This is a genomic window from Cryobacterium tagatosivorans, assembly GCF_004402215.1.
GTDB lineage: Bacteria > Actinomycetota > Actinomycetes > Actinomycetales > Microbacteriaceae > Cryobacterium > Cryobacterium tagatosivorans.
The window spans coordinates 1-87,586 of record NZ_SOEZ01000043.1 but is presented as its reverse complement, the minus strand read 5'-3'; the positions used below and the strand labels follow the sequence as shown (position 1 = coordinate 87,586).

The 87,586-nt window shown below is 69.8% G+C and carries 76 protein-coding genes and 2 tRNA genes; 44 read left to right on the top strand and 34 right to left on the bottom strand.

Annotated features, from left to right (window positions below; genetic code table 11):
- Position 1 precedes the first annotated feature (1 nt).
- The 3 genes from E3O23_RS08970 to E3O23_RS08960 are packed head-to-tail and all read right to left on the bottom strand — an operon-like array spanning position 2 to position 3,045.
- Positions 2-1,156: a P-loop NTPase gene (locus E3O23_RS08970; protein ID WP_166790463.1), complete on the bottom strand. Its 1,155-nt coding sequence runs from the start codon at positions 1,154-1,156 to the stop codon at positions 2-4.
- Positions 1,149-1,718, bottom strand: a complete 570-nt coding sequence (locus tag E3O23_RS08965; protein ID WP_134490221.1) for a DUF1003 domain-containing protein — start codon at positions 1,716-1,718, stop codon at positions 1,149-1,151. The genes E3O23_RS08970 and E3O23_RS08965 overlap by 8 nt, the downstream gene beginning before the upstream one ends.
- Complete coding sequence (locus tag E3O23_RS08960; protein ID WP_134490219.1) at positions 1,705-3,045, bottom strand: magnesium transporter MgtE N-terminal domain-containing protein; 1,341 nt, start codon at positions 3,043-3,045, stop codon at positions 1,705-1,707. Before E3O23_RS08960 ends, E3O23_RS08965 begins: the two co-directional genes overlap by 14 nt.
- Positions 3,046-3,101: 56 nt before the next feature.
- Here E3O23_RS08960 and E3O23_RS08955 point away from each other — a divergent pair, with 56 nt between their 5' ends.
- Complete coding sequence (locus tag E3O23_RS08955) at positions 3,102-3,809, top strand: YflT domain-containing protein (RefSeq protein WP_134490217.1); 708 nt, start codon at positions 3,102-3,104, stop codon at positions 3,807-3,809.
- A 141-nt stretch (positions 3,810-3,950) separates the two neighbouring features.
- Here the strand turns inward: E3O23_RS08955 and E3O23_RS08950 are convergent, their stop codons facing one another.
- Both E3O23_RS08950 and E3O23_RS08945 read right to left on the bottom strand, forming a co-directional pair.
- Positions 3,951-5,489, bottom strand: coding sequence for an aminopeptidase P family protein (locus E3O23_RS08950; RefSeq protein ID WP_134490215.1), 1,539 nt, complete (start codon positions 5,487-5,489; stop codon positions 3,951-3,953).
- 204 nt (positions 5,490-5,693) lie between these two features.
- Positions 5,694-6,773 carry an endonuclease/exonuclease/phosphatase family protein gene (locus E3O23_RS08945; protein WP_134490213.1) on the bottom strand — a complete coding sequence of 360 codons (1,080 nt, stop codon included), beginning with the start codon at positions 6,771-6,773 and terminating at the stop codon, positions 5,694-5,696.
- Between the two features lie 78 nt (positions 6,774-6,851).
- Between E3O23_RS08945 and E3O23_RS08940 the strand changes: the two genes are divergently transcribed.
- Positions 6,852-7,721 (top strand): PHP domain-containing protein, encoded by an 870-nt coding sequence (locus E3O23_RS08940; protein ID WP_134490211.1) that lies wholly within the window; start codon positions 6,852-6,854, stop codon positions 7,719-7,721.
- Positions 7,722-7,880: 159 nt separating this feature from the next.
- Here E3O23_RS08940 and E3O23_RS08935 read toward each other — a convergent pair whose 3' ends face one another.
- Complete coding sequence (locus E3O23_RS08935; RefSeq protein WP_134490209.1) at positions 7,881-9,407, bottom strand: DEAD/DEAH box helicase; 1,527 nt, start codon at positions 9,405-9,407, stop codon at positions 7,881-7,883.
- Between the two features lie 173 nt (positions 9,408-9,580).
- Between E3O23_RS08935 and E3O23_RS08930 the strand changes: the two genes are divergently transcribed.
- Positions 9,581-10,297 carry a ferritin-like fold-containing protein gene (locus E3O23_RS08930; protein WP_166790462.1) on the top strand — a complete coding sequence of 239 codons (717 nt, stop codon included), beginning with the start codon at positions 9,581-9,583 and terminating at the stop codon, positions 10,295-10,297.
- A gap of 77 nt (positions 10,298-10,374) precedes the next feature.
- Here E3O23_RS08930 and E3O23_RS08925 read toward each other — a convergent pair whose 3' ends face one another.
- Entirely contained in the window at positions 10,375-10,683 is a 309-nt protein-coding gene (locus E3O23_RS08925) for a hypothetical protein (RefSeq protein ID WP_134490207.1), read from the bottom strand.
- 8 nt (positions 10,684-10,691) lie between these two features.
- Positions 10,692-10,916: a DUF3107 domain-containing protein gene (locus E3O23_RS08920; protein WP_134490205.1), complete on the bottom strand. Its 225-nt coding sequence runs from the start codon at positions 10,914-10,916 to the stop codon at positions 10,692-10,694.
- Between the two features lie 98 nt (positions 10,917-11,014).
- Here E3O23_RS08920 and E3O23_RS08915 point away from each other — a divergent pair, with 98 nt between their 5' ends.
- Together E3O23_RS08915 and E3O23_RS08910 are read left to right on the top strand one after the other, a co-directional pair.
- A complete protein-coding gene (locus E3O23_RS08915) occupies positions 11,015-14,221 on the top strand; it encodes an ATP-dependent helicase (RefSeq protein ID WP_134490203.1) in 3,207 nt (1,068 codons plus the stop codon).
- On the top strand, positions 14,218-17,607 hold the full coding sequence (locus tag E3O23_RS08910; protein ID WP_134490201.1) for an ATP-dependent DNA helicase: 3,390 nt from the start codon (positions 14,218-14,220) through the stop codon (positions 17,605-17,607). Before E3O23_RS08915 ends, E3O23_RS08910 begins: the two co-directional genes overlap by 4 nt.
- Here E3O23_RS08910 and E3O23_RS08905 read toward each other — a convergent pair.
- The gene (locus tag E3O23_RS08905) at positions 17,508-18,737 is read right to left on the bottom strand and encodes a phosphotransferase (RefSeq protein WP_134490199.1); all 1,230 of its coding nucleotides are present in this window, start codon (positions 18,735-18,737) and stop codon (positions 17,508-17,510) included. The two genes, E3O23_RS08910 and E3O23_RS08905, sit on opposite strands and share 100 nt — an antisense overlap.
- 117 nt (positions 18,738-18,854) lie before the next feature.
- Here E3O23_RS08905 and nudC point away from each other — a divergent pair, with 117 nt between their 5' ends.
- Positions 18,855-19,823: an NAD(+) diphosphatase gene (gene nudC, locus E3O23_RS08900; RefSeq protein ID WP_134490197.1), complete on the top strand. Its 969-nt coding sequence runs from the start codon at positions 18,855-18,857 to the stop codon at positions 19,821-19,823.
- Positions 19,820-21,535: an ATP-dependent helicase gene (locus E3O23_RS08895; protein ID WP_134490195.1), complete on the top strand. Its 1,716-nt coding sequence runs from the start codon at positions 19,820-19,822 to the stop codon at positions 21,533-21,535. The genes nudC and E3O23_RS08895 overlap by 4 nt, the downstream gene beginning before the upstream one ends.
- 1,005 nt (positions 21,536-22,540) lie before the next feature.
- Here the strand turns inward: E3O23_RS08895 and E3O23_RS08890 are convergent.
- Complete coding sequence (locus tag E3O23_RS08890; RefSeq protein ID WP_420897654.1) at positions 22,541-23,896, bottom strand: zinc-dependent metalloprotease; 1,356 nt, start codon at positions 23,894-23,896, stop codon at positions 22,541-22,543.
- A gap of 132 nt (positions 23,897-24,028) precedes the next feature.
- Between E3O23_RS08890 and E3O23_RS08885 the strand changes: the two genes are divergently transcribed.
- The 5 genes from E3O23_RS08885 (at position 24,029) to E3O23_RS08865 (ending at position 32,942) form a co-directional block, all read left to right on the top strand.
- Positions 24,029-25,132, top strand: a complete 1,104-nt coding sequence (locus E3O23_RS08885; RefSeq protein WP_241983399.1) for a YlbL family protein — start codon at positions 24,029-24,031, stop codon at positions 25,130-25,132.
- Between the two features lie 142 nt (positions 25,133-25,274).
- Positions 25,275-28,175 (top strand): UPF0182 family membrane protein, encoded by a 2,901-nt coding sequence (locus tag E3O23_RS08880; protein ID WP_241983398.1) that lies wholly within the window; start codon positions 25,275-25,277, stop codon positions 28,173-28,175.
- A 162-nt stretch (positions 28,176-28,337) separates the two neighbouring features.
- Positions 28,338-28,411: transfer RNA gene (locus E3O23_RS08875), tRNA-Met, on the top strand.
- A 134-nt stretch (positions 28,412-28,545) separates the two neighbouring features.
- The gene (locus E3O23_RS08870; RefSeq protein WP_134490193.1) at positions 28,546-30,921 is read left to right on the top strand and encodes an MMPL family transporter; all 2,376 of its coding nucleotides are present in this window, start codon (positions 28,546-28,548) and stop codon (positions 30,919-30,921) included.
- 140 nt (positions 30,922-31,061) lie between these two features.
- Entirely contained in the window at positions 31,062-32,942 is a 1,881-nt protein-coding gene (locus tag E3O23_RS08865) for an alkyl/aryl-sulfatase (RefSeq protein ID WP_134490235.1), read from the top strand.
- A 19-nt stretch (positions 32,943-32,961) separates the two neighbouring features.
- On the opposite strand, the gene E3O23_RS08860 is transcribed toward E3O23_RS08865, so the two are convergent.
- The gene (locus tag E3O23_RS08860; protein ID WP_134490191.1) at positions 32,962-34,077 is read right to left on the bottom strand and encodes a hypothetical protein; all 1,116 of its coding nucleotides are present in this window, start codon (positions 34,075-34,077) and stop codon (positions 32,962-32,964) included.
- Between the two features lie 131 nt (positions 34,078-34,208).
- On the opposite strand from E3O23_RS08860, the gene E3O23_RS08855 reads away from it, so the two are divergent.
- Positions 34,209-35,642, top strand: a complete 1,434-nt coding sequence (locus E3O23_RS08855; protein WP_134490189.1) for a DUF2252 domain-containing protein — start codon at positions 34,209-34,211, stop codon at positions 35,640-35,642.
- A 118-nt stretch (positions 35,643-35,760) separates the two neighbouring features.
- On the opposite strand, the gene E3O23_RS08850 is transcribed toward E3O23_RS08855, so the two are convergent.
- On the bottom strand, positions 35,761-37,191 hold the full coding sequence (locus E3O23_RS08850) for a short-chain fatty acid transporter (RefSeq protein ID WP_134490187.1): 1,431 nt from the start codon (positions 37,189-37,191) through the stop codon (positions 35,761-35,763).
- 243 nt (positions 37,192-37,434) lie between these two features.
- On the opposite strand from E3O23_RS08850, the gene E3O23_RS08845 reads away from it, so the two are divergent.
- On the top strand, positions 37,435-38,163 hold the full coding sequence (locus tag E3O23_RS08845; RefSeq protein ID WP_134490185.1) for a maleylpyruvate isomerase family mycothiol-dependent enzyme: 729 nt from the start codon (positions 37,435-37,437) through the stop codon (positions 38,161-38,163).
- Between the two features lie 103 nt (positions 38,164-38,266).
- On the opposite strand, the gene E3O23_RS08840 is transcribed toward E3O23_RS08845, so the two are convergent.
- From E3O23_RS08840 to E3O23_RS08810, 7 genes are all read right to left on the bottom strand, one after another.
- On the bottom strand, positions 38,267-39,412 hold the full coding sequence (locus E3O23_RS08840; protein ID WP_134490183.1) for a cysteine desulfurase family protein: 1,146 nt from the start codon (positions 39,410-39,412) through the stop codon (positions 38,267-38,269).
- An 11-nt stretch (positions 39,413-39,423) separates the two neighbouring features.
- On the bottom strand, positions 39,424-40,284 hold the full coding sequence (gene nadC / locus E3O23_RS08835; protein WP_134490181.1) for a carboxylating nicotinate-nucleotide diphosphorylase: 861 nt from the start codon (positions 40,282-40,284) through the stop codon (positions 39,424-39,426).
- The gene (locus E3O23_RS08830; protein WP_134490179.1) at positions 40,278-42,068 is read right to left on the bottom strand and encodes an L-aspartate oxidase; all 1,791 of its coding nucleotides are present in this window, start codon (positions 42,066-42,068) and stop codon (positions 40,278-40,280) included. Before E3O23_RS08830 ends, nadC begins: the two co-directional genes overlap by 7 nt.
- 2 nt (positions 42,069-42,070) lie before the next feature.
- Positions 42,071-43,453 carry a quinolinate synthase NadA gene (gene nadA, locus E3O23_RS08825; protein WP_134490177.1) on the bottom strand — a complete coding sequence of 461 codons (1,383 nt, stop codon included), beginning with the start codon at positions 43,451-43,453 and terminating at the stop codon, positions 42,071-42,073.
- A gap of 81 nt (positions 43,454-43,534) precedes the next feature.
- Positions 43,535-44,227 carry an NUDIX hydrolase gene (locus E3O23_RS08820; RefSeq protein ID WP_134490175.1) on the bottom strand — a complete coding sequence of 231 codons (693 nt, stop codon included), beginning with the start codon at positions 44,225-44,227 and terminating at the stop codon, positions 43,535-43,537.
- A gap of 130 nt (positions 44,228-44,357) precedes the next feature.
- Positions 44,358-45,113 (bottom strand): polyprenol monophosphomannose synthase, encoded by a 756-nt coding sequence (locus tag E3O23_RS08815; RefSeq protein ID WP_134490173.1) that lies wholly within the window; start codon positions 45,111-45,113, stop codon positions 44,358-44,360.
- Between the two features lie 4 nt (positions 45,114-45,117).
- On the bottom strand, positions 45,118-46,704 hold the full coding sequence (locus E3O23_RS08810) for a glycosyltransferase family 39 protein (protein WP_134490171.1): 1,587 nt from the start codon (positions 46,702-46,704) through the stop codon (positions 45,118-45,120).
- A gap of 365 nt (positions 46,705-47,069) precedes the next feature.
- Between E3O23_RS08810 and E3O23_RS08805 the strand changes: the two genes are divergently transcribed.
- On the top strand, positions 47,070-47,972 hold the full coding sequence (locus E3O23_RS08805; RefSeq protein WP_134490233.1) for a carbon-nitrogen hydrolase family protein: 903 nt from the start codon (positions 47,070-47,072) through the stop codon (positions 47,970-47,972).
- On the opposite strand, the gene E3O23_RS08800 is transcribed toward E3O23_RS08805, so the two are convergent.
- Positions 47,894-48,280, bottom strand: coding sequence for a DUF7882 family protein (locus tag E3O23_RS08800; protein ID WP_241983396.1), 387 nt, complete (start codon positions 48,278-48,280; stop codon positions 47,894-47,896). The genes E3O23_RS08805 and E3O23_RS08800 overlap by 79 nt on opposite strands.
- A gap of 214 nt (positions 48,281-48,494) precedes the next feature.
- Between E3O23_RS08800 and E3O23_RS08795 the strand changes: the two genes are divergently transcribed.
- On the top strand, positions 48,495-48,725 hold the full coding sequence (locus E3O23_RS08795; RefSeq protein ID WP_134490169.1) for a hypothetical protein: 231 nt from the start codon (positions 48,495-48,497) through the stop codon (positions 48,723-48,725).
- On the opposite strand, the gene E3O23_RS08790 is transcribed toward E3O23_RS08795, so the two are convergent.
- Positions 48,722-49,738 carry an alpha/beta fold hydrolase gene (locus tag E3O23_RS08790; RefSeq protein WP_166790461.1) on the bottom strand — a complete coding sequence of 339 codons (1,017 nt, stop codon included), beginning with the start codon at positions 49,736-49,738 and terminating at the stop codon, positions 48,722-48,724. The genes E3O23_RS08795 and E3O23_RS08790 overlap by 4 nt on opposite strands.
- Positions 49,739-49,868: 130 nt before the next feature.
- Here E3O23_RS08790 and E3O23_RS08785 point away from each other — a divergent pair, with 130 nt between their 5' ends.
- On the top strand, positions 49,869-50,942 hold the full coding sequence (locus E3O23_RS08785; RefSeq protein WP_134490165.1) for an alkene reductase: 1,074 nt from the start codon (positions 49,869-49,871) through the stop codon (positions 50,940-50,942).
- A 69-nt stretch (positions 50,943-51,011) separates the two neighbouring features.
- Here the strand turns inward: E3O23_RS08785 and E3O23_RS08780 are convergent, their stop codons facing one another.
- Positions 51,012-52,220 carry an aminotransferase class I/II-fold pyridoxal phosphate-dependent enzyme gene (locus E3O23_RS08780; protein ID WP_134490163.1) on the bottom strand — a complete coding sequence of 403 codons (1,209 nt, stop codon included), beginning with the start codon at positions 52,218-52,220 and terminating at the stop codon, positions 51,012-51,014.
- Positions 52,221-52,929: 709 nt separating this feature from the next.
- Here E3O23_RS08780 and E3O23_RS08775 point away from each other — a divergent pair.
- From E3O23_RS08775 to E3O23_RS08750, 6 genes are all read left to right on the top strand, one after another.
- Complete coding sequence (locus tag E3O23_RS08775; protein ID WP_134490161.1) at positions 52,930-53,730, top strand: hypothetical protein; 801 nt, start codon at positions 52,930-52,932, stop codon at positions 53,728-53,730.
- 120 nt (positions 53,731-53,850) lie between these two features.
- Entirely contained in the window at positions 53,851-55,452 is a 1,602-nt protein-coding gene (locus E3O23_RS08770; protein ID WP_134490159.1) for a S1C family serine protease, read from the top strand.
- Positions 55,453-55,633: 181 nt separating this feature from the next.
- Positions 55,634-56,638: a glycosyltransferase family 2 protein gene (locus E3O23_RS08765; RefSeq protein ID WP_134490231.1), complete on the top strand. Its 1,005-nt coding sequence runs from the start codon at positions 55,634-55,636 to the stop codon at positions 56,636-56,638.
- Positions 56,635-57,447, top strand: a complete 813-nt coding sequence (locus E3O23_RS08760) for a CDP-alcohol phosphatidyltransferase family protein (protein ID WP_134490157.1) — start codon at positions 56,635-56,637, stop codon at positions 57,445-57,447. The genes E3O23_RS08765 and E3O23_RS08760 overlap by 4 nt, the downstream gene beginning before the upstream one ends.
- The gene (locus tag E3O23_RS08755) at positions 57,434-58,336 is read left to right on the top strand and encodes a glycosyltransferase family 2 protein (RefSeq protein WP_134490155.1); all 903 of its coding nucleotides are present in this window, start codon (positions 57,434-57,436) and stop codon (positions 58,334-58,336) included. The genes E3O23_RS08760 and E3O23_RS08755 overlap by 14 nt, the downstream gene beginning before the upstream one ends.
- Before the next feature lie 34 nt (positions 58,337-58,370).
- Positions 58,371-59,696: a hypothetical protein gene (locus E3O23_RS08750; RefSeq protein WP_241983395.1), complete on the top strand. Its 1,326-nt coding sequence runs from the start codon at positions 58,371-58,373 to the stop codon at positions 59,694-59,696.
- A gap of 9 nt (positions 59,697-59,705) precedes the next feature.
- Here E3O23_RS08750 and E3O23_RS08745 read toward each other — a convergent pair whose 3' ends face one another.
- Complete coding sequence (locus tag E3O23_RS08745; protein ID WP_174776614.1) at positions 59,706-60,605, bottom strand: hypothetical protein; 900 nt, start codon at positions 60,603-60,605, stop codon at positions 59,706-59,708.
- A gap of 150 nt (positions 60,606-60,755) precedes the next feature.
- On the opposite strand from E3O23_RS08745, the gene E3O23_RS08740 reads away from it, so the two are divergent.
- The gene (locus tag E3O23_RS08740) at positions 60,756-61,070 is read left to right on the top strand and encodes a helix-turn-helix domain-containing protein (RefSeq protein ID WP_134490153.1); all 315 of its coding nucleotides are present in this window, start codon (positions 60,756-60,758) and stop codon (positions 61,068-61,070) included.
- Here E3O23_RS08740 and E3O23_RS08735 read toward each other — a convergent pair.
- From E3O23_RS08735 to E3O23_RS08720, 4 genes are all read right to left on the bottom strand, one after another.
- Positions 61,067-61,384: a hypothetical protein gene (locus E3O23_RS08735; RefSeq protein WP_134490151.1), complete on the bottom strand. Its 318-nt coding sequence runs from the start codon at positions 61,382-61,384 to the stop codon at positions 61,067-61,069. The two genes, E3O23_RS08740 and E3O23_RS08735, sit on opposite strands and share 4 nt — an antisense overlap.
- Positions 61,385-61,529: 145 nt before the next feature.
- Positions 61,530-62,276, bottom strand: a complete 747-nt coding sequence (locus E3O23_RS08730) for an ABC transporter ATP-binding protein (protein WP_134490149.1) — start codon at positions 62,274-62,276, stop codon at positions 61,530-61,532.
- The gene (locus E3O23_RS08725) at positions 62,276-63,076 is read right to left on the bottom strand and encodes an ABC transporter permease (protein WP_241983394.1); all 801 of its coding nucleotides are present in this window, start codon (positions 63,074-63,076) and stop codon (positions 62,276-62,278) included. The genes E3O23_RS08730 and E3O23_RS08725 overlap by 1 nt, the downstream gene beginning before the upstream one ends.
- A gap of 118 nt (positions 63,077-63,194) precedes the next feature.
- A complete protein-coding gene (locus tag E3O23_RS08720) occupies positions 63,195-63,887 on the bottom strand; it encodes a phosphocholine cytidylyltransferase family protein (protein ID WP_134490147.1) in 693 nt (230 codons plus the stop codon).
- A gap of 260 nt (positions 63,888-64,147) precedes the next feature.
- On the opposite strand from E3O23_RS08720, the gene E3O23_RS18870 reads away from it, so the two are divergent.
- Genes E3O23_RS18870 through E3O23_RS08705 form a run of 3 tightly spaced genes read left to right on the top strand, consistent with a single transcriptional unit; the run spans position 64,148 to position 67,677 of the window.
- Complete coding sequence (locus E3O23_RS18870) at positions 64,148-65,791, top strand: ABC transporter ATP-binding protein (RefSeq protein ID WP_420897653.1); 1,644 nt, start codon at positions 64,148-64,150, stop codon at positions 65,789-65,791.
- Positions 65,767-67,341, top strand: a complete 1,575-nt coding sequence (locus E3O23_RS08710) for a hypothetical protein (protein ID WP_134490145.1) — start codon at positions 65,767-65,769, stop codon at positions 67,339-67,341. The genes E3O23_RS18870 and E3O23_RS08710 overlap by 25 nt, the downstream gene beginning before the upstream one ends.
- A 51-nt stretch (positions 67,342-67,392) precedes the next feature.
- Positions 67,393-67,677, top strand: coding sequence for a DUF3039 domain-containing protein (locus tag E3O23_RS08705; protein WP_134490143.1), 285 nt, complete (start codon positions 67,393-67,395; stop codon positions 67,675-67,677).
- Here E3O23_RS08705 and E3O23_RS08700 read toward each other — a convergent pair whose 3' ends face one another.
- On the bottom strand, positions 67,678-69,000 hold the full coding sequence (locus E3O23_RS08700) for a nicotinate phosphoribosyltransferase (RefSeq protein WP_134490141.1): 1,323 nt from the start codon (positions 68,998-69,000) through the stop codon (positions 67,678-67,680). It abuts the gene before it with no gap.
- Positions 69,001-69,041: 41 nt separating this feature from the next.
- Here E3O23_RS08700 and murI point away from each other — a divergent pair, with 41 nt between their 5' ends.
- From murI to E3O23_RS08680, 4 genes are all read left to right on the top strand, one after another.
- Entirely contained in the window at positions 69,042-69,911 is an 870-nt protein-coding gene (gene murI, locus E3O23_RS08695) for a glutamate racemase (protein ID WP_134490139.1), read from the top strand.
- Entirely contained in the window at positions 69,908-70,642 is a 735-nt protein-coding gene (gene rph, locus E3O23_RS08690; protein WP_134490137.1) for a ribonuclease PH, read from the top strand. The genes murI and rph overlap by 4 nt, the downstream gene beginning before the upstream one ends.
- Positions 70,643-70,645: 3 nt before the next feature.
- Positions 70,646-71,236, top strand: a complete 591-nt coding sequence (rdgB, locus tag E3O23_RS08685; protein ID WP_134490135.1) for an RdgB/HAM1 family non-canonical purine NTP pyrophosphatase — start codon at positions 70,646-70,648, stop codon at positions 71,234-71,236.
- A gap of 106 nt (positions 71,237-71,342) precedes the next feature.
- Positions 71,343-72,254, top strand: coding sequence for a cation diffusion facilitator family transporter (locus E3O23_RS08680; protein ID WP_134490133.1), 912 nt, complete (start codon positions 71,343-71,345; stop codon positions 72,252-72,254).
- Between the two features lie 87 nt (positions 72,255-72,341).
- Here E3O23_RS08680 and E3O23_RS08675 read toward each other — a convergent pair whose 3' ends face one another.
- From E3O23_RS08675 to E3O23_RS08665, 3 genes are all read right to left on the bottom strand, one after another.
- Positions 72,342-73,076 carry a DedA family protein gene (locus E3O23_RS08675; protein ID WP_174776615.1) on the bottom strand — a complete coding sequence of 245 codons (735 nt, stop codon included), beginning with the start codon at positions 73,074-73,076 and terminating at the stop codon, positions 72,342-72,344.
- 247 nt (positions 73,077-73,323) lie between these two features.
- Positions 73,324-73,405 (bottom strand) — tRNA-Leu (locus E3O23_RS08670).
- 10 nt (positions 73,406-73,415) lie between these two features.
- The gene (locus E3O23_RS08665) at positions 73,416-74,366 is read right to left on the bottom strand and encodes a LysR family transcriptional regulator (RefSeq protein WP_241983393.1); all 951 of its coding nucleotides are present in this window, start codon (positions 74,364-74,366) and stop codon (positions 73,416-73,418) included.
- 143 nt (positions 74,367-74,509) lie between these two features.
- On the opposite strand from E3O23_RS08665, the gene E3O23_RS08660 reads away from it, so the two are divergent.
- The 11 genes from E3O23_RS08660 to E3O23_RS08615 all read left to right on the top strand — a co-directional run bounded on the left by E3O23_RS08660 (position 74,510) and on the right by E3O23_RS08615 (position 83,061).
- Entirely contained in the window at positions 74,510-75,913 is a 1,404-nt protein-coding gene (locus E3O23_RS08660) for an MFS transporter (protein ID WP_134490127.1), read from the top strand.
- 46 nt (positions 75,914-75,959) lie between these two features.
- Complete coding sequence (locus E3O23_RS08655; RefSeq protein WP_134490125.1) at positions 75,960-76,781, top strand: 3-hydroxybutyrate dehydrogenase; 822 nt, start codon at positions 75,960-75,962, stop codon at positions 76,779-76,781.
- A 168-nt stretch (positions 76,782-76,949) separates the two neighbouring features.
- Positions 76,950-78,182 (top strand): TadA family conjugal transfer-associated ATPase, encoded by a 1,233-nt coding sequence (locus tag E3O23_RS08650; RefSeq protein WP_134490123.1) that lies wholly within the window; start codon positions 76,950-76,952, stop codon positions 78,180-78,182.
- Complete coding sequence (locus E3O23_RS08645; RefSeq protein ID WP_134490121.1) at positions 78,179-79,045, top strand: type II secretion system F family protein; 867 nt, start codon at positions 78,179-78,181, stop codon at positions 79,043-79,045. The genes E3O23_RS08650 and E3O23_RS08645 overlap by 4 nt, the downstream gene beginning before the upstream one ends.
- Entirely contained in the window at positions 79,042-79,980 is a 939-nt protein-coding gene (locus E3O23_RS08640) for a type II secretion system F family protein (protein ID WP_134490120.1), read from the top strand. Before E3O23_RS08645 ends, E3O23_RS08640 begins: the two co-directional genes overlap by 4 nt.
- A gap of 57 nt (positions 79,981-80,037) precedes the next feature.
- Positions 80,038-80,214, top strand: coding sequence for a hypothetical protein (locus E3O23_RS18125; protein ID WP_166790460.1), 177 nt, complete (start codon positions 80,038-80,040; stop codon positions 80,212-80,214).
- A 13-nt stretch (positions 80,215-80,227) separates the two neighbouring features.
- Positions 80,228-80,632, top strand: a complete 405-nt coding sequence (locus tag E3O23_RS08635) for a TadE/TadG family type IV pilus assembly protein (protein ID WP_241983392.1) — start codon at positions 80,228-80,230, stop codon at positions 80,630-80,632.
- Complete coding sequence (locus E3O23_RS08630) at positions 80,607-81,086, top strand: hypothetical protein (RefSeq protein WP_134490118.1); 480 nt, start codon at positions 80,607-80,609, stop codon at positions 81,084-81,086. Before E3O23_RS08635 ends, E3O23_RS08630 begins: the two co-directional genes overlap by 26 nt.
- A complete protein-coding gene (locus E3O23_RS08625) occupies positions 81,083-81,535 on the top strand; it encodes a pilus assembly protein TadG-related protein (protein ID WP_134490116.1) in 453 nt (150 codons plus the stop codon). Before E3O23_RS08630 ends, E3O23_RS08625 begins: the two co-directional genes overlap by 4 nt.
- 277 nt (positions 81,536-81,812) lie before the next feature.
- A complete protein-coding gene (locus tag E3O23_RS08620) occupies positions 81,813-82,082 on the top strand; it encodes a hypothetical protein (RefSeq protein WP_134490114.1) in 270 nt (89 codons plus the stop codon).
- A 94-nt stretch (positions 82,083-82,176) separates the two neighbouring features.
- On the top strand, positions 82,177-83,061 hold the full coding sequence (locus tag E3O23_RS08615; RefSeq protein ID WP_241983391.1) for an EamA family transporter: 885 nt from the start codon (positions 82,177-82,179) through the stop codon (positions 83,059-83,061).
- A gap of 13 nt (positions 83,062-83,074) precedes the next feature.
- On the opposite strand, the gene E3O23_RS08610 is transcribed toward E3O23_RS08615, so the two are convergent.
- From E3O23_RS08610 to E3O23_RS08600, 3 genes are read right to left on the bottom strand one after another with little or no spacing between them, the layout of a single operon-like run.
- Positions 83,075-83,731, bottom strand: a complete 657-nt coding sequence (locus E3O23_RS08610) for a pentapeptide repeat-containing protein (protein ID WP_134490112.1) — start codon at positions 83,729-83,731, stop codon at positions 83,075-83,077.
- 2 nt (positions 83,732-83,733) lie between these two features.
- Positions 83,734-84,177 (bottom strand): nitroreductase family deazaflavin-dependent oxidoreductase, encoded by a 444-nt coding sequence (locus tag E3O23_RS08605; protein ID WP_134490110.1) that lies wholly within the window; start codon positions 84,175-84,177, stop codon positions 83,734-83,736.
- Between the two features lie 53 nt (positions 84,178-84,230).
- A complete protein-coding gene (locus E3O23_RS08600) occupies positions 84,231-85,499 on the bottom strand; it encodes an MFS transporter (RefSeq protein ID WP_134490108.1) in 1,269 nt (422 codons plus the stop codon).
- 85 nt (positions 85,500-85,584) lie between these two features.
- Between E3O23_RS08600 and prfB the strand changes: the two genes are divergently transcribed.
- Together prfB and ftsE are read left to right on the top strand one after the other, a co-directional pair.
- Positions 85,585-86,694, top strand: coding sequence for a peptide chain release factor 2 (gene prfB / locus E3O23_RS08595; protein ID WP_134490106.1), 1,110 nt, complete (start codon positions 85,585-85,587; stop codon positions 86,692-86,694).
- Between the two features lie 82 nt (positions 86,695-86,776).
- Positions 86,777-87,586, top strand: an 810-nt coding sequence (gene ftsE / locus E3O23_RS08590; protein WP_134490104.1) for a cell division ATP-binding protein FtsE, incomplete at its 3' end; no start/stop codon positions are given.

The following is an 87,586-nucleotide window of genomic DNA, read 5'->3' as shown; positions in this document are numbered from 1 at the left end:
CCTACCTCGGGGAGATGCCCAGGCTGCGGCCGGCGAGCCCCCGGCCCCGCGTGGCGAGCCGCTCGGCGACGGCCCGGATGGCGAGCGCCGCCGGGTCGGCGGGGTCGCCGAGCACGACCGGAACGCCCCGGTCGCCGCCGGAGCGCAGCGGCACGCTGAGCGGCACCTGGGCGAGCAGGGGCACGGGCGTTTCCTGGTGCGCGGAGAGGCGACTGGCGACCTCGGCGCCGCCGCCGGAGCCGAAGAGTTCGAGCACGGTGCCGTCGGGCTGCGGCAGCCCGGACATGTTCTCGATCACGCCGTAGACGCTCTGGCCGGTCTGGCGGGCGACGACGCCGCTGCGCTCGGCGACCTCTGCGGCCGCCGGCTGCGGGGTGGTGACGACGATGACCTCCGCGTGCGGGAGCAGCTGGCCCACGGTGATCGCCACGTCGCCGGTTCCGGGCGGCAGGTCGAGCAGCAGGATGTCCAGGTCGCCGAAGTAGACGTCGGTGAGGAACTGCTGGATCGTGCGGTGCAGCATCGGTCCGCGCCAGGCCACGGCGACCGACGCGTCCTCGACGAACATCGCGATCGAGATGACCTTCACGTCGTAGGCGATCGGCGGCAGGATCATGTCCCCGACCTGGGTCGGTTTGACGGCGGTGCCGGTCCCGGATCCGCCGGCCGGCTCGGCGACGAGCCCGAGCAGGCCGGGGATGGAGAAACCGTGCACGTCCGCGTCGACGATGCCGACCCGCAGCCCGAGGGCGGCCAGCGCGACGGCCAGGTTGGCGGTGATGGTGGACTTGCCGACGCCGCCCTTCCCGCTGGTGATCGCGTACACGCGGGTCAGCGACTCCGGCCCGAACTGGGTGACGCGCGCCGCCTTGCCGCCGCGCAGCTTCTCGGTCAGGGCCTGGCGCTGCTCCCGGGTCATGACGCCGACCTCGACCGAGGCCCGGCCTGCGCCGGCCACGGATTCCGCGGCCTGGAGCACATCGCGTTCGATCTTCTGCGCGGCGGGGCATCCGGCGATTGTCAGCCGGATCCCGACGGTCACCTGTCCGTCGTCGGCGACGCTCACGCGCTCGACCATGTCCAGCTCGGTGATCGGCTTGCGGATCTCGGGGTCGATCACCCGGGCGAGAGCCGCGTAGACCGCGTCGCTACTCACCCCGGGGACGCTCCTCGCGGTCCCGGTCGGCCGCTTCGCTGCGCCGGGCCCGCCGTGCCTGTTCGTCGCGCTGTTCGAGGTTCTCGAGAACGGAACGCAGTTCCGCCCGGAGGAAGTCCTTGGACGTGAGGTCCTTCATCGCCAGCCGCAGGGCAACGACCTCCCGCGCCAGGTACTCGGTGTCGGCGAGGTTGCGTTCGGCGCGCTGCCGGTCCTGTTCGATCTGCACCCGGTCACGGTCGTCCTGCCGGTTCTGCGCCAGGAGGATCAGGGGCGCCGCGTAGGACGCCTGCAGGGAGAGCACCAGGGTGAGGGCGATGAAGCCCAGCTCGATGGAGTCGAAGCGCAGCGGGGCCGGCGACAGGGTATTCCAGCTGACCCAGGCGGCAACGAACAGGGTCAGCCCGAGGAGGAACCAGGGGGTTCCCATTCCGCGGGCGATCGCCTCGGTGAACCGGCCGAAGCGGTCGCTGCCCCGGCCGAGACCGAAGCCGCCGAGCTTCCGGGAGCGCAGGCCCTTGGGCGCGTCGAGGCGCTGGTCGGAACGGTTAGCCCTGGCCATGGCCGGTCTCCTTCCCGCCGGGCAGGGGGATGCTTCCGGTCCTCAGTTCGCTGCGGACCGCGGCGCGGCGGCGCGCTTCCTCCGTGCCGTCGTGGCTGCGCCAGTCGTCCGGAAGGAGGTAGTCGAGCACGTCGTCGATCGTGACCACTCCGACGAGGCGGTGGTTCTCGTCGACGACGGGCACCGACACGAGGTCGTAGCTGGCGAGGATGCGCGACACCTCGGCCGCCGAGGTCTCGGCGGTGACGGGCTCGAGACCGAGGTCGAGCAGCGTGCCGAGCCGCTCGTGCGGCGGGTAGCGCAGCATCCGCTGGAAGTGCACCATGCCGAGGAAGCGGCCGGTCGGCGGCTCGTACGGCGGGAGGGTGACGCAGATCGCCGCGCCGAGGGCGGGGGCCAGATCGTGGCGGCGGATGAGCGCGAGCCCCTCGGCCACGGTGGCGTCGGCCGATACGATGATCGGTTCGGTCGTCATCAGCCCGCCGGCGGTGTCCGGGGCGTAGGTGAGCAGGAAGCGCACATCGTCGGCCTCCTCCGGCTCCATCAGGTCGAGCAGCTGCTCGCCGCGCTCGGACGGCAGCTGGGCGATCAGGTCGGCCGCGTCATCCGGCTGCATGTGGTCGAGCACCTCGGCGGCCCGGGCGTCGCCGAGCCGGGTCAGGATGCCCACCTGCTCGGTCTCGGGCATCTCCTCGAGCACATCGGCCAGGCGCCCGTCGGGCAGCTCGCCGGCCACCTCGAACATGCGCTCGCGGGGCAGGTCGAGCAGGGTGTTCGCGAGGTCGGCGGGCTTGAGGTCGGAGTAGGTGGCGATGAGCTGCTCGGCGGACTGGGCCTGGCCGACGGTCGACTTCTCGCGTACCTCGCCCCAGGTGACGAACGCCGTCGCGCCCTTGGCGAATGGGGAGGCGCTGGTCTTGGGGCGCCGGACGAAGAGCTGGCTGATCGCCCAGTCGCCCTGGCTGCTCGGCCCGCTCTGCTCGATCGCGACGTCTTCGACGGTCGCCTCGCCGGATCCGTCGTTGAAGGCGACCTTGCGGCCGAGCATCTCGGCGATGACGCGCACTTCGCCGCCGCGCTGTTCGAAGCGGCGCACGTTGATCAGGCCGGTCGTGATGATCTGGCCGGAGCCCATGCTCGTCACCCGGCCGATCGAGACGAACACGCGGCGCTTGCCGGGAATTTCGACGATCAGGCCGACGACGCGGGGCGGGTCGCTTTTTCGGTAGACAACCAGGACGTCGCGCACCTTGCCCACGCGGTCGCCCGCGGGGTCGAAGACGGTGCATCCGGCCAGGCGGGCGACGAAGACTCTGGTGGCACTCACAGTACAAATCTAGGCCACTCACCAGCTATTCCCGGTGAGCGTGGAACAATGGCGGCATGAGTAATCAAAGCCCCTGGTCCAGTCGCGCGGCGGTCCTGTTCCCGGTCCTGCCCAAGGGCGAGGTCCTGGCCACCTTCGAGACGTACAACGAGGCGCAGCAGGCGGTCGAGAAGCTCGCCGTGTCGGACTTCCCGGTGAAACAGCTCTCCATCGTCGGCAACGACCTCAAGAGCGTCGAGCGGGTGACCGGCAAGCTCACCTACGGCCGGGTCGCGCTCGCCGGGGCGGCATCCGGAGCCTGGATGGGCATCTTCTTCGGGGTGTTGTTCTTCATCTTCGCGCCGACGAGCTCCAGCCTCCCGTTCGTGGCCGCCGCCCTGCTGATCGGCGCGGGCTTCGGGATGTTCTTCGGTCTGGTCAGCTACGCGCTGAACCGTCGTCGCCGGGACTTCACCTCGACGATGCAGGTGATCGCGAGCAACTACCAGGTGATCGTCGAGCCGGGCCTGGTGCACCGTGCGCGCAACCTGCTGGCCGGGGTGCCGGAGGCAGCGGCGCCCGCCGCCCCGCCGCATGTCGCGGAGCCGCCTCGCGCCGCGGAGCCGCCAGTTCCCGGCACCGAGCCGCCCACAGGGTCGCCAGCGGCGCCGCCCGTCCAGCCGCCGGCTCCCGGCTCCGAGCGGCCCAGGTACGGTGTCCAGTCCCCGGCTCCCGCTCCCGGCGCCGAGCCGTCCGCCCAGCCGCCGGCGCCGCCCGCCCCGTAGCCGCACCCGCCGGCCGCAATCCCCCCGCAACACCCTCCGCCGAACTGTGAGTTTGGCACCTTCGTGGCGCCCGCGAAGGTGCCGAACTCACAGTTCGGCGGGGTTTCGCGCGGCGCGCTGGGCGCGGCGGGGCGAGGGCGACTAGGACGTGAGGGTGGCGATCCAGGCCTCGACGTCGGTGGAGGTGCGCGGGATGGCGGCGGAGAGGTTCTCGGCGCCGTCGGCGGTCACGACGATGTCGTCTTCGATCCGCACGCCGATGCCGCGGTATTCGGCAGGAACGGTGAGGTCGTCAGCCTGGAAGTACAGGCCGGGCTCGATCGTGAAGACCATTCCGGCCTCGATCACGCCGTCCATGTACATCTCGCGCCGCGCCTGAGCGCAGTCGTGCACGTCGAGACCTAGGTGGTGGCTCGTGCCATGAACCATGTAGCGGCGGTGGTGGCCGTTCTCCGGCTGCAGCGCCTCGTTGGCGGTGACCGGGAGCATGCCCCATTCGGCGGTGCGGCGGGCGATGACGGCCATGGCCGCGGCGTGCACCTCGCGGAACACGATGCCGGGGCGCACGACGGCGAAGGCGGCATCCGCTGCCTCGAGCACGGCGTCGTAGACGCGCCGCTGCACCTCGCTGAACCGGCCGTTCACGGGCAGCGTGCGGGTGATGTCGGCGGTGTAGTAGCTGTCGAGTTCGACGCCGGCGTCGAGCAGGATCATGTCGCCCGGCAGGACGGGGCCGTCGTTGCGGGTCCAGTGCAGGATGCAGGCGTGCGGGCCGGATGCCGCGATCGTGTCGTAGCCGACCGCGTTGCCGTCGACCCGGGCGCGCGTGTTGAACACGCCCTCGACGAGGCGCTCGCCGCGCTGGTGCGTGCTGGCGCGGGGCAGGTCGCGGATGACGTCGTCGAAGCCGCGCCCGGTGGCCGCGACGGCGAGGCGCATCTGCTCGATCTCGTACGAGTCCTTGACGAGGCGCAGCTCCGACAGGTCGCGGGCGAGCTGCTTGTCCGGGTCGTGCTCGCCGTTGACCTCGAGGCTGAACGGGGAGTCGGAGGCGTTCATGCTCAGGACCTTGTCGGCGGCGAAGCGGAGACGGGCCTCGTCGACCTCGTCGGTGAATTCGGGATCTGCGCCGCGGACCACGAGGGTCTCGCTGTCGACGGATCGGAGCACGGACTCGAGCTCGGCGATGCCGCGCACAGCCAGGCCGAGATCGGCCGAAACCTGCTCGATCGACGGGCGCGGGCCGATCCAGAACTCGCCGATCTCGGCGTTGGCATAGAACTCGTCGGAGTCGCGGCCCGCGGCCTCGCGGAAGTACAGGGTCGCATCGTGGCCGGCGGCGGTCGGCTCGAGCACGAGGACGGCGCCGGGCTCGGCGTCGGCGCCCCAGCCGGTGAGGTGGGCGAAGGCGGAGTGGGCGCGGAAGGCGTAGTCGGTGTCGTTCGAGCGCTGCTTGAGGCGGCCGGCCGGGATGACCAGGCGCTGTCCCCGGTACAGGGCCGAGAGGCGCGCGCGGCGAGCGGCGGCGAACGGGGCCTGCTCCCGGGCGGTGCGAACCGCGTCAGTGCGGTCCGCCCACTGGCTGGAAATATACGACTTGAAGACGTCCGAATTCGGGGTGGTGGAGCGGTTCTCGTTCGAACGGGGGACTGGCGTGATCACAGTGTCGGTAGAGGCCATTCAGCCATTCTCCCACTGCCAGTCGGGCAGATGCTGAGCGCGCGCCCGGCCTCCGCCCACGCACCCGAACGCGCCTCCGCCCACGCGCTCGCCCACGCACCCGCCACGTACTCGCCGAACTGTGAGTTTGGCACCTTCCCGAGGCCCACGAAGGTGCCAAACTCACGGTTCGGCGATGGGTTGCAGGGGGCGGTGGGGCGCGGGTCAGGGGGTGAGGGAGAGGGTGGCGACGATGGGGCGGTGGTCGCTGCCGGAGTCGTCCCTGGACGCGATCACCTGCATGCTGTCGACCTGCCAGTTGGGGGTCGTCAGCACGTGGTCGATCGGGCTCCCAAGGAGCATCGGTGCGGAGGCCGGCCAGGTGCCGACGGCCGCCGATCCGACCGACAACGCGGCATCCCGGCAGTCCCCCAGGACGGCCGAGTCGGTCGCCGCGCGGCCGGCCATGTGGTCGATCGTCGCGTTGAAATCCCCGGCCATGATGATGTTCTTGCCGGTGCACTGGTCGGCCAGCCAGTCGAGGTCGGAGCGCCAGTTGGGCATTTCGAACTGGATCGGGGAGACGGCGTGAACGGCGACGACCGTCGGTCCGTTCCCGTCGGCCGGCGAGGCGACCACGGTCGGCAGCACGTTGGTGTTGCCGGGCGGGCCGGAGCCCGCGGCGCTCTTCACCTCGTAGTCGCCGAGGTCCGGGCTGATCAGCAGCGTCGTCGACCGGGCCTTGGAGATGAGGTCGAAAGCGACGGTATGCACCCACATCGGACGGCCGCCGACGCGCATGGCCTCGGCAATGGCCACGCCGGTCTTCTCGGTCGTCTCCGGCAGGGTGACGATGTCGGCGTCCTGCTCGAGGGCGAGCTTCGCGATCGCGGCGGCGCCGGGCGCGTCGCCGAGGGTGTTCCAGCTGAGCACGGTCACGCTGTCGGCCGTTCCCGCCTCGCTCGCAGCTCCCGCCCAGGCGGCCGGCGCCGCGCTCTCGTCAGCAGAGGCCTGCCCGGCATCCGTTTTGATGCCCCGCGAAGCCAGGATGGCGGTGTTGGTGACGCCGAACAGCAGCAGCGCCACCATGAGCAGTCCGGCCAGCCGGCGCAGGGGGCGGAAGGGCAGGAGCAGCAGGAGCACGACGATTCCGGCCGCCGCACCGACGACCGCGAGGCCGCGCAGGGACACCACATGGGCGACGACCCAGGCGTTCTGCAACCCGAAGAGCTGCGGCCAGCTGAGGATCAGCAGGGCGACGGAGACCCCGATAGCAATCAGGGCGCTTAAGAATCGGGTTGGCATGGCCTGTTCAGGCTAGGCGAGATTGCTGGAAGTCGGCTCAGCCACGCCCCGGCGGTCGCGCGCAACTAGCATGGGGATATGGCAGGCGAGCGGCGTTTCAGGGGTCCCATCGACCTGCACACCCACTCCAGCGTCTCCGACGGCACGGAGACCCCGTCCCAGCTGATCCGGGCGGCCGCGGCGGCCGGCCTCGGCACGGTCGCGCTGACCGATCACGATTCGACCGCCGGATGGCCGGAGGCCGTCGAGATGGCCCGCGAAGTCGGCATCACACTCATCCGCGGCATGGAGTTGAGCACCCGCGAGCGGTTCACCAGCGTGCACCTGCTGGCCTACCTGTTCGACCCCTCGGATGCCGGAATCGTCGCGGAGACGGCCCGGATCCGTTCGGCGCGGCTCACCAGGGCGGAACAGATGGTGGAACGCATCGGAGCCGACTACGAGCTCACCTGGGATGACGTCCTGGCGCAAACGACGGAGGGCGCAACGGTCGGCCGTCCGCACATCGCCGACGCGCTCGTCGCGCGCGGACTGGTCCTCACCCGCAGCGAGGCCTTCTCCGGCATCCTGCACTGGGAGGCCGGGTACTACCAGCCGCACTACGCGCCCGATCCGCTCTTCGCGATCCGCCTGGTCCGGGCGGCCGGCGGGGTTCCGGTGCTCGCGCACCCGGCGACGCGCGGGGTCGCGCACATGATCCCGGAAAAGCGGCTCGCCGAGATGGCCGAGGCGGGGCTTTTCGGGCTCGAACTGGAGCACCGGGAGAACGAGCCCGAGGCCAAGGCGAGGCTGTACGTGCTGGCGGCGAAGTACGGCCTGGCCGTGACCGGGTCGAGCGACTACCACGGCACGGGCAAGCCGAACCGGCTGGGCGAGAACACGACGGCGCCCGAGGTGCTCGATCAGATCATCGAGCAGGGAACGGGCACGCCACCGATCTACGGCTGACGCGGTCGCAGGGTCGCGCGGTGTCTCACTTTTTGAGATGCGCAGATCAGTTGAGATGCGGAGAAAGTACCTTCAATGGCGTGGGGAAGATACTTTGTCCGCGACTCAGTTGCGTGTTGCGTGTTGCGTGTTGCGTGTTGCGTGGGCTGGCGGGCCGGCCTAGACCGCGCCGGTGCTGCCGGCCTGCGGCGAGCGGCGACGGGTGCGGCTGCGGCGGCGGGGAGCGTTGTTGCCGTCGTGGTGCTCGGCGCCTCCGCCATCGTGCGTGCCGGCCGCGGGCGTTGCCGCCGGGGCATCCGGGTTGGTGGTCGTGCCCACGCGGGTACGGCTGCGCGGGGGACGTCCGCCGGCCTGGTCGCCGGAGCGGCCGGCGTCCGAACGGCCGGAACCCGAGCGAACGGAATCCGAACGGCCGGAGCGCCCGGAGTCAGAGCGGCCTCCGCCGGAGCGCCCGGAGTCCGAACGGCCCCCGGCGGCGCCGGCCACGACCTCCTTGATCGGGGTGGCCCGCAGGCGCCCCTTGGAACCGGCCGGGATGTTCAGGTCGGTGAAGAGGTGCGGCGAGGACGAGTAGGTCTCCATCGGCACGGGGGTGCCGAAGTCGAGCGCCTTGTTGATGAGCGTCCACTTGTGCAGGTCGTCCCAGTCGACGAAGGTCACGGCGATGCCGGTCTTGCCGGCGCGGCCGGTGCGGCCCACGCGGTGCAGGTACGCCTTGTCGTCTTCGGGGATGGTGTGGTTGATCACGTGGGTGACGTCTTCGACGTCGATGCCGCGGGCGGCGACATCCGTGGCAATCAGGATGTCCTTCTTGCCGGCCTTGAACGAGGCCATGGCGCGTTCGCGCTGTTCCTGGTTCAGGTCGCCGTGCACGGCGGTGGCGTTGAAGCCGCGGTCGCCGAGTTCCTCGACGAGCTTCGCGGCGGCGCGCTTGGTGCGGGTGAAGATGACCGTCTTGCCGCGGCCGTCGGCCATCAGGATGCGGCCGATCACCTCGTCCTTGTCCATGTTGTGCGCACGGTAGACCAGGTGCTCGATGTTGGCCTGCATGAGGCCCTCGTCGGGGTCGGTGGCGCGGATGTGGATGGGCCGGTTCATGAAGCGGCGCGCGAGGGCGACGATCGGGCCGGGCATCGTCGCGGAGAACAGCATGGTGTGGCGGGTGGCCGGGGTCTGCGCGAACAGCTTCTCGATGTCGGCGAGGAAGCCGAGGTCGAGCATCTTGTCGGCCTCGTCGAGCACCATCTCCTGCACGTTGGCGAGGCTCAGCAGGCGCTGGCTGGCGAGGTCGAGCAGGCGGCCGGGGGTGCCGACGACGATCTGCGCGCCGGCCTTGAGGGCCTCGATCTGGCCCTCGTAGGCCTTGCCGCCGTAGATCGAGACGATCGTGGTGTCGCGGTTCTTCGCGGCCAGCTCGAGGTCCTCGGAGACCTGCACGCAGAGTTCGCGGGTCGGCACCACGACGAGCGCCTGCACGCCGGGCGCCGGGTTCAGGCCGAGGCGCTGGATGAGGGGGAGGCCGAAGCCGAAGGTCTTGCCGGTGCCGGTCTTGGCCTGGCCGATGATGTCCTGGCCGCTGAGGGCGAGGGGGATTGTCTGTACCTGGATGGGGAACGGTTCGAGGATGCCTTTGTCGACGAGCGCGTCGACCATGTCCTGGTCGATATTTAGTTCGGAGAAAGTCACGAATGTATGCCTGTTCATTTGCTGGAAGAGGGATGCGCCCGTCTTCTTGCAGCGGGCACCGGCCACCGATCCATGTCGATGGCGTGAGCCCAGCTTACCGGGCGCCTGCTGGGAACCGGCCTTGACGGGGCTCCAGCGCTGCGCGGCGCGCCGCGCTGTCCTAAGCTGAGCGCGTGATCTCGTGGCTTGATAAGCGACCGAAGCGGTCGGAAACACCCCGGCTGGGCGCCCGCAGGGTGAAGCTGGCGACCACGAAAGTCGACATCAGCGACCTCACGCCGCAGGTGATGCCCTACCTCGGCCAGGCCGCCTACTTCGAGCTGGCGGTCTTCGAGAGCCTGGCCGGCGCCGTGGCGACCGCGCCGAACCTGGCCGCCCGCGAAGGGCTGAGCGCCGCGGCGGGACGTGCGCTGTCCAAACACCACGGCCTGATCCAGGAGATCCGCCGGCGCGGAGGCGAGCCCGCAGTGGAGATGACGCCGTTCGCGCCGGCCCTCGACCTCTACCGGCAGAAGACCACCGGCGCCGACTGGCACGAGGTGCTGCTCAGCTGCTATCTCACCGGCGGGCTGCTCGACGACTTCTTCATCCGGCTCTCCGACGGCCTGCCCGGCGACGTCGGCCCCCGGATCGCGAAACTGCTCGGCGAGGATGCCGGCACCGAGGTTCTTGTGCACGAACTCAAGGTGGCGATCAATGCCGATCCGACCCTGGGGTCGCGCCTGGCCATGTGGGGCCGTCGGCTCGTCGGCGACACCCTGCTGGTGGCGCGGTCGGCCATGGCGTTGTCGGCCGCGTCGGGCACCGAAGAGTCCCGGATCGAGCCGGTCTTCACGGAACTCATCGCGGCGCACACCCGCCGGATGGACGGGCTCGGCCTCACGGCCTGACGCGCTCCACTCCGGCCAGTTTCGCCTCGGCCAGTTTCGCCCGGCCAGTTCCGCCCAGCCAGTTCGGCCCGGCCCGTTCAGGCGTGGTGCGGAACGCCGTTCTTCGCGAGGCGCTGCTGCAGTTCCCGGTCGGCCTGTGCACGCCGACGGGACAGCAGGATGTCCACCGCGGCCGAGGCCGCGGCAGACAGGCCCAGGGCGACCCACCAGATCCAGCCGCCGTCCCATTTCCAGCCGAGCCAGGTCAGCGCGACCCAGGCGGCCGACGCGACCGCCGTGCCGACGGCCGGAACCAGGACGGCCCCGTGGAAGTCACGTCCGGGCAGCAAGTAGCGCGCGGCCAGCCCGAGAATGGCCCCGCCGAGGGCCACGAACAGGAGTTCCACGGCTGGTGCTAGGCGACGAAGCCGACGCGGCGGGAGGTTTCGGAACCCAGCTCGACGTAGGCGAGGCCGATCGTCGGGACGATGTAGATCCGCCCCTTGTCGTCCGAGAGCTTCAGGTAGCCGGTGGAGCCGGCCAGCGCCTTTGCCACCGCTTCCTCGATCTCGGCCGCCGGCTGAGATGTCTCGAAACCGATCTCACGGGGGGAGTTGAAGATGCCAATACGGATATCCACCAGATGCGCCTTTCGTAGCCTGTTCGCCCACAGTACGACAGAACCCCCGGCCGCCCCGACACCGTTCACTGTCGGCGGAACCCAGTAGCTTTGAATTCGTGACCACCCCAGGATTCGAGCGCCGTACCGACCCCGATACGTCGACCGACGCCGACCACCTGGACGACAGCCAGCGGGCGGTCCTCGGCCTCGCGGACGGGGCATCGGCCGCCGTGATCGGCGCCCCCGGCACCGGCAAGACGACCACACTCGTCGAGCTCGTCGCGGACCGCGTGCTCCGGCGCGGGTACTCGCCGAGCGAGGTGCTCGTGCTGGTGCCCACCCGTTCCGGCGCCACCGCCCTGCGCGATCGCCTGGCCCTGCGGCTCGGCGTGCCCACGAACGGCCCGCTCGCCCGCACCGCCAACTCGCTCGCCTTCCAGGTCGTGCGAGATGCCGAGGCCCGGGCCGATGGCACGTCCCCGACCCTCCTCACCGGCGGCGAGCAGGACCAGATCATCGCCGAACTGCTCGCCGGGCACCTCGCCGACGGCACCGGCCCGAACTGGCCCGACCCCCTCGGGCCCGAGGTCAGGCGGCTGCGCGGCTTCCGCACCGAGCTGCGCGACCTGATGATGCGCGCCGTGGAATACGGCGTCACGCCGGCGCGGCTGGCCGCCCTCGGCCGGGACGCTGAGCGGCCGGAGTGGGTGGCGGCGGCCGAATTCATCCGCGGCTACGAAGAGGTCAAGGACCAGACCCGCCCGGGGCAATACGACTCCACCGAACTCGCCCAGTACGCGGCGGCCGTCGTGCAGGCGGCACCGCGAGGCCACACGCCGACCGGGGCGCTCGGCGCCCTGGACGGGCTGCGCCTGATCGTGCTCGACGACGCCCAGGAAACCACCCAGGGCACCCTCGAGCTGCTCGCCAGGTTCGCCGCGCGCGGAGTGGCCATCGTCGCGTTCGGCGACCCCGACATCAGCACCGGTTCCTTCCGCGGCGCCCACCCGGATGCCCTCGGCCGGCTCGGCGCGTACCTCGGCGTCGACACCGCACCGGCGCTCATCCTCGGCCGCGTGTACCGGCACGGACCTGCCCTCCGGGCCGTCGTCCACGAGATCACCGGCCGGATCGGCGCCGCGGCCGCGGGAACCCAGCGCTCCGTCTCGGTCAGCCCGGCCGTCACGGTGCGCGCCGCGCCCGTGCAGGCCGCCATCGCCGCCAGCCCGGCCGAGCAGCTCGCGGTGATCGCCCGCCGGCTCCGGGAACGCCACGTGATCGGCGGCGTCCCGTGGGGGCAGATGGCCGTGATCGTGCGCACCGGGTCGCTCGTCCCGGCGCTGTCCAAGGGACTGGCCGCCCTCGAGGTCCCCACCCAGGTGGCGACGGCGCAGACCGCCCTCCGCGACGAACACGCCGTCCGGGCCTTCATCCTTGCCCTCGAGGTGACGCTCGGGCGCAGGGCCCTCGACGCCGACGCCGCGGTCGACCTGTTGCGCGGCCCGCTCGGCGGCCTCGACCCGATCACGCTCCGGCGGCTGCGGGCGGCGCTCCGGCAGCAGGCCCTCTCGTCTGACGACGAAGGCGCCGACGCCGGGCGCAGCCCGGACCAGCTGCTCGTCGAGGCGCTGACCGTGCCCGGTGCGCTCGCGATGATCGACAACCGCACGGCCCGCAAGACCACCGCCTTCGGCGAGAGCCTGCGCACGGCGGCCGCCGAGTACCGGGCCGGAGCGACCATCGAGGAACTGCTCTGGGGTCTCTGGCAGCGCAGCCGCCTGGCCGACGTCTGGTTCGACCAGTCGGCCGGAACCGGGATCGTCGCCGACGAGGCCAATCGCAACCTCGACGCGATCGTGGCCCTCTTCGCGGCGGCCCAGCGGTTCGTGGAACGCACCCCGGCTGCGCCGCCGCTGCTCTTCCTGGAACACCTCGTCGACACCGACGTGCCCGAAGACACCCTGGCGCCGCGCGCCCTCGGCGACGCCGTCGTCGTCTCGACGCCGAGCGGCAGCATCGGCCGGGAGTTCGAGGTCGTCGTGCTCGCCGGCCTGCAGGAAAACGTCTGGCCCGACCTGCGCATCCGCGGCTCGCTGCTGGGCGCCGGCGAGCTGGCCGCCGTCGCCAGCCGCGAGGACCGGGACGCCGACCCGCGCCGGGCCGTGCTGCACGATGAGCTGAGGATGTTCGCCCAGGCCGCCTCCCGGGCCACCGGCGAGCTGCTCCTGACCGCGGTCGACGACGAAGACCACCAACGCTCGGTGTTCGCCACCCGCCTGCTCGAGAACCTCCTGCCCGACAAGGCCCTCAAAGCCGACTCCGCCAGCCTGTACCCGCTGTCCCTGCGCGGCATGGTCGGCCGGCTGCGGAGCGAACTGACCGGCGCGCTGCGGCGGGCGGCCGGCCCCGACGAGCTGACCGGCAGGCGGGCACAGGATGCCGCGGCCACCCTGGCGCGGCTCGCGCGGGAGTCGGTGCCCGGCGCCGCCCCGCTCGAGTGGTACGGCATCCGGGGGCAGAGCACGACGCGCCCGCTCAACGACCCGGACGCCGGCGACGGGCCGGTGCGGGTCTCGCCATCGAAGATGTCCGCCGTCGAAACGTGCCCGCTGCACTGGATGATCGGACAGGTCGGCGGCGGAGGCGGCAGCACGGCGGCCAACCTCGGCACGATCATCCACAAGGTCATGGAAGACGCCACCGACATCAGCCCGGAGTCGCTCTGGCAGCACGTCGAGGCACGGTGGGGCGAGCTGGTCTTCGACGCCGACTGGCAGTCCCGGCTGCACAAGCTCGAGGCGCGTACCCTCACCGACCGACTCGCCTCCTACCTCCGCGACGCCGAACGGGCCGGCACCACGCTGCTCAGCGCGGAAGGCCGGTTCACGCTCGAGGTCGGCGGAGCCGTCCTGTCCGGCACCGTCGACCGGGTCGAGCAGCTCAGCGACGGCCGCGCCGTCATCGTCGACCTGAAGACCGGCAAGGGCGACCCGACCGCCGACTCCGGGGTGGCGGAGCATCCTCAGCTCGGTGCCTACCAGCTCGCCTTCCACGACGGCGCGATCGCCGGCATCCCGCCCGGCACGGAGCTGGCCGGCGCCCGGCTGCTGATCGTGTCCTCCGGCACGCAGAAGCAGAACTACCGCAACCCCACCCAGCAGGCCTTCACCCCGGAGCAGGTCGAGACGTTCCGCAGCCGCGTCGGCGATGACGCGAAGGTCATGGGCGGCGCCGTCTTCCTCGCCGAAATCGCCAACCATTGCCTCGACCCCTGGTCCTTCGGGTCCTGCCGCATCCACGTCATCAAGCAGGTCAGCTCATGAACCCCGCCAGCCCGCCAGCCGTCTCCGCCGTGCAGATCGCCGAGGCGCTGGGGAAGCCGACGCCGACCGCTGAGCAGCAGGCCGTCATCCAGGCGCCGCTTGTGCCCACCCTCGTCGTCGCCGGGGCCGGCAGCGGCAAGACCGAAACCATGGCCAACCGGGTGCTCTGGCTGCTCGCGAACGGGCACGCCACACCCGACCAGATCCTCGGCCTCACCTTCACCCGCAAGGCGGCGGGGGAGCTGGCCGAACGCATCAACGAGCGGATCGCCCAGCTCGTCGAGGTTGGCCTGATGCCCCGGCCCGCCGGCCTCGCCGACGACGGCGTCACCCGCGACTCGTCCGACCTCTTCGACACGCCCACGGTGTCGACCTACAACTCCTTCGCCAGCCGGCTGTTCAGCGACAACGCCCTCCTGCTCGGCCGGGAACCCGAGTCTGTGCTGCTCTCCGAGACCTCCGCGTGGCTGCTGGCCAGGCGCACGGTGATCGAGCACGGCGACAACCGGCTCGTACCGTTCGGCAAGAACCTCGACACTGTGACGGATGCCGTGCTGCGGCTCAGCCGGGCGCTCGCCGAAAACCCCCCGGCTTTCGTCCACGGCGAGCCGGCCGGGTCGCACGACCTCGCCGGGCTGGCCGAGGGCTTCGCCTACCTGCCCGACCTCCCGTACGGGTCCGCCGCGAAGAAGAAGCCCTACGACTCGGTCATGGACTCGCTCGCGGCGGTGGCCCCGCTGCCCGTGCTGGCCGAACTGGCCGACCGCTACCAGCTTGAGAAGCGCCGCCTCGGCCTGATCGAGTTCTCCGACCAGGTCGCCCTCGCCCTCCAGGTCTGCCGCAAGGTCGACAGCGTCGGGGTCCGCGCCCGCGACCAGCACCGCATCGTGCTGCTCGACGAATACCAGGACACCTCCGTGCTGCAGACCGAGCTGCTGCACACGCTGTTCGCCGATCATCCGGTCATGGCCGTGGGCGACCCGCACCAGTCGATCTACGGCTGGCGTGGAGCCAGTTCGGCGAACCTGCTCGGCTTCCGCGCGGACTTCAACCGGGCCCCCGTCAACCTGGCCGACGCCGGCGCCGCTCGCCCCGCGAGTCGCGACGCGATGTCCCTCTCCTACACCTGGCGCAACCCGGCGTCCGTGCTCGACGTCGCGAACACGCTGGTGGCACCGCTCAGCGAGGCGCTCCGGGCCCGGCCCGGCGGCATCCAGGTGGAAACCCTCAAGGTGCCCGGCGGCAAGGAGGCCGGCCGGGTCGACGGCCTCATGCTCGAGACGATGGCCGAGGAGGCCGAGCACGTCGCCCGGTGGTTCGCCGCCAGGCTCGACGGCGGATCGCGCTCCGGCGCCATGCTGTTCCGGGCCAGGCGGGACATGGAGTTCTTCGCCGAGGTGCTGCGCGCGCACGGCGTCAAGGCGCACGTGCTCGGCCTCGGCGGCCTGCTGTCCACCCCGGAGGTCGCCGACGTGGTGAGCGTGCTCCGGGTGGCACACGACCCCTCGGCGGGCAGCGAACTCGTGCGGTTGCTCAGCGGTGGACGCTGGCGCATCGGCCCGCGCGACCTGCAGGCCCTCGCCGGGGTCGCGTCCTGGCTCGCCTCCCACGACTGGGCACAGCAGGCGGTCAGCGACGAGCTCAAGGCGAAGATCCGCGCCTCCGTCGCCGGCGACGATGTGAGTTCCCTCGTCGATGCCCTGGACTTCGTGGCGGCTGCCTCGGAGACGCACGGCCAGCTCGCCGGTTTCAGCGACGAGGGCCGAGGTCGCCTGCGCGAGGCCGGTCGGCAGCTGGCCTGGTTCCGGTCCAGGGCCGGGTTGCCGCTGCTGGATTTCGTGCGCCTGATCGAACAGGAAACGCTGCTCGACGTCGAGTTGGTCGCCAACGAGTCCCACGGCCGGGGACTGGCGAACCTGTACGCCTTCCACGACACCGTCACCGCCTTCCTCGACAGCGACGAGCAGGGCAGCCTGGGCAGCTTCCTGCGCTGGCTGGCGCGCGCCGAGCGGCAGGACGACCTGGGCCCCCGCGGCGAGACATCCGAGCCGGGCACCGTGCAGCTGCTCACCGTGCACGGCGCCAAGGGGCTCGAATGGGACTTCGTCGCCATCCCCAACCTCACCGAGAACAGCCTGCCGGCCAAGGCGAAGGAGGGGGCCGGCTGGCTCCGCTTCGGCGAGCTGCCCTACCCGATGCGCGGCGACCGGGCCGAGTTGCCGGAACTGCAGCACTCCGGCCACGACACCCAGAAGTCCTACGACACCGAGTTCGCCCGGTACAAGGCCGAACTCGGCGCCCGCCACGCCGCCGAGGAGCGGCGGCTCATCTACGTTGCCACGACGAGGGCGCAACGGGAGCTCCTGCTCACGGGCTCCTTCTGGGCGGGCGGCTCGACCGTCCGGAAGCCCAGCCGCTTCCTCGTCGAACTCTCCGATGCCGGGCTCATCGAGCCCGTCGCCGTTGACAGCGCGGAGACCGAGAAACCCGAGGTGGTCGGCGCCGGCCGGGAGACCTGGCCGTTCGACCCGCTGGGAACCCGGCGCCCCGTCGTGGAGGCCGCGGCCGACCTTGTGCTCGCGGCCGGGGACTCGGGCCAGGACCGCCCCACGATCTGGACCCACGACGTCACCCTCCTCCTCGAGGAACGGGCGCTGCGGCTGGCGGGGGCCGGCGTGATGGCGCTGCCCACCCGCATCCCGGCGTCACGGTTCAAGGACTACCTCGACGACCCCGCCGCGGTTGCCGCCGGGCTGCGCCGGCCGATGCCGGAGAAGCCCTACCGCGCGACGCGCCTGGGCACGCTGTTCCACTCGTGGGTGGAGCGCCGGGCCGGCGGTGCCGGCTCCGGCGACCTGGTCGACGCCGGGCCGGAGGAACTCGACCTGGACTTCGAGCTCGGTCACGAGCCGGAAGGCGGCGCCGAATCGGCGGACGACGCCGAACTGGCCGAGCGGCGGCAATTCGAGCGGTTCAAGGCCACCTTCGAGCGCTCCCAGTGGGCCGCTCGGAAGCCCGAGGAGGTGGAGCTGGAGATCCACCACGTCATGTGCGGGCAGGTCTTCATCTGCAAGCTCGATGCCGTCTACGGCACCGAGACCGGCTATCAGGTCGTCGACTGGAAGACCGGCAAGGCGCCCCGGAACGCCGCCGATCTCGAACTCAAGCAGACCCAGCTCGCCCTCTACCGGCTCGCCTACGCGCGCTGGAAGGGGATCGACCCGGCCCTTGTCGACGCCGTCTTCTACTTCGTCGCCGACGACACCATCGTGGTGCCGGACCGGCTCTACTCGGAGGAGGACCTCGTGGCCGCCTGGTCGTCGGTGGCCCGGCCGATGTCGACGGGGCCGGTTGCGGCATCCGAATCGTGGAAGGGCCGCGGCTGATCGATCGCGCCGGTCTCCGCCAGGGCGCGATCGTCGGAGTCGCCATAGTCGGAGTCGCCGTCGTCGAACTCGCTCTTTCGGAACGCCGACATGTCGTACGCGTCGGTGTGCATGGCCGATCCGTTGTCCGGGCGGGGCGCGCCGCGAGGCGTTGACTGGAGCATCGATTCGACCGCGGTGACGTCCAGCACCGGGGCCGTCGCCGGGGACAGCGGGTGCATCGTCTGGCTGTGCACGTTTTCGACCAGCCCGTCGAGCATCACCACGGCGTCGTCGACGATGGCCTGGTTGCGCGTCGCGGTGCCGTGCAGCAGCCAGCGAGCGAGTTCCATCTCGGCATAGAGCATCGCCCGCTGGGTGATCCGCGGGTCGCTGCCCTGGCGGGCGGTGGAATACGCGGTGATCGCGGCTTCCGCTTCCGCTCCGCGCGCGGCCAGGAGCCAGTGCAGGTCACGGGCGGGGTCGCCGACGCTGAGCCCGGCCCAGCCGAGGATCCCGGACACGGCGTCGTCGGTGATCAGGAAGGATTCGGCCGCGAGGGAGCCGTGGATCACGGTCGGCGGGAACTGCCACAGTGCGTCGTCGTCGGTGGCCTGCTCCCAGCGGCGCAGGATGGCGGCCGGAAGGTAGCCCGTGTCGGCGGCACGGTCGATCACGTCGATGGCGCCGGCCCGGCACTCCGCGGCGGTCTGCTGCGGCAGGCCCGCGGTGCCGACGAACGCGGTCGGCAGCCCGTGGATCGCCGCGATCGCGCGGCCGATCGAGCCGGACACTCCCGCGTGCCCGGTGAGGGCATTCGCGTCGAAGGCGTCGCCGGGGAGGAGCTCATAGACGACCGCCCGGGTTCCTCCGGCCGGGGCCTGGCCGACGAACTGGGGCACGTCGAACGGCAGCCGGCTGCGGTTGCCGATGGTCAGCGCGCGGAGGGCGACGAGGTCGGCCGACTGCTCGGTTTCGGCGGCCTGCGACCGCGGAACGCGGATGATCAGCCGGCGGCCGTCACGGCCGACGAGCAGGGCGGAATCGAAGCGGCCGTGGGCGCCGAGACTGTGCGCGCGGGCCTGGGCGACGTCGAGCTCCGCAACAGCGGAGGTGGCCAACGCGGCTAGAGTGAGATGGGATCTGGCCATGCCTTCTAGGTTAGGTCGACTTCCGTCCGGCGTCACAGTTCGCCACGCCTGCAGACGACTTCGGCAGGTGCCGGAGACCGTGTCGCCGTCCGCTGCCAGAGCCCGGAGAGGTTGTCCATGTCGTTCGCCTTCACGACCCGATTGCCGCTGTCCAGGCACGCGGTCGATCGGGACCACGCGGCGCGCGCCAACCCCGAACTGTTCGACGCCTTGTGGGCGGATGCCCGCACCCGCGTGCTCCCGATCTGGAACGGCAGGGCGCTCACCACCGAACCGGGTGAGGCTGACGCCCGGCTCGCCCTGCTCGCCCCCGACCGGGTGCCCCGGAGCGACCTGCGCCTCTACCTCGGGCTCTCCCTCGACGACGACTCGGTCGAGCCCGTGGGCACGCCGCTGGTCGCCGCGCAACTGGGCGACGAAGAAGCCAGGGCGCTCGAGCCGGACGAGTCGCGCTGGATCAGCCTCCGCGGGCTGGCGACGGCCTTGTCCGACCGCGACGCCGGCGCTTTCGCCGAGGCCCTCGGCCTGCTCAACTGGCACCAGTCCCACACCCACTGCCCGCGTTGCGGCACCGCGACCCTGGTCGAAGACAGCGGCTGGACCCGGCGTTGCCCGAGCTGCGGCAGCCAGGTCTTCCCGCGCACCGATCCGGCCGTGATCGTGCTCATCACCGACGCCTCCGATCGCGTTTTGCTCGGCTCGAACGCCATGTGGGAGAACAACCGGTACTCCCTCCTGGCCGGCTTCGTCGAACCGGGCGAGTCGCTCGAGGCTGCCGTCATCCGGGAGATGTTCGAGGAGTCCGGCCTTCGGGTGACCGACCCGGTGTTCACGGGCTCCCAGCCGTGGCCCTTCCCGGCATCGCTGATGTGCGGTTTCACGGCCCGCCTCGCCGACGACCAGCCCGCCGGCGGCCTGCTGCCCGACGGCGAGGAGATCCTTGAGCTGCGCTGGTTCAGCCGGGACGAGCTCCGCGCAGCCACCGACTCGGTCATCCTGCCCGGCCCGTCGTCGATCGCCCGGGCGATGCTCGAGCAGTGGCTCGGCGAACCGATCGCCGCAGGTCCGGACTGGGTTCGCGGATGACGCTGACCCCCGAGTCGCTCCTCGACGGGCTCGACGAACAGCAGCGCGTGGCCGCCGAGGCCCTGATCGGCCCGGTCTGCATGCTCGCCGGGGCGGGAACCGGCAAGACCCGGGCGATCACGCACCGCATCGCCTACGGCGTGATGAGCGGCGCCTACGCTCCCAACCGGGTGATGGCGCTCACCTTCACCTCGCGCTCAGCCTCCGAGCTGCGCGGCCGGCTGCGCCAGCTGGGCGCCGGGGGAGTGGCGGCGCGCACCTTCCACTCCGCGGCCTTGTCCCAGCTCAACTACTTCTGGCCGCACGTGGTCGGCGGGCAGGCCCCGCGCATCCTCGACGGCAAGGGCCGCCTCCTCGGGCACGCCGCCGAAACCCTGAAACTCAAGCTCGACACCGCCACCCTCCGCGACCTCGCGGCGGAAATCGAATGGCGCAAGACCTCCGGGCTCAGCATCGAGCAGTACGGTTCCGGTTCGCACAAGCGCAGCCTCCCGGGCCGGCTCGACCTCGACCAGGTCGTGGCCATGCAGGAGGCGTACGAGCACCTCAAGGACGGCCGCAAGCAGATCGACTTCGAGGACGTGCTGCTGGCGATGGCGGGCATGATCGAGTCTGAGGCATCCGTCGCCATGCAGGTTCGCGAGCAGTACCGGTTCTTCGTGGTCGACGAATACCAGGATGTCTCGCCGCTGCAGCACGACCTGCTCGCGCTCTGGCTCGGCGACCGCCGCGACCTCTGCGTCGTCGGCGACGCCAGCCAGACCATCTACTCCTTCGCGGGCGCGCGGAGCGACTATCTGCTCGATTTCCCCAAGCAGTACGAGGATGCCACGGTGGTGCGACTCGAACAGAACTACCGGTCGACCGCGTCGATCGTCGCCACCGCGAACCAGCTGATGCGCGGGCGGCCGGGCGCGCTGTCGCTGCACGCCGCGGTGTCCGAGGCCGGCGCCGAACCGTCCGTGCGCGAGTATTCGAGCGACATGGCCGAGGCCCGCGGTGTCGCCCAGAACATCGTCGAACTGATCGAGGCGGGCACTCGCCCGGAGAACATCGCCGTGCTCTTCCGGGTGAACGTGCAGGCGGCGGCGCTCGAAACGGCCCTCGGCGACGTCGGCGTGAGCTACCAGATCCGCGGGTCCAAGCGCTTCTTCGACCTGACCGAAGTGAAACAGGCGGTAATGTCGCTGCGCGCGGCATCCGTGTCGATCGTCGGTGAGCCGCTTTTCAAATCGGTCAGCGACGTGCTGCGCTCGCTGGGCTGGAGCCACTCGGCGCCCGAGGCGCCCGGGGCGGTGCGCGACCGGTGGGAATCGCTCAACGCGATCATGGGCCTCGTCGACCAGTCCCCGCCCGGCACGACCTTCCGCCAGTTCACCGACGAGTTGATGGAACGCCAGGCCGGCCAGCACGAGCCGACCGTGGCCGCCGTGACGCTCGCCACCCTGCATTCCGCCAAGGGCCTCGAGTGGGACGCGGTCTTCCTCGTCGGACTTTCCGAGGGGCTCGTGCCGATCAGCTACGCCGGCACATTCGAGGAGGTCGACGAGGAGCGCCGCCTGCTGTACGTCGGAATCACGCGGGCACGGCGGCGGCTCGCACTGAGCTGGGCGGCATCGGGACTGCAGCAGCGGTCCCCGAGAGAACGGTCACGTTTCCTGGCAGAGATCGGCATCCGCACCGCTCGTGCGGCCGGTGCCCGCGGCGCCTGACCTCACCGCTGTCGGTGTCGAAGGCCAGTGAGTCGGCAGAGAGCAAGGAGCCGGCAGCGCGCAGTTGGTCGGCAGCGAGCACTGGGCGCCCAGCGAGCAGTGAGTGGGCAGAGAGCTCGGTCCGGCCGGTGGCCAGCCGGTCCTGAACCAGGCCGGCGACCCGGGCGGCCACGTCGATGCCCGCGCGTACCGTTTCGGTCGGCGCCTCGCGGCCGAGGAGCTGGCAGGCCATCGCCGGCCAGGCCGGGTCCTGGTCGACCCGCGCGAGTTCCAGGCAGTGCAGGCACGGCCCGCGGCCCGGCTCGACGAGCGGGCCGACGCGGATCTCGCGGTCGCTGAACACGACGGGCAGGTGCGGGACGTCACGGCGCAGCCAGCGCCGGTGCCGCGCCGGCTCGAGGACATAATGGCCGACCACGACGCCCAGGGCCGGGTCGGCGTCGTCCGGCCGGGTCGGGATGCCGAGGTCGCCCAGGAATCCCCGGATGCGGTCGGCCGTCGGGCCGGATCCGTCGACGCAGACGGTCGCGGGGACAGTCGGCGGGCGGTCGCCGTCCCGGCCTCCCCGAACCTCCGTTTCGAGAACCGGCGTTTCGAGAACCGGGCGCAGCGCGCGGAGGAGGGCCGCGGTGTCGGCGGGCGACGCGCCGGCCTGCCGGCCGAGCATCTCGGCGCCGGCGCGGGGCACGCCGCCGCGGAGGGCCGCGAGCACACCTTCCTGCGCCGGCGTGACGCCGGGCAGCACGAGCAGCGCTCGGTCGACGCCGAACTGGATGGTGTCAGGGGAGCGCCACACCAGCGGGTAGCGCGGGTTCAGTCGGATAATCATCCGCAGATGATGCTTCATCGGCGCCGGCCCGCGCCGAATCCATCCACACCCCCGCCCGCCCACTCGCCGAACCGTGAGTTCGGCACCTTCCCGGGCCCCGCGAAGGTGCCGAACTCACAGTTCGGCGGAGGGGACGAGGGCAGGGATGCAGGGGGAGGGGAGAGGGAGAGGGCGGGCTACTCCTCGTGGGGGCGCTCGGTGCCGTCGTCGCGGAGGAGGTCCGCCAGGGCCTGGTCGACTTCGTCGAGCACGGGCGCCGCGCCGGACGCCGTGCTGGTCAGGCGGGCGATCAGGGTCTTCGGGTCGTCGAGGTCGGACGAGGACGGGACGATGTCCGGGTGCGCCCAGAGCGAGTCGCGCGCCTCGTTGCCGACGGCATCCGTGACGGCCTGCCACATCGAGGCCGCCTCGCGCAGCCGGCGCGGCCGGAGCTCGAGCCCGACGAGGGTCGCGAAGGCGGACTCCGCCGGCCCGCCGGAGGCCCGGCGGCGCTTGACCATCTCGGCGATGGCATCCGCCTTGGGCAGGCGGCTGGTTGCCTCGAGGGTGACCACGTCGACCCAGCCCTCGACGAGGGCGAGCATCGTCTCGAGGCGGGCGAGCGCCGCGAGCTGCCCCTCGGTCTTCGGCGGGATCAGGGACCCGTTGACCATCGCCTCGCGCAGCTCCTCCGGGTTCGTCGGGTCGAAACCCTCGGCCAGGTCCTGCAGGCGCTCGGAGTCGATCCGGATGCCGTGGGCGAAGTCGGTGATCGAACTGATCAGGTGGAGGCGCAGCCACCGGGCGTGCCGGAACAGGCGGGCATGGGCGAGTTCGCGCACGGCCAGGTAGATCTGCACCTGGTCGGCGGGCACGTCGAGGCCCTCGCCGAATTCGGCGACGTTCTGCGGGAGCAGCGCCGCCTGCGAGTCGCTGAGCAGCGGGATGCCGACGTCACCGCCGGACACCACCTCACTGGCCAGCTGGCCGACGACCTGGCCGAGCTGCATCGCGAAGAGGGTGCCGCCGATGCTGCGCATGACCTGGCTGGCGTTGGCGATCATCCCCTGGAGTTCCTCCGGGGCCTGCTCGGTGAGCACGCGGGTGAGCGAGTCGGAGATGCTGGTCGCGACCGGCTCGGCGAGCTGGCTCCAGATCGGCATCGTCGCGGTGACCCACTCTTTGCGGGTCATCAGCTTGGGCCCCGTCGTCAGCTCGGCCACCGAGATGACGTCGTCGAGCCACAGGGCGGCGATGTGGAAGGCCTGGTCGAGCTGGGTGCGCTGCTCGGGAGTCGTATTGACCTGACTCGCCGCGGCACGATCCTGCCCCTGTTTGAGTGCGACATCCCAGCTGATTCCGCCGCCGCCGCGGAGGGCGCCCTGCAGCTGGCTCATCAGCGCGGCGACGCTGGCCGGGTCGCTCGGCAGCCCGGCCGCACCGGCGAGCTGGCTGGGATCGATGGAGGACGCGCCCGACAGGATGTCGCGCAGCATGTCCTTGAATTCGTCTTCGGGATTCTGACCCTCGTCGGGTCGTGAGTTGTCGGCCACTTCAGGCCCCTCTCAGTTGCTTGCCTCTACGCTAGCCGGAGAACCCCCGGCCGCAACTGGGAAATGACCTAGGCTGGTGGGTCCGGTGTCCGCCTGTCGCGAACATCCCCCCGAACTCACGGAAGGTGCCCGTTGGCTCTCTTCGGCGCTAGCCCGATTCCCCCCGTCGTCCGCACCCGGCGTGCCGGAAAAGTGGGCTGGACCGTGCTCGGCATCGCCTTCGCGTCCGGCGTCCTCCTCGGTGTCGTCCCCGCTCCGTACGCCATCGAGAAGCCCGGGCCGGTCTACAACACCCTGGGCACGGCCGACCACGACGGCAAAGAGCTTCCGCTGATCACCATCCCGGAGCAGAAGGTCTACCCCACCGACGGCAGCCTCGACCTGCTCACCGTCTCCCTGGTCGGCGACCCGGAGAACCGCCCGAGCTGGCTCGAAGTGACGGCCGCGTGGCTCGACCCGAGTGCGGCCGTCATCCCGATGGACGAGGCGTTCCCGGCCGACGTGACCACCGAACAGCGCGACGCCGCCAACCAGGCCGCGATGGTCAACTCCCAGCGGGATGCCGTCGCCGCCGCGCTCACCCACCTCGGCTACGACTACCCGAGCACCATCTCCGTGGTGTCCTTGCCCAAAAACTCCCCGGCCGCCGGCGTGATGAAGGCGGATGACCAGGTCGTGTCGGTCGACGGCGCCGACGTCGCCAACGTCACGGAGCTGCGGAAGGCGCTGAAGACCAGCGGCGCCGGCACGGAGGCGACCCTCGGGATCATCCGCGACGGCGCGGCGCAGACGGTGAAGGTCACGCCGATCGACGTCGACGGCGCCGTCGTCATCGGCATCAACGTGCGGATGGATTACGACTTCCCGTTCGAGGTGCAGATCCAGCTCGACCGGGTCGGCGGGCCGAGCGCCGGGATGATGTTCTCCCTGGGGATCATCGACAAGCTCACGCCCGGCGCGATCCAGGGCGGGGCGGATGTCGCGGGCACCGGCACGATCGACCAGTCCGGCGAGGTCGGCCCGATCGGCGGCATCCGGCAAAAGCTGTACGGCGCTAAGAACGCCGGGGCGGAGTGGTTCCTCGCCCCCGCAGACAACTGCGACGAGGTCACCGGGCACATCCCGGACGGGCTCACGGTGTTCGCGGTGGAGACCCTGGACGATTCCCTGGCCGCGCTGGACGCCATCCGCACCGACGCGGATACCGGCGACCTGCCCACCTGCCCGGCCGGGTGATCCGCGCGAGCCTTCCGCCCGCAGCCCGCGCCCAGCCCTCACCCAGCCCTCACCCAGCCCTCAGCGAACATGGAGAATTCTCTCGGTGAGGCCTGTCTAGGATGGGGGCTGACCCTTATCAAGAAGAGCAAGAGGCCAATTCGTGACGTCATCGCCCGCCGCCGCAAGCGCTCCCAGACGCGGTAGAGCACCGCTCGCTATCACCGCAGCGATCATCGCGGGGCTGGTGGTGCTGTTCTTCATCTTCGCCGGCCTCTACGCCGACGTGCTGTGGTTCGACCAGCTCGGCTTCCTCAGTGTGCTCACCACCCAGTGGCTGGCCGGAACGGCCCTGTTCCTGATCGGGTTCATCGCCATGGCCGTCCCGGTGTGGGTGAGCATCCAGCTTGCCTACCGGATGCGCCCGGTCTACGCCAAGCTCAACTCGCAGCTCGACCGCTACCAGCAGGTCATCGAGCCGCTCCGTCGCCTCGCGATGTTCGGCATCCCGGCGCTGCTCGGCCTGTTCGCCGGTGTGGCCGCGTCCACGCGCTGGCAGCCGATCCTGATGTGGCTGAACCGCACCGAGGTAGGCCGCAAGGACCCGCAGTTCAACCTCGACATCTCGTTCTACCTGTTCGACCTGCCGTTCTACCAGGCCGTGCTCGGCTTCGCGTCGGCCGTCGTGCTCATCTGCGGACTCGTGGCCATCGCAACCAGCTACCTCTACGGCTCCATCCGGATCAGCGGCCGCGCGGCCCTCGTCTCCAAGTCGGCCCGCATCCAGATCGCCGTCACCGCCAGCATCTACCTGCTCATCCAGGCCGCGAGCATCTGGCTCGACCAGTACTCCACGCTGACCGACGCCGGTGAGCTGATCACCGGCGCCGGCTACACCGACGTCAATGCCACCATCCCCGGCCGGGCGATCCTCGCCGGCATCGCCGCGGTCGTGGCCGTCCTCTTCCTGGTCACCGCGATCATCGGGCGGTGGCGCCTGCCCCTCGTCGGCACGGCGCTGCTGATCGTGAGCAGCCTGCTGATCGGTTCGCTGTACCCGTGGGTCATCCAGCGGTTCCAAGTGGTCCCCAGCGCCAAGACGCTGGAGGAGCCCTACATCAAACGCAACATCGACCTCACCCGGGACGCCTATGGCGTGTCCGATGTGAAGGAGATCCCCTACAACGCGACGACGACCGCCGAGCCCGGCGCCCTGCGCGCCGACGCGGAGACCACGGCCAACATCCGCATCCTCGACCCCGCCCTCGTCACGGACTCGTTCGCCCAGCTCGAGCAGTTCAAGCAGTACTACAAGTTCCCGGACAACCTCGACGTCGACCGGTACACGATCGACGGGAAGTCCCAGGACGCCGTTGTCGCCGTGCGTGACCTCAACCTGGCCGGCCTCGGCGCCGGTGACACCTGGGTGAACTCGAAGACGGTCTACACGCACGGCTACGGCATGGTCGCCGCCTTCGGCAACCAGCGCTCGGCCGACGGGCAGCCGGTGTTCATGGAATCGGGCATTCCCACTGCCGGTGCACTCGGGAAGTTCGAACCGCGCGTGTACTTCGGTGAGAGTTCCCCGGCGTATTCCATCGTCGGCGCCCCGGAGGGCTCCAAGCCGGTTGAGCTCGACTACCCGTCCGGAACGGACGGCGCCCAGCAGACCTACACGACGTTCGACGGCGACGCCGGGCCCAAGCTCGACAACGCCTTCAACAAGCTGATCTTCGCCCTCAAGTTCCAGTCGGAGCAAATCTTCCTCGCCGACTCGGTCAACGAGAAGTCCCAGATCCTCTACGACCGCGATCCCGTCGATCGCGTGCAGAAGGTCGCGCCGTACCTGACGGTCGACTCCGACGCCTACCCGTCGGTCGTCGACGGCCGGGTCAAGTGGATCGTCGACGCGTACACGACCTCCGCCGACTACCCGTACTCCACCCATGTCGGCCTGAGTGATGCGATCACCGACACGGAGACGCCCGCGCAGCCGTTCGCGCTCGACCAGATCAACTACATGCGCAACTCGGTCAAGGCCGTCGTCGACGCGTACGACGGTTCGGTCACCCTGTACGCCTGGGATGCCAAGGAGCCCATCCTGCAGACCTGGCAGAAGATCTTCCCGTCGACGGTCAAGCCGATGAGCGAGATGAGCGGCGAACTGATGAGCCACGTGCGCTACCCGGCCGACCTGTTCAAGGTGCAGCGGGAGATCCTCGGCCAGTACCACGTGACCGAGGCCGGATCGTTCTACTCCAGGGACGACGCCTGGATCACCCCGGACGACCCGCAGTCCTCGGCCAGCAACCCCACGCTGCAGCCGCCGTACTACCTGACGATGCAGATGCCCGGCCAGAAGAAGCCGTCGTTCTCGCTGTACTCGACCTACATCCCCGACGCGACGGGCGCCACGAGCCGCAGCGTGCTGACCGGCTACCTCGCCGTCGATGCGGATGCCGGCGCCGTGGACGGCAAACGCGCCGCGGGCTACGGGACGCTCCGGCTGCTCACCCTGCCCAAGGAGGACACCGTTCCCGGCCCGGGCCAGGTGCAGAACAAGTTCAACGGTGACCCGTCGATCTCCGCCCAGCTGAACCTGCTCAAGCAGGGCCAGTCCAAGGTGCTCAACGGCAACCTGCTCACCCTGCCCGTCGGTGGCGGCCTGCTCTACGTGCAGCCCGTGTACGTGCAGTCGACCGGTGAGACGAGCTACCCGCTGCTGCAGAAGGTACTCGTGGCGTTCGGCGACGAGATCGCGTTCGAGGACACGCTGGACGAGTCCCTCGACGTGCTCTTCGGTGGCGACTCGGGTGCCACCGCCGGGGACACGGATGTTCCGCCGACGACAACACCGCCGGGGGACGGCACGACGACTCCGCCGAAGTCGCCGACCGGCGATCCGGCGACGGATGCCGAGCTGAAGTCGCTGCTCCAGGTGGCCAAGCAGGCGCTCGTCGACAAGCAGGCCGCCCTGGTGGACGGTGACTTCTCGAGGTACGGTGCCGCCGACAAGCGGCTCAACGAGACCATCGCCAAGATGCTCACGCTGATCGGCCAGTAGGCCGCACCGCCTGAACCTCGCTGACCTTGATGGTTCCGGTCGAGTTTGCCCCGCACACCGGGCAAACTCGACCGGGACGGTCAAAGTCGGTGGGGGAATCCGCTCGAAACGGCCCGGTCGGTTCGACCCGGGTTCGGGGCTGTGGTAAGTTAGTTCTTGTAGCGCGGGGTGGAGCAGTTCGGTAGCTCGCTGGGCTCATAACCCAGAGGTCGTAGGTTCAAATCCTGCCCCCGCAACAAAGAAAACCCCCGGAATCATTGCGATTCCGGGGGTTTTGTCTTGCCCGGTCCAAGGGCCGGCTCGCGGCGCGCGAACGGCCCGGAAAAAACTTGCATAGACTGAATAATTCCGGTTCGAAGGGGATTATCAGATGGCTGAGCTGCTCTACCGGTTGGGCAAGTTCGCAGCACGGCGCGCATGGCTGGTCATCACGACCTGGGTCGCCCTGCTCGCCATCGCGGGCCTCGGCTTCGCCGCAGGGTTCAGCGGCCTCGCCACCAGCTTCGACATCCCCGGCACCGCGTCCGGTGCGGTGATCGACGAGCTCGAGGCACAGCTTCCCGACTTCGCCGGCGCCTCCGGCACCGTCGTCTTCGAGACCACCGACGGCGCGCCGCTGAGCGACGAGCAGCGTGCGCGGATCAGCGCCCTGGTCGCAGACGGCGACGGCCTGCCGGATGTCGCCGACGTCATCGACCCGTTCGAGACCGAGCAGCAGCGGGCCGACCGCGCGCAGGAACTGGTCGGCGGACGGACACAGCTCGACAGCGCACGCGCCCAGCTGGACGCGGGGCAGGCGCAACTGGACGCCGCAGGGCAGCAGCTGCCAGAGCAGCAGCGGGCCGACCTGCAGGCGAAGCTCGACGCCTCACGCCAGGAACTCGACCAGCAGGCCGGCCGGCTCGACCTCGGCGCCGAGCTCCTGGACTTCGCCGACGAGATCCGCGTCGTGTCGGAGGACGGGTCGACCGCCCTCGTCAACGTCGCCTTCACCGAGCCGCGAATGGAGCTGCAGGAGGAGTCGAAGAACGCCGTCATCGACCACTTCGAGTCCGAGCCGGTCGACGGCACCCGGATTTCCTTCTCCTCCGACCTGGCACAGGCCGTTCCGCAGCTCATCGGCGTCGGCGAGATCGTGGGAGTCGCCTTCGCCGCGATCATCCTGCTCGTGATGCTCGGCTCGGTGCTCGCCGCGGCACTGCCGCTCGTGACGGCGCTGGTCGGCGTCGCGATCGCCAGCCTCGGCGCGCTCGCGTTCTCCGGCGTCGTTCAGATGGCCTCCGTCACGCCCGTGCTCGGCGTGATGCTCGGCCTGGCGGTCGGTATCGACTACTCCCTCTTCGTCATCAACCGGCACCGCAAGCAGTTGCTCCAGGGAGCCGAGGTGCGCGAATCCATCGGCATCGCGACCGGCACCGCCGGCAACGCGGTGGTCTTCGCGGGGACCACGGTGATCGTCGCCCTGTTCGCCCTGAACGTCACGGGCGTGCCCTTCCTCGGCCTGATGGGCACCGTCGGCGCCGTCGCGGTCCTGATCGCCGTGCTCATCGCGATTACGCTCACACCCGCGGCCCTCGGACTGCTCGGTGAGCGCGTGCTCGGGCGCCGCGCCCGCGCGCGCATCGGCCAGGAGCACCACGAGGACATCAAGGCGAAGCCGATGTCGACGTGGCGCGCCGTCGTCACCGTCCTGGTGACGGCCGTGGTGCTGCTCATCGTCGCCCTCCCGGCGCTGTCGATGCGGGTCGGCCTGCCCGACGGTTCCTCCGAGCCGGTCCACTCGGCGTCCTACCGGGCGTACATGACCACCGAAAAGGCCTTCGGGGCCGGCGCGAACGGACCGCTCCTCGTCACGGCAGCACTGCCGGAGGGACTCGACGAGGCGGAGTTGCTCACGGCCCAGGTCGACGTCGCGCGCACGCTCGCCGCGCAGGACGGCGTGGTGGCGGTCGCCCCGATCGCCGTCTCCGACGACACCACGCTGGCCGCGTTCCAGGTCCTGCCGACCGGGGGCCCGAACAGCGAGTCGACGGAGCAGCTCGTGCGGGACATCCGGTCGCTGCCACCCGTCGATGACGGCATCGCCCTCGGCGTCGCCGGCCAGGCAGCCATCAACATCGACATCTCGGAGAACCTCGCCGCCGTGCTGCCGACCTACCTCGCGGTCGTCGTCGGCCTGTCGCTGCTGATCATGATCCTCGTGTTCCGCTCGATCCTGGTGCCGGTCATCGCGACGGGCGGGTTCATCCTGTCGCTGTTCGCCACCTACGGCGCGATCGTCGCCATCTTCCAGTGGGGTTGGTTCGCGGCCGCGCTCGGCATCCACACTGGTCCGATCCTGAGCTTCCTGCCGGTGATCCTCGTCGGCATCCTCTTCGGGCTGGCGATGGACTACCAGCTCTTCCTGGCCTCCGGCATGCGCGAGGCGTCCGTGCACGGCGCGCCGGCGCGCCTCGCGGTCGCGATCGGCTTCCGGGCCGGCCGATCCGTGGTCACCGCGGCCGGACTCATCATGGTGTCGGTGTTCGGCGGCTTCGTCTTCTCCGAGTCGACAATGATTCGCTCGATCGGCTTCGGTCTCGCCTTCGGTGTGCTCGTCGACGCGTTCCTGGTGCGCATGCTGCTCATGCCGGCGCTCATGCACCTGCTGGGCAAGTCGGCGTGGTGGATCCCGCGGTGGCTCGACCGGATCATGCCCAACGTCGATGTCGAGGGCGCGGCGCTGGAGCGTCGGCACCACGCCTGACCCGTCGGGCTAACATCTGGGCGTGGCCGAGCAGAGAACCGGTCCCGCATCCGCCCGCCCGCTGCCTCAGGGAAACCGGGATACGCTGCCCGCAAGTGACCTGGCTCAGGTTGGCCGGGCAGAGCAACCGGGAGAAATCAATGGGCAAATCGGCCGCCAGCTCGTTTGTCGCCGGGAACAACGGCGACGCCCTCACTTCGATGCCGTTCGGCGATGAACGCGATTTCGGGGACGCGAAACGCGGCTTCCTCGGAACCCTGTCGCCCGCGATCGTGCGCAACGCCGCCGGCGAGGTGGTGTGGGACGGGGACAGCTACGACTTCCTCGAGGGTGACGCCCCCGACACGGTGCACCCGAGCCTGTGGCGGCAGTCCCGCTTGAACCGCATCCACGGACTGTTCGAAGTCGTCGAGGGCATCTACCAGGTGCGGGGATTCGACCTGTCAACGGTCACCTTCGTCGAGGGGGACACCGGCGTGATCGTGATCGACCCCCTGATCTCCCGCGAAACGGCCGCCGCGGCCTGGACGCTCTACCGCCGCCACCGGGGCGACCGAACGGTGAAGGCCGTCATCTACACCCACAGCCACGTCGACCACTTCGGCGGAGTGAGGGGAATCGTCTCCCAGGCAGACGTCGATTCCGGGGCCGTCCCGGTGATCGCACCGGAGGGCTTCGTCGGCCACGCGGTGTCCGAGAACGTGTACGCGGGCACCGCGATGACCCGCCGGGCGGCATACATGTACGGGGCCGCGCTCGAACGCGGACCGCGCGGCCAGGTGGGCGCCGGGCTCGGCCAGACCACCTCGACCGGCGAAGTGGCCCTGATCGTTCCGACCCTGGAGATCACGCGAACGGGCGAGACCCACACCATCGACGGACTCGAGATCGAGTTCCAGCTGGCTCCGGGCACGGAAGCACCGGCGGAGATGCACTTCTACTTTCCCCGGTTCCGGGCGCTGTGCATGGCCGAGAACGCCACCCACACCCTGCACAACCTGCTCACCCTCCGCGGGGCGCTGGTGCGCGACGCGCACGTCTGGTCCCGGTACCTCACCGAGGCGATCGACACCTTCGGCGACCGGTCCGATGTCGTCTTCGCCTCCCACCACTGGCCGACCTGGGGCGGGGACCGCATCCACGAGTACCTGTCCGTCCAGCGTGACCTGTACGGCTACCTGCACGACCAGACACTGCGGATGCTCAACCAGGGCCAGACCGGCGCCGAGATCGCGGAGGGTCTTCGGCTTCCGCCGGCACTCGAGCGGGCCTGGCACACGCACGGCTACTACGGCTCGGTCAGCCACAACGTGAAGGCCATCTACCAGCGCTACATGGGATGGTTCGACGGCAATCCCGCGCGACTGTGGCAGCACACCCCGTCGGCGGCCGCCACGCGTTATGTCTCGGCGATGGGCGGAATCGAGTCCGTCATCGCGCTGGCCCAATCGAGCTCCGCGGAGGGCGACTACCGCTGGGCCGCGACCCTGCTCGATCACGCCGTCTTCGCGGACCCCGGCAACGAGGCGGCGCGTTCCCAGCTCGCAGACACGCTCGAGCAGCTGGGCTACGGATCCGAGAACGGGACCTGGCGCAACTTCTTCCTCTCCGGCGCGACCGAACTGCGGTCGGGCAGCTTCGGCACGCCGGTCGCTGCCACCTCCGCCGACCTGCTGGCCCAGCTGACGGTCGAGCAGTTCTTCGACGCCCTCGCTCTCCAGATCGACGGACCGCGCGCCTGGGACATCCGGGTGGCGCTGGATTGGACGTTCACCGACAGCGGAGAAAACTACCGGGTCACCCTGGCCAACGGGGTCCTCGTATATCGCAAACGCGATGCCGCCGACGACGCGGATGCCACGATCCGGCTGACGAGGGCGGGCCTTCCCGCACTCGTGGGAGGGTCGCTGGAGGGCGCCCGGAAGGCGGGCCTGACCATCACCGGCGCCGAGGACGCGTTCCTGTCCGTGCTGTCCGTCCTGTCTCCGGGAGACCCGAACTTCAACATCGTTACCCCCTGATCCCTGAGGCGAATGCCCGTCAGCGGGCGTCGTTGAGGGCCGCGACCAGCGCGGCCGCAAGGGGGCCGTACGATTCGGGTCCCCACACGGATGTCATTGACAGGTGCAGCCAGTTGGGGCCGTCGAAGATGTCCAGGCCGTGGCCGGGCGCAAGACCTGGAGCTGAACTGGAGAGTAACGCGCGGTCGACGCCCTCGATGCTCACCTCTGTGACACCGGGAAGCGCAGCCAGCTGCGTTTGCACCCATGCGCCCCCGGGAAGGATGTCCGTTCCGAATTCGAATTCCCGCCCGGTCGGTGCATCCTCCGACCACAGGCAGCCGAGGGTGCCCGCTGCGCCCAGCGCCCGGTAGAAGCCGTGCGGTAACTCGCCGGGGGCATTGCCGGAAGCGACTGTGATTCCGGTGTCGGCCAGGGCGGCAGCGACGTGCTCGCTGTTCGCCACCGTCTCGCAGGCACAGGCGCCGATGTCGCCGGTGCGGATTTCCTCCGGGGTCAGCTGCGCCATGCAGTGCGCTCGTGCCTTGTCCGTCCAGGAACCCGGAGCGGCGGACGCCGCCACAAACAAGGGAGCTGCGGCTGCGTTCAGGGTGAGCTGCGCCCTCAACGTCTCGATCGCCGCGAGGGCGTCATCGTTCGTCGTGCCGAGCGGTGTGTACGCAACTCCGGAAAGCCAGAATCCCGAGCCATCGACGTTGAAGCTGCAGGATCCGGTCCCCTCAGTGCCGGAATCAGTCCCGTAGCAATAGGGGACGGTGGTGTCCGTCGGCTCCATGAACGTTGCGGGCAAGACAAAGACATGGAGCTCGGCCCTCGTCTCCTGGTTATCCGCAACCCAGCTGCATTCGAGACCACCGAGCTGACTGACCGCGAAGTCCTGCGGCGTGGCTCTCGGGACGCCGGCGGTCCTGACCCACATCGACATCGACGTTCCGAACGCGTCCCCGGCCTCCGCCGAGGTCAGGACCGCGTCGCAGTCGCCGCCGAACACCTGGGCGGGCGCGCTGGCCACCGGATCGGCCGTGGGCGTGGGAGTGACTGTCGTGGTCGACGTCCGGTTGGGCATCGACGTGGGGGAGCCCGAGGCGCATCCGGCCAGCGGGAACGCGACCAACGCGGCGACCAGGACCGCCACGGGGCGCCATCCTCGATTCACACGGTGAGATGTCAGCACACTCATTCCCCCCAGAAGGCACGCACGGAAGTACACTCCCGTCTTAGCAGGCCCAAGGACCATCCGGGCCCCCCAGAAAGGGCGCAGACATCATGGTTGCACGCAAAGTGGAGCACCAGACCGTCGAGCAACGCAAGGCCGCAGGGAAGGGCTTGCGGGAGACCACACCTGTCTCCAGCCATGCGGGCTGGACTCCGGCCGGCGACCGCGCCGACCCGGTCGCGCTGCTCGAGGAGCAGAACCTCACCCGGGAGCCGGACCTCGTTCCCGTGCGCCACGGACGGATGCTCGTCTCGCCGTTCACCTTCTACCGGGGCGCGGCCAAGATTATGGCCGCCGACCTGAAGGACACGCCGCGGGCCGGGCTGATCGTCCAGCTGTGCGGTGACGCCCACCTGTCCAACTTCGGCGTGTTCGCCTCACCCGAGCGCACACTCGTGTTCGACCTCAATGACTTCGACGAGACGCTTCCGGGGCCGTTCGAGTACGACGTGAAGCGCCTGGCCGCGAGTTTCACGATCGCGGCACGGAACAACGGTTTCCGCAGGTCAGAGGCGCGCGGCGTGACCCGCGCCGCGGTGCGGGCCTACCGCGAGGCGATGGCCGACTTCGCGCGGATGGGCACCCTGGACATCTGGTACGCCCGCCTGCCCGAGAAGGAGCTGATGTCGGCCATCGACCTGGCCGTGGGCACCCTCAAGGGCAAGGCCGGGCAAGGGGCGAGGCGCGCCCGGAAGGGCGCACAGATCATCGCCGCGAAGGCGCGCACCCGCGACAGCCTGCAGGCACTGTCCAGGCTCGCCGAGCACGCCGAGGGGAGCTACCGGATCGTCAGCCAGCCGCCGATCGTCGTCCCCGCCCGGGAACTCGCCGAAACGTACGGCATGTCGGCCGAGGAAACCCAGCACACGCTCCACGAACAGCTGCGGGCCTACCGGGCCACCCTGCAAGCCGACCGCCGCGACCTGCTCGAGCGCTTCGAGCTCGTCGACGTGGCGCGCAAGGTCGTCGGTGTCGGAAGCGTCGGCACCCGGGCGTTCATCGCCCTGCTCATGGGGCGCGATCAGCAGGATCCGCTCTTCCTGCAGGTCAAGGAGGCCACGGCATCCGTGCTCGAGGACCACCTGCCGAAGAGCCGCTACCGGCAGCCCGGCGAGCGAGTCGTGCAGGGGCAGCGCATGATGCAGGCCTCCAGCGACATCTTCCTCGGCTGGACCAGGGGCGTCCAGGGAGACCGGCACTTCTACTGGCGGCAGCTGCGCGACATGAAGGGCTCGCCGATCGTGGAGGCCATGAAACCGTTCGGCATGACGTTCTACGCGCGCCAGTGCGGCTGGACGCTCGCCCGGGCGCATGCCAGGTCCGGAGACCCGGTCGCGATCGCCGCCTACCTAGGCAAGGGCGACAAGTTCGACCGGTCGATCACCGACTTCTCCCGGCGCTACGCCTATCAGAACGAACGGGACTACGAGGCCTTCGCCGAGGCGGTCCGTTCCGGACGCCTGCCGGCGGTCGAGGGCGTCTGACGCGCGCGGCTCAGCGCGCACGGGGTTGAGCTGCGGAGAAAGTACCTTCATTTCGAAATTGAAGGTACTTTTTCCGCAACTCAGCGAGACCAGCGCGACGCGTTCGCGGGCGCCTGACCTACGGAATCACCGGCGCCACGAAGTTGAACGTCAGTCCGAGCAGCCACACGAGCAGCAGCACCACCGGCAGGTGGAACATGAACTGCAGGAAGGTGAAGCCCACCAGGTCGCGCGCCTTGAGGCCGAGCACGGCCAGGAGCGGCAGCATGAAGAACGGGTTGATCAGGTTGGGCAGCGCCTCGGCCACGTTGTAGATCTGCACCGTCCAGCCGAGGTTCATGTGGACATCCGTTGCCGCCTGCATCACGTACGGGGCCTCGACCAGCCACTTCCCGCCGCCGGAGGGCACGAAGATGCCCAGGATGACCGTGTAGATCGCGACGACGACGGCGAACCCGCCGCCGCTGCCCACGCTCGTGAAGAACTCGGCGAGGTGCTGCGACACGGTCAGCCCGCCGTTGCCGACGGCGCCGGTGAGGATCGCCGCCATGGCGGCGTAGAGCGGGAACTGCACGAGGATGCCCGCGGTCGCGGGAACCGCCTTGGTCACAGCCTGGAGGAAGTTGCGCGGGGTGCCGTGCAGGAGCAGTCCGAGCATCAGGAAGATGAGCAGGTAGCCGTTGAGGTTGCTGACGACGGAGAGAAGTGGTTTGGTGAGGAACTGCGAGACGAGCCAGCCCAGGGTCATCAGGGCAGCCAGGATCGGCAGGATGCGGCTGTACTCCAGCCACTCGCCGGGGCGCGAGCGGGGCGCCGCCGGGACGGGCGAGTCGTCCAGGTCGACGCCGAGTTCGAAGGCCGTCTTGATCGCGTCGCCGCGCGGCGCCGAGAAGTGGGCGATGACCACGGTCAGCGCGATGATGATGGCGCACATGACCAGCGACTGCCAGGTGAAGATCGTGGTGCCGAAGTCCAGGATCCCGGTGATCTTGAGCAGCGCGGGCGGCAACGAGGCTTCGGTGGCCTGCAGCTGCGCGGCCGAGGACGACATGCCGAGGGCCCACACGGCGCCGAGCCCCATGAACGCGGCGGCTCCGAGCGCCCGGTAGTCGACGCGCAGGTCGACCCGGCGTGCGATGGCTCGGGCCAGCAGCCCGCCGAAGACGAGGCTGAGCCCCCAGTTGAGGAACGAGACCGACATCGACAGGAAGGCGACGAAGCTCACCGCGCTTGCCGCACTCTGCGGCACGGCGGCCAGTCGGTTGATCAGCCGCGCCACCGGAGGGGAGGTGGCGACCACGTACCCGGTCAGGACAACCATCGACATTTGCAGGGTGAAGGCGGTCAAGTCCCAGAAGCCGTTGCCGAAGGAGTCGACGATGGTCTGGGGTGACGAACCGTTGACCAGCGCCGCGAGGGCGACGATGAAGACGCCGGCGAGGGCGAACACGTACGCGTCCGGGAACCACTTCTCCGTCCAGCGGGCCAGAGTCTGGGCGACGCGCGCCAGCCCTTTTTCGGATGTGGTTTCCTGAACGACGGATGTCATGCGGCCGGAACCTCTTCGTTGAGTGCTGCGTCGGTTTGCGTGGCGGATGCCGTGGGTGGATGCTCTCGGCGCCGCCGCCCCCGAACGGGGGCAGGCGCCTCTGGCAGGCTAGGGGTGGTGGCACCGGGTGTCAATTCACGCCCGCGGTCCGACGGCGCCCCGCCGGTCGCGTAGCGTGGGGGCTCGCACAGTATTTCGAACAGTATTCGTCAGGTCCTCGTAACAGCGTTGTCAGGAGAACTCATGAAGAAGCACCATTCCGCCATGGACCTCGATGAGCGGCTGGTGATGGTCAGGCGCGGCACCGAGCACTTCGCCGAGGCGCTCGCCGAGCTCTACGACACCGACCTGGACGGCGACTCGCTGCTCCCGGGCTGGACCCGCCGCCACGTCGTGGCGCACGTCGGCTACAACGCCCTGGCGATTGCCCGACTGGTCGACTGGGCGACCACCGGTGTGGAGACGCGCATGTACGAGTCGCCCGACGCGCGCGACAGCGAAATCGCCCACGGGGCCGCCCTCAGCGCCAAGGAACTGCGTCGACTGTTCGAGCACTCGGCCGCCGAGCTCGAGCGCGCCTGGCGGGGGATGCCGGAGAAGAACTGGACCAAGCAGGTCAAGACCTCGTCGGGGCGCCTGGTGCCGGCCACGGAGACCGTCTGGATGCGCACCCGCGAGGTCTGGATCCACGCCGTCGACCTCGACGACGGAGCATCCTTCGACGACATCCCCGCCGACGTCCTCGAACACATCCTCACTGACATCACGGACACCTGGAAGGACCGCGACGACGGCGCCGGCATCCGGCTGGTCGCCACGGACGGGTCACAGCCCGTTTTCGGTGACCTGGCCGCGGACGCGGAGGTCGTGTCGGGGTCGTTGGCCGACCTGGCCGCGTGGGCGACGGGCCGAAGCACCGACGGGGTCACCTCGAGCGCGGAGGAACTGAAGGAAGCACCGGTCTGGCTGTAGTCGTCCGGCCGACGAGCAACAGATTTGACCTGCGCGGGCGCACGACCCGCGCCTCGCGCCAGGGAACTCGACGAGCTCGATCACCGGGCACTCCCGGCCGCGTTTAGCGGGCGCCGAGGCTCCGGACCGCGTCCACGGCGGCGTGCACGGATGCCGCGGCCTCCGCCAGCTCCTCGGCCGTCGTCGTCGCCGCGAGGGTGAACCGCACCGCGGTCTGGGCGACCTCGGCCGGGAAGCCGAGCGCGGTGAGCACGTGGGAAGGCTCGTCGCTGCCCGCTGCGCAGGCCGACCCGCTGGAGCAGACGATGCCGCGCTGTTCGAGTTCGAGCAGCACGGCCTCGCCGCTCGTGCCCGGGAACACGAACGACGCGTTTCCGGGCAAGCGCCGGCTGGGGTGGCCGGTCAGCCGGGCGCCGGGGGTGTCGCGGAGCACGGCGGCGATGAACTCATCCCGGAGGCTGGTCGTGCGCCGGGCCGCCTCCTCGCGCTCCTGCTCGGCGAGCCGGAGCGCCGTGGCCAGCGCGACCGCCCCGGCAACGTTCTCGGTGCCGCTGCGCCGGCCGCGCTCCTGGCCGCCACCGTGCAGGACCGGTTCGATCGGCAACCGGCCGCGCACGTAGAGGGCGCCGATGCCCTGCGGCGCGCCGATCTTGTGCCCGGAGATGCCGAGCGCGTCGACGCCGAGGCTGCCGACGTCCAGCGGGAGCCAGCCGGCCGCCTGGACCGCGTCGGTGTGGAAGGGCGCGCCGACGTCGTGGGCGACCTGGGCGAGCGCCGTGACGGGCTGCACGGTGCCGACCTCGTTGTTGGCGTATTGCACGGAGACGAGGGTGGTGTCCGCGCGGAGGGCGAGGCGCAGTTCGTCCGGGTCGACGAGGCCGGCGGCATCCGTTGCCAGCATCGTGACCTCGAAGTCGTGCAGCCGGCGGAGGAAATCGACGGATTCGAGAACGGCCTCGTGCTCGATCGGAGTGGTGATGAGGTGCCGGCCGCGGGGCGCGCCCAGAGCGATGCCCTTGACCGCGAGGTTGGCCGCTTCGGTGCCGCCGCTGGTGAAGGTGAGCTCGCCCGGGCGGCAGCCGAGCAGGCGCGCGACCGTGCGCCGCGCATCCGCCAAGGCCCGGGCGGCCGCCTCGCCCACCCGGTGGTGGCTCGAGGGGTTGCCGAAACCGCCGGCCAGGTGCTGCCAGAGGGCTTCGAGCACCTCCCGGCGCACCGGGGTGGTCGCGGCGTTGTCGAGGTAGATCATGGCCGGGCCGGTCAGCCCTCGGTGAGGATGACGATGTCGAGGCCGAGGTCGAGCGAGCGCACACTGTGGGTGAGGGCGCCCACCGAGATCACGTCTACGCCGGTCTCGGCGATCGCTCGGACGGTCTCCAGGGACACTCCGCCGCTCGCCTCCACGATCGCGCGTCCGGCGATGATCGCGACGCCTTCGCGGAGCAGGTCCGGGGTGAAGTTGTCGAGCATGATCGTGTCGATCCCGGCGGCGAGCACCGGCTCGATCTGGTCGATCCGGTCCACCTCCACTTCGAAGTGCGTGGTGTGCGAAAGCCGGTCGCGAACCTGCCGAAGCGCCTCGGTGAGGCCTAGACCGCCGGCGGCGAGCACGGCCAGATGATTGTCCTTGGCCATCACGGCGTCGGACAGACTGAAGCGGTGGTTCCGGCCGCCGCCGTCGCGAACCGCCTGGCGCTCGAGGGCGCGCAGCCCCGGCGTGGTCTTGCGGGTGTCGACGATGCGGGCGCGGGTGCCCTCGGTTTCGGCAACGTACCGGGCGGTGAGGGTGGCGATCCCGCTCATCCGCTGCACGAAGTTCAGGCCGATCCGTTCGGCCTGCAGGATGCCGCGGGCCGGGCCGGACGCCTCGGCGAGCACCTCGCCCGCCTCGAACCTGGCGCCGTCCGCGGCGACGCGGTGCACGAGGATGCGCGGGTCGGTGAGCCGGAACGCGGCCTCGAACACGGCTTCGCCGCTGAACACCCCGGGCTCGCGGGCGACCAGCTGCGCGGTCGCGAGCGCGTCGGCGGGGATGAGGGCCTCGGAGGTGAGGTCGCCCCACGGGGCGTCCTCATCGAGCGCGGCGCGCACAACGGTGTCGATGGCGTGACTGGTCAGCATGCGATGGCCTCCTCGGCCTGGGGGACGTGTGCGAGGACCGCGCGTGGTGCCGGGTCGGCGCGGCGCGGCAGGTGTGTGCCGGTCGCCCGGTCGCCCCCGAGCGCCCAGGCCAGCGGGTAGGCGAGCTCGGCGCGAACGGAGGGGAAGTCGGCGCGGTGGTGGGCGCCCCGGGACTCCTCGCGGGCGAGGGCGGCCTGCACGGTGATCCGCGCGAGGTCGAGCAGGTTGGCGTCTTCGTGCGCTCGCACCGAGGCGCCGGGACCGGTTTCGGGCCTGGCCCAGCCGGCCAGGGTCACCGCGGCAGCGGCGAGTCCCTCCCCGCTGCGCAGTACACCGGCCGACTCCCACATCAGCCCCTGCAGGGCCTCCCGCGAGAACCCGCCGTTCGGGCCTCCGGACGTCGAACCCCCGTCGAATTCCACGGACATTTCCGCGGACACGCCGGAGCGCGGCACCGCCAGGGCGGCGTGTCGAGCAAAATCCCCGTCGAATTCGGAAGAGGAGGCGGGCGCAAGGGGCTCCGGGAGGGAGAGCGCGCGCACGGCACGGTCGGCGAAGACCGCGGCTTCGAGCAGGGAGTTCGAGGCCAGCCGGTTGGCCCCGTGGGCGCCGGTGCGCGCGGCCTCGCCGACCGCGTACAGGCCGGGGAGCGAACTGCGTCCCCAGATATCGGTGACGATGCCGCCCATCCAGTAGTGCGCAGCCGGGGCCACCGGGATCGGCTCGAGCGCCCAGTCGAGGCCGGCCGCAAGGCAGGCCGCGGTGATCGTGGGGAAGCGAGATTCCAGCAGCTCGCGGCCGAGTCCGGTCGCATCCAGCAGCACCGGTTCGCCGCCCTGGCCGGCCATTTCGCGGGCGATGGCGCGGGCAACGACGTCGCGCGGGCCGAGTTCGGCATCGGGGTGCACGCCGAGCAGGAAGCGTTCGCCCTGGGCGTTCCGCAGCACGGCGCCCTCGCCGCGGACGGCTTCGGAGACGAGCGGCGTCCCGGGGATCGCCAGCGCGGTGGGGTGGAACTGGTAGAACTCGAGGTCGGCAACGGATGCCCCGGCCCGCCAGGCCGCGGCGACCCCGTCGCCCGTGGCGATGGACGGGTTCGTGGTGTGCCGGTAGAGGGAGCCCGCGCCGCCGGTGGCGAGGATCACCGCGTCGGCATCCAGGACCCGGTGGTCGAGCCTGTCGAGACCCGTCTCCGTGTGGTCGAGCCCCCGCTGATCGAGCTTGTCGAGACCGGCCCCGACCACGGTCGCGCCCACGACACGTCCGTCCAGCACGACGAGGTCGGTGAGCATCGTGTGTTCGAGGATCCGCAGCGTGCCGATCCCGGCAGTCCTCGGTGTTCCGGCCGGGCGGGCATCAGCCCGCGTCCGCACGGTCGCCACGAGGGCGGCTTCGATCGCGGCGCCGGTGGCGTCGCCGCCGGCGTGCAGCACGCGCGAGCGCGAGTGGGCGGCCTCGAGGCCCCTGGTGAGGCCTGAGTCGTCGCTGTCGAAGTCGACGCCGAAGCGGATCAGGTCGCGCACGCGCGCCGGCCCCTCGGCGCAGAGCACGCGCACGGCAGCCGGGTCGCAGAGCCCCGCCCCCGCGCGGAGCGTGTCGAGGATGTGCGTGTCGACGGAGTCGTCGGGGAACAGGGCCGCCGCGATCCCGCCCTGGGCGTGGCGGGTGTTGCCTTCGGGTAGCGCGGCCTTGGTCACCAGGGTGACGTCGTGGCCCGCGTCGGTCGCGCGCACGGCGGCGGTGAGGCCGGCGAGGCCGCTGCCGACCACGAGCACGGATGCCATGGTCAGGCCTCGGCCCGGGCGGCGGTCGGGGTCTCGACGGGCTCGACCACCGGGGCAGGCTCGACCACCGGGGCAGGCTCGCCCGCCGCGGCGGGCGGCCTGGCGGCGAGCATCCGCTCGAGGGCGACGAGGGCGTGACCGGCGACGTCGTCCGCAACGGTGATGCGGTTGAGGATCTCGGCGGGCCGTTCCGCCGAGCCGACGAGCGCCTCGAGCACCCACGCGAGGTAGCCCGAGTGGATCCGGTACATGGTCGAGCAGGGGCAGACGACCGGGTCGAGGCAGAAGATCGTGTGCTCCGGGTGCTGGGCGGCGAGCCGCTGCACCAGGTTGATCTCGGTGCCGATCGCGAAGGTCGAGCCGGCCGGCGCGGCCGCGATCGCCTTGCGGATGTAGTCGGTCGAGCCGTACTCGTCGGCCGCGTCGACGACGGGCATCGGGCACTCCGGGTGCACGATCACGCGCACACCGGGGTGCTCCACCCGGGCCGTGGCGATCTGGTCGACCGTGAAGCGCTTGTGCACGCTGCAGAAGCCGTGCCAGAGGATGACCCGGGCGGAGTCGAGCTCCTCGGCCGTGCTGCCGCCGAGGGGCTTGCGCGGGTTCCACATCGGCATCCGCTCGAGCGGCACGCCCATCGCCTTGGCGGTGTTGCGGCCGAGGTGCTGGTCGGGGAAGAACAGCACGCGCTGGCCGCGCTCGAAGGCCCACTCCAGCACCGTCTCGGCGTTCGAGGAGGTGCAGACGATGCCGCCGTGCTCGCCGCAGAAGCCCTTGAGCGCCGCGGAGGAGTTCATGTAGGTGACCGGGATCACCGGGACGCGGCCGTCGGCATCCGGCTCGGTGCCGTACAACTCCTCGAGCTGCTCCCAGCACTCGGTGACCGAGTCGATGTCGGCCATGTCGGCCATCGAGCAGCCGGCGGCCAGGTTCGGCAGGATGACGGCCTGGTCGTCGCCGGAGAGCAGGTCGGCCGTCTCCGCCATGAAGTGCACGCCGCAGAACACAATCGCCTCGGCCTCCGGGTGGCTCCTGGCCGCCTGCGCGAGCTGGAACGAGTCGCCCACGAAGTCGGCGTGCTGCAGCACCTCGTCGCGCTGGTAGAAATGCCCGAGCACGAGCACCCGGTCGCCGAGAGTGTCCTTGGCGGAACGGATGCGCGCGCGCAGCTCCTCCGTGGACGCCGTGCGGTACCGCTCCGGCAGTTCGCCCTGGCGCGGCGATCCGGTCGGGATGACGTCGCCCATCGAGGACCCGGGGCCGTAGCCGGGCGTGCCGGCGTCGAACTCCCACGGGGCGGTGGCGAGATCGGGGCTGCAGGTGCTGCCGGCCGCCTCGCCCGTGGTGATGAGCTGGATGGTCCGGTCAACCGATGCAATGTTCATGGCGTTGGTCCTTGGTGTCTGGTCGGGTGTCGTGGTCGGGTGTCTGGCTGGGTGTCGTGGTCGGCGGGTCGGGGCGTGTTGTCAGCCGATGGAGGGGCCGAGCGGCCCCTGATCGGCGAGGCGGCTGGAATCGTTGTAGCGGTACAGGCGCGGGGGGCGATGGCGGGCGCCGGCGAGGTGCTGGCCGGTGTCGACGACGGTGCCGGATGCCTCGACCGTGCGGCGGAAGTTCGCCGGGTCGAGGGGCTTCTGCAGCACGGCCTCGTGCACGTCGCGCAACTGGGCGAGGGTGAAGGTCTCGCCGAGGAAGGCGTGCGCGATGCGGGAGTATTCGACCTTCGTGCGCAGGCGCCAGAGCGCGTAGTCGACGATCCGGTTGTGGTCGAAGGCGAGCTCGGGCAGTCGGTCGGCGGGGAACCACTGCACGTTCTCGCCGACGGCCGCCAGCGCGGCCTCGTCGGACTGCACGAGCGCCCAGTAGACGACCGATACGACGCGGTTGCCGGGAGAGCGGCCCAGGTCGCCGAAGGTGTACAGCTGCTCGAGGTACTTCGGGGCCAGGCCCGTCGTCTCCCGCAGGGTCCGAGACGCCGCCGCCGCCAGTTCCTCGTCGCCGGGGAGCCAGCCGCCCGGCAGTGCCCACTGGCCGAGGTGCGGTTCCCGGATGCGGCGCACGAGCGGCAGCCACAGCGTCATCAGTCCGGATGCCTCGTCAGGGCGCAGCGCGAAGATCACCGTCGACACGGCGAGCGTGGACTGGTTCTTCGAGGTCATGGGGGGACATCCACTAGGTAAAGGTCAAAGTGACTCTAACTGCAACACCCATCATATAGTCACAATGACCATAACTCCCAAACCGTTACGCAAACTCCCAGCGTCGGCGCGGGAAGACGTGCCCGGACGGCTAGCCCGTGCGGGAGGAGGATGCCGGCGCCGTCGCGCGCGGCCGGCGGATTCCCCGTCCGCTGAGGCCCCAGAGGGTCACCCGGGCCATCGCCTCGAGCACGATCCCGCCGCTCATCTTCGACCTGCCGTGGGTGCGCTCGATGAACGTGATGGGCACTTCGACGACGCGCAGCCCGGCGCGCACGGCGTGCAGCAGCATGTCGATTTGGAAGCAGTATCCGAGGCTGTCGACGCGAGAAAGCTGCATTCGCTCGAGGGCGCTCGCCGAGTAGACCCGGAAGCCGCCGGTCACGTCGCGCTGCGGCAGGTTGAGCAGGATGCGCGAGTACGACGAGCCGGCGCGCGAGAGGGCGAGGCGGTGCCACGGCCAGTTGCGCACCGCGCCGCCGGGGACCCAGCGCGAACCCATCACGACGTCCGCCGTGTCGGCTGCGGCGAGCAGGCCCGGCAGCTGTTCCGGACGGTGCGAGCCGTCGGCATCCATCTGCACCAGTCGGTGGTAGCCACGGGAGAGGCCCCAGGTGAAGGCCTCGAGATAGGCGGCGCCGAGGCCGTTTTTTGCGAGGCGGTGCAGCACGTGCACGTTCGTGTGCCGGGCCGAGAGGGCGTCAGCGAGGACGCCGGTGCCATCCGGCGACGCGTCGTCGACGATCAGGATGTCGGCACCGGGAACGGCCGCCAGCACGCGGGTGACGATCGGCTCGATATTCTCGCGTTCGTTGTACGTCGGGATGATGACGAGCGTGTGCGGCATGAGGCTATCTTGTCATTTCGATGACGACGGTTCGGCGGAGGGTCGTCGACTCGGCGACGCGGAAGCCCAGCCGCTCCAGGGCCGGGATGCTGCTGCTGCCCCGGCTCTCGGCGCCGCCCACCCGGAGCAGGAGCCAGACGCGGCTCGCGCCCGCGAGCCGGTCGGTGGCGGCCGCGAGCGGCACTGTCGCATCCCACAGCCCGTCGGTGGACTCGTAGGGCCGGGCCAGCCGGACGTCCGTCAGGTCCTGGAACGCCTCCGGATACAGGTGCAGGGCCAGGCGCGGTTTCCGGGACGGACGCCCGTTCTCGTCGAACAGGACCGCGTCGCCCGGCCGGGCGCCCGCCCGCAGCAACTCCGAGGCCTGGCGCCAGTCGCTGCCCCGGTTCTTGGCTAACTCGCCGCGCTGCGCCAGGTAGGTCGGCAGGGCCAGGGTGACGGCGAGCAGAACCACCGACGCCTGCAGCCACGACGCCTGCAGCCACCGCGCCCGCAGGCTCGCGACGCCGAGGGCCATCGCGATGGCGACCGCCGGGGTGGCGAACGAGAGGTAGCGGGCGGAGTAGAGCGAGGCGCCGAGGTAGGTGGCGGCGACCAGCACGATCGTCGGAACGAGCAGCCAGGCGAGCAGCACGGCGAGCGCGGCCCCGTTCGGGCGGGAAGCGGCGCTCTCGCGACGCGCGGCGAACACACTGATCACTGCCAGGAGAATGAGCGCGCAGGCGAGGATCGCCAGCGGCACGATGCCGAACCACTGGACCACGGCGGTCTCGCGGAGCCCGGGAAGCGGGCGCCGCTGGATGAAGGAAATCTGCTCGCGCTGGCCGAACCCCCAGAGGAGCACGGGCGCGGCCATCACCAGCGCGGCTGCCGTCGCCAGGCACCACGGCGCCAGCGACCGTCTCCGGAGGGCGAGCGTCCCGGGGAGCAGCAGCATGGCGAGCGCGTGCGCCGGGAGGATGAGGATGACGTCGGCGAACAGGATGATGCCGACGCCGAGGAGCGCGGCATACCCGGCCCACACGGATGCCCGTGGCGCCGTGCCCGGGGGCGCCGTGCCCGGGGGCGCGGTGGGAGAGGTGTCCGGCCGGAGTGCGCGCACGAGGAGTACGGTCGACCAAACGGCGGCGGCCGTGGCCAGCGCGTAGGATCGCGCCTCCGCGCCCAGGTACGTCACACGTGGCAGGATGGCGAAGATCAGCGCCGCGATGAGGGCCACGCGGTCGCCGAGCAGGGTCCGGGCGAGGACGAAGGTCCCCGCGGTCGCCGCGCCGACGGCGATGGCGCTCGGCAGCCGTACGGAGAGCTCCGAGGCGCCGAAGAGTTCGATCCAGTAGTGCAGGAACAGGTAATACCCGCCGTGCACGGCGTCGACGTTGCCGAGCATCCGGAACAGCGACGGCAGGGGCCGCTGCGCCGACATGACGCTCGCCGCCTCGTCTCCCCAGAACGACGGCTGCCACGACCCCGCGAAGGAAACGACGAAGCCGAGCAGTCCGAGGAGCGCGGCCGTGCGGACGCCGTGTCCCGGCGCCGCGCGCGGTGGTGCGGCTGAGGTGCGAGGTGCATCGTCCTGGACCCGGATCCGCATCTCTCCCCTTTCGCGTCCGTCGCCCGCCGGCGTCCATGGTGGCACGCCACGGCCTGCCTCGCTGCCCCGGGGACTTCCCTCGCCGCCCGGGCGATGCGGGTGACCGCAGGCCCTCGCCGCCGGGTCGGCGGCTAGGCTGGCGCCATGGTTGATCCAGCGCCGACGGCCCCCTCAGGTTCCACCGAACCCGCTTCCACCGAACCCGCTTCCACCGAACCCGCTTCCACCGAANTTCCACCGAACCCGCTTCCACCGAACCCGCTTCCACCGAACCCGCTTCCACCGAACCCGCTTCCACCGAACCCGCTTCCACCGAACCCGCTTCCACCGAATCCGCAGCATCCGCTGAATCGGCAGCCCCGGCGATCGGGGTCGCCGTCGCCCAGTTCCGCCCGGGCGCCGACCGCAGCGAGAACCTCCGATCCATGCGCGCGCTCGCCGCGACCGCGGTCGGCCGCGGGGCCGCGCTGATCGTCTTCCCCGAATACTCGGCCTTCTTCGAGCCGGTCATGGGCCCGGCCTTCGTCGCCGCGGCCGAGCCGCTGGACGGCCCCTTCGTCGTCGCGCTCGGCGAACTGGCCGCGGAGTTCGGCGTGCACATCGTGGCCGGGATGCTGGAGAGCACCGTCGTCCGCGGGCGTTTTTCGAACACCCTCGTGGCTCTCGGCCCCTCGGCGCAGCTGGTGGCGAAATACCGCAAACTGCACCTCTACGACGCCTTCGGCGACCGCGAATCCGACTGGGTGCTCGCGGGCACGATCGAGGCTCCGGAAACGTTCACGCTGGGCGGCCTCACCGTCGGCCTGCAAACCTGTTACGACATTCGATTCCCTGAGGTGACCCGGCGGCTGGTCGACGCGGGCGCCGACCTGGTGCTGGTGCCGGCCGAGTGGGTGCGAGGCCCGCTCAAGGAACAGCACTGGCGCACGCTCCTCACGGCCCGTGCCCTCGAGAACACGATCTATCTGGCCGCCGCGGACCAGACTCCGCCCGTTGCGGTAGGCAACAGCATGGTGATCGATCCGATGGGGGTCGAGCTCGTGACGATCGGCGAGACGACGGATGTCGCGGTGGCCTGGGTCTCCGCGAAGCGCGTCGCGGCCGTGCGAGCGCTGAACCCGGCCCTCGCCCTGCGTCGATTCGGCGTCAGCCCCCGCTGGCCGTCCCTGGACCCGCGGGCAGCTCCGGGTCAGCCCCCTGTCGCGACGGTCGCCTGTGACGGCGGAGCGGCGTGGACGTTGAACGAGGCCTCGGGGCGCGACGAATGAGCCGGTTCGGCCAGGGAGCGGTCCTCCCCAGTGGCCACCAGCCCCTGCGAGCTGTTGGCGGAGCGGGTGAGCTGGGCGAGCCACAGCGGATTGATCGAGGGCGGCTGGCCCCCGGAGAACTTGAAGTAGAGCGGGATGGCCGGGTGCAGCCAGGCGGAGCTGCGGCCGTCGCCGACCTCCGCGGCATTCCGCCAGGACAGCAGGAAACTCTCGCCTCGACGCAGCTTCTGCACAATAACGATTTGCAGGTGAGCCAGGATTCGATCATCGAAATCGACTGTCACCCTGTCGTAGGTTAACGAGCCCATGGTGCCGCTTTCAGTCGGTCAGTGAGGTGGGGTGCCGGAAGCTGGTGAAAGCGATTATAACCACTTGCTAAAGAGCTTGGAGGTTCCCTCAACTATCCTCGCATCATTACGGCAGCGCAAGAGAAGCGACAGCGGGCCGACGTGTGGGTAGCGTGTGGCCCAGCGGGTGTGCGGACGACCGAATCGGCGCCCACCCGGGAATGGGAGCACCGAAATGGATTACTGGGTCTACGCGATACCGCTGGCGGCGATCATCGGTGGGATCACGGTGGCAATCTTCGCGATGTACTTCAAGACCAAGAAGGACATCGCCATGGCGACGGGACCGGGCGCGACGCGCGCCGCCGAAGACAGCGCCGAGGTCAACCGCCAGGTGCTTGCCCGCCTCGATTCCCTCGACGCGCGACTGGCAGCGATCGAGAGCAAGGTGACCAGGGTTCCCTAGCGGCCGGCTAGCAGCCGCAGCGTCTCTTCCGGACGCTCGATGTGCCCGAAGTGCCCCGTGTCGCCCACGGTGCGTGACTCGAAGTCGACGATCACCGCGCCCAGCCGCGGAGCGTCGGAGTCCGCCACGAAGACGTCCCGGTCACCCTGCTGGGCTCGCACCGGGCACCGGATGCGGGTCCACGCCTGCTCGGGGTCGTACTCTCCGGCGCGCGCGGAGGCGAGCGCGAAGGCCCGGGGGCGGGCCTCGGCCCCGAGGGCTGCGACCACGCTGGAGCCGATCCGGCGGGGGCGGCTGAACAGGGGACCAACGAGCGGCCGGAGGAGGGAGGCCCGTCCGAGGCCGCGCACGAGCGCGGTGCCCGCCGGTCCGGCCAGGCTGAGGGCACGCATCACCTGGAGGAGCGTGGTGTAGCCGGGCAACAGCGCGAACCGGGCAAACGGATGCCGCACGCTCTCGACCACGGAGAAGGTCGTCGCCGACACCAGGCCGACGAACCTGGTGGCGCGCACCTCCGCGGAGGCCAACTCCAGTGCGATGAAGCCGCCCATCGAGTGGCCGATCACCACCCAGCGGCTGTAGCCGAGCGCCCGGGCGATCTCGGCGACCAGTGCCGCCATCGCCTCGATGGTCAGCGCGTTCTCGTCGTTCGGCAGGGGAGTGTCGCCCCAGCCGGGGAGGTCCGGGATGATCAGGTCGCTGAGCGAGGCGCCGTCCGAGGCGTCGGTGCCGCGGAGGCCGGTAGTGCGGAGGCCGGTAGTGCGGAGGTCGGCGGCGCGGAGCAGGGGAGTCCAGGTCGACCACGATCCGGCCGCGCCGTGCAGGAGAATCGTCGCGGTGTCGCCGCCCGTACGGCGGCCGTGGCGCACCGCGACCGGGCCGGAGCGGAGCATCAGGGAACTGGTCTCCAGGCCGAACCGGCGGGCATCCGTCGTGATCGGGAAGGGGCAGTACCCCGCGGGACTCGCGGTGCGCCCCGCTGCGGAGAGGCTGGCCGGAAGCGCGGTGTTCATGGTTGCTGTTCGTCGCCGGCGCGTCCTGTGGATTGGCCGGGTGGCGGAATAGGGCTGTGGACAGCGAGGTTGGCGACAGGGGGAACCCGCTTCCCTCACGTACTGCCGCTTCAACGGAAAGAAGTTCTTTGTGAAATTGTTTACCCCCCTGACCCTCGGCGAGCTGGAACTGTCCAACCGGATGGTCATGGCTCCCCTGACCCGACTGCGATCCGGATCGGCGGGTGTCCCCGGACCGCTCGTGGTGGAGCACTACCGGCAGCGGGCGTCGCTCGGGCTGATCATCTCCGAGGGCGTCTACCCCAGCCATGCCGGGCAGGGATACCCCGGCCAACCGGGTCTCGTGACGCCCGAACAGCTCGCGGGCTGGAAAAACGTGGCCGACGCGGTGCACGCGGCCGGCGGGCTCATCGTCGCCCAGGTCATGCATGCCGGACGCGTCTCGCACGAGGGAACGAACGGTGGCCGCGAGGTCGTCGCACCGAGCGCGATCGCCATCGAGGGCGAAACCCACACCTACGAAGGCAAGCAGGCCTACCCGGTCCCACGGGCGCTCGCGACGGCTGAGCTGCCCGGCATCATTGCCGAGTTCGTCCAGGCATCCAGGGACGCCATCGCGGCGGGCCTCGACGGCGTCGAGATCCACTCCGCCAACGGCTACCTGCTGCACGAATTCCTCTCCCCGGCCTCGAACCGGCGCGATGACGCCTACGGCGGCTCGCCGGCCAACCGCGCGCGCTTTGTCGCCGAGGTCGTCACGGCCGTGGCCGAGGCTATCGGTGCCGGCCGCGTGGGTCTCCGGATCTCACCGGAGCACAACATCCAGGACGCCCTCGAGCCGAATGCCGCGGACGTGCTGGCCACCTACGGCGCCCTGCTCGACGCGATCGCCCCGCTCAAGCTCGCCTACCTGAGCATCCTGCACAAGGACCCGTCCGCTGAACTGCTGCAGGAGTTGCGGGCACGCTTCGGTGGACCGGCGCTCGTCAACAGTGGCTTCGGGACCGTCACGACCCGCGAGGAAGCGCGCGGACTGCTGCGCGACGGGCTCGCCGATGCCGTCGTCGTCGGTCGTCCGGCCCTGGCCAACCCCGACCTCGCGCGCCGCTGGCAGGAGGACCTGCCGCTGAACACGGCCGATCCGCTGACCTTCTACGGCGACGGAGCGGCCGGCTACACCGACTACCCGGCGCTGGCTCACTAGCCCCGGCATCCGGTTTGACTTGCGGACAAAGTACCTTCATTTCGCAATTGAAGGTACTTTGTCCGCATCTCAGCGGGCGGAACCCCGCGAGATCCCGGACAGCTGGGCGGCGGCACGTTCGAGCAGGTCCGGTTTCTTGCAGTAGGCGAAGCGCACGAGCGGCGCGTACTCGGCCCGGTGCTCCGGGGAGCAGAAGGCCGTGATCGGCACCCCAACGACCCCGGCGAGGTCGGGCAGGCGGCGGCAGAAGTCGGCGCCGTCCGAGTAGCCCAGCGGTGTGGCATCCGCGACGATGAAATAGGACCCCTGCGGCACGGTGATGGAGAATCCCGCGGCCGTCAGCCCGCGAGCCAGCACGTCACGCTTGGCGCGGAGGTCGGACGCGATGCCGGAGAAGAAGGTGTCGGGCAGGTCGAGGCCCAGCGCGATCGCCGGCTGGAACGGCGCGCCGTTGACGTAGGTGAGGAACTGCTTGACCGCCAGGATCGCCGTGACCAGCGGGGCGGGCGCCGTGAGCCAGCCGATCTTCCAGCCCGTGGTGTTGAACGTCTTCCCGCCCGACGAGATCGTGACGGTGCGTTCCTTCGCCCCCGGGAGTGTCGAAACGGGGATGTGCTCATCCCCGAACGTGAGGTGCTCGTAGACCTCGTCGGTGACGATGAGCGCGTCGTGCTGGTGGGCGAGCTCCACGATGAGTTCGAGGGTCTCCCGCGGGAACACGGCGCCGGTGGGGTTGTGTGGATTGTTCACCACGATGAGGCGGGTGCGGTCTGTGACGGCGTCGCGGAGCTCGTCGAGGTCGGGCTGGAAGCCGGGGGAGCGCAGGCGCACCGTGCGATGGATGCCGCCGCCGAGCGCGATCAGACCGCCGTAGGCGTCGTAGAACGGTTCGAATGTGACCACCTCGTCTCCCGGTTCGAGGAGCGCGAGCATCGTGGCGGCGAGTGCCTCGGTCGCCCCGGCGGTCACGAGCACTTCGGAACCAGGGTCGACGGTGAGGCCGTAGAACCGGTGCTGGTGCCGGGCGATGGCCTCGAGGAGCACGGGCATGCCGCGCCCGGGCGGGTACTGGTTGATGCCGTCGGCGATCGCCCGGCGTGCGGCCTCGAGCACTTCGGCGGGCCCGTCCTCGTCGGGGAAACCCTGGCCAAGGTTGATCGCGCCGGTTCTGCCGGCGAGGGCGCTCATCTCGGCGAAAATGCTCGCGGTGACGCTGCCGTCATCGGTGAGGAGCCCGGCCCCGCGGGCCGTGCGCTGCCAACCGCCGGGAATCGTCATCGTGTCACCTGCATGGGTCCAAGGTACGACATGTGGTCGTCTCTCCGTGTCTCTCCTTGTCGCTCCGCGTCGCGCTGCGATTCTGCCCCTGTGGATAGATCGCACGCGGCAGCGGGACTCTGCCCTACCGTGGCTGCATGCGGACTCCGTCCCATCACCTGCTCACAGTGTGCGCCACGGCGATGCTGGTCATGCCGGCGCTCGCCGCGTGCGCCACAGCCCCGGCTCCCGCTCCCAGCCACACGGCCGCCGGCACGGATGCCCCTGTCTTCGCGTCCGACGAGGAAGCGCTCGCCGCCGCCGAAAAGGCCTACGCCGCGTACCAAGCCATGTCTGACCTGATAACGGCAGACGGAGGCGCCGAGTCCTCTCGGATTGCGCCGTTAGCGACCCGCTCTTACCTTCCCGAACTCCTTGCCGGTTTCGAAGCCTTCGCACAGGATGGTCGTTCGAGTCGAGGGGAATCGATGTACGACACAGTGTCCCTCGTGCGATACGGCGACGAATCGACGGGTAAGGCTGAGGTGGCCTTGTACCTCTGCTCGGATGTGTCCAGCGTTCGATTGGTCGATCGCAACGGCACTGATAGAACCCCGACTGATCGGCCAAATCGCATTCCGTTGCAGGTGAGTTTGGTATCGAGCAGTCGGGATCCATCCACTCTCCTCATAGACAGGGAAGACGTATGGTCAGGCGAGAATTTCTGTTAATGGCTCTGGTCTTGGTTGTTCTGGCATCAGTAGTATTCGACGCACCGATTGCGTTTGCCTGCACTCTGGCCCAGCGCGTCGGAAGCAACTGCCCGGAAGCAAGCGGCGTGTTCGACCACGGCGGGGTGGACCTTTCGGCGGGGTTCGACAGCAACTCCGGTGGAGGCGTAGGAACGCCCCGCGGTGTCAACGGAACCGGCCCCGGCGGCGGCCAGGACGGCGCCCAGGGCTCCATCGACCTCGCGGACCCGATGGTGATCGTGCGGGACGGCTTCACCGTCAACTGCGTGCCTCGCTCGCCCTGCGACCCGAGCCTTGTGGTGAGCATGAGCGACCTCGTGAACTTCCAGCCGGTCGTCCCGACCCAGGGGATGGAACCGAACGGCTGGATCGTGGTGGGACTCCCCACCAACTTCTTCGCCGCGGCATCCGCGCACACCAGGTCGGGCCTGCTGCTCGGGTTCCCCGCCGAGGTGAGGTTCACGCCCGCGGGCTACCGCTGGAACTACGGCGATGGAGCGACGGGCGGTTCGACCACGGGTGGTGCCCGCTGGGCAGACCAGAACCTGCCCGAATTCTCGGAAACGGCCACCAGCCACACCTACCTCGCAGCGGGAGACTACGTCATCACCCTGGCCGTCGACTACGCGGCCGAGTACCGTTTCGCCGGCCAGCCGTGGAAGGGCATTGGGGGTACGCTGGCCGTGCCGGCAAACCCGATCACAGCCCCCGCCGACACAGCGAGGACCGTGCTGGTTGCCCGGGAGTGCACCCGCAATCCGAGCGGCCCCGGCTGCTGACGGAGCGCAGCTGCGAGGCCCCGGGCAAGGTCACGGCCTCGTCATGGGACGCTCTCAGCCTGTGCATATAAAACGTTCAGGTTCGGGCGCGAAGCTGGCAACGCTTGGAAGGAGCACACCATGACCGACAGCAATCAAGATCCCGGCAACACTCCAGACCACACTCCAGACCAGACTTCAGACCAGACTTCGGGCCAGCCGCAGGCGAACGAGCCCGCCGAGGCCGGCCCCGCCGCGCCCCCAGCGACGGATGTTCCGCCCGCCGCTCCGCAGGCGCCCGGCGGCTACGGCGCCCCCGCTGCTCCCGCTGCTCCCGCTGCTCCCGCTGCCGGCGAAACCGGTCCGACCGAGTCCTACGGCACCGATGCCTTCGGGCGCCCCTTCGCGGCGCCTTCGGCCGGCCCCGGCTACCCGGGAGCACCGCAGCCCCAGCCGACCGCCGCCTACCAGGACGGCTACCCCACCGAACAGTACGGCCCCATCCCGCCGAAGGAGCCTGCCCGGCGCAAGGGGAGCGTTGCCCTGGTCGCGGCGCTGGCCATCGGCGCCCTCGTCGGAGGCGTATCCGGTGCCGGCGTCACCGCGCTGGTCCTGACCCAGCAGAGCAACGGCGTGCCGGTCAGCCAGGCCGAGGGACCGGGCAACGTCGTTGTCAACAACAGCGACAGCGTCACGGAAATCACCGCGGTGGCCGCGAAGTCGTCGCCGAGCGTCGTCACGATCAGCGTGGCGAGCGGCAATGCCGGTGGCACGGGCTCCGGCGTCATCCTCAGCAAAGACGGTTACGTGCTCACGAACACGCACGTCGTGACCCTCGACGGCGCCGTGGCCGACGCGAAAATCCAGGTGACGGCCCAGGACGGCAAGCTGTACAAGGCGACCGTCGTCGGAACCGACCCGGTCTCCGACCTGGCGGTCATCAAACTGACCGACGCGTCGGGACTGCAGGCGATCGACTGGGCCGACTCGGCCAAGCTCAACGTCGGTGACACGGCAATCGCCATCGGCGCGCCGCTCGGACTCGCCGGAACCGTGACGAACGGGATCGTGAGCGCGCTCAACCGCAGCATCACGGTCGCCTCCTCCGCGGCGCCGAAGACCACCGAGGAGCCGGGCCAGAACGATCAGAACGACGGCCAGAACCCGTTCGACTTCTGGAACTTCGACATCCCCAAGGAAGACGGTTCCCAGCAGCAGTCGGGCCAGTCCAAGGGCAGCATCTCCTTGCCCGTCATCCAGACGGATGCCGCGATCAACCCCGGAAACTCGGGCGGCGCGCTGCTCAACGGCAAGGGCCAGCTGATCGGGATCAACGTGGCCATCGCCAACGCCGGCGGAAGCTCCACCACCGCGGCCGGCAGCATCGGCGTCGGCTTCGCCATCCCGTCGAACCTGGCCCACCGCATCTCCGACGAGCTCATCGCCGACGGCAAGGCAACCCACGGGCTGCTCGGCGCGTCGGTCCAGAGTGCGACCAGCGACGCCGACAGCGCCACCGTCGGCGCGCTCATCAAGGAGATCTCCGCCGGGGGCGCGGCCGAGAAGGCCGGCCTGAAGTCGGGTGACGTCGTCACCAACTTCAACGGTGTGCCGATCACCGACGCGAACGACCTGACCGCGCAGGTGCGCGCCCTCGCCGCCGGGGCCGACGCCAAGCTCACCTACGTGCGCGACGGCAAGTCGACCACGGTGTCCGTCACGGTCGGTGAGCTCACCAGCTGACCGATCGCTCCTTCCCGCACGACTGCGCCGCCGGCCCAACACCGGCGGCGCAGTCGCGTCCGCACGTCGCCGGGTGAAATACGGTGACTGATAGGCTCTATCGACCCGCCCCACAAACGGAAAGACGGCCAGCCCGGTGCCCCAAGACGCAGAGGAACGGCTCGTCGGCGTCTCCTATGTGATGCCCGTACTGAACGAGGTGTCGCATGTGCGCGCCGCCGTCGACAGCCTCCTGCAGCAGGACTACCAGGGGCCGTTCGAGGTCACCCTGGCCCTCGGCCCGAGCATCGATGGGACCACCGAGCTGGTCGAAGAGATGGCCGCGATCGACCCGCGCATCCAGGTGGTCACGAACGAGGTCGGCTCAACCCCGGCCGGCCTGAACACCGCCATCCGCGCCTCGCACTACCCGGTCGTGATCCGGGTCGACGCGCACTCGGTGCTGCCCCCTGACTATGCCCGGATCGCCGTGGAGACCCTCGAACGCACCGGCGCCGCCAATGTCGGCGGCATCATGGACGCGCAGGGAGTCACCCCCTTCCAGAAGGCCGTCGCCCGCGCCTACGGCACGCGCGTCGGGCTCGGTGGCACGCCCTTCCACGTCGGCGGACGCGAGGGCGAGGCGGACACCGTGTACCTCGGCTGCTTCCGGCGCGACAGCATCCTCAAGGTCGGCCTGTTCGACGAGAGCATCAAACGCGGCCAGGACTGGGAACTCAACCGCCGCCTGCGCGAATCGGGCGGTTCGGTGTGGTTCACGCCCCGGCTCAAGGTGCTCTACCGTCCCCGGCCGAGCCTGTCCCGCCTGGCCAGGCAGATGCTGTCCACCGGGCTGTGGCGGGGAGAGCTCGCGCGGCGCTTCCCGGCATCCAACGGCCTTCGCTACTTCGTTCCGCCGTTGATGGTCCTCGGGGTGACGTTCGGCGTTCTGCTTGGACTCGCCGGGCTCGGTCAGCTCATCGCCGGCACGGCACCGTGGCTTCTGCTCGGTTTCCTCATTCCGGGCGTCTACCTCGTCTTCGTTGCCCTGGCCACAATCGCCGTGGCGCGCCCCGACGGGTTTCGTGCCGCACTCTGGTTTCTCGTAGTCTTGCCGTGCATCCACTTCTGCTGGGGTGTCGGCTTCGTGCTCGGCTACCTCAAGCTCACAAACAACATCACCGCACACGCGGGAAGGGGACTATGACGCCAGGTACCCCGGCGGCGGCACGACCCTCCTCCATCGCCGAACTCCGCGCCGTTGCGCAGCCGCCCGAGGTGCGCCTGCGGGCGAACGCCGAGCACTGGACGGCCTCGCTCTACTTGCGCGACCTCTCCCCGTACGTCACGTGGATGCTGCTCAAGACCAACATCTCGGCCAACGGCGTGACCGCCCTGATGATCCTCGTCGGCTGGTCGACCGCGGCTGCCCTGCTGATCCCCGGTGTGTGGGGGGCGTTGCTGGCGCTGGTGCTCGGACAGCTGCAGATGCTCATCGACTGCTGCGACGGCGAGGTCGCCCGCTGGCGCAAGACGTCGTCGCCGGCCGGTGTCTTCCTTGACAAGGTCGGCCACTACAGCACCGAGGCGCTCATCCCGATCGCCCTCGGCATCCGTGCGGCCGCCTACCCGTTCGAGGCGCCGGCCGATTTCCTCTGGACGACCCTCGGAGTGCTGCTCGCGCTGATCATCGTGCTGAACAAGGCGCTCAACGACATGGTGCACGTCGCCCGGGCCAACGCCGGCCTGACAAAGCTGGCCGACACGCACGGGGAGAAGACCCCCACCTCCAGCGCACTCGTGCGACTGCGTCGGCTGGCCCGCTTCGTGCCCTTCCACCGGCTGTACCACTCGGTCGAGTTGACGATGCTGATCTTCGTCGCCGCCCTGGTTGGCGTCTTCGCCGGCCAGCCCCTGGTCGACCGGGCCGTGCTGATCGTCCTGGTCCCGCTGGCGTTCCTGGCACTCATCGGGCACTTCGTCGCAATCATGGCCTCCAAGCGTGTCCGTTCCTAGCCGGAAGACGCCCGCCTCGAACACGACACCCACCGTTGGTGTCGTCGTGCTCACCCAGGGAACGCGCCCGGAGGACCTGGGCCGGGGCATCCGCAGCCTGCTGGCCCAGCGGGGGGTGCACCTCGACATCGTCTGCGTCGGCAACGGCTGGCAGCCGGTCGGCCTGCCCAAGGAGGTCACCTCCCTCGGGCTGCCGACCAACCTCGGTATCCCGGCCGGCCGCAATCGCGGGGTGTCCCAGGTCAGCGGTGAGTACCTCTTCTTCCTCGACGACGACGCCAGCATCCCCGACCCGAACTTCCTGATCGAGGCGATCGACAAACTGCGTGCGGACCCGAGCATCGGCCTGCTTCAGCCCCGGGTCGTCGACCCCACCGGGGTCACGTCGCCGCGACGCTGGATTCCTCGCATTCGCAAGGGCAAGGCGACGCACTCGAGCAACGTGTTCTCCGTCTGGGAAGGCGCCGTGCTGATGCCGCGCGTGGTCTTCGACTCGACCGGCGGATGGGCGGAACCGTTCTTCTATGCCCACGAGGGCATCGAGCTGGCCTGGCGTGTCTGGGACCAGGGGCTGCGCGTCTGGTATGCGGGCGACCTCGAGGCGAACCATCCGGTGATGCATCCCACCCGGCACAGCCAGTACTACCGGCTCAACGCGCGCAACCGGGTGTGGCTGGCGCGCCGCAACCTGCCGGCTTTCTTCATTCCGATCTACGTGGGGTCGTGGACGGCCATCCAGGTGCTGCGCTGGGCACGCAACAAGCCGGCCCTGACGGCCTGGTTCGAGGGCTGGCGTGAAGGATGGGCGACCGACCCCGGGGAGCGTCGTCCCATGGCCGCTCGCACGCTGTGGCGGATGACGCTGGCCGGGCGCCCTCCCGTCGTCTGACTTTTCGCCGCCGCGGGCTGGGTAGGCTGGAAACGTGGGTATCAAAAAAGACGTCAAGCTTGCGCTCAAGCTGGTCAAGGACGCCGTTTCGTCCCGCAAGGTGTCACGTCTGCTTCGCGACCGGCGGGAGGCGGGCGCGGAGTTGCCCGCGCATCACTTCAAGATCGCCGTGTACTTCGCCGACGGGCCGGTCAACATGTACCAGATGCGCCAGTGGTACAAGCCTCTCGCCAAGCTGGCCGAGACCTGGCCGGTCCTCGTGCTGAGCCGGACCGGCGGCGGCACCCTCCAGCTCCTGGAGGAGTCGCCCCTCCCCGTTGCCCACGTGCGCAAGGTTTCCGACCTCGAGGACGTGATCGCGGAGCAGGACATCCGCATCGTCTTCTACGTCAACCAGAACGCAAGGAACTTCCAGATGATGCGCTACGGGCGCCGCTGGCACGTTTTCATCAATCACGGTGAAAGCGACAAGATGTACATGGTCACCAACCAGTTCAAGGCGTATGACTACTCGTTCGTGGCGGGCGACGCCGCGCTCGCGCGGCTGAACAAGGTGCTGTGGGACTACGACTTCGACAAGCGGGCGATCAGGATCGGGCGTCCCCAGGCCGACTACTTCACGGGTGAGCTGCCCTACACGCCGGATGAGCGCCAGGTGGTTCTCTACGCCCCCACCTGGGAAGGCGACCGCCCGGCGGCAGCCTATGGCTCCATCGCGACTCACGGCGTCGCCCTCGTGTCGGCGCTGCTCGGCACCGGACGCCACCGCGTCATCTACCGCCCACACCCGCGCAGCGGGGTCCTCGATCCCGTGTACGCCGCGGCCAACAAGCAGATCATCGCGTCGATCGAGGCAGCGAACGCCCGCGATTCCGCAGCGCAGCACATCTACGACACCGGGGCCGACCTGGGCTGGCAGCTCTCGGCTGCGGATGTCGCGATCGTCGACATCTCGGCGATGGTCTACGACCGGCTCGCCACGGGCAAGCCGCTCATGGTGACCCGGCCGCTGAACCCGGTCGCGCAAATCGACACGAGCGGCTACCTGTCCGACTGCGAGTGGCTGCACTCCGCGGACGCCGCCGCCATCGTGGCGGACGTGGATCGGCTGACGCACGACCCGACGGCCGAGGCGCGCCTCGCCGTGTGGGTCCAGCGCTACTTCGGCGACACCACACCGGGAGCGGCCACGGCCCGGTTCCACGCCGCGGTGCAGCACCTCATGGACGAATGGGAGCGGTTCGCCGCGCTGCACGCGGGGGAACCCGAAGTCGTCGACGAGCGGGGAGAAGTGCTCGAGGGCGGCGACGACACCAGCGACGACACCAGCGAAGACACCGCGGGCGGCGACGCGGCCTAGCCGGTCGCCTCAGTCGCCGGTCGGCGGCACCGGGACAACCGGCCCGGCGGGCGGTTCGGGGACGAGGTCCGTGTGCGGGGTCGGCTTCCGCCGCTGCAGGGCCCGCGGCAGCGCGGCGCGCGCGCCCTGGCCGAGCTGGGCCATCCGACCGGCAGCGCCGGCCCGGACCGTGATCTCGCGAACGCGAGGGTCAAGCTCCTGGCGGTAGTGCTGTGGGGGCTGGCCGAAGGCCATCCGGGAGGAGAGCACGACCTTCCGGCCCAGGATGCGGTTGCCCGCCCCGCCGATGACGGCGCCGATCCCGAACGGAACGGCCTTGCCGATCAGGCTGGCGCCGCCCTTGGCCGCGAACTGCCTGATGAAGGCGCTCTTCAAACGGTCGGTGAGCGGACCGAGAATCGCGCGGGGCATACTGGTGGTGACCAGTTCCCCCCAGTACGCGGTCCGGCCTGTGCCGCCGCCGGAGACCTGCCCGGCGAGCTGGCGCACGAGGTCCGACCCTTCACGGCCGAGCATCATGGTCATCACGAGCGCGCGAGCGCGCTCGTGGTCCTCGACGGCGATGTTGTGCACCTCGCTCATCGACTGGGCGAAGAGGGCAGTCGCTTCGAGGAAGCCCGCCGTCTCAATGCCGGAGAGCGCCAGGGTCACACCGGTGCCGACCCCGGGGATGACGGCCGTGGCGCCAACCGCGGCGCCCCCGGTCGTGACGGCCGTGAGGTAGCGCCGCTCGAGGATCAGGATGAGTTGTTCGGGTGTCGCTGCGGGGTTACGGCGGCGGATGTCACGGATGTGGGCGAGCACCACCGGACGATGAATCGCCATCAGGCGGTCGAACCCCTTGACGACTCCGGACGGCAGTTGCCCACCGACGGGAGTCCCACCCGTTTCCGAAATGATCGGTTTCACTCTCCTGGCCATCGTGCATCCCTCCATGGTCGTTCCTCGAGTTTACGTCGGCACCCCCGGTGGTCCAGCCTGTCGGAACCCCGGTCGGGCATATAAGCGCAGCGCATCCATCATCTGGTGCCCAAGAAACCGTGCAACTAAACATGAGGGATGCCTGAGCCCAAATCTGAAGCGTCCCGGATCCTGGGGCTCCGGCTGCGCGAACGGCGGCTCGCTCTCTCGCTCAACCAGGAGACCGTGGCTCACCTGGCGGGCCTGAACGTGTCCAACTACGCCCGCATCGATCGGGGCCACGGGAACCCGACCTTCTACACCCTCATCCGGCTGGCCATCGTGCTGGGCCTGGAGCCGAGCGAGTTGCTGGTCGGGCTCACGGATGAGCAGCTTCCGCCGACCCGGGACAGCTACACGGCCCTGGACTTCCGGCGCGAGCAGGAAGCCCGCGCGCGCCGGGGACGCGGCTAGAAGCTCACCCGCCAGAGGTACTCGTCACCGCACGGCCGGAACCAGCGGACGATCAGCACGGTGTCCCGCTCGATATCCCGGCCGTGCACCGTGACGGGGAGTGCCTCGCCCGGGAGCAGCCGGCGGGGCGCGGACGCACCCATCACGGCCGCGCCGAGGATGCTCGCGGACACGCCCCAGAGAGGCTCCGGTCCGGTGTTGACCAGGAGGTAGGTGGGTGCGTGCCGCCGGTCCACACGCCAGGGGACTCGGTACGCCATCGCGAGGGGAGTCGAGGAGAGGCGCCGCACCCGTTGGTTGTCGTTGGCTGTCATGGCGGTCACGGTAGCGGCGGCATCCGACGCGCCGGTGCGCCTGCGGGCCGAGCCGTCGGATGCCGGTGACAAGCCGGCAGGCCGGCTCCCTGTGGAGGACCTGTGCCCGGCCCGCGCACCGCCGGGCCGCGCCGGGCCCGCGCGGTCAGGCCGGCTTGATGCCGTAGTCGGCGTTGTAGCGCGCGAGCACCTCGGTGATGGGAGCGTCCAGCACGAGGTCGCCCTTGTCGAGGTAGAGTCCGCGCGTGCAGAACCGGCGCAGGTCGCGTTCGTTGTGGGAGACGAAGAAGAGCGTTCGCCCGCCGGCGAGCAGTTCTTCGATGCGCCGATAGCACTTCTCGCGGAAGGCCTTGTCTCCCACGGCGAGCACTTCGTCGACCAGGAGGATCGGTTCCTCGAGGCGTGAGATGACCGCAAAGGCGATGCGCACCTTCATCCCGCTCGAGAGGTGCTTGTAGGGCGTGTCGATGAAGTCGGCGATCTCAGCGAACTGGATGATGTCGTCGAAGCGCGAGTCGATCTGCTTGCGGGTCATGCCGTGCAGGCCGGCGGTGAGGTAGACGTTGTCGCGCACGCTGAGGTCGTCGACGAAGCCGCCGGTGATCTCGATCAGCGGGGCCACGCCCTCGACCACGTGCACGGTGCCCTCGTCGGGGAGGACGACGCCGGTGACGAGCTTGAGCAGCGTCGACTTGCCCTGGCCGTTCCTTCCCACGACGCCGATCGCTTCGCCGCGCTGCACCGTGAAGGAGACATGGCGCAGGGCCCAGAACTCGCCCGGACGGCTGCGGCGCTTACGCCCGGCGAACAGGTCCTTGAAGTTTCGGCGCCCTCGCCGGTTCCGACGGAACCGGATGCCGACATCCGTCAGCGCGATCACGGGGGCCGCCACTAGATCTCCTTCAATACGGCGCGCTCCGTGCGTGCGAAGACGACCAGGCCGAGGGCGAGGAAGAGGAACGACATCAGGATGCTGACGCCGACGACGAACCAGTCGAGCTGCTCGGGGAAGAAGGCGGCGCGGTACAGGCTGAACAGGCCGCTGAGCGGATTGAACGCCGCCCAGAAGTGCAGCTGCGACGGGAGATCACTCGTGGCGTAGATAATCGGGGAGGCGTAGAACAGGAACCGCAGCACCAGCTTGATCGCCCGCTCGAGGTCGCGGAAGAACACGACGAGAGGCGCGACCAGCAGCCCGACTCCGGCGGTCAGCACCGTCTGGAGGATGATCGCCAGGGGGAAGAGGAACACGCCCATCGTCACCGGCGCGCCGTAGGCCACGGCGAAGATCACGAGCACGGGGACGGAGGCCAGGAACTCGATGCCCTTGGACAGCACGAGCCGGTTGACCCAGATCGTGCGCGGTATCCGCGTGGAACGGATGAGTTTCGCTTCGCGCAGGAACGCCCTCGTGCAGTCTGCGATGGCCCCGTTGAACCACATCCACGGCAGCAGCGCGGAGAGCAGGAAGACGATGTACGGATCGTTGCCGACGGTGCGTTCGAAGACCTGGGTGAAAACGAACCAGTAGATGCCGGCCATCACGAGCGGGTCGAGGATTGACCAGAAGTAGCCGAGCGCCGAGGTGGAGTAGCGCACCCTCAGGTCACGCTGGGTGAGCAGCCAGAGGGAATGGCGGTATCGCGCGAAGGGAGTGCGTTGCTCGGGGCGCACTTCGGCGTAACTACTCACGCGGTCTATCGTAGGGGCGCTGGGGGCGGCCTCCGAACGCACCAAAAGAAAGACGGGTGCAGCCGGGCTGTCCGCCCGGGTGCACCCGTCCTGTCTGAGGTCCGCTTAGAGCGATAGGTCAGACGAAGAGGTTTGCCCGCTCCAGGTCTTCGGCGAAGTCGACCTCGACAGCGTAGAAGTCGGAGATGTCGACCGGCTCAACGAGGAGGCGGTTCGTCTCGATCGCGAGCTCGATGCCGCGTTCGAAGTAGTCCTGGTCGCCGACCTTGGCGAGGTGACGAAGCAGCATCCCCTTGTCTTTGGCGGAGATGTAGTTGATGCCGACGGCCTCGCCGAGACCGTTCTTCACGGTCTTCGAGAGTTCCTTGATGTAGCCCTCGGCGCTCGTCGTGTACTTGACTTCCTCGTCCGAGACCTTGTCGGTGTTGACCATGACGAACGACTGGTCGCGGGCCATCATGGCCGCGGCGCGGTCGAGGATGGCCGGGTCGAAGACGACGTCGCCGTTCATCCACAGCACGCCGCCGGGAGCGGACGCCTGCAGCGCGCGCATCAGGCTCTTGGACGTGTTCGTCTGGTCGTACTGCTCGTTGTACACGAACGATGCCTGCGGGAACGCCTCGATGATGTGCTCGAGCTTGTATCCGACAACGATGGTGACCTTGGCCCGGGAGCCGAAGGCGTGCGCGATGTTGTCGAACTGCTGCTGCATGATCGTGCGGCCGTCGCTGAGTTCGGTCAAGGGTTTGGGCAGCGAGCGGCCGAGACGGCTGCCCATACCTGCTGCAAGAATGACTACCTGGGTCGTCACGATTATCTCCTCAAAAAGGGGTGTGGATGACCGCGGCACAGCACTCTCAGGTCGAGAAGTTTGCCTGCGGTTCACCCATAAGTTCACGTTAAGACACACCATTATGCCAACGTCAGTGTACCGTGCCGCCCCTCTCTGGGGGAACCCTGGCCCTATCCGCGTGTCTGATTCGTGATGGTCCGTGGAGGGGTTTCACAGCTTGGGGGCACTGATTTCGACTCGATCCCACGCTCCAAGACGGTCCTTGGTAGGTTAGCGAGGTGACTCCACTGACGCCCGACTCCGAGCCCGAAGAGACGGCCTCCGCCTCCCGCGCGGCGGCCGTTGAGTCGTCCCAGGGGTACCCATCGTCGACGGATGCCGCAGCCGCACAAGGCCCCGGGGACAAGCCGAAAAGCGTGCGCAAGCCCCCCGCCCGAAAGCCCGCTGCCCCCCGCGCCAGGCCCACAGGGTCTACCGCAGGCCGGCCTGCCACCGCAAGGTCGACGACCGCGAAGACCGGCGCGAAACCCGTGAGCGACGCCGTGCACGAGTCCGCGAAGGAGGCCGTGCCCGAGTCCGAGAAGGACGGGAACAGCCCGGCGACCTCGAAGACGACCCGACCGGCGGCGGCCAGGCCTCCCGTCGCGAGGTCGACCGCCGCGCAGACGGCGGCCCGTGCCAGCGCCGCGAAGACCACCGAGGCGAAGTCGGAGGCGGCGGCGAAGTCAGGAGCTGCGCGCTCCACCGCGGCCAAGGCATCCGCGGCCAGGTCCGCCGCCGCACGGACAGCCGCAGCGAAGACCGCCGCGGACAAGAAGCTGGCAGCGGCCGAAGCGAAGGCCGCGGCCGAAGCGAAGACCGCGTCCGAGGCCAGGACGGCGGCCGAAGCGACTGTCGCGGCCGAAGCGACTGCCGCAGCTGAGGCCCGCGCCGCAGCGAGCCGCTCAGCATCCGCCCGCGCCGCGACAGCGACCGCCGCGGCGCTCGTGTCCGATGGCGGGCGCACCGTTCCCGAGTCCGCGGTGACCGCCGACCCAGCGGCCCCGACGACCGCTGCCCGGAAGTCGACGGCATCGGTCCCGGCGCGCGCACCCCAGGCGAGCGCGGCCCGCAAGCCGGTGGCCGCACCGGCTCCGCCGTCCGCCTCCGCCCTGGAATCCGCGCCCATCGTTATTGCCGCGTCCGGGCTCGTCAAGAGCTTCGGCCAGAACGTCGCGGTCGCCGACATCAGCCTCGAAGTTCGAGCTGGCTCGTTCTACGGCATCGTCGGTCCGAACGGCGCCGGCAAGACGACGACCCTGTCCATGGTCACCGGCCTGCTCCGCCCCGACTCGGGATCCATCCGGGTGAACGGCATCGATGTCTGGAAGAACCCCGTCGAAGCCAAGCGCATCATCGGCGTGCTGCCCGACCGCCTGCGCCTCTTCGACCGGCTCACCGGCGCCCAGCTGCTCTACTACTCCGGGGTGCTGCGCGGGCTCGACGCCGAGACCGTCCGCGTGCGGTCCGCCGACCTCGCGGCCGCCTTCGGCCTCGAAGACGCGCTCAACCGGCTGGTCGCGGACTACTCCGCGGGCATGACGAAGAAGATCGCGCTGGCGTGCGCCATGATCCACTCGCCCCGCGTGCTCGTCCTCGACGAACCGTTCGAGTCCGTTGACCCCGTCTCGGCCGTCAACGTCACCGAAATCCTGCAGAAATACGTGGCCAGTGGCGGCACCGTTGTGATCTCCAGCCACGGCATGGACCTCATTCAGCGGGTGTGCGACCACGTCGCCATCATTGTGCACGGCAAGGTTCTCGCTGCCGGCACCATCGCGCAGGTTCGCGGTGAGAAGACCCTGGAAGAGCGATTCGTCGAGCTGGCCGGTGGGCGCAAGGTTGTGGAAGGCATGGAATGGTTGCACAGTTTCTCGGACTGAAACTCCGGCTGCTCGCCAATCTCTTCCGGCGTAGCCCCTGGCAGGTCGTTGGAATTGCGGTGGGCCTGCTCTACGGGCTGGCCCTCGCGGTCGGAATCGTCGTGGTCCTGGTCGGCCTGCGTTTTGTGGACGACACCGCCCTGGTCCGCGACGGGATGATCGTGGCCGGGTCCCTGGTCGTGCTCGGCTTCCTCCTGGTGCCGCTGGTCTTCGGCGTGGACGACACCATGGACCCGCGCGCGTTCGCTGTGCTCGGCATCCCGAATCGCCGGCTGTCGCTGGGCCTCGCGGTGTCCGCGCTGATCGGGGTGCCTGCGATCGTCCTGACGGTCGTCCTGCTCGGAACGGTGGTGACGTGGTCCCGCGGGGTCATCGAAACAATCCTGGCCCTGATCGCCGCGGCGCTGCTCCTGGCCACGTGTACCCTGGCCGCGCGGGTGAGCACGTCGGTCGCGGCCTTCCTGCTGGCCACGCGTCGCTCCCGCGAGTTCACCGGAATCCTCGGCGTGCTCCTCCTGGTGATGATTTCGCCGGTGGTCGTGCTCCTGATCAATGTCGACTGGGGCCGCGACGGCGTCGAGGTGTTCGGCCGCCTCGCGGGGATCCTCGGCTGGACCCCGCTGGGGGCCGGCTGGTCGGTGCCGGGTGACGCCGCGACGGGGGAGTGGGGCGCGGCGTCCCTCAAACTGCTGATCGCCGCGGCCACGGTTTACCTGCTCTGGCTCGCCTGGCAGGCCCTGGTTGCGAAGATGCTCGTCACCCCCGCACGCGAGGCGCACGTCAAGAACTACGGGGGCCTCGGCTGGTTCGATCGCCTTCCACCGAACTCCGTCGGCGCGATCGCCGCGCGCAGCCTCACCTACTGGGGTCGTGACTCCCGCTATTGGGTCTCGCTCCTGATGATCCCGGTCGTGCCCGTCCTGGCCGTCATTCCGCTGTCCATCGCCGGGGTGCCGGGCCAGTACCTCGCCCTGTTGCCGGTGCCGATGATGTGCGTGTTCCTGGGCTGGGCGACGCACAACGACGTCGCCTTCGACAGCACCGCCGTCTGGCTGCACGTGGTCTCGGGAACCCGGGGCATCGCGGACCGGGTCGGCCGGCTCATCCCCGTGCTCCTCGTCGGCATTCCCCTGATCGGGGTGGGATCGGCCGTCAGCATCTACCTCTACGGCGACTGGGCCGCACTCCCGTCGATGCTCGGGGTGAGCACGAGCATCCTATTGGCGGGCCTCGGCTTCTCCAGCTTCACCTCGGCGCGCTTCCCGTACCCGGCCACGAAGCCGGGCGACAGCCCGTTCTCCCAGCCGCAGGCATCCGATACCACCGCCGCGATGATCCAGTCGCTCACCTTCATCGGCGCGATCATCCTGTCGCTGCCGTCGATCGTCATGGGGCTGCTGGGAGTTTTCTCGGATCCCGTCTGGCACCTGCCGGCCTTGTTCTGGGGTCTCGGCATCGGGGTCTGCGCCCTCGTCGCCGGTGTCTGGCTGGGTTCGCGCACCTTCGAGCGCCGCGGTCCGGAGATCCTCGCCTCCGCCCTCCGCGCCTGAACCCTCGCTGCAGGCATGGCCTCCTCCGCGCGGCTGTTTTAGACTGGGAGCATGACTGACTTTCGCGCGAGCATCGCAGAACCAGGCCAGCCCGGCGGCGGCACGTCGACGCTGGACCGCGAACTCGAGGAGCTCCTGAACCAGGAGCAGATCGAACCGGGCGACCACGAGCGCTTCTCGCACTACGTGCCCAAGGACAAGATCCTCGAATCGGCGATGACCGGCAAGCCCGTGCGCGCGCTGTGCGGCAAGAAGTGGCTGCCCGGGCGCGACCCGGAGAAGTTCCCGGTCTGCCCGACCTGCAAGGCCATCTACGAGAAGATGAAGGCGAAATAACTACCGGAAGGTCGTCGGGATCACGGCGTCGCCGTGACCCAGCCGGAATGCCTGGATCGGCAGCTCCTGCATGACGTTCGCGTTGTGCGCCCGGGCGCGCTGCGTTCCCGCAGCCCCCAGGTAGCGCTCGTCGACCTCGCCGTTGGTAATGAGGGGAACGAACAGTCCCCGCTCCACGGCGTTGGGATCGACATCCGGGGCCGGGGAGGCGGGCGCGTCCCCGACGAAGATGATCTCTTCGCGCGCGGTGCCGCCCGCGTCGATCAGGCGTGCGGCGTTCTTGCGCCCACCGATCGAAGCCTTGCCGATCGAGGTCTTGGCCACCGACATCCACTCGCCGGCATCATCCCGGCGGGCGACGAGCTTGTAGACCATCCCGGCGGCCGGCGCGCCCGAGCCGGTCACCACCGAGGTGCCCACCCCGAAGGAATCCACGGGTGACCCGGAGAGCGCGGCGATGGAGTACTCGTCGAGGTCGCTGGTGACGGTGATCCGCGTGTTCACGGCGCCGAGCGAATCCAACTGCACGCGGGCCGCGGCGGCCACGGTGGGCAGGTCTCCCGAGTCGATGCGGATCGCTCCCAGGCCGGTTCCGGCCACCTTGACGGCGAGCTCGATGCCGCCGGCGATGTCGTAGGTGTCCACGAGCAGCGTCGTCGCCGCGCCGAAGGCATCCACCTGGGCGCGGAAGGCATCCTCCTCGGTGTCGTGCAGCAGGGTGAAGGAGTGCGCCGCCGTTCCCATGGTCGGGATGCCCCAGGTGCGCCCGGCCTCAAGGTTGCTGGTGGAGGCGAAGCCGGCGATGTACGCGGCACGGGCCGCCGCGACGGCCGCGTGCTCGTTGGTGCGACGGGAGCCCATTTCGGCGATCGGACGCCCGAGGCTGACCGAGACCATCCGGGCCGCCGCGCTGGCGACCGAGGTGTCGTAGTTGAGGGTGCTCAGGATGAGGGTCTCGAGGATGACGGCCTCGGCGAAGGTGCCGTCGACCACGAGCAGCGGCGACCCGGGGAAGTAGGCTTCGCCCTCCTGGTAACCCCAGACGTTGCCGCCGAAGGAGTAGTCGGCCAGCCAATCCAGCGTGGGCGCACGCACGACGTCGTGCTCCCGCAGCCAGTCGAGTTCGGCATCCGTGAACCGGAAGTCCCGGATCAGTTCGAGCAGCCGGCCCGTGCCCGCAACAATGCCGTAGCGCCGCCCGTTGGGCAGGCGCCTGGCGAATGTCTCGAACATGCACTCTCGATCGGCCGTGCCGCTCTGGATGGCGGCGTCCACCATCGTGAGTTCGTAGCGGTCAGTGCGGAGGGCTGGGGACTCGATCACGCCGCACAGCCTATCGGCCCGCGCCACTAAGGTTGTTTGACGTGACGGATGCACCGATTGGAATTTTCGACTCCGGCGTGGGCGGCCTGTCTGTCGCCCGGGCGATCAAGGACCAGCTTCCGGGCGAGTCGCTCCTCTACATCGGCGACACGGCGCATTCCCCCTACGGGCCCAAGAAGATCGCCGACGTGCGACAATTCGCGCTCAACGTGCTCGACGACCTCGTCGCCCAGGACGTCAAGATGCTGGTGATCGCCTGCAACACCGCCTCCGCGGCCATGCTCCGGGATGCCCGGGAACGGTACAGCGTGCCGGTGATCGAGGTCATCCAGCCGGCCGTCCGACGGGCCGTCGGCACGACGCGCAACAAGCGGGTCGGGGTGATCGGCACGGTGGGCACCATCAACTCCCTGGCCTACGAGGATGCGTTCGCCGCAGCCACCGACATCCGCCTGTTCACCCAGGCCTGCCCGCGGTTCGTCGAGTTCGTCGAGGCCGGCGTGACGACCGGGGACGAAGTGCTCGCGGTCGCCGAGGAATACCTGGCGCCCCTCCGCGACGCGGGCGTCGACACCCTCGTGCTGGGCTGCACCCACTATCCGTTCCTGCGCGGCGCGATCTCCTATGTCATGGGCGACGCCGTGACCCTGGTCTCCAGCGACACCGAAACCGCCAACGATGTCTACCGGACGCTCGTCAGCCAGGGCCTGGAGCGCGATCTGCCGGGCCCGCCCACCTACCGGTACGAGGCGACCGGTGACAGCGCGGAGGAGTTCCTCGCCCTGGCCCACCGCCTGATCGGCCCGGAAATCTCCCGGGTCGACCTCATCGAGACCGGCTCCATCAGCCTCAGCGAACTTGCCGAGTTCGCCGCTTTTCAGAATCAAGCTACCCCCAAGGAGAACTCGTGAGCGACACCCTGCGCGCCGACGGACGCACCACCGACCAGCTACGCGAGGTCACGATCGAGCGCGGCTGGAGCGACCAGGCCGAAGGCTCGGCCCTGATCTCGTACGGGCGCACGAAGGTGCTCTGCACGGCCTCGTTCACCAACGGCGTGCCGCGCTGGATGGCCGGCAAGGGCAAGGGCTGGGTGACCGCCGAGTACTCCATGCTCCCGCGGTCGACCAGCTCCCGGATGGACCGCGAATCGGTCAAGGGCAAGATCGGCGGGCGGACGCACGAGATCAGCCGGCTGATCGGACGGAGCCTCCGCGCCGTCGTCGATATGAAGGCCCTGGGCGAGAACACGATCGTGATCGACTGCGACGTGCTGCAGGCCGACGGCGGCACCCGCACGGCGGCGATCACCGGCGCGTATGTCGCCCTGGCCGACGCCCTCGAGTGGGGCCGGGATAAGAAGTTCATCGGCCAGAAGGCCGTGCCGCTGCTCGACAGCGTTTCCGCGGTCTCCGTCGGGATCGTCAAGGGTGAGCCGATGCTCGACCTCGCCTACGTCGAGGATGTGCGTGCGGAGACGGACATGAACGTCGTCGTCACCGGCCGGGGCCTGTTCGTCGAGGTGCAGGGAACGGCCGAAGCCGCGCCCTTCGACCGGAGCGAACTCGACTCCCTGCTCGACCTCGCCCTCGCCGGCACGGTGACCCTGACCGAGTTCCAGACCACCGCCCTGGGGCGCTGAGCCATGCAGATCGTGCTCGCGACCCACAACCAGCACAAGGTCGAAGAGCTGCGTCGCATCCTCGAGCCCAGGCTCCCGGGGATCGAGGTGCTCGCCTACGACGGCCCCGAGCCCGTCGAATCGGGGACCAGCTTCGCCGAGAACGCGCTGATCAAGGCCCGCACGGCGGCAGCGCACACCGGGCTGCCGGCCGTCGCGGATGACTCCGGAATCTGCGTCGACGTGCTCGGCGGATCGCCGGGGATCTTCTCGGCGCGCTGGGCCGGGCCGAGCAAGGACGCGGGCGAGAACCTGCGCCTGCTCCTCTGGCAGCTGGCCGACATCCCGGACGAGCACAGGGGAGCCCACTTCACCTGCGTCGCGGCGCTGGCCCTCCCCGACGAGACCGAGTGGCACGTGAGCGGAGAGTGGTCGGGGCACATCCTGTTCGAGCCCTCCGGCAGCGGCGGCTTCGGATACGACCCGATCTTCCTGCCCGACGGCTACGCGATCTCCGCCGCCGAGCTGACCCCCAACGTGAAGAACGAGCAGAGCCACCGCGCGCGGGCCTTCGAGCACCTCATCCCGGTACTCGAGACCCTGCTCCCCGCCTGACTTCCGCCTGCCGCCTTCCGGCCTCCCGCCTGCCCTCCGCCTGCCATCCGGGGGACGCGGGGCCGGGGCGGTGGTGATCGCGCGCGCGCACCCCTAGCGTTGACCTATGGCTCACGATCACACCCCGGCTGCGGCCGGCAACCGCACGCGGCTGACGATCGCCATCGGCATCGTCGCCTGCGTGCTGGTCGTCGAGGTGATCGGCGCCTGGCTGACCGGGTCCCTCGCGCTGCTGGCGGACGCCGGCCACATGTTCTCCGACCTCGCCGGCCTGCTGATCGCACTCGCGGCCACCGTGGTCGCCGCCCGGCCGCCCACCGACCGGCAGACCTACGGCTATCAGCGCGCCGAGGTCTTCGGGGCGCTGATCAACGGTCTGATCCTGGTGGCCGTGGCCGTCGGCGTCGTGATCGGCGCCGTGTCCCGGCTGGTCGCCGCGGACCAGGCCGAGGTGCGCGGAACGCCCATGCTCGTCGTTGCCGTCATCGGGCTGGTCGCCAACGTGGCCGCGCTGCTGCTGCTGCTGCGCCCGGCCGCGGCGAACTCAATCAACATGCGCGGGGCCTACCTCGAGGTGCTCGGCGATACCCTCGGCTCGATCGCGGTGATCATCGCGGCCGGCGTCATCCTGACCACCGGGTTCCAGCAGGCCGACGCGATCGCCTCACTGCTGATCGCCGGGATGATCCTGCCGCGCGCGTATTCGCTGCTCCGCGACGTGGTGCGGGTCTTCAGCGAGTCGGTGCCCAAGGACACGGATGTCGCGGAGATCCGCAAGCACATCCTCGAGACGGCCGGCGTCGTCGCCGTGCACGATGTGCACGTCTGGGCCATCACCTCCGGCGCCCACGTCTTCAGCGCCCACGTGGTCGTCGACCCGGCGGTGCTGAACTCCGGCGGAGCCGGTGCGCTGCTCGATGAACTCTCCGACTGCCTGTCCCACCACTTCGACGTCGATCACTCGACGTTCCAGCTGGAACCGGCCGGCCGCGCCGGCCACGCCTCGCCCCACGCCTGACCCCCCTTCGCCGAACTGTGAGTTCGGCACCTTCCCGGGCCCCGCGAAGGTGCCAAACTCACAGTTCGGCGTGTGGGGGGCGCGGCGTCAGGCCTCGTGCTTGCCGTCGTGCTCGGACTCGAAGGCCTCGGGGTCCAGCACGAGACTGTCCGTGGTCGGCAGGACCTCGCGTTCGCGTGCCTCGCGGCGGGCCTTCACGGCGGACTGGATGTAGTGGAAGATCGTCGGGATGAGGGTGATCCCGACCGCGCCGATCAGGATCAGGTCGATGTAGTCCCGCACGAAGTCGGCGACCGGCGGAATGTAGCCGATGAAGAATCCGAAGTAGGTGAGCCCGGTTCCCCAGAGGAGCGCGCCGATCAGGTTGTAGAGCGTGTACTTGCGCTGGTCCATGCGGCCGACGCCGGCGGCGACGGGGGCGAAGGTCCGCACGATCGGCACGAAGCGGGCGACGATCACGGCGACGCCGCCGAAGCGCAGGAAGAACGCGTTCGTGCGCTCGACGTTCCTGATGCTGAACAGTCCCGATTCCTTGCGCTCGAACACCCGCGGGCCGAAGCGGCGGCCGATGAAATAACCCGACTCCCCGCCGAGGAACGCGGCCAGGCCGATCGCCAGGGCGACCCACCAGATGTCGATCCGGATCACGCCGGCAAAGGTGAGGAGCCCGGTGATGACGAGGAGGGTGTCGCCGGGGAAGAGGAAGCCGACGAGCAGACCGGTCTCCGCGAACACGATCGCGCACACGCCCAGGAGCGCCCAGGCGCCGAACCCGTCGATGAGGAGTTCGGGGTCGAGCCAGGGGATCAGTGCGGTGTGGATCACGAGGGAACTCCAGTCGGCGGCGGCAGGTGGCCGGGCGGCAGCGAGGCGCGGGTGCTGTCACAGGCTACCGCGTAACGCCGGGAAAATTCCCCGGCAAAGGGGCGATCCGGTCGAGAGGAACCCGCGGGCGTGAACTGACGCTGGAATCGAGATGAATTCCCCGGCGCTGCGGCCGACGGAGGCGGGACTCACGGCCCGGAAGCGGGCCTCCGGTCCCATGACGTACGCGCCCTCTGTCCTGCTGTGCGGGAGAGGGGACTTGAACCCCCACGCTCGAAAGCACAGGAACCTAAATCCTGCGTGTCTGCCAATTTCACCACTCCCGCGAGTGCCGTCCTAGTCTACTGAGCCGTCCACTCGGCCGGCGGCGGGGCGGCCGAGGAGGTGCTGCTCGTACGCGGCCGTCTGCCTGCGCAGCGCATCCACCACAGCGGCGACGGCCGGCTGGCACAGCGAGTCCGGCCGCAGCACCATCCAGTACGGCAGGCGCTCCTGGAAATCGTCAGGTAGCAGGCGCACCAGGTCGGGGTGCTGGTCGGCCATGAAGCAGGGCAGGAAGCCGATTCCGGCGCCGGCCCGGGTGGCCTCCACGTGCACGAAGACGTTCGTCGAGCTGATCGAGTCGCGCATGGTGGGCACGAGCCGGCGCGGGGCATCCAGGTCGTCGACCGCCAGCATCGAATCCACGAAATAGACGAGCGGATGCTCCGTGAGCTCGGCCACCGTGGTCGGGGTGCCGTAGTCGGCGAGGTAGTCCCGCGACGCGTACATTCCGAGCATGTAGTGGCCGAGGCGGAATGCCTCGGCGCGGTGTACCTGCGGCTCGCCGACGACGATCTCGATGTCCAGGCCGGAACGGTGCTGCAGGGCGCGGCGGGTGACCGTGACGATCTCCACCCGGAGCAACGGATGCCGGCGCCGCAGGGCCGCGACGGCGGGGGCGGCGACATGCGCACTGAAGCCGTCGGTGGCGGACAGCCGCACGACGCCGGTGAGCTGGTTGGGCTTCTCCGCTTCGCCGCCGAGCAGGGCGACGGCCGATTCGACGCCCTCGGCGGCCCGGGCGGCCCGCGTCCCGAGGTCGGTCAGCTCCCAGCCGCCGACCGTCTTCGAGAGCAATCGGCCGCCCAGCGCCTTCTCCAGCGCCGCGATCCGGCGCGACACGGTGGTGTGGTTCAGGTCCAGGCCGTCGGCCGCGGTCGTGAACCGGCCGGTGCGCGCGACAGCGAGCAGGATCAGGAGATCGTCGGGGTTCGGCAGAGGCGCCGGTGCGGACGGGAGGGTCATATCTGCAATTATGCACATGCCGTGTGATGAAGTGGTCATTGATGCACGTGGCATCTGCAGGAATACTCGGGGGAGCCGTGTGCTGCGCACGCGGGCCCGAAAACCCCCACCGAGTGTCAGAGAAGACACTGAAGGAGACAGACATGAGCGTCAACCAGCGAGTCGAGGCGGGTTCCGGAGGAGCCTCATCGACCAGCGGCAACAATTCGGAAAAGTCGGGACTGAAGAAGATCGTTGCCGCCTCCATGGTGGGCACGGTCGTCGAATGGTACGAGTTCTTCCTCTACGCCACGGCCGCGAGCCTTGTTTTCGGCAAGGTCTTCTTCCCGAACGCCGGCAGCGAGCTTGACGGCATCCTCGCCGCCTTCCTGACCTATGCGGTCGGTTTCATCGCCCGCCCGCTCGGTGGCATCGTCTTCGGACAGATCGGCGACCGGCTCGGCCGCAAGCACACCCTGCAGGTGACGATCATCCTCGTCGGTGTCGCCACGTTCCTGATGGGCTGCCTGCCCGGCTTCGACACCATCGGCTACTGGGCCCCGGCGCTCTTGATCGCCCTCCGCTTCATCCAGGGCTTCGCCGTCGGCGGTGAGTGGGGCGGCGCCGTGCTGCTCGTCGCGGAGCACAGCCCGGACAAGTCGCGCGGTTTCTGGTCCAGCTGGCCACAGGCCGCCGTGCCGGTGGGCAACCTGCTCGCCACGCTCGTGCTGCTGGCCACGTCCTGGCTGCTGCCCGCCGAGCAGTTCATGAGCTGGGGCTGGCGCATCGCGTTCTGGCTCTCCGCGATCATCGTGGTCATCGGCTACTACATCCGCACCCACGTCAACGAAGCCCCGATCTTCCTCGAGGCACGTGCCCAGGTTGAGGCCGAGCAGGCCATCAGCTACGGGGTCAAGGAAGTCATCCGCAAGTACCCGCGCGGCATCCTCAGTGCCATGGGCCTGCGGTTTGCGGAGAACATCCTCTACTACATCATCGTGAGCTTCTCGATCGTCTACCTCGTCACGGTGCACGCCTACGACACCAGCCAGCTGCTGTTTGCGCTGCTCCTGGCCCACCTCGTGCACTTCCTCGTGATCCCGCAGGTCGGTCGCCTGTCCGACAAGTTCGGACGCAAGCCGGTGTACCTGGCCGGAGCCGTCCTCGGCGCGGGCTGGGCGCTGTTCGCCTTCCCGATGTTCGACACGGAGAACCCGGTCCTGATCATCCTGGCGATCACCCTCGGCCTCTGCTTCCACGCCCTGATGTACGCGGGCCAGCCGGCGATCATGGCCGAGCTGTTCCCGACCCGGATGCGCTACTCCGGTGTCTCGCTCGGCTACCAGGTGACGTCGATCCTGGCCGGTTCGATGGCGCCGATCATCGCCGTCGCCCTGCTCAAGGAGTACGGCTCCTGGGTGCCGGTCGCGATCTACCTCGCGATCGCCTGCTCGGTCACCGTCGTCGCCGTGCTCACGCTCAAGGAAACCAGTGGAGCGTCGCTGCGCGAGATCGATGCGGTCGACGCCCGCAAGCACGGGCTGGAGCCGGCACCGGCGCTTCGCTAGCCGGCACAGTCCACGTCCGGATCCCAGCTCAACATAAGGAACGCAGATGACCAATGCACTCGCGCACGCGCCCAGGGCCTCGGCTGAAACCGAGACCCGGGCGCGGTCCGGGCCGCTCACGGGGAAGCGCGCCCTGGTTACCGGGGGTGCGAGTGGCATTGGTGCGGCTGTGGCCCGGTCCCTGGCCGAACGCGGCGCGCACGTCGTCGTCGCGGACATCGATGAGGCCGGCGCCGCGGCGCTCGCCGACGAGCTCGGCGGCTCGGCCTGGGCCGTCGACCTCCTCGACACCGCAGCGCTCACCGACGACGTCCTGGCCGAGGCCGTCGCGGGGGTGGACATCCTGGTGAACAACGCCGGGATCCAGCGGATCAACCCGATCCAGGACTTCGACCCGGCCGACTTCCGGAACATCATCAGCCTCATGCTCGAGGCCCCCTTCCTGCTCATCCGCGCCGCCCTGCCGCGAATGTACGAGAACAAATTCGGTCGCGTCATCAACGTCACGTCGGTGCACGGCATCCGGGCCTCGCCGTTCAAGAGCGCCTATGTCTCGGCCAAGCACGGGCTGGAGGGGCTGTCCAAGGTGACGGCCCTCGAGGGCGGCGAGTACGGGGTGACCAGCAACTGCGTCAGCCCCGGGTACGTGCGCACGCCGCTGGTCGAGAAGCAGCTGGCCGAGCAGGCCGCGGTGCACGGCATCCCCGAAGCCGAGGTCCTGAGCCGGATCATGCTCACCGAGAGCGCCATCAAGCGCCTGGTCGAGCCCGAAGAGGTCGCCTCGCTCGTCGCCTGGCTGGCCTCGGCGGACGCTGCCATGGTCACGGGCTCGAGCTACACGATGGACGGCGGCTGGTCCGCCCGGTAGCTTCCCCGCTGTCCCTGCTCAGTTGCGGAAAAACAACCTTCGTTTGGAAATTGAAGGTACTTTTTCCGCAACTGAGCAGGAAATGACCCGAATGCAGACGGGGCCAGGGCCAGGGCCGGGCTGTGGATAAGTTCCACGGCCACCGCCGGGGTGGAGCATCATGCAGGGATGAGCGAGGCCGTGCGCATCATCACCGAGCAGGTGCGGATGCGCGTGCGCCGGGAGGGCGTGGACCTCGCCTCCGACGGCGGCCTCGCCGAGCGGTACGTCCGCGACGAAGTGCAGCGCTACAGCGAGCGCGCCCTCGGCGGGTCGCTTCCGCTGATCGCCGATGAGCGCCAGGCCGCGCGGGAGGTTGTCGCCTCCCTGACCGGCTTCGGCACCCTGCAGCCGTTCCTCGACGACCCCGGCATCGAGGAGATCTGGATCAACGGGCCCGGTCGCGTCTTCATCGCCCGCGACGGCGTCTCCGAGCTGACCGGCATGCTGCTCACCGAGCGCGAGGTGCGCGACCTGGTCGAGCGGATGCTGCAGGCCTCGGGCCGGCGCGTCGACCTCTCCTCCCCGTTCGTCGATGCGTCCCTGCCGGACGGATCCCGGCTCCACGTGGTCATCCCGGACATCACCAGGAAGCACTGGGCGGTCAACATCCGCAAGTTCACCAGGCGCATCCGTGACCTGAACCAGCTCGTCGGGCTGGGCTCGCTGACCCAGCAGGCGGCCGAGTTCCTGCGGATGTGCGTGCTCGCCGGGCAGAACATCCTCGTCTCCGGCGCGACGCAGACGGGCAAGACCACGATGCTGAACGCCCTGCTGTCGTCGACCAGGCCCGGCGACCGGATCGTGACCGTCGAGGAGACGTTCGAGCTGGACCTGTCGGCGCGGGACGTCGTGGCCATGCAATGCCGTCAGCCGAGCCTCGAAGGCACGGGCGAGATCACGCTGCGGCGGCTGATCAAGGAGTCCCTCCGCATGCGCCCGGACCGCCTCGTCGTCGGCGAGGTCCGCGAGGCCGAAAGCCTCGACCTGCTCATCGCGCTCAACAGCGGACTGCCGGGCATGTGCTCGATCCACGCCAACAGCGCCAGGGATGCCCTCGCCAAGCTGTCGACGCTGCCGCTGCTGGCCGGCCGCAACATCGACTCGTCGTTCGTGCTGCCCACCGTGGCCGGCTGCATCGACATCGTCGTGCACTGCGAGATCGATCGCCACGGACGCCGGCGGGTCACCGAGATCATCGCGCCGAGCGGACAGCTCGCCGGCCCGATGATCGAGGCCAGTCCGATCTTCCTGGCCCAGGGCGGAGTGCTCGAGCCGACCGGGGGCTTCCCCACCAAGCTCGCCAAGTTCCGCGCGGCGGGCCTTGACCCGGCGGTCGTGCTCCGGCGAGGAGCGGCATGACTCTCGTGCTGGGATGCCTGCTCGGCGGCGGCCTCCTGCTCGTCGGCTCGCCGTTCCTCTGGCCCGCACGCGCGGCATCCGCGGCTTCGGCTCGCTCCGGCGCGCCGGGGCGGATGCGTTCCCGCCTCGCGCAGGCCGGGTTCGGCGGGGTGCCGGTGTCGGTCTTCCTCGCGGTTTCCCTGGTCCTCGGGCTCGCCGCGGCGGCGCTCGCGCAGGCGACGCTCGGGGTGCCGGCGCTCGCCTCAGTGGCCGGCCTGGCGGCCGCGGTGTTCCCCTCGCTGCTCGTGTCCTGGCGCGCCCGCGCCCGCCGGAGGGCGAATCGTACGGTCTGGCCCGATGTGGTCGACCACCTGGTCTCCGCGGTACGGTCGGGGCTCGCCCTGCCCGACAGCGTGAGCAGCCTCGCCCGGTCCGGTCCGGCAGCCAGCCGCGTCGCCTTCTCGGCGTTCGAACGCGAGTACCGCGCCACCGGCAATTTCGCGCACTGCATCGACGAACTCAAGTCCTCCCTGTCCGATCCGATTGCCGACCGAATCCTGGAGACCCTGCGCATGGCGAGGGAGGTCGGCGGCAGCGACCTGACGATCGTGCTGCGCAGCCTCGCCGCCTGGCTCCGGCAGGACGCCGCCATCCGCTCGGAGGTCGAGGCCAGGCAGTCCTGGATCGTGAACTCGGCCAGGCTCGGTGTGGCCGCGCCGTGGATCGTGCTCCTGCTCCTCGCCTCCCGCCCGGAGGCCGCCCTCGCCTACAACACGCCGGCCGGAGGGGTTGTGATCCTCGGCGGCCTGGCCGTCTCCGCCGCGGCCTACCGCGTCATGGTCAGGCTCGGGCGGCTCCCCGAGGAACGGCGGTGGTTCCAATGAGCGCCCAGCTGGCCTGGGGCGTGTTCTGCGGCACCGGGCTCGGGATCGGCCTGTGGTCGCTGGTGAGCCGCGCGCCGAGGCTCAGCCGGCCGCGCCTGGCGAACCGGCTCGCCCCGTATCTCCTCGACCTCTCCGCCGAGGCGCGGGCGTTCGTCGGGCGCAGTTCCGTCGACCCGATTCCGGTGCTCGGCACGATGTTCTCCCCGGCCTTCCACCGGCTCAAGGATGCGCTGTCGGCCGTCCTGGGCGGGAACGAGACGATCGAGAGGCGCCTCCGCCAATCCGGTTCGGCCTGGAGCGTCGACAAGTTCCGGTCGGACCAGCTCGTGTGGGCGATCGTCTCCCTCGCCGCGGGAACCGTGGCGGTGCTCGCGCTGCCCGCATTCCGGACGTTTCCCCTGGCCGCCCGGATCTTGCTGCCGGTGATCGTCGGCGCGTCGGCGGCGCTCCTTCGCGACTGGCTCCTCCGTCGAGCCGCCACCCGGCGCCTGGCGCGGATGGCGAGTGAGCTGCCCACGATCCTCGAGTTCCTCACCCTGTCGTTGTCGGCGGGCGAGGGGATCCTCGATTCGCTGCGCCGGGTCTCCGCCACGAGCTCGGGGGAGCTGTCCCGCGAGCTGGCCGCGGTGGTCACCGATGTGCATGCCGGCGTGCCCCTGGCCTCCGCCCTGCACGCCCTGTCGCGGCAGCTGCAACTGCCGGCGCTCAGCCGCTTCGTCGAGCAGGTCACCGGGGCACTGGACCGAGGATCTCCGCTGGCCGAGGTGCTGCGGGCGCAGGCCCAGGACGCCAGGGAGGAGGCCAAGCGCGACCTGCTCGAGGTGGCCGGCCGGAAGGAAGTCGCGATGCTCGTGCCGGTGGTCTTCCTGATCCTGCCGCTGACCATCCTCTTCGCCGTCTTCCCGGGCTTCGTCGCGCTGCAGGCCGGCTTCTGAGCAGTCCCATCCGAAACAGTCCCATCCGAGCAATCCAACCCAGGAAAGAAGGAGACCATGACAGGGCTGAGAAGGCGCTTCCTGAACCGGTGGCGGGACGAGACCGGGGATGTGCCCGGCTGGGTGCTGATCACCCTGATGACGGCCGGGTTGGTGGTGCTCCTCTGGGGGCTCGCCGGGCCCGCGCTGAGCGGCCTCTTCGAGCAGGCGATCAACCGGGTCGCCGGGTTCTGACGAGTCGCGTGCCGTGACCGGGTGGCGCGTGCGGGCGGCGATCACGGCGGATGCCGGCTCCGCGGTCGCCGAGTTCGTCATGGTCGTTTCTCTGCTCACCGTGCTGACCCTGTCGGTGATGCAGCTCGCGCTCGCGCTGCACATCCGCAACACGATCCAGGACGCGGCGGCGGAGGGCGCGCGGTTCGCGGCGCTCGCCGACAGCGGCCCGGCGGAGGGCGCCGAACGCGCCAGGGACCTCATCGCGACGGCGCTCGGCCCCTCGTACTCGCGCCACGTCGAGGCCCGCTATGGCGTGTACGCCGGCCATCGGAGTGCGGAGGTCCGGGTCGTGGCGCCGCTTCCCCTCCTCGGCCTGATCGGGCCCGATCGCGGGCTGGAGGTGGTCGGTCGTGCGGCCGTCGAGGCGCCCGGCTAGGCCCGCGGCGGACTCCCGGGCCGGGCCCGAAACCGGGTCCGCGTCGCTGGAGTTCATCACGGCCGGCCTCATCCTGCTCGTTCCCCTCGTCTACCTCGTGCTGGCCCTGTCGGCGTTGCAGGCCGGGACACTGGCCGTCGAGGGCGCCGCCCGGCAGGCCGCCCGCGTCTACGTCCAGGCTCCCGACGAGGCCGAGGCGGCCGACCGCGCCGAGCGCGCCGTGCAGTTCGGTTTGGCGGACTACGGCATCCCGGACGGGGCGGCCAGCGTCCGGATCCGCTGCGAGCCCGCCCCGGCTTCCTGCCTGACCAGGCAGGGACGGGTGGTCGTCACCGTCGGCGTCGTTGTTCCCCTGCCCCTGGTCCCCGACCTCCTGTCACTCGGGAGGCCGGCCGGCATCCTCGTCCAGGCCTCGGCGACGCAGACCGTGTCGCGGTTCTGGGGGTCCGGGTGACCCCGCGGCGCGGGCGGGGGCGGGCCAGGGAGGAGGACGGGTCCACGCTCATCCTGACGGTGTTCTACTGCTGCCTCTCGTTGCTGCTGATCCTCGGCGTCGCGGCCGCGACGTCCCTCTACCTCGAGCGCAAGCGACTCTTCACCCTCGCGGACGGTGCCGCACTGGCGGGCGCCGAGGCGTTCCCGCTGGACGCGGTCAGGATCACCGAGGCCGGGATGAGACCCGGCCTCCGATCCGCGGATGTGGCGGACGCGGTCTCCGGCTACCTGGCGGCCGCTCCGCACGCCGAATTCGACGGGCTGCGGGTGAGCCGGGCCGATTCGGCGGACGGGCAGAGCGCGACGGTGTCGCTCAGCGCCCGCTGGCGACCTCCGGTGCTCGCCCTGCTCCTTTCAGCAGGCGTTCCCCTGGAAGTGACCGCGGTGGCCCGCTCGGTGTTCGGCTAGGGTGATTCGCCCCCGCACCGGCGCTTTTCGTCAACGCGTAGAATTCCTCATGTTCGTGGTGTACGCTACTCAAAATCCAAATTTACGACGGAGCTTCCAGTCCCTGGGGAAGCTTCTCGTGTGTCTCCGGCAGGTAGCTTTGCCCGGACACTCCGACGGGTTCGCCCGGGCGTTGATCGCCCTGGTGGGAGCCGTTGCCCCATCCGGTGCGGTCGCCACCGAGGTGCCTTGATCCCTCCCGCGCCGACAGCCCTCTCCCGTGATTGAACCGTGCCCCATGGATGCCTTGCTTGACTCCGATACCGTTTCCCTGCTCGATTTTGACTCCGAGCTGCCCTGCGAGGGCGCGCACCACCTGCGCGGCCTGAGCGGACACGCCCCCGAGGAGGCCGGCGCGTTCATGGTGATTTCACCCTGCTGCGGCCCCAAGGTCGTGCAGTGTTCCGCCCGGGTCTCCGCCATGCGGAGCACCGGCGTGCTCTACTGCGGCGCGTGTGAGTACGAGCACCTGACCAGCGACTACAGCTTCATCCCCTTCGCCGCCTAGACGGAAGGCACGGCCGGCCCCGCCGGCACCCTGACCGGTGCTCCCAGCCGGTATCCTCGGTAGCGCGCCTGCCGTGGTGCCGACGAGGAGCACTGTGACCGAGAAGCGCGACCGGATGATCGGTGCCGGCACGCAGCTCGTCACAGAGGTCAGCATCAACTTCGGGTCGTCCCTCGCCGGGCTCCTGATCCCGGTGGTCGGCTCGCCGGTCGTGGTCGCGGCCCGGCAGCTGGTCATGGCCTGCACCGTCCTGCCCTTCTACCGACCCAGGCTCGCCACCCTGACCTGGCGCCGCCTCTGGCCGGCGCTGATGCTCGGTGTCGTGCTCGCCATCATGAACCTGTCGTTCTACCAGGCCGTCGACATCCTCGGGCTCGGCATCGCGGCCACCATCGAGTTCCTCGGGCCCTTCGCGCTGGCGCTGGCCACGTCCCGGCGGCTCCTCGACTTCGTCTTCGCGACGGCCGCGGCCATCGGGGTCTTCCTCCTCACCTGGACCGACGGCACGCTCGACCCGCTCGGCATCGTGTTCGGCCTGACGGCGGCAGCCTCGTGGGCGGCGTACATCCTGCTCACCCGCAGGGTGGCAACCCAGTTCCCCGGTCTTGAGGGCATCTCGGTGGCCAGCATCGTCAGCCTCGCCCTGCTCGTCCCGCTCGCCCTGATCACCGTCGACTGGGCACGAATCGACTGGCGCATCCTCGGCCTGCTCCTCGCCGTCGGCGCGCTGTCCTCGGCCTTCCCGTACACGGTCGACACGTTCATCCTGCGGCGAATCACCCCGCGCCTCTACGCGATCATCACGAGCTTCGGGCCGGTCATCGCCGCGGTGTTCGGCTTCCTCGTGCTGGGGGAGTCGTTCACCGCACTACAGCAGGTCGCCATCCTCGTGGTGTGCGTGGCGGCGGGCGCCGCCATCGCCACCCAGCGAGAGCGCCCCACATCCGACCTGGAACTCACCGCCGGGGCCATTCCGTAGGCGCCGGGCGTTGCTACTCCACGACGATGCCGAGGTGCGCCGCGAGGAGGGGGGCGAGCAGGCTGAGCTGGGAATCGTCGATGATCGCCCCGCGCAGTCCCTCGAGCCCGTGGATCGCCCCGAAGTCGCTCGATCGCAGGTCGACGTCCGTGAGTTTGGCGCCGCCCACGTCGAGGGTACCGATCCGGCAGTTCTGCAGCTCGAGGCGCTGCACCGTGGCGCTCCCGAGGTCGAGCTCCTCGATGATGCAGTTCGAGATGAGCACGTCGGTCAGGGCGGCCTCGCGGAGATTGACGAAGTCGAGCTTGCAGCCGTCGAACTGGACCGAGCGCATGGTCGCCTCGTACGCCTCCACCGAGCCGAGCCGGGAATGCTCGATCCGCACGTCGCGCCAGGTCGATCGGGGTGCGCTGAAGACGGCCGCGCGCAGGTCGCCGGCGAGGCAATCGGAGAAGGATGCGCCGCGCAGTTTCGCGTCGTCCAACGAGACCGCGCGCAACTCGCACTCGCGGAAGGTGACCCCGGTGAGGTCCCGGCCGGCCAGGTCGATCCCGTCGTAGCGCTCGCCGTCGCGGCTGTCGCCGGCGTGCAGCAGGGCGCCGTCGTTCCCGGCCAGGTCCACCAGCGTGATCGGGTCGATCCGCGGGTTCCGGCGCGGCTTGCGAGCCACGACTACCGGCCGGCGACGGGCTCGAGCACGAAGACCGGGATCTCCCGCTCGGTCTTCTCCTGGTAGCCGGCGTAGTCGGGGAACGCCGCGACGGCCCGTGCCCACCACTCGGCCTTCTCGGCGCCGGCGATCTCGCGGGCCACCATGTCCCACTTGTTCGGGCCGTCCTGCAGCTCCACCAGCGGGTGGGCGAGCACATTCGCGTGCCAGACGGGATTCTTCGGGCTGCCGCCGAGGGAGGCGACGGCGGCGTACTGCCCCTCGTGCTCGACCCGCATGAGCGCGGCCTTGCGCAGCTTGCCGGATTTCGCCCCCACAGTGGTCAGCACGATCACGGGCATCCCGCGCATGGTCGTTCCCTCGGTGCCGCCGGACCGTTCGTACAACTCGACCTGGTCGCGCACCCATTTCGTGGGCGTGGGCTCGTATTCTCCGTGAAGGGGCATGACTCCATCCAACACCCTCGGCCGTTCGATCATTCCGCCGCGCGGCCGCCGGCTCAGGGGCGCTGGCGGCCCCGGCGCGGAACGTACCGCGGGATGTACAGGCCGAGCAGCACGGCCCCGAACAGCCCGAACACGCCCATCACCGCGCTGGCCAGCGACAGCGACGCGACGGCGGTCAGCCCGGCCACGGCCAGCGGGGCCGTGGCGCTGCCGAAGTCGCCGGTGAAACGCCAGGCCCCGAGGAACGGGGCCGGCCCGGACTTCGGCGCGAGGTCGGCGCCCAGGGTCATCAGGATGCCGCTCCCGATCCCGTTCGCGAGCGAGAGGAACATGGCCACCCCAATGAACCACTCGACGTTGCTCGGCAGGTCGTGGGTGAACGCGAGCACGATGTGGCCGGCCCCCAGCCCGATCATCGACGGGAGGGCGGTCCAGATGCGCCCGAACCGGTCCATGACCTGGCCGCTGACGTAGAACAGGGCGAAGTCGATGCCCCCGGCAATGCCGATGATGAGGGCGATGTCTGGTTCGGCGATCCCGATGCTCACGGCCCAGAGCGGCAGGATGACCGTGCGGCTGGCCCGCATCCCGCCGATCAGGCCGGCTCCGGTGCCGAGCCGCGCGAGCACCCCGCGGTTGTTCCAGATCGTCCGGAACAGGCCGGCGGACTCCTGTGCGGCCAGCTCCTCGCCTGCGGTGTGCACCGAGCCGTCGGCCGCGACAGCGGCCTCGGGAGGCCCGAACGTGCTGGCCGGATCGGGCAGCAGGAGCAGCATGGCGGCCGCCCCCAGGCAGCAGACGATGAAGACCCAGAACACCGCGACCGTGCTGCCGGTGAGGTAGATCAGCCCGGCCGAGATGAACGGCCCGACGAACCAGCCGGCGCGGAAGATCCCGCCCAGGGTCGAGAGCGCCCGCGCGCGATAGGCGATCGGCACGTAGCTGGTCATGAACGCGTGCCGGGCGAGCGCGAAGACGGCCGTGGCGATCCCGACGAGGAAGATGCCCACCCCGAGGACCAGGGGTGTGGGGGCCGCGACGCAGATGAGCACGGCGATGATCGTCAGCATCGACGCCCAGATCATCGAGTTGCGTTCACCGATCCGGGAGACCACCCAGCCGGCCGGAATGTCCCCGACGAGTTCGCCCACCATCACCATCGCGGCGATGAAACCGGCCACGGCCAGCGAGGCGCCGAGGTTGTTCGCCACGATCGGGATCAACGGGATGATCGCGCCCTCGCCGATCGAGAAGAGCAGGGTGGGCAGGAAGGCGGCGAGTGCGACGGAGCGCAGGCTGAAGGGGCGCTCTGCGGTAGTCATGACCTCCGATGCTACGCCAGCCTGGGCGAGCGCTGTAGACGCGCCGACCACGCTTCGAGGCAGGCCCGGTAGGCTGGGCTCCGACATGATTGACCTGGATATTTCGGAGCAGATCGCCGCACTGCGGGCCACCTTTGGCGACATCCGGGCGGTGATCGACATCGATCGGCTGCGCACGGACATCGCCGAACTCAGCGACCGGGCCGGTGAGCCCGACCTGTGGGACGACACCGAGCGCGCCCAGGAGGTCACCAGCGCCCTCAGCCACCGGCAATCGGAGCTCGCGCGGATCGAGAGCATCGAGGCCCGGCTCGACGACCTCGAGGTCCTGTCCGAACTCGCGCACGGCGAGGACGACCAGGAGTCGGCCGACGAGGCCCTCGTGGAACTGGCGAGCCTGCAGAAGGTGCTCGGCGAGCTCGAGGTGCACACGCTGCTTAACGGTGAGTTCGACGAACGACCGGCCGTCGTCACGATCCGTTCCGGAGCCGGCGGGGTCGACGCGGCGGACTTCGCCGAGATGCTCCTGCGGATGTACATGCGCTGGGCCGAGCAGCACAACTACCCGGTCAAGGTCCTCGACGTGGGCTACGCCGAGGAAGCCGGTATCAAGTCGGCCACCTTCGAGGTCGACGCGCCCTACGCCTTCGGCACGCTGAGCGTCGAGGCCGGTACCCACCGCCTCGTGCGGATGAGCCCCTTCAACTCCGCGGGGAAGCGTCAGACCTCCTTCGCCGCGGTCGAGGTCGTGCCGTTGATCGAGCAGACAGAGTCTGTGGAGATCCCCGACAACGACATCCGGGTCGATGTCTTCCGCTCGAGCGGCCCCGGCGGCCAGTCGGTGAACACGACCGACTCCGCGGTGCGCATCACCCACCTCCCGACCGGCACCGTCGTGAGCTGCCAGAACGAAAAAAGCCAGATCCAGAACCGCGCCGCCGCCATGCGCGTGCTGCAGTCGCGACTGCTCCTCATCCAGCGCGAGCAGGAAGCCGCCACCAAGAAGGAATTCGCCGGTGTCATCACGGCGAGCTGGGGCGACCAGATGCGCAGCTACGTGCTTGCGCCGTACCAGATGGTCAAGGACCTGCGCACGAACTACGAGGTCAACAATCCGGGCCAGGTCTTCGACGGCGACCTCGACGGCTTCATCGCCGCCGGCATCCGCTGGCGCAAGCAGGCTCCGCAGGATTGAGCCCGGCCGTGGGGGAGCGCAGTCGCCGCTTAGGTATGTCGCAGTCGCAATATCCCGGATGCGTGCTTAGGCTCACAAGGACATGATTCGCTTTGACCACATCACCAAAAAGTATCCAGGGACCACCCGACCCGCCCTGAACTCCATCGACCTGGAGGTTCTGCGCGGCGAGTTCGTCTTCCTCGTCGGTGCGTCCGGCTCCGGAAAGTCCAGCTGCCTGCGGCTCATGCTCAAGGAAGAGAAACCGACCAGCGGCAGCATCCACGCGCTCGGCCAGGACCTGCGTTCGATCTCCAACCGCAAGGTTCCCTACTTCCGCCGCAATCTCGGCGTCGTCTTCCAGGACTTCCGCCTGCTGCCGAACAAGACCGTCTACGAGAACGTCGCGTTCAGCCTGCAGGTCATCGGAAAATCCCGCGGGTTCATCCAGGAAGCCGTGCCGGACACCCTGAAGATGGTCGGACTCGCCGAGAAGGCGCAGCGACTGCCCCACGAACTCTCCGGCGGTGAGCAGCAGCGCGTCGCCATCGCGCGCGCCATCGTGAACAAGCCCCAGATCCTGCTGGCCGACGAGCCGACCGGAAACCTCGACCCGACCACGAGCGCCGGCATCATGGCACTCCTGGCCAGCATCAACGCCGGCGGCACGACCGTGGTCATGGCCACGCACGAAGCCGGCATCGTCGACCAGATGCAGCGCCGCGTGATCGAACTGGCCGGCGGCGAGATCATGCGCGACGAACGCCAGGGCGGCTACGGCGCCACGGCCGCGATCCCCACGATCACCGCCGCGGCACCCGCCGCCCCTGCGCCCGCGCGCGGCATCGCGGCGGCCGCGGCCGCACCGGAGAGCGCTCGCGAGTCCGTCCAGCCGGCGGAACAGCCGCGGCCC

Excerpts from the sequence above, each read along its gene's own strand:
- E3O23_RS08965 (WP_134490221.1), bottom strand. The coding sequence starts at position 1,718 with ATGGCCAGGGCTAACCGTTCCGACCAGCGCCTCGACGCGCCCAAGGGC.
- E3O23_RS08955 (WP_134490217.1), top strand. The coding sequence starts at position 3,102 with ATGAGTAATCAAAGCCCCTGGTCCAGTCGCGCGGCGGTCCTGTTCCCG.
- E3O23_RS08950 (WP_134490215.1), bottom strand. The coding sequence starts at position 5,489 with ATGGCCTCTACCGACACTGTGATCACGCCAGTCCCCCGTTCGAACGAG.
- E3O23_RS08945 (WP_134490213.1), bottom strand. The coding sequence starts at position 6,773 with ATGCCAACCCGATTCTTAAGCGCCCTGATTGCTATCGGGGTCTCCGTC.
- E3O23_RS08940 (WP_134490211.1), top strand. The coding sequence starts at position 6,852 with ATGGCAGGCGAGCGGCGTTTCAGGGGTCCCATCGACCTGCACACCCAC.
- E3O23_RS08910 (WP_134490201.1), top strand. The coding sequence starts at position 14,218 with ATGAACCCCGCCAGCCCGCCAGCCGTCTCCGCCGTGCAGATCGCCGAG.
- E3O23_RS08905 (WP_134490199.1), bottom strand. The coding sequence starts at position 18,737 with ATGGCCAGATCCCATCTCACTCTAGCCGCGTTGGCCACCTCCGCTGTT.
- nudC (WP_134490197.1), top strand. The coding sequence starts at position 18,855 with ATGTCGTTCGCCTTCACGACCCGATTGCCGCTGTCCAGGCACGCGGTC.
- E3O23_RS08895 (WP_134490195.1), top strand. The coding sequence starts at position 19,820 with ATGACGCTGACCCCCGAGTCGCTCCTCGACGGGCTCGACGAACAGCAG.
- E3O23_RS08870 (WP_134490193.1), top strand. The coding sequence starts at position 28,546 with ATGGCTGAGCTGCTCTACCGGTTGGGCAAGTTCGCAGCACGGCGCGCA.
- E3O23_RS08865 (WP_134490235.1), top strand. The coding sequence starts at position 31,062 with ATGGGCAAATCGGCCGCCAGCTCGTTTGTCGCCGGGAACAACGGCGAC.
- E3O23_RS08855 (WP_134490189.1), top strand. The coding sequence starts at position 34,209 with ATGGTTGCACGCAAAGTGGAGCACCAGACCGTCGAGCAACGCAAGGCC.
- E3O23_RS08850 (WP_134490187.1), bottom strand. The coding sequence starts at position 37,191 with ATGACATCCGTCGTTCAGGAAACCACATCCGAAAAAGGGCTGGCGCGC.
- E3O23_RS08845 (WP_134490185.1), top strand. The coding sequence starts at position 37,435 with ATGAAGAAGCACCATTCCGCCATGGACCTCGATGAGCGGCTGGTGATG.
- E3O23_RS08840 (WP_134490183.1), bottom strand. The coding sequence starts at position 39,412 with ATGATCTACCTCGACAACGCCGCGACCACCCCGGTGCGCCGGGAGGTG.
- nadC (WP_134490181.1), bottom strand. The coding sequence starts at position 40,284 with ATGCTGACCAGTCACGCCATCGACACCGTTGTGCGCGCCGCGCTCGAT.
- E3O23_RS08830 (WP_134490179.1), bottom strand. The coding sequence starts at position 42,068 with ATGGCATCCGTGCTCGTGGTCGGCAGCGGCCTCGCCGGCCTCACCGCC.
- nadA (WP_134490177.1), bottom strand. The coding sequence starts at position 43,453 with ATGAACATTGCATCGGTTGACCGGACCATCCAGCTCATCACCACGGGC.
- E3O23_RS08820 (WP_134490175.1), bottom strand. The coding sequence starts at position 44,227 with ATGACCTCGAAGAACCAGTCCACGCTCGCCGTGTCGACGGTGATCTTC.
- E3O23_RS08815 (WP_134490173.1), bottom strand. The coding sequence starts at position 45,113 with ATGCCGCACACGCTCGTCATCATCCCGACGTACAACGAACGCGAGAAT.
- E3O23_RS08810 (WP_134490171.1), bottom strand. The coding sequence starts at position 46,704 with ATGCGGATCCGGGTCCAGGACGATGCACCTCGCACCTCAGCCGCACCA.
- E3O23_RS08800 (WP_241983396.1), bottom strand. The coding sequence starts at position 48,280 with ATGGGCTCGTTAACCTACGACAGGGTGACAGTCGATTTCGATGATCGA.
- E3O23_RS08795 (WP_134490169.1), top strand. The coding sequence starts at position 48,495 with ATGGATTACTGGGTCTACGCGATACCGCTGGCGGCGATCATCGGTGGG.
- E3O23_RS08790 (WP_166790461.1), bottom strand. The coding sequence starts at position 49,738 with ATGAACACCGCGCTTCCGGCCAGCCTCTCCGCAGCGGGGCGCACCGCG.
- E3O23_RS08780 (WP_134490163.1), bottom strand. The coding sequence starts at position 52,220 with ATGACGATTCCCGGCGGTTGGCAGCGCACGGCCCGCGGGGCCGGGCTC.
- E3O23_RS08775 (WP_134490161.1), top strand. The coding sequence starts at position 52,930 with ATGGCTCTGGTCTTGGTTGTTCTGGCATCAGTAGTATTCGACGCACCG.
- E3O23_RS08770 (WP_134490159.1), top strand. The coding sequence starts at position 53,851 with ATGACCGACAGCAATCAAGATCCCGGCAACACTCCAGACCACACTCCA.
- E3O23_RS08765 (WP_134490231.1), top strand. The coding sequence starts at position 55,634 with ATGCCCGTACTGAACGAGGTGTCGCATGTGCGCGCCGCCGTCGACAGC.
- E3O23_RS08760 (WP_134490157.1), top strand. The coding sequence starts at position 56,635 with ATGACGCCAGGTACCCCGGCGGCGGCACGACCCTCCTCCATCGCCGAA.
- E3O23_RS08740 (WP_134490153.1), top strand. The coding sequence starts at position 60,756 with ATGCCTGAGCCCAAATCTGAAGCGTCCCGGATCCTGGGGCTCCGGCTG.
- E3O23_RS08735 (WP_134490151.1), bottom strand. The coding sequence starts at position 61,384 with ATGACAGCCAACGACAACCAACGGGTGCGGCGCCTCTCCTCGACTCCC.
- E3O23_RS08710 (WP_134490145.1), top strand. The coding sequence starts at position 65,767 with ATGGTTGCACAGTTTCTCGGACTGAAACTCCGGCTGCTCGCCAATCTC.
- E3O23_RS08705 (WP_134490143.1), top strand. The coding sequence starts at position 67,393 with ATGACTGACTTTCGCGCGAGCATCGCAGAACCAGGCCAGCCCGGCGGC.
- rdgB (WP_134490135.1), top strand. The coding sequence starts at position 70,646 with ATGCAGATCGTGCTCGCGACCCACAACCAGCACAAGGTCGAAGAGCTG.
- E3O23_RS08680 (WP_134490133.1), top strand. The coding sequence starts at position 71,343 with ATGGCTCACGATCACACCCCGGCTGCGGCCGGCAACCGCACGCGGCTG.
- E3O23_RS08665 (WP_241983393.1), bottom strand. The coding sequence starts at position 74,366 with ATGACCCTCCCGTCCGCACCGGCGCCTCTGCCGAACCCCGACGATCTC.
- E3O23_RS08660 (WP_134490127.1), top strand. The coding sequence starts at position 74,510 with ATGAGCGTCAACCAGCGAGTCGAGGCGGGTTCCGGAGGAGCCTCATCG.
- E3O23_RS08655 (WP_134490125.1), top strand. The coding sequence starts at position 75,960 with ATGACCAATGCACTCGCGCACGCGCCCAGGGCCTCGGCTGAAACCGAG.
- E3O23_RS08650 (WP_134490123.1), top strand. The coding sequence starts at position 76,950 with ATGAGCGAGGCCGTGCGCATCATCACCGAGCAGGTGCGGATGCGCGTG.
- E3O23_RS08645 (WP_134490121.1), top strand. The coding sequence starts at position 78,179 with ATGACTCTCGTGCTGGGATGCCTGCTCGGCGGCGGCCTCCTGCTCGTC.
- E3O23_RS08640 (WP_134490120.1), top strand. The coding sequence starts at position 79,042 with ATGAGCGCCCAGCTGGCCTGGGGCGTGTTCTGCGGCACCGGGCTCGGG.
- E3O23_RS18125 (WP_166790460.1), top strand. The coding sequence starts at position 80,038 with ATGACAGGGCTGAGAAGGCGCTTCCTGAACCGGTGGCGGGACGAGACC.
- E3O23_RS08620 (WP_134490114.1), top strand. The coding sequence starts at position 81,813 with ATGGATGCCTTGCTTGACTCCGATACCGTTTCCCTGCTCGATTTTGAC.
- E3O23_RS08605 (WP_134490110.1), bottom strand. The coding sequence starts at position 84,177 with ATGCCCCTTCACGGAGAATACGAGCCCACGCCCACGAAATGGGTGCGC.
- E3O23_RS08600 (WP_134490108.1), bottom strand. The coding sequence starts at position 85,499 with ATGACTACCGCAGAGCGCCCCTTCAGCCTGCGCTCCGTCGCACTCGCC.
- prfB (WP_134490106.1), top strand. The coding sequence starts at position 85,585 with ATGATTGACCTGGATATTTCGGAGCAGATCGCCGCACTGCGGGCCACC.